The sequence below is a fragment of the Methylohalomonas lacus genome (genome assembly GCF_024808875.1).
GTDB lineage: Bacteria > Pseudomonadota > Gammaproteobacteria > Methylohalomonadales > Methylohalomonadaceae > Methylohalomonas > Methylohalomonas lacus.
Genome location: NZ_JANUCT010000009.1, coordinates 1 through 115,343 on the forward strand (window position 1 = coordinate 1; position 115,343 = coordinate 115,343).

97 protein-coding genes and 4 tRNA genes (1 of these 101 running past the window's edge) are annotated in these 115,343 nt (G+C 58.3%); 26 read left to right on the forward strand and 75 right to left on the reverse strand.

The features are described from left to right. The 16 genes from J2T55_RS07460 to amrS all read right to left on the reverse strand — a co-directional run. Window positions 1-144: transposase (locus tag J2T55_RS07460; RefSeq protein WP_259055427.1), on the reverse strand; the 144-nt coding region annotated here is incomplete at its 3' end. Between the two features lie 93 nt (window positions 145-237). After that, window positions 238-963 carry a hypothetical protein gene (locus J2T55_RS07465; RefSeq protein WP_259055282.1) on the reverse strand — a complete coding sequence of 242 codons (726 nt, stop codon included), beginning with the start codon at window positions 961-963 and terminating at the stop codon, window positions 238-240. 3 nt (window positions 964-966) lie between these two features. Beyond that, window positions 967-1,893, reverse strand: coding sequence for a bile acid:sodium symporter family protein (locus J2T55_RS07470; RefSeq protein ID WP_310521979.1), 927 nt, complete (start codon window positions 1,891-1,893; stop codon window positions 967-969). A 166-nt stretch (window positions 1,894-2,059) separates the two neighbouring features. Further along, window positions 2,060-4,234: a TonB-dependent receptor gene (locus tag J2T55_RS07475; protein ID WP_259055284.1), complete on the reverse strand. Its 2,175-nt coding sequence runs from the start codon at window positions 4,232-4,234 to the stop codon at window positions 2,060-2,062. A 327-nt stretch (window positions 4,235-4,561) separates the two neighbouring features. Beyond that, window positions 4,562-4,765, reverse strand: coding sequence for a DUF3565 domain-containing protein (locus J2T55_RS07480; RefSeq protein ID WP_259055286.1), 204 nt, complete (start codon window positions 4,763-4,765; stop codon window positions 4,562-4,564). Between the two features lie 77 nt (window positions 4,766-4,842). Next, on the reverse strand, window positions 4,843-6,954 hold the full coding sequence (gene pnp / locus J2T55_RS07485) for a polyribonucleotide nucleotidyltransferase (protein ID WP_259055288.1): 2,112 nt from the start codon (window positions 6,952-6,954) through the stop codon (window positions 4,843-4,845). Window positions 6,955-7,038: 84 nt separating this feature from the next. Then, window positions 7,039-7,308, reverse strand: coding sequence for a 30S ribosomal protein S15 (gene rpsO, locus J2T55_RS07490; RefSeq protein WP_259055290.1), 270 nt, complete (start codon window positions 7,306-7,308; stop codon window positions 7,039-7,041). Window positions 7,309-7,461: 153 nt separating this feature from the next. Further along, the gene (gene truB, locus J2T55_RS07495) at window positions 7,462-8,382 is read right to left on the reverse strand and encodes a tRNA pseudouridine(55) synthase TruB (protein WP_259055291.1); all 921 of its coding nucleotides are present in this window, start codon (window positions 8,380-8,382) and stop codon (window positions 7,462-7,464) included. A 25-nt stretch (window positions 8,383-8,407) separates the two neighbouring features. Then, window positions 8,408-8,797, reverse strand: a complete 390-nt coding sequence (rbfA, locus tag J2T55_RS07500; RefSeq protein WP_259055293.1) for a 30S ribosome-binding factor RbfA — start codon at window positions 8,795-8,797, stop codon at window positions 8,408-8,410. A gap of 165 nt (window positions 8,798-8,962) precedes the next feature. Then, window positions 8,963-11,593 carry a translation initiation factor IF-2 gene (infB, locus tag J2T55_RS07505; protein WP_259055294.1) on the reverse strand — a complete coding sequence of 877 codons (2,631 nt, stop codon included), beginning with the start codon at window positions 11,591-11,593 and terminating at the stop codon, window positions 8,963-8,965. Next, window positions 11,586-13,109, reverse strand: coding sequence for a transcription termination factor NusA (gene nusA, locus J2T55_RS07510; RefSeq protein WP_259055295.1), 1,524 nt, complete (start codon window positions 13,107-13,109; stop codon window positions 11,586-11,588). The genes infB and nusA overlap by 8 nt, the downstream gene beginning before the upstream one ends. A 41-nt stretch (window positions 13,110-13,150) precedes the next feature. Beyond that, window positions 13,151-13,609, reverse strand: coding sequence for a ribosome maturation factor RimP (rimP, locus tag J2T55_RS07515; protein WP_259055296.1), 459 nt, complete (start codon window positions 13,607-13,609; stop codon window positions 13,151-13,153). A 204-nt stretch (window positions 13,610-13,813) separates the two neighbouring features. Beyond that, a complete protein-coding gene (locus J2T55_RS07520) occupies window positions 13,814-15,550 on the reverse strand; it encodes a cation:proton antiporter (protein ID WP_259055298.1) in 1,737 nt (578 codons plus the stop codon). Between the two features lie 388 nt (window positions 15,551-15,938). After that, window positions 15,939-17,297 carry a diguanylate cyclase domain-containing protein gene (locus J2T55_RS07525; protein ID WP_259055299.1) on the reverse strand — a complete coding sequence of 453 codons (1,359 nt, stop codon included), beginning with the start codon at window positions 17,295-17,297 and terminating at the stop codon, window positions 15,939-15,941. Window positions 17,298-17,587: 290 nt separating this feature from the next. Continuing rightward, window positions 17,588-17,664 (reverse strand) — tRNA-Met (locus J2T55_RS07530). A gap of 66 nt (window positions 17,665-17,730) precedes the next feature. Further along, the gene (gene amrS / locus J2T55_RS07535) at window positions 17,731-18,852 is read right to left on the reverse strand and encodes an AmmeMemoRadiSam system radical SAM enzyme (protein ID WP_259055300.1); all 1,122 of its coding nucleotides are present in this window, start codon (window positions 18,850-18,852) and stop codon (window positions 17,731-17,733) included. A gap of 112 nt (window positions 18,853-18,964) precedes the next feature. On the opposite strand from amrS, the gene amrB reads away from it, so the two are divergent. Further along, complete coding sequence (gene amrB / locus J2T55_RS07540) at window positions 18,965-19,780, forward strand: AmmeMemoRadiSam system protein B (RefSeq protein WP_259055302.1); 816 nt, start codon at window positions 18,965-18,967, stop codon at window positions 19,778-19,780. A 4-nt stretch (window positions 19,781-19,784) separates the two neighbouring features. After that, on the forward strand, window positions 19,785-20,360 hold the full coding sequence (gene amrA / locus J2T55_RS07545) for an AmmeMemoRadiSam system protein A (RefSeq protein ID WP_259055304.1): 576 nt from the start codon (window positions 19,785-19,787) through the stop codon (window positions 20,358-20,360). Here the strand turns inward: amrA and J2T55_RS07550 are convergent. The 4 genes from J2T55_RS07550 to adk form a co-directional block, all read right to left on the reverse strand. Next, window positions 20,357-20,968 (reverse strand): tetratricopeptide repeat protein, encoded by a 612-nt coding sequence (locus J2T55_RS07550; RefSeq protein WP_259055305.1) that lies wholly within the window; start codon window positions 20,966-20,968, stop codon window positions 20,357-20,359. The genes amrA and J2T55_RS07550 overlap by 4 nt on opposite strands. 12 nt (window positions 20,969-20,980) lie before the next feature. Then, window positions 20,981-23,275 (reverse strand): penicillin-binding protein 1B, encoded by a 2,295-nt coding sequence (gene mrcB, locus J2T55_RS07555; RefSeq protein WP_259055306.1) that lies wholly within the window; start codon window positions 23,273-23,275, stop codon window positions 20,981-20,983. 274 nt (window positions 23,276-23,549) lie between these two features. Further along, entirely contained in the window at window positions 23,550-23,942 is a 393-nt protein-coding gene (locus J2T55_RS07560; protein WP_259055438.1) for a hypothetical protein, read from the reverse strand. Between the two features lie 215 nt (window positions 23,943-24,157). Then, window positions 24,158-24,823, reverse strand: a complete 666-nt coding sequence (gene adk / locus J2T55_RS07565; protein WP_259055307.1) for an adenylate kinase — start codon at window positions 24,821-24,823, stop codon at window positions 24,158-24,160. A 45-nt stretch (window positions 24,824-24,868) separates the two neighbouring features. Here adk and J2T55_RS07570 point away from each other — a divergent pair, with 45 nt between their 5' ends. Then, complete coding sequence (locus J2T55_RS07570; protein WP_259055309.1) at window positions 24,869-25,306, forward strand: Mth938-like domain-containing protein; 438 nt, start codon at window positions 24,869-24,871, stop codon at window positions 25,304-25,306. A gap of 56 nt (window positions 25,307-25,362) precedes the next feature. Here the strand turns inward: J2T55_RS07570 and rpoS are convergent, their stop codons facing one another. The 7 genes from rpoS to J2T55_RS07605 all read right to left on the reverse strand — a co-directional run bounded on the left by rpoS (window position 25,363) and on the right by J2T55_RS07605 (window position 31,715). After that, window positions 25,363-26,406, reverse strand: coding sequence for an RNA polymerase sigma factor RpoS (gene rpoS, locus J2T55_RS07575; protein WP_259055312.1), 1,044 nt, complete (start codon window positions 26,404-26,406; stop codon window positions 25,363-25,365). A gap of 26 nt (window positions 26,407-26,432) precedes the next feature. Beyond that, window positions 26,433-27,329 carry a peptidoglycan DD-metalloendopeptidase family protein gene (locus J2T55_RS07580; protein ID WP_259055313.1) on the reverse strand — a complete coding sequence of 299 codons (897 nt, stop codon included), beginning with the start codon at window positions 27,327-27,329 and terminating at the stop codon, window positions 26,433-26,435. Next, a complete protein-coding gene (locus tag J2T55_RS07585; protein WP_259055315.1) occupies window positions 27,330-28,004 on the reverse strand; it encodes a protein-L-isoaspartate(D-aspartate) O-methyltransferase in 675 nt (224 codons plus the stop codon). Beyond that, complete coding sequence (surE, locus tag J2T55_RS07590) at window positions 27,997-28,755, reverse strand: 5'/3'-nucleotidase SurE (protein WP_259055317.1); 759 nt, start codon at window positions 28,753-28,755, stop codon at window positions 27,997-27,999. Before surE ends, J2T55_RS07585 begins: the two co-directional genes overlap by 8 nt. A 111-nt stretch (window positions 28,756-28,866) precedes the next feature. Then, window positions 28,867-29,784 carry an ornithine carbamoyltransferase gene (gene argF / locus J2T55_RS07595; RefSeq protein WP_259055319.1) on the reverse strand — a complete coding sequence of 306 codons (918 nt, stop codon included), beginning with the start codon at window positions 29,782-29,784 and terminating at the stop codon, window positions 28,867-28,869. 2 nt (window positions 29,785-29,786) lie between these two features. After that, entirely contained in the window at window positions 29,787-30,965 is a 1,179-nt protein-coding gene (locus J2T55_RS07600) for an acetylornithine transaminase (protein ID WP_259055320.1), read from the reverse strand. A 165-nt stretch (window positions 30,966-31,130) separates the two neighbouring features. Further along, window positions 31,131-31,715, reverse strand: coding sequence for a superoxide dismutase (locus tag J2T55_RS07605; RefSeq protein ID WP_259055322.1), 585 nt, complete (start codon window positions 31,713-31,715; stop codon window positions 31,131-31,133). Between the two features lie 155 nt (window positions 31,716-31,870). Here J2T55_RS07605 and J2T55_RS07610 point away from each other — a divergent pair, with 155 nt between their 5' ends. Both J2T55_RS07610 and grxD read left to right on the forward strand, forming a co-directional pair. Further along, window positions 31,871-33,403: a hydantoinase B/oxoprolinase family protein gene (locus J2T55_RS07610; RefSeq protein ID WP_259055324.1), complete on the forward strand. Its 1,533-nt coding sequence runs from the start codon at window positions 31,871-31,873 to the stop codon at window positions 33,401-33,403. Between the two features lie 97 nt (window positions 33,404-33,500). Then, window positions 33,501-33,833, forward strand: a complete 333-nt coding sequence (grxD, locus tag J2T55_RS07615) for a Grx4 family monothiol glutaredoxin (RefSeq protein WP_259055326.1) — start codon at window positions 33,501-33,503, stop codon at window positions 33,831-33,833. 17 nt (window positions 33,834-33,850) lie between these two features. Here the strand turns inward: grxD and dnaQ are convergent, their stop codons facing one another. The 3 genes from dnaQ to J2T55_RS07630 form a co-directional block, all read right to left on the reverse strand. Continuing rightward, window positions 33,851-34,576 (reverse strand): DNA polymerase III subunit epsilon, encoded by a 726-nt coding sequence (dnaQ, locus tag J2T55_RS07620; RefSeq protein ID WP_259055328.1) that lies wholly within the window; start codon window positions 34,574-34,576, stop codon window positions 33,851-33,853. Window positions 34,577-34,781: 205 nt separating this feature from the next. Continuing rightward, window positions 34,782-35,231 (reverse strand): ribonuclease HI, encoded by a 450-nt coding sequence (rnhA, locus tag J2T55_RS07625; RefSeq protein ID WP_259055330.1) that lies wholly within the window; start codon window positions 35,229-35,231, stop codon window positions 34,782-34,784. Then, a complete protein-coding gene (locus J2T55_RS07630) occupies window positions 35,228-35,992 on the reverse strand; it encodes a class I SAM-dependent methyltransferase (RefSeq protein ID WP_259055333.1) in 765 nt (254 codons plus the stop codon). The genes rnhA and J2T55_RS07630 overlap by 4 nt, the downstream gene beginning before the upstream one ends. Before the next feature lie 152 nt (window positions 35,993-36,144). Between J2T55_RS07630 and J2T55_RS07635 the strand changes: the two genes are divergently transcribed. Together J2T55_RS07635 and J2T55_RS07640 are read left to right on the forward strand one after the other, a co-directional pair. Beyond that, the gene (locus J2T55_RS07635; RefSeq protein WP_259055335.1) at window positions 36,145-37,764 is read left to right on the forward strand and encodes a LysM peptidoglycan-binding domain-containing protein; all 1,620 of its coding nucleotides are present in this window, start codon (window positions 36,145-36,147) and stop codon (window positions 37,762-37,764) included. A gap of 76 nt (window positions 37,765-37,840) precedes the next feature. Then, window positions 37,841-40,060, forward strand: coding sequence for an AMP-binding protein (locus J2T55_RS07640; protein ID WP_259055337.1), 2,220 nt, complete (start codon window positions 37,841-37,843; stop codon window positions 40,058-40,060). Between the two features lie 149 nt (window positions 40,061-40,209). On the opposite strand, the gene J2T55_RS07645 is transcribed toward J2T55_RS07640, so the two are convergent. The 3 genes from J2T55_RS07645 to J2T55_RS07655 form a co-directional block, all read right to left on the reverse strand. Next, complete coding sequence (locus J2T55_RS07645; protein WP_259055338.1) at window positions 40,210-40,911, reverse strand: protein-L-isoaspartate(D-aspartate) O-methyltransferase; 702 nt, start codon at window positions 40,909-40,911, stop codon at window positions 40,210-40,212. A gap of 63 nt (window positions 40,912-40,974) precedes the next feature. Continuing rightward, window positions 40,975-41,619: a deoxyribonuclease V gene (gene nfi / locus J2T55_RS07650; protein ID WP_259055340.1), complete on the reverse strand. Its 645-nt coding sequence runs from the start codon at window positions 41,617-41,619 to the stop codon at window positions 40,975-40,977. Window positions 41,620-41,671: 52 nt separating this feature from the next. Beyond that, on the reverse strand, window positions 41,672-42,070 hold the full coding sequence (locus J2T55_RS07655; RefSeq protein ID WP_259055342.1) for a DoxX family protein: 399 nt from the start codon (window positions 42,068-42,070) through the stop codon (window positions 41,672-41,674). 64 nt (window positions 42,071-42,134) lie between these two features. On the opposite strand from J2T55_RS07655, the gene J2T55_RS07660 reads away from it, so the two are divergent. Continuing rightward, window positions 42,135-42,650, forward strand: a complete 516-nt coding sequence (locus J2T55_RS07660; RefSeq protein ID WP_259055344.1) for an adenine phosphoribosyltransferase — start codon at window positions 42,135-42,137, stop codon at window positions 42,648-42,650. Between the two features lie 4 nt (window positions 42,651-42,654). Here the strand turns inward: J2T55_RS07660 and J2T55_RS07665 are convergent, their stop codons facing one another. Together J2T55_RS07665 and J2T55_RS07670 are read right to left on the reverse strand one after the other, a co-directional pair. Next, window positions 42,655-44,043 carry a sensor domain-containing diguanylate cyclase gene (locus J2T55_RS07665; protein WP_259055346.1) on the reverse strand — a complete coding sequence of 463 codons (1,389 nt, stop codon included), beginning with the start codon at window positions 44,041-44,043 and terminating at the stop codon, window positions 42,655-42,657. 40 nt (window positions 44,044-44,083) lie between these two features. After that, window positions 44,084-44,839 (reverse strand): SDR family NAD(P)-dependent oxidoreductase, encoded by a 756-nt coding sequence (locus J2T55_RS07670; RefSeq protein WP_259055348.1) that lies wholly within the window; start codon window positions 44,837-44,839, stop codon window positions 44,084-44,086. A gap of 118 nt (window positions 44,840-44,957) precedes the next feature. Between J2T55_RS07670 and J2T55_RS07675 the strand changes: the two genes are divergently transcribed. Continuing rightward, on the forward strand, window positions 44,958-45,410 hold the full coding sequence (locus J2T55_RS07675; RefSeq protein ID WP_259055350.1) for a protein tyrosine phosphatase family protein: 453 nt from the start codon (window positions 44,958-44,960) through the stop codon (window positions 45,408-45,410). Window positions 45,411-45,434: 24 nt separating this feature from the next. Here J2T55_RS07675 and J2T55_RS07680 read toward each other — a convergent pair whose 3' ends face one another. The 3 genes from J2T55_RS07680 to thiC are packed head-to-tail and all read right to left on the reverse strand — an operon-like array spanning window position 45,435 to window position 50,041. Next, complete coding sequence (locus J2T55_RS07680; RefSeq protein ID WP_259055352.1) at window positions 45,435-46,775, reverse strand: [protein-PII] uridylyltransferase family protein; 1,341 nt, start codon at window positions 46,773-46,775, stop codon at window positions 45,435-45,437. A 26-nt stretch (window positions 46,776-46,801) separates the two neighbouring features. After that, on the reverse strand, window positions 46,802-48,100 hold the full coding sequence (locus tag J2T55_RS07685; RefSeq protein WP_259055354.1) for a [protein-PII] uridylyltransferase family protein: 1,299 nt from the start codon (window positions 48,098-48,100) through the stop codon (window positions 46,802-46,804). 60 nt (window positions 48,101-48,160) lie between these two features. Then, complete coding sequence (thiC, locus tag J2T55_RS07690; RefSeq protein WP_259055356.1) at window positions 48,161-50,041, reverse strand: phosphomethylpyrimidine synthase ThiC; 1,881 nt, start codon at window positions 50,039-50,041, stop codon at window positions 48,161-48,163. A gap of 349 nt (window positions 50,042-50,390) precedes the next feature. On the opposite strand from thiC, the gene J2T55_RS07695 reads away from it, so the two are divergent. From J2T55_RS07695 to J2T55_RS07710, 4 genes are all read left to right on the forward strand, one after another. Further along, entirely contained in the window at window positions 50,391-51,044 is a 654-nt protein-coding gene (locus J2T55_RS07695; RefSeq protein ID WP_259055358.1) for a protein-L-isoaspartate O-methyltransferase family protein, read from the forward strand. A 7-nt stretch (window positions 51,045-51,051) separates the two neighbouring features. Beyond that, entirely contained in the window at window positions 51,052-51,369 is a 318-nt protein-coding gene (locus J2T55_RS07700; protein WP_259055360.1) for a rhodanese-like domain-containing protein, read from the forward strand. A gap of 118 nt (window positions 51,370-51,487) precedes the next feature. Continuing rightward, on the forward strand, window positions 51,488-52,813 hold the full coding sequence (locus J2T55_RS07705) for a TolC family outer membrane protein (RefSeq protein WP_259055362.1): 1,326 nt from the start codon (window positions 51,488-51,490) through the stop codon (window positions 52,811-52,813). Window positions 52,814-52,867: 54 nt separating this feature from the next. Further along, window positions 52,868-53,452: a hydrolase gene (locus J2T55_RS07710; RefSeq protein WP_259055364.1), complete on the forward strand. Its 585-nt coding sequence runs from the start codon at window positions 52,868-52,870 to the stop codon at window positions 53,450-53,452. On the opposite strand, the gene J2T55_RS07715 is transcribed toward J2T55_RS07710, so the two are convergent. From J2T55_RS07715 to J2T55_RS07795, 17 genes are all read right to left on the reverse strand, one after another. After that, complete coding sequence (locus tag J2T55_RS07715; RefSeq protein WP_259055366.1) at window positions 53,449-53,817, reverse strand: hypothetical protein; 369 nt, start codon at window positions 53,815-53,817, stop codon at window positions 53,449-53,451. The two genes, J2T55_RS07710 and J2T55_RS07715, sit on opposite strands and share 4 nt — an antisense overlap. 160 nt (window positions 53,818-53,977) lie before the next feature. After that, window positions 53,978-56,515: a hybrid sensor histidine kinase/response regulator gene (locus J2T55_RS07720; protein ID WP_259055367.1), complete on the reverse strand. Its 2,538-nt coding sequence runs from the start codon at window positions 56,513-56,515 to the stop codon at window positions 53,978-53,980. Window positions 56,516-56,538: 23 nt separating this feature from the next. Continuing rightward, the gene (locus J2T55_RS07725) at window positions 56,539-56,844 is read right to left on the reverse strand and encodes an Hpt domain-containing protein (RefSeq protein ID WP_259055369.1); all 306 of its coding nucleotides are present in this window, start codon (window positions 56,842-56,844) and stop codon (window positions 56,539-56,541) included. A 69-nt stretch (window positions 56,845-56,913) separates the two neighbouring features. Continuing rightward, window positions 56,914-58,299, reverse strand: coding sequence for a sigma 54-interacting transcriptional regulator (locus tag J2T55_RS07730; protein WP_259055371.1), 1,386 nt, complete (start codon window positions 58,297-58,299; stop codon window positions 56,914-56,916). Window positions 58,300-58,480: 181 nt separating this feature from the next. Continuing rightward, on the reverse strand, window positions 58,481-60,313 hold the full coding sequence (glmS, locus tag J2T55_RS07735; protein ID WP_259055373.1) for a glutamine--fructose-6-phosphate transaminase (isomerizing): 1,833 nt from the start codon (window positions 60,311-60,313) through the stop codon (window positions 58,481-58,483). A 5-nt stretch (window positions 60,314-60,318) separates the two neighbouring features. Next, the gene (locus J2T55_RS07740; RefSeq protein ID WP_259055375.1) at window positions 60,319-60,846 is read right to left on the reverse strand and encodes a tetratricopeptide repeat protein; all 528 of its coding nucleotides are present in this window, start codon (window positions 60,844-60,846) and stop codon (window positions 60,319-60,321) included. 222 nt (window positions 60,847-61,068) lie between these two features. Beyond that, window positions 61,069-61,145, reverse strand: a tRNA-Pro gene (locus tag J2T55_RS07745). 268 nt (window positions 61,146-61,413) lie between these two features. Further along, entirely contained in the window at window positions 61,414-61,770 is a 357-nt protein-coding gene (locus J2T55_RS07750) for a MerR family transcriptional regulator (RefSeq protein WP_259055377.1), read from the reverse strand. Further along, window positions 61,748-62,050 carry an integration host factor subunit alpha gene (gene ihfA, locus J2T55_RS07755; protein WP_259055378.1) on the reverse strand — a complete coding sequence of 101 codons (303 nt, stop codon included), beginning with the start codon at window positions 62,048-62,050 and terminating at the stop codon, window positions 61,748-61,750. Before ihfA ends, J2T55_RS07750 begins: the two co-directional genes overlap by 23 nt. Window positions 62,051-62,065: 15 nt before the next feature. Further along, complete coding sequence (gene pheT, locus J2T55_RS07760) at window positions 62,066-64,435, reverse strand: phenylalanine--tRNA ligase subunit beta (protein WP_259055379.1); 2,370 nt, start codon at window positions 64,433-64,435, stop codon at window positions 62,066-62,068. Between the two features lie 128 nt (window positions 64,436-64,563). Next, a complete protein-coding gene (locus J2T55_RS07765) occupies window positions 64,564-65,583 on the reverse strand; it encodes a phenylalanine--tRNA ligase subunit alpha (protein ID WP_259055380.1) in 1,020 nt (339 codons plus the stop codon). A 188-nt stretch (window positions 65,584-65,771) separates the two neighbouring features. Next, window positions 65,772-66,131 (reverse strand): 50S ribosomal protein L20, encoded by a 360-nt coding sequence (rplT, locus tag J2T55_RS07770; RefSeq protein WP_259055381.1) that lies wholly within the window; start codon window positions 66,129-66,131, stop codon window positions 65,772-65,774. Between the two features lie 135 nt (window positions 66,132-66,266). Then, window positions 66,267-66,464, reverse strand: coding sequence for a 50S ribosomal protein L35 (gene rpmI, locus J2T55_RS07775; protein ID WP_259055383.1), 198 nt, complete (start codon window positions 66,462-66,464; stop codon window positions 66,267-66,269). A 122-nt stretch (window positions 66,465-66,586) separates the two neighbouring features. Beyond that, window positions 66,587-67,114 (reverse strand): translation initiation factor IF-3, encoded by a 528-nt coding sequence (infC, locus tag J2T55_RS07780; RefSeq protein WP_259055430.1) that lies wholly within the window; start codon window positions 67,112-67,114, stop codon window positions 66,587-66,589. Then, window positions 67,095-69,047: a threonine--tRNA ligase gene (thrS, locus tag J2T55_RS07785; RefSeq protein WP_259055384.1), complete on the reverse strand. Its 1,953-nt coding sequence runs from the start codon at window positions 69,045-69,047 to the stop codon at window positions 67,095-67,097. The genes infC and thrS overlap by 20 nt, the downstream gene beginning before the upstream one ends. Window positions 69,048-69,189: 142 nt before the next feature. After that, a tRNA-Val gene (locus J2T55_RS07790) sits at window positions 69,190-69,266 on the reverse strand. A gap of 159 nt (window positions 69,267-69,425) precedes the next feature. After that, window positions 69,426-73,955, reverse strand: coding sequence for an EAL domain-containing protein (locus J2T55_RS07795; protein WP_259055385.1), 4,530 nt, complete (start codon window positions 73,953-73,955; stop codon window positions 69,426-69,428). Between the two features lie 187 nt (window positions 73,956-74,142). Here J2T55_RS07795 and J2T55_RS07800 point away from each other — a divergent pair, with 187 nt between their 5' ends. The 6 genes from J2T55_RS07800 to J2T55_RS07825 all read left to right on the forward strand — a co-directional run bounded on the left by J2T55_RS07800 (window position 74,143) and on the right by J2T55_RS07825 (window position 79,050). Then, window positions 74,143-75,066 (forward strand): acetamidase/formamidase family protein, encoded by a 924-nt coding sequence (locus J2T55_RS07800; RefSeq protein ID WP_259055386.1) that lies wholly within the window; start codon window positions 74,143-74,145, stop codon window positions 75,064-75,066. A 111-nt stretch (window positions 75,067-75,177) separates the two neighbouring features. After that, the gene (locus J2T55_RS07805) at window positions 75,178-75,648 is read left to right on the forward strand and encodes a YbhB/YbcL family Raf kinase inhibitor-like protein (RefSeq protein WP_259055387.1); all 471 of its coding nucleotides are present in this window, start codon (window positions 75,178-75,180) and stop codon (window positions 75,646-75,648) included. 60 nt (window positions 75,649-75,708) lie between these two features. Then, window positions 75,709-76,209 carry a phosphate-starvation-inducible PsiE family protein gene (locus J2T55_RS07810; protein WP_310521980.1) on the forward strand — a complete coding sequence of 167 codons (501 nt, stop codon included), beginning with the start codon at window positions 75,709-75,711 and terminating at the stop codon, window positions 76,207-76,209. A 40-nt stretch (window positions 76,210-76,249) separates the two neighbouring features. Continuing rightward, window positions 76,250-76,564 carry a DUF1840 domain-containing protein gene (locus J2T55_RS07815; protein WP_259055388.1) on the forward strand — a complete coding sequence of 105 codons (315 nt, stop codon included), beginning with the start codon at window positions 76,250-76,252 and terminating at the stop codon, window positions 76,562-76,564. Window positions 76,565-76,979: 415 nt separating this feature from the next. Continuing rightward, window positions 76,980-77,807, forward strand: a complete 828-nt coding sequence (locus J2T55_RS07820) for an ion transporter (RefSeq protein ID WP_310521981.1) — start codon at window positions 76,980-76,982, stop codon at window positions 77,805-77,807. 259 nt (window positions 77,808-78,066) lie between these two features. After that, window positions 78,067-79,050, forward strand: coding sequence for an IS110 family RNA-guided transposase (locus tag J2T55_RS07825; protein ID WP_259055389.1), 984 nt, complete (start codon window positions 78,067-78,069; stop codon window positions 79,048-79,050). 159 nt (window positions 79,051-79,209) lie between these two features. On the opposite strand, the gene J2T55_RS07830 is transcribed toward J2T55_RS07825, so the two are convergent. The 19 genes from J2T55_RS07830 to uvrB all read right to left on the reverse strand — a co-directional run bounded on the left by J2T55_RS07830 (window position 79,210) and on the right by uvrB (window position 107,440). Next, the gene (locus J2T55_RS07830) at window positions 79,210-80,202 is read right to left on the reverse strand and encodes an IS110 family RNA-guided transposase (RefSeq protein WP_259055390.1); all 993 of its coding nucleotides are present in this window, start codon (window positions 80,200-80,202) and stop codon (window positions 79,210-79,212) included. Between the two features lie 424 nt (window positions 80,203-80,626). Beyond that, window positions 80,627-81,244: an HPP family protein gene (locus tag J2T55_RS07835; protein WP_259055391.1), complete on the reverse strand. Its 618-nt coding sequence runs from the start codon at window positions 81,242-81,244 to the stop codon at window positions 80,627-80,629. 64 nt (window positions 81,245-81,308) lie between these two features. Then, window positions 81,309-82,052: an FkbM family methyltransferase gene (locus J2T55_RS07840; protein ID WP_407660061.1), complete on the reverse strand. Its 744-nt coding sequence runs from the start codon at window positions 82,050-82,052 to the stop codon at window positions 81,309-81,311. Window positions 82,053-82,327: 275 nt separating this feature from the next. After that, a complete protein-coding gene (locus J2T55_RS07845; protein ID WP_259055393.1) occupies window positions 82,328-84,574 on the reverse strand; it encodes a glycosyltransferase in 2,247 nt (748 codons plus the stop codon). Window positions 84,575-84,954: 380 nt separating this feature from the next. After that, window positions 84,955-86,067: a glycosyltransferase gene (locus J2T55_RS07850; protein ID WP_259055394.1), complete on the reverse strand. Its 1,113-nt coding sequence runs from the start codon at window positions 86,065-86,067 to the stop codon at window positions 84,955-84,957. Between the two features lie 75 nt (window positions 86,068-86,142). Next, on the reverse strand, window positions 86,143-87,315 hold the full coding sequence (locus J2T55_RS07855) for a glycosyltransferase family 4 protein (protein ID WP_259055395.1): 1,173 nt from the start codon (window positions 87,313-87,315) through the stop codon (window positions 86,143-86,145). A gap of 58 nt (window positions 87,316-87,373) precedes the next feature. Continuing rightward, window positions 87,374-88,273, reverse strand: a complete 900-nt coding sequence (locus J2T55_RS07860) for a GDP-mannose 4,6-dehydratase (RefSeq protein ID WP_259055396.1) — start codon at window positions 88,271-88,273, stop codon at window positions 87,374-87,376. After that, window positions 88,270-89,310, reverse strand: a complete 1,041-nt coding sequence (gmd, locus tag J2T55_RS07865; RefSeq protein WP_259055397.1) for a GDP-mannose 4,6-dehydratase — start codon at window positions 89,308-89,310, stop codon at window positions 88,270-88,272. The genes J2T55_RS07860 and gmd overlap by 4 nt, the downstream gene beginning before the upstream one ends. A gap of 95 nt (window positions 89,311-89,405) precedes the next feature. Next, window positions 89,406-90,974, reverse strand: a complete 1,569-nt coding sequence (locus tag J2T55_RS07870) for a YidC/Oxa1 family insertase periplasmic-domain containing protein (RefSeq protein ID WP_259055398.1) — start codon at window positions 90,972-90,974, stop codon at window positions 89,406-89,408. A gap of 124 nt (window positions 90,975-91,098) precedes the next feature. Beyond that, complete coding sequence (locus tag J2T55_RS07875; protein WP_259055400.1) at window positions 91,099-91,383, reverse strand: hypothetical protein; 285 nt, start codon at window positions 91,381-91,383, stop codon at window positions 91,099-91,101. A 54-nt stretch (window positions 91,384-91,437) separates the two neighbouring features. Beyond that, window positions 91,438-92,748 carry a methyltransferase domain-containing protein gene (locus J2T55_RS07880; RefSeq protein ID WP_259055401.1) on the reverse strand — a complete coding sequence of 437 codons (1,311 nt, stop codon included), beginning with the start codon at window positions 92,746-92,748 and terminating at the stop codon, window positions 91,438-91,440. A 208-nt stretch (window positions 92,749-92,956) separates the two neighbouring features. Further along, window positions 92,957-95,065: an alkaline phosphatase family protein gene (locus tag J2T55_RS07885; RefSeq protein WP_259055402.1), complete on the reverse strand. Its 2,109-nt coding sequence runs from the start codon at window positions 95,063-95,065 to the stop codon at window positions 92,957-92,959. 107 nt (window positions 95,066-95,172) lie between these two features. Beyond that, the gene (locus J2T55_RS07890; RefSeq protein ID WP_259055403.1) at window positions 95,173-96,153 is read right to left on the reverse strand and encodes an IS30 family transposase; all 981 of its coding nucleotides are present in this window, start codon (window positions 96,151-96,153) and stop codon (window positions 95,173-95,175) included. 69 nt (window positions 96,154-96,222) lie between these two features. Continuing rightward, window positions 96,223-99,588, reverse strand: a complete 3,366-nt coding sequence (locus J2T55_RS07895) for a glycosyltransferase (RefSeq protein ID WP_259055404.1) — start codon at window positions 99,586-99,588, stop codon at window positions 96,223-96,225. A gap of 205 nt (window positions 99,589-99,793) precedes the next feature. Next, entirely contained in the window at window positions 99,794-101,455 is a 1,662-nt protein-coding gene (locus tag J2T55_RS07900; protein WP_259055405.1) for a class I SAM-dependent methyltransferase, read from the reverse strand. Then, entirely contained in the window at window positions 101,452-102,669 is a 1,218-nt protein-coding gene (locus J2T55_RS07905; protein ID WP_259055406.1) for an ABC transporter ATP-binding protein, read from the reverse strand. Before J2T55_RS07905 ends, J2T55_RS07900 begins: the two co-directional genes overlap by 4 nt. Further along, on the reverse strand, window positions 102,666-103,460 hold the full coding sequence (locus J2T55_RS07910) for an ABC transporter permease (RefSeq protein WP_259055408.1): 795 nt from the start codon (window positions 103,458-103,460) through the stop codon (window positions 102,666-102,668). Before J2T55_RS07910 ends, J2T55_RS07905 begins: the two co-directional genes overlap by 4 nt. Before the next feature lie 14 nt (window positions 103,461-103,474). After that, entirely contained in the window at window positions 103,475-104,935 is a 1,461-nt protein-coding gene (locus J2T55_RS07915; protein ID WP_259055409.1) for a mannose-1-phosphate guanylyltransferase/mannose-6-phosphate isomerase, read from the reverse strand. Between the two features lie 471 nt (window positions 104,936-105,406). Next, window positions 105,407-107,440 (reverse strand): excinuclease ABC subunit UvrB, encoded by a 2,034-nt coding sequence (gene uvrB / locus J2T55_RS07920; RefSeq protein ID WP_259055411.1) that lies wholly within the window; start codon window positions 107,438-107,440, stop codon window positions 105,407-105,409. 210 nt (window positions 107,441-107,650) lie between these two features. Here uvrB and J2T55_RS07925 point away from each other — a divergent pair, with 210 nt between their 5' ends. The 5 genes from J2T55_RS07925 (at window position 107,651) to J2T55_RS07945 (ending at window position 112,348) form a co-directional block, all read left to right on the forward strand. Further along, window positions 107,651-107,938: a BrnT family toxin gene (locus tag J2T55_RS07925; protein WP_259055413.1), complete on the forward strand. Its 288-nt coding sequence runs from the start codon at window positions 107,651-107,653 to the stop codon at window positions 107,936-107,938. Continuing rightward, window positions 107,925-108,191, forward strand: a complete 267-nt coding sequence (locus tag J2T55_RS07930; RefSeq protein WP_259055415.1) for a BrnA antitoxin family protein — start codon at window positions 107,925-107,927, stop codon at window positions 108,189-108,191. Before J2T55_RS07925 ends, J2T55_RS07930 begins: the two co-directional genes overlap by 14 nt. 250 nt (window positions 108,192-108,441) lie before the next feature. Beyond that, window positions 108,442-109,638 carry a pyridoxal phosphate-dependent aminotransferase gene (locus J2T55_RS07935; protein ID WP_259055417.1) on the forward strand — a complete coding sequence of 399 codons (1,197 nt, stop codon included), beginning with the start codon at window positions 108,442-108,444 and terminating at the stop codon, window positions 109,636-109,638. Window positions 109,639-109,771: 133 nt separating this feature from the next. After that, window positions 109,772-109,847: transfer RNA gene (locus tag J2T55_RS07940), tRNA-Asn, on the forward strand. Between the two features lie 440 nt (window positions 109,848-110,287). Then, a complete protein-coding gene (locus J2T55_RS07945) occupies window positions 110,288-112,348 on the forward strand; it encodes a sensor domain-containing protein (protein WP_259055419.1) in 2,061 nt (686 codons plus the stop codon). 111 nt (window positions 112,349-112,459) lie between these two features. On the opposite strand, the gene J2T55_RS07950 is transcribed toward J2T55_RS07945, so the two are convergent. Then, on the reverse strand, window positions 112,460-113,422 hold the full coding sequence (locus J2T55_RS07950) for a hypothetical protein (RefSeq protein WP_259055421.1): 963 nt from the start codon (window positions 113,420-113,422) through the stop codon (window positions 112,460-112,462). A gap of 334 nt (window positions 113,423-113,756) precedes the next feature. On the opposite strand from J2T55_RS07950, the gene J2T55_RS07955 reads away from it, so the two are divergent. Both J2T55_RS07955 and J2T55_RS07960 read left to right on the forward strand, forming a co-directional pair. After that, a complete protein-coding gene (locus J2T55_RS07955; protein ID WP_259055423.1) occupies window positions 113,757-114,530 on the forward strand; it encodes a DUF2189 domain-containing protein in 774 nt (257 codons plus the stop codon). A 194-nt stretch (window positions 114,531-114,724) separates the two neighbouring features. Further along, window positions 114,725-115,343, forward strand: partial view of an outer membrane protein gene (locus J2T55_RS07960; RefSeq protein ID WP_259055425.1) — the 5' portion only. It continues 137 nt past the right edge of the window; 619 of the gene's 756 nt are visible here — the first part of the coding sequence; its start codon is at window positions 114,725-114,727; its stop codon lies off the right edge, out of view.

The window sequence follows — 115,343 nt, forward strand, 5'->3', positions numbered from 1 at the left end:
GCGCCACGGACAACCCGTGCGCATCCGGTACAGGATCCCTTCCAGCGTCAGCCGATGTTCCGTCTTGTTGTACACCCGCCCGCTGAGCTGCAGCAAGTTCGATAGCCGGGACCAGTCGGCATCTGTTAACATCAATCCGAGCATGGTCGCCTTTTAAATCACTGTTTTTCTCCGAAAACAATGATAACAGGTACCATGCCCACCCTTAATCACATCGCAAAGATCAACAGACCCTAATTAACCCTCAAATGCCTCCAGCTCGAACACGACCTTGCCGGCAAAGGTCTGCATTTCGCCCTGGTTCAAAACACGGCCGCTGGTCGACTCGGCGCGCACCGACTTCACCAGACCAACACCCGGCGCATACCAGTCGGTCTTGTCGATACTGATATCAGTCGGACCAATGTAATTGCCGGCGTCATAGTTGCGCCGCTGGCCCTGGCCGCTGACCCGCAGGCAGTTATCAAACCGACCGGCCGGTACAGTGACGCTGGCATCCGTGGATTCAATGGTGTATTCCATTTCCACTGAGGCGCTGATCTCGTACTCGGTGCGCTGCGGCGGGCCGGTGCGTGCAAGCGTGATCGTTTCCGTCCTGCCACGCCAGCTCGTTCCCGGCTGCAAGGGTTTGCGCAACACGACCCGGCGCTCTTCGGGCAGCGCGGTCGGTTCAGACGCGTCGCGCCGCTGACTGGCGATGCGATATATGCCCGTGTCGTCGTTACGATAAAACACGCGGGTACCATCCAGCGTCCGGCGCACCGGCAGGCGCTGTTCCTCCCAGACCCTGGGTTCGCCAGCGGCGACTATGTATTTCTGCTGCTCGACGCCATCCATGGTCGTCAGTTCGATGCTGTAACGCCAGCTGGTTCCGGGTGCCAGCGGATAGTAATCCGACGACTGATCGGCGCAACTGCCTAGTGTGGTAACAAGCAACAACGCGGTAAGCAGGCGCAACAGCATGGTTCATTCTCCTGAATCTGGATGACGGTCATCGTGGCGGCGCAATACAGCGGCCAGCAAGGCACCGCTGATATTGTGCCAGATGCTGAACAATGCACCCGGCAAGGCGCTGAGCGGACCGAAATATTTCAGTGCCAGCGCCACGCCAAGACCGGAATTCTGCATGCCGACCTCGATCGCCAGGGTGCGTGCCTGGATTCGCCCCAGACCCGCCAGTCGTGCCAGGCCATAACCGGCTACCAGCCCGAAACCGTTATGCAACACGACGGCCAGCGCCACGATCGCGGCCATATCGGTGAGCTGCGCCTGGCTCAGGGCTACAACGATGCCTATGATGAATAGGATCGCCAGCATCGAAAGCGGTGCGAACCAGGCTTCAACACGACGACAATAATCACCCAACCAGTGACGCAGCAACAGGCCCGTAGCAACCGGAATGACAATGATGGCCAGTATATCCAAGAGCATGCCAGCCACCGGCACTGGCACGCGCTGACCAATATACAGCCATGTCAGAGCCGGTGTCGCCAGCAATGCCAGCAGTGTTGACAGTGCTGTCAATGTTATGGATAAGGCAACATCACCGCGGGCCAAATAGCAGATGACATTGGAGGCGGTACCACCGGGGCAGCTACCGACGAGTACCAGGCCAACGATCACTGCAAGCGGCAAACCAAGTAGATACCCCAGCCCCCACGCAATAAAGGGCATTAGTCCATACTGTAATAACAGACCGAACAGGATGACACCCGGCCGTTGCCACACCGCCGTAAAGCTGGTGGCCGTCAGTGTCATTCCCATCCCAAACATGATGACACCCAGCAACGGCATAATGGCCGGTTGAAAGGGCATCAACCATTGCGGCTGCCAGTACGCCAGCAGACTGAACAACACCGCACCGAGGGGAAACAGGGCAACACGCAGCATCATGGCATGATGCCGGTCTACGGAATACAGTCAAGTGATAGGCAACGCGAATGACGTGGACAATTCAAAGTCGCATCCATCTATTCAGAGGTACAGAAACAAAAAAGCCTGTCCGGTGAACCGGACAGGCTTCTAATGGTTTGCTTGCCTCGTAATGGTTAAAGGAGGGCTACCAACTGACCGCGTAGCTCAAACCCACGCGTCGACCGGGTCCTTTAGCATAAGCATATACAGTATCGAACGCTTGGTTGACTGCCGGAAAATAATTTTCATTAAAAAGATTCTCGGCTGTTAAGCGTAAATGGCCTGGGCCAATAGCGACGCGGCTTACAAGATCAACTACAGTATAGCTATCGACGTCCCCATGACCAAAACCTGAAATATCAGTACTGCGATCCCCAATATATTGAAATTGCAGGCGATTCATCCATTCCTTAGTTGGACTGTAATCTATATAGGCTGTAAGTTTTTCAGGTGAAATACGCGTATTCGGTAGATCCACATCTCCATTAGCGGTTTCTACTTCGCCGTCGGCCCAGGAAAAAGTACCTCCTGCTTTCCAACGACTGTTGAAGCGATAGTCCATCGAGCCTTCAATGCCCCATATTTTTTCAGACGCGCGCTGTATTAATACAGTCTGATTGCTTTGGTTAAAAGTAGCGCCATCATCGGATTCACTGTAAAAACCTACAATACTATATTGCCAAGGACCATTATATCCACGCAAACCGATTTCATAATTATCGACTTGTTCAGCCTTGGTTTCAAAATCTGATGCTCTAAGCGTTTCGCCTGCACCGAAAGTGCCAGCATCATCCAGTGTTCTGGCAATATCCGACAAGGAAAAACCCTCAGAATAACTTGCAAAAAGATCGAGGTAATCAGTTAGATAAAAAACCGTGCTCAGATTGAACAAGGTTTCACTCAGTTCCAGTTCTCCGCCTAGGACCGTATTACCAGAACGATTTTGCTGAATGGTAGCTGCGTCAATGTTGATATCTTCATGCCTTACACCACCGCGCAAGAGTCCATATTCGCCAAGAGGCAATTCAAGTTCGGCAAAACCTGCAATAGCATCTTCATCCAGCGTCACTGGATCAGTCGCATTAGGGCCGAATTGTATCTGTGAAGTTTCATCATTAATATAGTCCATGCCCCACATAACGTTAGCTTTGTAACCATCAAAATCAAGAGGCGTGTCGATGGTTAGACGAGCCCCCAGTTTTTCCGATTTTATTTCGCTTTGAGGAGACCCCGGAAATTTGGAAAAGCTTGCCGCCTGATCGCCATAATAAGTGTTCAACTTGAGTTTGTTACCTAGAAAATCATCATGCATATAGTTGATATTTGCTACAATATTTTCTGTCCCAGGATCGATACTATTAGTACTGCCTGGTATAGCATCGTCTATTGGGATGGCTGGTGTGCGACGGCTGTTTGGCAACGGATCACTGTTAGTCGTTGATAATGAAGGCGCACCAAATGCACCGAAATAACCGCCAACATAGTCTGTCTCTTGTTCTATATCATAATAATTAACCATGGCATCGATACGCTGCCGATTATTATCAAAATTGTACCCAATCTTACCGATAAGATTGTATTCATCACTGTCCGCCAAACCGACCTGGTTGCCTTGCGGGTCAGGCGGTATGCGTCTACCTTTCGAATCGAAACGATCATCACGAGTAGTGAATGCACCAGATGCTAAATAGTCCAGCTGCCCGCTAGTCCCAGACACACGATGATTTGTTGTTAATTCACCTGAACTGTCAATATGTTCGGTTGAAAAACTGACTCCGGCTTCCGAATAGCCGGCAAGCTTTTGGTCAGACGGTTTTTTGGTAATGATATTCACGAGTCCGCCCCCAGCATCAAAGCCATATACAGCGGTACCCCCGCGCACAATTTCAATTCGCTCGATCGCGGCCGGATTTATAGTGTTCAGGTCACGGAAACCATCACGCAAGGGTGTCGACTGCGGAACACCGTCTATCAGCACTTGAAAATTGCGCCCGCGCAGGCTTTGCCCGAAATTCGACAGGGCTTCCGTGCTCGGCGACATGCCGGGGACGGTCTGGGCAAGTATGCTGCCGAGATCCTGATCGAGACTGGCCTGTGTTTCTATCTCCTCGCGATCGATCACCGTCACCGATCGCGTCAACTTCGACACGGGGGTTTCCGAGCGCGTGGCGGAAACGACAACTTCACTCAGGGCATTGGCATTGTCGTCCGCTGTGGACTGGGCCAATAGACTCTGAGGCAACGCCAGGGCACTGCACAGGGTCATGGAAACTACAATTTTTTTCTTCAAAATCACATTATTGGGACAACGTTCCAGCATTGGTACCCCCACCAGCAAATGAATCATTATAGTTAAGAATAATAATAACGATTATCAATTACAAATAGGCGAGGATCAACCCTTTTGACCTGTTTGTTCAGAAATTGATTGCTGGCCGGTCGAAACTGCACGGCACGCGGGTCACTAACCACGCCAATTGGCGCGATCCTGACTGTTCAGCTTACGGTGCACTCCCGTTCAGGGAATCCATGGCGGGCGGGATGGTTCTGCCCATGTCAGGCGATAACGTGGGCTGGCGTCTCCCTGCCAGTATCAATTCAAATGCAGGACGGCTCGTCGTTGCGCCCATACCAGGACACGCAAGCGTCACATGTCTATGGGCGCGCGCTGATCGCACTTGCGGCAATTAAGGACCTGCCCGAGCATGGCCTCACGACCGGCCACGGTGGTCACCCAGGGGCGGTTGAACCACGGCGGATTGTGTCGCACGTGCTGGCAGTGGCCACAGGCGAGCTCCGCCACCCAGTCATCCTCGGCGTCCTGGTGATAACCGACGATAGCCTGCTGCATGGCATGGCCTCCCAGTGACCGATACAAAAAAGGGGCCGTTAAGGCCCCTTGTTCAAAATTGCTGCGTCAGGCTGGCATCAGCCTGTTGCCTCGGCGTTTTCATCATCTTCTTCAATGGCCTTCATGCTCAGGCGTACGCGGCCCTGCTTGTCGACTTCCAGTACCTTGACCCTGACCATCTGGCCCTCGCTCAGCTTGTCGCTGACCTGCTCGACACGCTCTTCGCAAATCTGCGAAATATGCACCAGGCCATCCTTGCCGGGCAGGATATTGACGAAGGCGCCGAAGTCCATGAGCTTGGCGACGCGGCCTTCATAGATGCGGCCGACCTCGATGTCCGCGGTCAGCTGTTCAATGCGACGCTTGGCTTCCTCGCCGGCGGCCTTGTCGACCGAGGCGATCTTGACCGTACCGTCGTCGTCGATGTCGATCGACGCGCCGGTTTCCTCGGTCATCTGGCGAATGGTCGCACCGCCCTTGCCGATCACGTCGCGGATCTTCTCGGGGTTGATCTTCAGGGTGATGATGCGCGGCGCATACTCGGACATGTCCTGGCGCGGCGACGGCAGGGCCTCGTTCATTTTCTCAAGGATATGCATGCGGCCTTCCTTCGCCTGGCTCAGGGCCACTTCCATGATCTCCCGGGTAATGCCGTCGATCTTGATGTCCATCTGCAGCGCGGTGACACCGTCGCCGGAGCCGGCCACCTTGAAGTCCATGTCGCCCAGGTGATCCTCGTCACCCATGATGTCGGACAGGACGACGTACTTGTCGCCTTCCTTGATGAGTCCCATGGCGATACCGGCCACCGGCGCCTTCATGCTGACACCGGCGTCCATCAGTGCCAGGCTGGCACCGCAGACACTGGCCATGGAGCTGGAGCCGTTGGATTCGGTAATTTCGGAGACGACGCGGATGACGTAGGGGAAGTCCTCCAGGTTCGGCATGACGCCCTGGACGCCGCGCTTGGCCAACTTGCCGTGGCCGATCTCGCGGCGTTTCGGCGTACCGACACGGCCGGTTTCACCAACACAGTACGGCGGGAAATTATAATGGAACATGAACGGTTCACGGCGCTCGCCCTCGATGGCGTCGATGATCTGCGCGTCGCGACCGGTACCGAGCGACGTGACCACCAGCGCCTGGGTCTCGCCGCGGGTAAACAGCGCCGAACCGTGGGTCCGCGGCAATACGCCGACCTCAATGCTGATCGGCCGTACGGTCTTGACGTCGCGACCGTCGATGCGGGTTTCGCCGGAGAGTACGGCACTGCGCACGATCTCGCTTTCCAGTGCCTTGATCTCGCCCTTGACCTGGGCTTCGCTCCAGGCGCTGTCTTCAGCGGCGGTCAACGCCTCGACGATTGACTTGCGCACTTCGCTGAGGCGCTCGCTGCGCGCCTGCTTGTCCTGGATCGAATAGGCTTCGCGAATCAGATCATTGCCCTGGGCCTTGATCGCATCACGCAGCTCGGTCTCGACTTCCGGTGCCTGCCAGTCCCAGGTCTGGACGCCGTATTCCTCGGCCAGCGCCTTGATGTTATCGATAACGATCTGCTGCTGCTCATGGCCATACATGACCGCACCGAGCATGACGTCTTCCGGCAGCTCCCTGGCTTCCGACTCCACCATCAGCACCGACGATTCGGTACCGGCGACAACGAGGTCGAGGTCGGAATCCGCCAGTTCTGTCTGGCCGGGGTTGAGCAGGTACTCGCCGTCCTTGTAGCCGACGCGGGCGGCGGCAATCGGTCCGCCGAACGGACAGCCGCTCAGGGTCACCGCGGCTGACGCGCCGATCAGCGCCGGGATATCCGGATCGATTTCCGGATCCAGCGACATGACGGTGGCAATAATCTGGACCTCGTTCTTGAAACCCTCGGGAAACAGCGGCCGCAATGGCCGGTCGATGAGGCGACAGGTCAGCGTTTCCTTCTCACTGGGCCGGCCCTCGCGCTTGAAGAAGCCACCCGGAATCTTGCCGGCGGCGTAGGTCTTTTCCTGGTAGTCGACGGTCAGCGGAAAGAAATCGCGATCCGGATCGGCATTCTTGGAAGCGACGCAGGTGACCAGCACGACGGTGTCGCCCATGCTGACGACGACGGCGCCACTCGCCTGACGGGCAATACGACCGGTTTCCAGAACCACGGGCGTATCGCCGTAGAGAAATTCTTTACGGACAGTACTCATAATTGATATCTCGTCTGATGATTGGAATAACGGAACGGCGTTCGCACAAACAAATCGGGCAGCCCTTGAGCTGCCCGTGGTGCATTATTTACGCAGTCCCAGACGACCGATCAGGTCGCGGTAACGTTCGATGTCGGTTTTCTTGAGATACTCGAGCAGCTTGCGGCGACGATTGACCATCCGCAGCAGACCCTGGCGGGAATGATGATCCTGCTTGTGGGTTTTGAAATGCTCGGACAGGTCTGAAATGCGCGCAGACAAAAGCGCCACCTGGACTTCAGGTGAGCCGGTATCGGCACCGGAACGTTGATATTCCTGAACAATATCAGCCTTGTTCTGCTGATCTAGGGACATGCATGCTTCCTCTGATTTTAAGACACTTGGCTTGCTTCAACCGGACAACTCCGCCCCATGCGGAAATTGTCTCGTGATTCTTCAATTTACGGGCGCGTATTGTAACCGCGGACCGGTGCCGGAACAAGAACGCCAGTGGCGAAAAGTTGCCCGTCAGCCGGCGCTCAGCAATCGTTTCGGCGCGATGCGGCCGTCATCCAGCACTTCGCCGATGCCGATGAACTGACCGTCATCGGCGTAGACCCGCAGCAGGCCCGCGGTTGGTGCGTTCGGCACCTGCACCGGCTGGCCGCGGACCAGGTAATGCGCCAGGGTGGCGTCCAGCGTCACCGCCGGATGGCTACCCAGGGCGCTGTCCAGCGGCATCAACAGGGCATCCAGTGCCGCCAGGCCGCCAGCGTCCAGCGCCTGGTTAAGCTGTTCGAGGCTGACCATCTGGTCGGCGGTGAACGGTCCGGCACCGAGCCGGCGCAGCGCACTGACGTGCCCGCCACAACCGAGCCGTTCGCCGATATCCTCGGCCAGCGTGCGGATATAGGTGCCCTTGGAGCAGCGAACATCGATCTCCAGCCAGTCAGGCCCGCTGTCGACCAGATCGAGCGCGTGTATGGTCACCGGTCGCGGCGGCCGCTCGACCTCGACACCGGCCCGGGCCAGTTCATACAGCCGTTTTCCCTGGTGCTTGAGCGCCGAATGCATGGGCGGCACCTGCTCGATGTCACCGGTAAACGCCGCCAGTATTGCGGTTACCTGGCCGCTATCGAACGCCGGTATCGGCCGTTCGCTGAGCACCTCGCCGAGCGCATCGGCGGTCGAGGTCTTTTGCCCCAGCTTGCAGGTGGCGCGATAGTGCTTGTCGGCATCGAGCAGATAGGCCGACACCTTGGTCGCCTCGCCGAAACACAGCGGCAGCAGGCCGGTGGCGAGCTCGTCCAGGCTGCCGGTGTGGCCCGCCTTGCGTGCGTCGTATAGGCGCTTGACCTGCTGCAGCGCGCCGTTGGACGTCACGCCCGCCGGTTTGTCGAGCGGCAGAATGCCGTCAACGGGACGACCGCGCTTATGCCGCCGGCTCATTGCGGCTGGCCTCCGGGAATCCCCCTCATGATGCGTCGCTGTCGTCCCTGCCGCCGGGCTTGTTCAGAGAATCGATCAGCCGGGTCATGCGGGCGCCGTACTCCTGCACCTCGTCGTAGACGAACTTCAGTCGGGGCACGCTGCGCATGGTCAGCACCTGCGCCAGGCAATGCCGGTAGTGCGGCGCCTGATCGTTGAGCGAGCTCAGCAGCGTCTTGCGATCGACGCTTTCATCCAGCGAGGTGATATAGATCTTGGCATAGCTGAGATCCGGGCTGACGTCGGCCTTGGCCACGGTAATCAGCCTGGCGGCCTGCTCGTGCGGCTGCCCCAGCGACTCGTGCTGGATGATCTGCGCCAGCTCGCGCTGGATCTGATCACCGACACGTTTATTGCGGCCGTATTCTCGGGGCATGTTTAATAGTTTCTCCGCAAATGAACGCGAATGGACGCAAATATTAATAATTGAATTGGTGAACCAATAAAACAGACAGCGATATTGATTGCACCAAATTTTCCAATCGAAATAATAGCTTTTTAAGTATTCGCGTTAATTTGCGTCCATTTGCGGACTGATAATTTAAAGACTGCGATTGACCGTGACGCGTTCGAACACCTCGATCTGGTCGCCTTCCCTGACCTCGTAGTCCTTGACGCCAATACCGCATTCGGTACCCGCCTGAACCTCGTTGACGTCGTCCTTCACACGCCGCAGGGACTCGAGCTGACCCTCGAAAACGACCACGTTGTCACGCAGGACGCGGATCGGGTTGCTGCGCTTGACCACGCCCTCGGTGACGATGCAGCCGGCGATATCGCCAAACTTCTTCGAGCGGAATACCTGCTTGACCTCGGCGTTGCCGATGATCTGTTCGCGTACTTCCGGTGCCAGCATGCCGCTGAGCGCGGTCTTGATGTCATCGATAACATCGTAGATGACGCTGTAGTAGCGCAGGTCCAGGCCCTCGTCTTCCACCAGCTTGCGCGCGGCGGCGTCGGCACGAACATTGAAACCGATGATCATGGCACCGGATGCCAGCGCCAGGTTGACGTCGGATTCGTTGATGCCGCCGACCCCGTTGGACACGACCGAGACCTTGACCTCGTCATTGCTCAGTTTCTCCAGCGAGTCGGCCAGCGCTTCAGCCGAACCCTGGACGTCAGCCTTGATCAGCACGTTCAGGGTGACAACTTCGCCCTCGCCCATCTGCGCCATCATGTCCTCGAGCTTGTTGGCCTGCTGCTTGGCCAGCTTGACCTCGCGGTACTTGCCCTGGCGGAACATGGCGATCTCGCGCGCCTTCTTCTCGTCGCCGACTACGACCAGCTCATCGCCGGCACGTGGCGTACCCGACAGGCCGAGCACCTCGACCGGGGTCGATGGGCCGACCGATTCGACGTCCTCGCCGCGCTCGTTCAGCATGGCGCGCACACGGCCGTATTCGTGGCCACTGACGACCACGTCGCCCTTGTTCAATGTGCCGGACTGGACGAGGATGGTGGCGACCGGGCCGCGGCCCTTGTCGAGACGCGATTCCACCACCGCGCCGGTAGCCGGCCCTTCGGCAACCGCCTTGAGTTCCAGCAATTCGGCCTGCAGCAGCACCGCATCGATCAGATTATCAATGCCCGTCCCCTTCAATGCCGATACCGGCACGAACTGGGTATCGCCACCCCAGTCCTCGGAGATGACTTCGTGCTGGGACAGTTCCTGTTTCACGCGGTCGGGATCGGCGTTGTCCTTGTCGATCTTGTTGACGGCAACAATGATCGGCACACCGGAGGCCTTGGCATGCTTGATGGCTTCCTCGGTCTGCGGCATGACACCGTCGTCGGCGGCCACCACCAGAATGATGATGTCCGTGACCTGGGCGCCACGTGCACGCATAGCGGTAAACGCCTCGTGGCCGGGCGTGTCGAGGAAGGTTACCGGACCGGTTTCGTGCTGTACCTGGTAGGCGCCGATGTGCTGGGTAATACCCCCGGCCTCGCCGGCCGCCACCTTGGTGCGGCGTATGTAGTCCAGCAGCGAGGTCTTGCCGTGGTCGACATGGCCCATGATCGTGACCACGGGCGCACGCGACACCTTCTCGCCCTGCTGGGCAACCTGCAGAACTTCTTCCTCGAGCGCGTTTTCCTTCAGCAGCTTCGCCGTATGGCCCATTTCCTCGACGATGAGCGCCGCCGTTTCCTGATCGATGGTCTGATTGATCGTTGCCATGGTGCCGAGATTCATCATGATCTTGATGACCTCGGAGGCTTTCACCGACATGCGCTGCGCCAGATCGGCGACCGTGATGCTTTCGGGAATGTTGACCTCGCGCACGACCGGGGCGGTCGGCTTGGCAAACTGGTGTGACGTCGAACCGCGCTCGCCACCACCACGGGCACGCGGCTGCGGTTTCTTGCGCCGGCGTCCGGCCTTGTCACTGGCCACATGCAGTTCTTCGCGGCCCTTGCCCTTGCGCCGGTCATCGGAGCGATCGTCACGCCCCTTGTTGCGTTTTTCCTTGGCCTTCTCGGCCTTTTCCTTGTCCGCCTTCGTCGGCGTTGCCACCTTTCTGTCGGTGGCCGGCTCGCCCGTCTCGGCGGGTTGTTCCGCGGCGGGCTCTTGTTCGGTCTCGGCCGGCGCTTCGGCGGCGGGCGCCGCTTCCTCGGCAACCGGCTGTTCGCTCGCGCCTTCCAGCTGCGCCTCGAGTTCGGCCGCGGCCTTGTCTTCGGCGGCGCGTACTTCGGCCTGTTCAGCCGCCTCCGTGGCCGTCTCGGCGACCGGCGCCTGTTCGGCCTCGGCGGCGCTCTGCTCGGCCCGCGTCCGGGCTTCAGCCTCGGCGCGCTCGGCGGCTTCGCGCTCGGCCTTTTCGCGATTCTCCTCGTCGATGACACTGCGCTTGACGTAAGTACGGCGCTTGCGGAACTCGACATTCACCGTCTTCGAACGCGGCGTCTTGCTGCGGCTGCTGCGATCGCCGGCCACCGGCACCTTGATTTCACTGACCGTTTTACGCCGCAGGGTGACCTTGCTCGGTTCGAGGTCGGCCTGCTGTTTACCGTGCTTCTGGCGCAGATACCCCAGCAACTGGGTCTTCTCGGCATCGGTAATCATGTCGTCCGCCTGCTTCGACGCGATACCGGCCTCATTCAGCTGTTCAAGCAGACGATCGACCGATATGCCGACCACATCCGCGAACTGGCTGACTTTAACTTCAGGCATCTTTGCCACCTCCATCCTCTATCGCTTCACCCTCAAACCACGGCACACGTGCGGTCATAATCAGTTCGCCGGCACGCTTCTCATCCATGCCCTCGATATCCATCAAATCATCAACGGCCTGTTCTGCCAGGTCTTCCATGGTGACCACACCACGGCTGGCCAGCGCCCAGGCAAGCTGCTTGTCCATGCCCTCCATGTTCAGCAGATCCTCGGCCGGCGGCGTATCGGGCACGCTTTCCTCGGAGACGATGGCGCGCGTCAGCATGATATCGCGGGCACGATTCCGCAGTTCCTCAACCAGATCGTTGTCGAACTCCTCGATCTCCATCATCTCGCTTTCCGGGACGTAGGCCACTTCCTCGACACTGGAAAAGCCTTCCTGGACCAGAATGTTGGCGACTTCCTCGTCGACGTCGAGCTGTTCCATGAACATCTGCACCAGCGTCTGCGACTCGGCCTCGTTCTTTTCATCGGCCTGCTCAACCGACATCACGTTCAGCGTCCAGCCGGTCAACTCGCTCGCCAGCTTGACGTTCTGGCCGCCGCGGCCGATGGCCTGGGACAGATTATCGTCGGCGACGGCGACGTCCATGCTGTGCGAATCCTCGTCGACCATGATCGAGGCGACCTCGGCCGGTGCCATGGCGTTGATCACGAACTGGGCGGGGTTTTCGTCCCACATGATGATGTCGACGCGCTCGCCGGCCAGTTCATTCGAGACCGCCTGCACGCGCGAACCGCGCATACCGACGCAGGCGCCGATCGGGTCGATGCGCGGATCCTTGGCATGCACGGCGATCTTGGCGCGCGAACCGGGATCGCGGGCGCCGCCGAGGATCTCGATCATGCCCTCGTTGATTTCCGGAACCTCGATTTTGAACAGCTCGATCAGCAATTCCGGCGCCGTGCGGCTGAGAAACAACTGCGGCCCGCGGGCGTCGGTACGGATGTCCTGCAGATAGGCGCGTACACGGTCGCCCGGACGAATCGGTTCACGCGGTATCATCTGCTCGCGCCCGATGACCGCCTCGGCATTGTCACCCAGGTCGATAATGACCGAACCGCGTTCCATGCGCTTGACGATGCCGGACACCATCTCGCCCTGGCGATCCTGGAACGCCTCGACCACACGCGCCCGCTCGGCCTCGCGCACCTTCTGCACGATGACCTGCTTGGCGGTCTGGGCGGCGATACGGCCGAACTCGACCGATTCCATCGGTTCCTCGACGTAGTCGCCGACCTCGATGTCCGGCTGTTTCTCGCGGGCCGTGCTCAGGCGCACCTGGTGATCCGGAAACTCGAGTTCCTCATCGGTATCTTCAACCACTTCCCAGCGCCGGAACGTCTCGTAATTGCCTGTGCTGCGGTCGATGGCGACCCGCGCCTCGATATCGCGGCGATGACGTTTCTTGGTCGCGCTGGCCAGCGCGGCCTCGATGGCCTCGAAGATGATTTCCTTGCTGACGCCCTTTTCGTTGGAGACGGCGTCGACCACCATGAGGATTTCTTTGTTCATCTACCTGCTCTCAGTACTCAATAGTTCAGATTGTAAAAACTTCAGTCATACACCGGGATCAGGCGCGCATGCTCGACCCGGTCGGCGTCGATTTCGTAGCGCTCACCATCGACCTGCATAACGATGTTGTCATCCGTCACCGCCTCAATAATGCCGCGCAGGCGCCGGCGCTCAGCCAGTGGCTGGCGCAGCTTCACGTTCGCCTCGGCGCCGGTGTGGCGGGCGAACTGCGCCAGCGTGAACAGCGGCCGGTCGAGGCCCGGCGACGATACTTCCAAGGTATAAGCCGCTTTCAGTGGATCCTCAACATCGAGCACAGCCGAGACCTGGCCGCTGACCTGTTCACAGTCCTCGACCCGGATGCCGGCCTCGTTATCGATGTATATGCGCACCAGATCGCTCTTGCCCTTGTTACCCTGCTCGATGCCGAGCAACTCGTAACCCATGGCTTCTATGACCGGCTGCAACAGCCGGACCAGCGTCTGATTCTGGCGGTACACGTCGTTCTCCGGACCTGCCGGACGTCCGGCAGGGACAAAATTCCCGGCCCACAAACGAGAAAGTGGGCGCGCGGCCCACTTTCTTATTAAAGGCATTTCTTAAAGGCAGGCAAGTATAGCAACGCCGCCTCCTTCATGGCAATGCAGCAAATGCGGCCAATCGCCTGATTCCACGGCGCAAATGGCGCTGACCGCCGGGTATGCTCAGGCCGGCATGTCCGGCCGGGCGCCGATGTCGTTGCCGTGCTCGTCTATACAGGCCGGAATTGGCGCCCGCTGTTGACGGCCGAGAACCAGATCGGCCGCCTGGTCGGCGGCATCGACAAAGGGCATGAGGATCAAGTCGGCGCCCTTATCACGCAGCCGCTCGGCATCGCCGGTGTGTTGTGCGGCAATCGCAATACGGCCGGCAAAACCCTGATGTTTCAGGGCTTCGACCAGCACCCGCCGGGGATCGCCGTGGCTGAGTGGAGCCGAGACCACCGGTATCGCAGCGATCACCCAACCTACCCCGGCCAGCGGCAGGTGCATGACGAAGTCACTGTCCGCCATGTCGCCATACATGGCCGGGATACCCTGGCGCTTCCATGCGCGTACGTTGTCCGGGTCGAAGTCGACGCCCAGCACCTTCAGACCGCCCTGGTGCAGGCGTTCATACATGGCACTGCCGTAACGCCCCAGGCCGAACAGGATCACGTCATAGTGCTGATCGCTGGAAACAGCCATATCACCCTCTTCGCGGTGTGCCGAACGCCGTTCGAAAACGTTAAGCCAACCCTCAAAGAAACCGTATATCTGCTGTGAATACAGAATCATGTAAGTCGACAGCGCGATGGTGATTAAACCGACCAGCGTAACCAGGCCGACCGCCGATTCGTTGACGTGTCCCAGCGTCAGTCCCATGGCAATGAAGATCAGGGAAAACTCGCTGATCTGGGCTACGGTCAGTCCGGCGAGAAAACCGGTGCGCTTGCGATAGCCCATGTAGCCCATGATGATGAGCACGATCAGCGGATTGCCAATCAGCACGAACAGCGAAAATATCAGTGCAGCACCTAACTCATCGCCGATCAGGTACAGATCCAGTTGTGAACCGAGCGCGATAAAGAAAAACAGCAGCAGGAAATCGCGCAGACTGCCCAACCGGGTCGCGATCGCGTCGCGGTAATGCGTCGAGGCCAGCGACACGCCGGCGAGCAGGCCGCCCAGTTCCTTGCTGAAACCGAGGCCGTCGGCCATGGCAGCCAGAAAGGCCGCCCAGGCAATGGCAAACGTCACCAGCAGTTCCGGCGAACGTGCCACCATCTGCATCAGCCGTTCGGCAACATAGCGAATGAACAGGCCGGTACCGATCAGGAATAGCGCACCGAACATCAGGATACGGGCTATGTCGTAGAACGGGTTCTCGCCGCTGGCGCCCACCCCGACGGCCGACAACACGACCATGGCCAGTACCACGACCAGATCCTGGACGATGAGAAAACCGAGTGCGATACGGCCATGCAGCGAATCGATCTCGCGTTTATCGGACAGCAGCTTGACAATAATGATCGTACTGGAGAACGTCAGTGCCACGGCAATGTACAGACTGGTCACAGCGTCGAAACCGAGCGCGATCCCGATCAGGTAGCCGATGGCCGCGGTGAAGAACACCTGTCCCAGACCGGTCACCAGCGACACGGTGCCGATCGAACGTACCAGGTGCAGATCGAGTTTCAGACCAACCAGAAACAACAGCACGGCGATACCGAGCTTCGACAGCAGCTCGATTTCAGTGCCATCGCCAACCAGATCGAATCCCGCCGGTCCGGCCAGTATGCCGACGATGATGAAGCTCAATATCGTCGGCAGGCGCAGCAGCTGGCCGAAAACGCCGATAGCAGAAGCCAGCAACAGTAACCCGGCTACTTGCGTGAAAATATTGGTTTGCAGTAATTCCATTCAGTCTTCAACCCTGTCCATTCCGGGCTGGCACCCGTTAATGCACTCGATAGTTATTTAAATTTGATTGATTATGGCGCGGCAGATTGGCAGAGTCTCGGCCCCGCTTGTCGAACTTGGTAATTTTGCCATAGTTCTCAAACAGTTGCCTCTGCGTCATGTCGGGTTCAACAAGCATGCCGCGGCGCTCGGCCTGGTGTACAGGATATTCCCGGCAATCAGTGCATCATCAGCAGGCAGGTCGTAGTTCTTCTTTTACGATAGCGCGCCAACTAAAGGACCGGAACGCTTTTGACAGGGCAGCACTCTGAAGCAGTCCGTGACGTTGCATGGTCTGACCGAATCAACGGGTTGATGTGCTGAATTTGATGATTGAAGCGTACCGGCGTTACGCGCGGGCTGATCCGTCGACGGCACCGGCCCACGCCTGGCGATACAAACACCAGGTATTGCGACCCTGGCTTTTGGCGTCGTAAAGCGCCTGATCGGCGCGTTTAATCAATGCCGTGCGGACATCCGTCTCGTCCGGTAGCGCGAACATCGATCCGTAGAAGGCGATACCGATGCTGATCTGTACCTCCACAGAGTGCGTATCAAACCGGAAGGGCTCGGCGAGATTGGCCAGTAGCTTGCCGGCGAGATTCTCTGCTGCCGCGATCTGATTCACACCGGTCTGCATGAGGACAAACTCGTCACCGCCGATGCGTGCCAGCGTATCAGTTTGCCGGATCACGCCGGACAGCCGCTCTGCCACCTGATGCAGCAAGCGGTCACCCGCGGCATGCCCCAATGTGTCATTGACCTGCTTGAACTGGTCAAGATCGATCATATGCAGGGCCAGATTGTTACTGCTGCGATCACACTGGCGGATCGCCTGGTCCAGTCGATCAAATAACAGGTGGCGATTGGGCAGGCCCGTGACCTCGTCGAAATAGGCCATGTAGTTCAGCCGTTCGCGCGCAGTTTTTTCCGCGCTGATATCCAGACCGATGCCATCCCAGACCACGTCGCCATTGGCAAGCCGGGTCGGTTGCGCCTGGACACGCACCCAGCTGGTGCGACCATCCGGCAGAACGGCACGGTATTCCGTATAATAGGGTTCGATTCTGGCATGCGCCTCGGCGAAAACGCTTGCCAGAGCGTCGCGATCATCGGGGTGTATCAGCTCCCAGAAATCCTCGGGGTTGGCCATCAGGCGGTCCGGGTCGACACCGAACTGCTCGCGCAGTGATTCGCTCAGATAGGTAAAATGAAACGTGCCATCGACCGACTGCATGCGCTGGAAGATATAACCTGGCAGTCGACTGGTGACATTGGCCATGATGCGTTCATGTCGCGCCAGACGTGTCCGTGTTTTGGCCGCCTCGCATTCGCGTTCAATGGCCAGCGGTAATCGTTCGAGGTGATCCTTGGAGACGTAATCGTGGGCACCGTGTTTGATCAACGCGACCGCCCGGTCGTCGCTGATCCGGCCGGAAACAATAATGACGGGAATATCGTGGCCGAGGGTAGCGATCCTGTCCAGCACCTGCTCAATATCCAGTTCAGGCATCTTTGCGTCGCTGAGGACCACATCCCAGTCCGCTCGCTGCAACGCCTCGATCAGCGACGGCTCGTCAGCAACGCATTCAAGCGCTGCATCACCATCCGCATAGTCCAGCGCCTGCCGAATCAGTTCAGCATCGTTGGCCGAATCCTCAACCAGCAAAATATTGCGCTTGCACAAAGCACTGGCAGTGTCTTTCATCGGAATTTATAGAGGAATCCTGGCACCTGTAATGGAAAGACTATAGCAAGTTCGGTGGCAGCGGAAACCAAAAAATTGTCCGCCAGCAGGTTTAGTGACAGGTAATCGGTAATTAGTGATTGGCGGGCACCAACCCTAAAGATGGTAGCGGGGGCAGGATTTGACCGGTGACCTTCGCCCCTATAACAATCAGAGACCGGGGCACACGCAGTGTGCCGGGATCATGACCCGAAGAGCGCAAGCCCGAAACAAAAAAAGACCCGCTTAAAAGCGGGCCTTTTCGGTAAAGATGGTAGCGGGGGCAGGATTTGAACCTGCGACCTTCGGGTTATGAGCCCGACGAGCTGCCAGACTGCTCCACCCCGCAACTGTTCAGAGGCTGCGCAGTGTAATCATTGTCGGGTGTGATTTCAAGACATTGCCGTGGCTGACTTCAGCGCGCCACCGCTTCGAGTCGCACCGGCTGCCGACGCCGGCCCCAGTCCCCTGCTTTCGCCTCGAAACGGCCAGGTAACGGCGTCGCGCAATGGCGGCAGCGACCGTCGTCATCCAGATGCCAGGCACCGAGCTGATACCAGTCGCGCTCGATCAGCAGTTCACCACAACCGCTGCACCAGGTACTGCTGCCTTGCGGATCGTGTACGTTGCCGGTGTAGACGTAGTTCAGTCCGACCTGCCGGGCGATATGCCGGGCGCGGGTCAGTGTGGCTGTCGGCGTGTGCGCCTTGTCCCGCATCTTCCAGTCCGGGTGAAAGGCGGTGAAGTGTAATGGCACATCGTTGCCGAGATGTTCACTGATCCATTCACACTGAGCATGAATCTCTGCGTCGCTGTCGTTTTCATCCGGTATCAACAGCGTCGTTATCTCGAACCAGACGTCGGTTTCGTTGTGCAAATACTCCAGCGTTTCCAGCACCGGCTGCAGCTGGCTGCCGGTGACCTTCCTGTAAAAGCGTTCGCTGAAGGCTTTCAGATCAATATTCGCGGCATCCATGTAGCGATAAAACTCGGCGCGTGGCTCCGGGCAGACGTAACCGGCGCTGACTGCCACCGCCTGTACGCCAACCTCGTGACAGGCGGCGGCAACGTCGATGGCGTACTCGTGAAAGATCACCGGATCGTTGTAGGTGAATGCAACGCTGCGGCAGCCGAGTTCCCGTGCCGCCTCGGCCAGCCGTTGCGGCGAGGCACTGTCAGCCAGCGTATCGATCTCGCGCGACTTGCTGATGTCCCAGTTCTGGCAGAACTTGCAGGCCAGGTTGCAGCCGGCGGTACCGAATGACAGTACCGGTGACCCCGGCAGAAAATGGTTCAGCGGTTTCTTCTCGATCGGATCGACACAGAAGCCGCTGGAACGGCCGTAGGTCGTCAGCACAATCTCGCCGTTCTCGCAGGCGCGCACGAAACACAGGCCGCGCTGCCCCTCATGCAGCTTGCAGGCGCGCGGACAGACGTCGCACTGCACCCGGCCGTCCTCGAGCCGATGCCAATAGCGTGTAGCGACGCGATCCGAGCCATACTGCTGGCTGTAGTGATTATCGTTTGGTGTTTGCATGATGTTAGCGAAGTACGCGGTGACTACCTATACTCTAGACCAGTTCGGTCGGCGGCGGATTCCGCACTGCCGGAGCCGATATCCACTGGCTCAAACGAATACTCATTGGACCATGAACAGTACCGACAAGTTTAGCAATCATGTCCGCGAACCGGCGGTGGCGGGCCTATTCTACCCGGGCACCGCCACCGAGCTGCGTGCCAGTGTCGAACGCTGTCTGGCGCAGATCCCCGGCGACGCCGCTACACCACAGGCCAAGGCGATCATAGCCCCGCACGCCGGCTACGTCTTTTCCGGCACGGTAGCGGCGCGGGCCTACGCCGGCTGGCGCGATCTCGGCGACCCGATCAGCCGCGTGGTTGTACTGGGGCCGTCACACCGCGTCTACCTGCGCGGCATGGCGCTGCCGGCCAGTAGCGCCTTCATCACGCCGCTCGGCCGTGTCGATATCGACCGCGAACTGGCAGAACGCGTCCGGACCATGCCGGATGTCGTCATCGATGACACACCGCACGCCGCCGAACACAGTATCGAGGTGCAACTGCCGTTTCTGCAGACGCTGTTTCGCAACTTCGAGTTGCTGCCAGTCGTTGTCGGTGATGCCCGCGCAACATCCGTGGCGAGGCTGCTCGAACAGGTCTGGGGCGGCCCGGAGACGCGCATTGTCATCAGCACCGACCTGAGCCACTACCAGAACTACACTGCGGCCAATGCCATCGACAGCGCCACCAGCGCCGCGATCCGGACATTGCAATACGAGGCCATCGGCCCGGAACAGGCCTGTGGCTGCATGCCGTTGCGCGGTCTGCTTTATTACGCCCGCGAGCATGGCCTGCGTATTGATGAGCTGGCGCGCTGCAATTCCGGTGACACCGCCGGGCCGCGCGATCAGGTCGTTGGTTACGCCGCCTACGCCCTGCACGACTAGCAGCATGCCGGTTCAACAGGCGATTGATGACAGTGCCCTGCTGGCACTGGCCCGGCAGACGATAGCAACGGGACTCGAGCAGCACTGCCTGTGCCTGCCCGATGTCGAGACTTACTCAGAGCGTTGGCGCGAAGACACAGCGAGTTTTGTCACATTGAAACTGGCCGGCGATCTGCGCGGTTGCATCGGCACACTCGAAGCGGTCGAACCGCTGGTCACGAACGTCGCGCGCAACGCCTACAACGCCGCATTCAATGATCCGCGTTTCCCGCCGCTGACCGCCGTTGAGTTACCGCTGGCGCGTCTCAGCGTGTCATTGCTGACCGCGCCGGAACCGCTGGCATTCACCACGGAAAGCGACTTGCTGGAACAACTGCAGCCGCACAGCGACGGACTGATCATCGAGCGCGGTCAACAGCACGCCACGTTCCTGCCGACGGTATGGGACAGCGTGAAAACCCCGGTACAGTTTCTCCAGGCGCTGAAACAGAAGGCGGGACTGTCGCCCGATACGCAGCCCGAACGGGCCTGGCGCTATCGCACGCAAACTTGGCAGGAGCCGGATCCGGCGCCCGGTTAGCCCTGTTGCGCACCCAGCTGACGCGCGTTACGGCGCGCGCGTTCGGCCTCGGCTTCATTACCGAGCGCACTGTAGGCGCGGGCCAGCAATTCCCAGTTCCCGGCCATCAGACGACGATTCCCCGACGCCAGCGCATTCGACTTGTTGGCCAGATCGATCGCCGCCTGGTAGTCGCCCTGCTGCAGGCGCAGTACGCCCAGACGATGCCATAGCCAGGGATTTTTCGGTTCGATGCGCAAGGCGCGTTCCAGATTGGCAGCGGCCTTTTCATCCTCGCCGCCGGCGGCCTGCTCACGCGCCGTTTCCAGCAGGGCTACGACCGCCGGACTGGCTGTCGCCCGCTCGGGGGCCGGCTCCGGCGCCTTGACCGGCCGATCCGCAGCCGCCGTGTCACGCTCATCGCGTTCCGGGTCGCCTTCCGGCAGTGGTAACTTTTCCATCTCCGGCGCCGGCAGGCGCGATTCCACCGGTGCCTTGCGTTCCGACTCGGTCGCCGGCGGTGGCTGGCGCGAATCGGTCGGTGTGCGGCTGGCCGGCGGCCCGAATGAACAGGCACTACTGACCGCGAGAGCGGCAAGCAGGAGCGGCGGGAACAATAATCTCTGCATGGCGCGATTGTATTAGAAAAAGCGATCAAAGAACCGCTTCACGGGATTCGATTCGTGACACGGTTCAAAACCTTCCGGCAGATGCGGTTCGATGAACGGAAAGGCCGACGCGCCCTTGCAATCGTCATCCGTGCGCTTGCCGTCGATCACTTTCTGCCAGCGCACACCAGCGGGTGGCGTCAGGGTCAGCGGTTGCGGCGATTCCGCCAGCATCAGATCGATCCAGACCTGCAACGCGCCGCTGCTGCCGGTCAGGCCGGTGGGCCTGTTGTCATCACGCCCCACCCAGACCACGGCCAGCTTGTCACTGCCGTAACCGGCAAACCAGCTGTCACGCAGGTCGTTCGTGGTCCCGGTCTTGCCCGCCAGTGGCATCAGGTTCGGCAACCGTGCGCGTGCCGATTGCGCGGTACCACGCTCAATAACCTGGGTCAGCAGGAATGTCGTCAGGTAACTGGCCTTCAGCGGTGCCACCTGGTCGACCGACAGTGAATAGCGGCTCAGTGATTCGCCCTCGCTGTCCATGACCGCGACGATCGACTTCAACGGCGTACGGAAACCACCGGCGGCAAAAACCTGGTACATCTGCGCCACCTGTACGGGCGACATGTCCACGCTGCCGAGCATAATGGACGGATAGGCCGGTACGGACAGCCCCGGCAACAGTGTCTCGATCGTGTCGGCAACATTCTCGACACCGAGTTCGAGACCCAGATTGACCGTCGCCAGATTGTAGGAATTGGCCAGGGCCAGATACAGCGGCACCTCGCCATGCAGCTCGCGATCATAATTGTCCGGCACCCATTCGCTGCCGTCGGGCTGCGGCAGCCGCACCGGCGCATCCTCGATCGGCGTAATCACGCTGTAGCGCTGTGGCTGCATCAGAGCCGTCAGATACACGGCCGGTTTGATCAGCGAACCGACCGGCCGATTTGCATCCAGTGCCCGATTGAAACCGGCGCCCTGCTCACCGCGCTGGCCGATCAACGCGGTGATCTCACCGGTATCGACGCTGGTCAGGACCACTGCCCCCTGCAAGTCGCGACTGCGTTCACCGACCTGTTCCAGTGCATCCAGGCGCTGTGCCAGTGCTGCATCGGCACGCCTTTGTGCGACCGGATCCATGGTGGTAAAGATGCGCAGTCCGGCATTCTGCAAATCGTCACTGGCGTATTCGCGATGCAACTGGCGCCGGACCAGGTCGACGAAAGCGGGATAACGATCCGAGGTCCAGCCGGGTGCATCACTAACACCCAGCGGCTTTCCCTGTAAGCGTTCGGCCACGGCCGGCTCGATAAAATCCTGCTCGGCCATAAGCCGCAACACCAAATCGCGCCGCTCGCGGGCGCGTTCCGGGTGACGGCGGGGATTGTAATACGAGGCGCCACGTACCAGACCTACCAGCATGGCAAGCTGATCGGTGCGCAGCTCGGTCAGCGGCCGGCGAAAATAAAACTCGGCGGCCAGGCCAAAGCCGTGAATCGCATTGTTGCCCTGCTGTCCCAGGTAGACTTCGTTTATATAGGCCTCGAGGATCGCCTGCTTGTCATAATGCAGTTCCAGTGACAGCGCCATGATCGCTTCGTTGAATTTTCGCCACAGACTGCGATCCTGGGTCAGGTAAAAGTTCTTCACCAGCTGCTGCGTCAGGGTACTGCCACCCTGGCGAATATCACCGGCCAGCAGGTTGACCCAGGCGGCACGGACTATGGCCAGCGGATCGATTCCGTGGTGCGAATAGAAATTCCGATCCTCAACCGCAATCAGGGCATCGACCAATGGCTGCGGTATCTGCTCACCGCGCACCAGAATGCGGTCCTCGTGATGCTCCGGATAGATCTTGCCGATGACCTGCGGTTCCAGCCGCAATACCGGAATAGTCTCGCCACCGGTCGCTGATATCGAGCTGATGCCGCCGGCATCGAACTGCAGTAACGCATAGCGGCCTTGCTCAACCGCGTCGGGGAAACTGAAATTGCGACTGTGCAAGCCAACTCGCGTGGCACTGACGGCATATTCACCCGGCTCATCAGCCCGCTGTACCCGTTCATAGCCCAGCGCTCTGAGTTCGGCCAGCAAGGCGTCACGTGTCAGATCCTGGCCGACATACAGTTCAAGCGGACGCGCATAGACGCGTGCCGGCACAGCCCAGCGCTTGCCTTCAAAGGCAGTACGGACCTGGTAGTCCAGCCATAGGACGTAGACCGCGGCGATAGCGCCAAACGCGATGACCAGTGATAACCACAGACCGAGACGGGAAGTTCGACGGGCGTTCTTTTTACGTTGACGACGTTTGGGTTTGGACATGGAATCTGAACAGACAGTGATTCAAGCAAGTGTCGAAAATTCGACAGTCAGGGGCAAATTGCTTTGTGGTCGGAAATTCTAACCGATAATGAAAAAGGGCCCCATATCACTATGGGGCCCTCAATGAATAACTACCAACCGGCCGCTCAGATTTTTTTCGCCGCAGCCAGTTTCCTGGCTATTTCACGGCGCCTCTGCTGACGCGCCCTGATGGTTGCCTGCGCCTCGCGGCGCCGCTCAGAGTCGCGTCTGGCCGGCGTCTCAGCTTCACGCCTTACTTTTTTTTCGTCCGGCGCTTGGCCTTCTTCTTGGTAGTCTTCTTCTTGCTGGCTTTCTTCTTGGTAGCCTTCTTCTTGGCTACCTTTTTCTTGGCCTTCTTCTTGGTGGCCTTCTTCTTGGCCGCCTTTTTCTTGGCCTTCTTCTTGGTAGCCTTCTTCTTGGCTACCTTCTTCTTAGCCTTCTTCTTGGTAGCTTTCTTCTTGGCCGCCTTTTTCTTGGCCTTCTTCTTGGTAGCCTTCTTCTTGGCTACCTTCTTCTTGGCAGCCGTTTTCTTCTTGGCTGCCTTCTTCTTGGCGGTCTTCTTCTTAGCTACCTTCTTCTTGGCCACCTTCTTCTTGGCGGCCGTCTTCTTCTTACTGCGAGTTGTCTTCTTCTTACTAATTGCCATAACGATTGACTCCCCGTTTGGTCCTGTTTGGCGTTTAAGTCCTGTTAGCTACAGCAGATGAAAACAGAACTTGCAACTTATTATAGTAATCTTTTTTTCATTTTCTAATTTTTTTTGCAATTTTTTTCATCTGGTGCTATCGCAAGACCAGGCGATGGCGGTCCACTAACGCTACGATCGGTTCATCGATCAGCGTTCATGCAAGCCGACATAAGCTATCGACCGCACCGCTCCAGCGCCTCTATGACCTGTTGTTTGACCGCATCAACCGATTGCATACCGTCTATCTCGATGTACTGCGGCGCGTCGGCAGCCTTTGTTTCAAGCCATTTTTTGTAATAGCCCACCAGCGGCTCGGTCTGTTCATGGTAGACCTCCAGGCGCTTGCGCACGGTTGCTTCCTTGTCGTCATCGCGCTGAATCAGGGGCTCGCCGGTCACATCGTCATAGCCGGGATTCTCGGGCGGGTTGAACTCGACATGATAGGTGCGGCCGGAATCCGGATGCACACGTCGGCCACTCATGCGGCGGATGATTTCCTCATCATCGGCCTTCAGCTCAAGCACACAGTCGATGGTGATGCCGGTTGCCTTCAATCCCTCGGCCTGTGCAAGAGTGCGCGGGAAACCGTCCATCATGAAACCGTTGGCGCAATCGGACTGCTGCACACGCTCCTCGACCAGGGCCAGAATCAGGTCGTCGGAAACCAGCTCGCCGGCATCCATGACCTGCTTGGCCTGCTGGCCCAGCGGTGTGCCGGCCTTGACCGCGGCACGCAGCATATCGCCGGTGGATATCTGCGGAATGCCGAAATGTTCCTTGATGTATGTGGCCTGGGTACCTTTACCGGCACCGGGCGGCCCTAGCAGAATCAGTTTCACTGCGTTCTCCTCCAGTTTGATGTTGTCAGGGTGCTATGTTATTTAATGCGGGAATTCTGCGATTTTTCGGTCAGCGTGAAAATAGAACTCGACAGTCAGGCCGATGCCGGCAATCGCATAGAGGCCTACAGCCCCGGCCAGATCGTTATTGCCGAGCGGCACTATAACACGAGCCTTATTGTCAGCCCCGAGCAGCTTGTCAGTGACTGGCCGCCGCAACAGTGGTCCGATCTTGCGGCGCATCATCTTGATGCGGTCATCGAACTGCAGCCGGAGATCATCATCATCGGTACCGGCCGGCACCTGCATTTTCCCGCCAATGACGTGCTGCAGCCGTTGCTGAACGGCGAGTTCGGCTACGAGATCATGGACACCGGTGCCGCGTGTCGCTGTTATAACGTGCTGGCCACCGAGGGCCGGCGCGTCGTGGCGGCGTTGATGATGATCGAGACCGGGGACGCAGGCACAATCAATGAACGGTGACCGAATACCGTGCGTCGGTATTGTCAATCACTATGCACCAGTCACTGATTACCGCGCTAGCTCTCTGAAAACAGCGCCTCGACCGAGAAACCCTCACGCTCGAGTATCTGCCGCAGACGCTTGATCGCCTCGATCTGGATCTGGCGCACGCGCTCGCGCGTGACGCCGAGTTCATTGCCGATTTCTTCCAGCGTCGCGACTTCGCGGCCATGCAGACCGAAACGATGTTCGACCACGGCACACTGCTTGTCGGTAAGCTGGGATAACCAGGTATCGATATGGCGTTGGATGTCGCTATTTTGCAACAGCAACGAGGGATCGAGGTTGTGCTCGTCGGGGATCATGTCGAGCAGGGACTTGTCGGAGTCATAGCCGGCCGGGGTATCCACCGAGGTAACGCGCTCGTTCAGACCGAGCATGCGTTTCACCTCCTCGATCGGCCGATCCAGCATTTGCGCGACGTCTTCCGGATTGGGTTCACGATCCAGCTGCTGTGCGAGCTTGCGCGCGGCACGCAGGTAGATATTGATTTCCTTGACGACGTGGATCGGCAAACGCACTGTACGGGTCTGGTTCATCAGCGCCCGCTCGATGGTCTGGCGGATCCACCAGGTGGCGTAGGTGGAAAACCGGAAACCCTTTTCCGGATCGAACTTCTCGACCGCGCGAATCAGACCGAGATTGCCCTCCTCGATCAAATCCAGCAGCGCCAGGCCGCGGTTCATGTAACGCCGCGCGATTTTCACGACCAGCCGCAGATTGCTCTCGATCATGCGCCGGCGCGCGGCCGGATCACCCTTGCGCGACAGCCGCGCGTAGTAGACCTCCTCTTCCGCGCTCAGCAGCGGCGAAAAACCGATTTCGCTCAGATACAGGCGGGTGGCGTCGAGCTCGCCCTCGGGAATGGTGCCGGCGCTGTAGGAACTCTTCGTTTCAGCCGTAGCAGGGGCGGTGACCGCTTCGGGTTCGGTGTCGCCGTCATCGGCCTCAAAATCGGCGCCCTTGTCGTTGTCAGCGAACTGTTCGACGTCGCTGTCATAAATCTCGGAGGGATTCTCTTCCTCGTTAGTCTGGCTTTCCTTGGAATCGACGCGAGGCATGAGTAAACAGGGATCAGCGGTTAACGCTAACCCTGCCGGTCCGGCAGATGTTGGAGTGGATCGATGGGCTGACCGTCGCGGCGTATCTCAAAATGCAAAGCGGCAGCACCATCACTGGCTGCCCCCATTGTCGCAATTTTCTGACCGCCCTTGACACTGTCACCTTCTTTAACAAGCAACTCATTGTTGTGCGCATAGGCACTGAGGTATGTGGCATTGTGTTTGATGATAATAAGCTTTCCGTAGCCGATAAGTCCACTCCCACTGTACACCACCTGGCCGGCGGCGGCAGCAGCGATCGGCTGTTTCAGGCGGCCGCTGATCTTGATGCCCTTTTCGCCGGTTGGCGATTTCGCCCGCACCAGCTTGCCTTCGGTCGGCCATGACCACTGCACCGGCCCGTCAGCAGCCGCCTGTTTGTCGCCGCCAGTGGGTTGGGCCGCAGCCTGCCGGCGCTGTTCGGGTTGTTGTTTCGCCTCGCTGCGCGGCAGCGGCGGTGACGGCTTTTTATCAGTACTGGAACGGCTCAGCGGCGGTGACGGCGCACCGCGTGTTGTCTTGGCCGCAGCCGCGACCGACTGGCCGGTTGGCGGTCGCAGACGGATGCGATCGCCGGGATAGATGGTGTACGGCTGACGAATGTTGTTCCAGCGGGCGACATTGCGATAGTCGAGCCCGTAGCGCCAGGCCACACCATAAAGTGTGTCGCCACGGCTGACGATATGCTGACCACTGGCCGGTATCGCACGTTGCTCACGAGCGCGCTGCTGGCTGCTGTCAGCGTCGCGCGCCGTCACCCCGGGGCCACTGACCGGCGCCCGGCCACTGCCGGCACAACCGTATACAAACGCCATCAGCAGCAATACGACCCAGACACCGGCCAAAGGCAAAGCATGGCGCCCGGTGCATGGCGATGTACGCATTCAGACAAGCCCTTCCAGCATTGGCACGAAACTTACCATATCCAGCGGCGTTTCTTCATAGCTGTCATCGGCCTTGCGGGTGATCGCCAGCAGCTTCTGCTCACCACTGCGCCCGACCGGGATCAGCAAACGACCACCGACGGCCAACTGATCCAGCAACTGTTGCGGTACACCGATCGGTGCCGCTGTTACCAGGATACCGTCGAACGGTCCCTGCTCGGGCCAACCGAGATTGCCATCGGCGTACTTGGTGCGGATGTTGCGCAGACCGAGCGAATGAAAATGCTCACGTGCCCGATCCAGTAATGCGCTGATACGCTCAACCGTGTAAATCCGTTCCGCCAGACCGGCCAGTATCACCGTCTGGTAACCGCAGCCGGTGCCGATCTCGAGGACCCGCTTCATCGTCTGACCGGGTGGCAACTCCTGCATCAATGCCTCGGTCATGCGCGCAACGATGTACGGCTGCGAGATGGTCTGGCCATAACCGATGGGCAGCGCCGTGTTTTCATAGGCGCGGCTGGACAGCGCTTCGTCGATGAAAATATGCCGTGGCACACGGCGCATGGCGTCGAGTATGCCTTCATCGCGAATGCCCATGGCGCGCAGCTTTTCCACCAGCCGGTCGCGTGCCCGCTGCGATGTCATGCCGATACCGGTAAAACGTTTATTCATCGGCGTCGACTTCGTTCAGCCACGCGCCGAGCATTTCCATGCTGCTGTAACGGGTCAGATCCACTTGCATGGGCGTAACCGAGACGCAGCCGGCGCGCACGGCATGAAAATCCGTGCCGGGGCCGGCATCTTCCTCGCCACCGACCGGACCGACCCAGTAAACATCGCGACCGCGCGGATCCTGGGCCCGGATCGCGGGTTCGGATTTATGCCGGTGACCGAGGCGCGTCACCTCATAGCCAGCCAGTTCCGCGTAAGGGACGTCCGGTATATTCACGTTCAGCAGAACGTCATTCTGCAAGGGCCGCTTTTGCAGGTTATCGACCAGCCTGAGCACCACCTGTACCGCTGTGTCGTAATGATGCGGCGCGCTGCCGGTCAGTGATACCGCCATCGCCGGTATACCGAGGAAACGTCCTTCCATGGCCGCAGCCACCGTACCCGAATAGAGCACGTCGTCGCCGAGATTGGCGCCATTGTTGATGCCGCTGATCACCATGTCCGGCTCCTCTTCGAGTAAACCGGTAATGGCCAGATGGACGCAGTCGGTGGGCGTGCCGTTGACGAAAATGAAACCGTTTGGTGCCTGTTGCGGCCGGATCGGCATATCCAGCGTCAGTGAATTGCTGGCGCCGCTACGATCGCGATCCGGCGCGACCACAGTGATCGTACCGATGGCCGCGACGGCCCGGGCCAGACAGGCAAGGCCCTCGGCCTGAAATCCATCATCGTTACTGAGCAGAAAATGCATGTCGGGCAGGTCAGTCCAGCGCCACCCGGCAGGGCGGCGGATTTGTGGCAAAAACGTTATTGTGCCTCGTGTCGGCGCATCCGTGAATAGCCAACACGTCCATCTGCAGCGTTATGTAGCCGGCAACGCAGCCAGCAGAAACTCCAGCAACGCTTTCTGCGCATGCAGGCGATTGCCGGCTTCTTCCCAGACCACACTCTGTGGTCCGTCAATCACCTCCGCCGTCACTTCCTCACCGCGATGCGCCGGCAGACAGTGCATGAACAGCGCGTCTGGTGCCGCCAGCTGCATGAGCGCAGCATTGACCTGGTAAGGCATGAACAGCGCGGCGCGCGACTGCGCTTCTTCCTCCTGGCCCATGCTGGCCCAGACATCGGTCACGACCAGATCAGCGCCGGCAACCGCCGCCTGCGGATCCGTGGTCACCATGACGCGGTCACCGGCCTCCGCAACGCGGTCCGCATCCGGCGCATAGTCAGCCGGTGCGGCAACATTGAACTTGAAATCCAGCAGCCGGGCGGCGTTGATGTACGAGTTGCACATGTTATTGCCATCGCCCAGCCAGGCTACGGTACGGCCCTGGATCGAGCCCCGGTATTCGTACCAGGTCTGCAGGTCGGCCAGCAGCTGACACGGATGCAGTGTATCCGACAGGCCGTTGATGACCGGCACCGTGGCATACGCGGCGAGTGTCTCGATAGTAGCGTGATCGTAGGTACGCAACATGATGCAGTCGACCATCTGCGACAATACCCGTGCCGTATCCTCGATCGGTTCACCCCGTCCGATCTGCGAACCGGTCGGCGACAGGTAGATGGCGTGGCCGCCCAGATGCGCCATTGCCGTCTCGAACGATACCCGCGTGCGCGTCGACGACTTCTCGAAAATCATCGCCAGCACGCGACCCGGCAACGGCTGGCTTATATGCCCCTGGCGGACGTCGGACTTCACCGCGATGGCACGTTGGATGATGCGTTCCAGTTCATCGCGTTCGAGATCCATCAAACTCAGAAAATGTCTTACCGCCATGGCTATGTTCCCTGATTCAAAAATTGCCGCACGATGTCGCTGACACCCGCCACGATACGATCGGCTTCATCATCGCTCAGTATCAGCGGTGGCAGCAGGCGAATGACTTTATCGGCCGTGACGTTGATCAACAGCCGTTGCTGTAGCGCGTCGGTTACGAGTTGCTGACACGGCCGATCGAGTTCAACACCGATCATCAGTCCGTGACCGCGCACCGCGGTTACGCCGGGCTGATCCTGCAACGCATTTTGCAGACCTGTAAGCATACGCGTGCCGAGTTCCGCCGCGCGCGCGACCAGGCCGTCGCCGGCAATCGTATCGATGACCGTCAGCGCGGCGCGTGCCGCGAACGGATTGCCGCCAAAAGTCGAACCGTGATTGCCGGGCTGAAACAGATCCGCGGCCCGGCCACTGGCCAGGCAGGCGCCGATCGGCACGCCATTGCCCAATGCCTTGGCGAGCGTCATGACATCGGGCGTAATGGCTTCATGCTGACAGGCAAACCACTGGCCGGTTCGTCCCATGCCGGTCTGTACCTCATCGAGCATCAGCAACCATTCGTGCGCGTCGCACAAGCGCCGCAGCGATCCCAGATAATCCGCCGGCGGAATGTGAATACCGCCCTCGCCCTGCACCGGCTCGACCAGTACCGCGACGATATCCGGATACTCGGCGGCGGCCCGTTCCACGGCTTCGATGTCGCCATAAGGCACGCGCACGAAACCCGGTACCAGCGGCGTGAACCCCTTCTGCACCTTGACACTGCCGGTGGCACTCAGAGTTGCCAGGGTACGGCCGTGAAAGGCGTTTTCCATGACCACGATCTTCGGCCGGCTGACATCGCGCTGATGGCCGTAAAGCCGTGCCAGCTTGATCGCTGCTTCATTCGCCTCGGCTCCTGAATTGCAGAAGAAAACCCGATCCATGCCGGCGACATCGATAAGTTTTTCGCCCAGCTGTTCCTGCAGCGGAATGCGGTAAATGTTCGATGTATGCACCAGGCGCCCGGCCTGCGCTGACAGTGCCTCGGCCAGCGCCGGATGCGCATGGCCCAGGCCACAGACAGCGATACCGCTCAGGGCATCGAGATAGGCCTCACCGTGCTGGTCATACAGCCAGGCACCGGCACCGCGCTCGAAAGCGACATCCAGCTGGGCATAGGTAGTCATCAGACTCGACATGTCGATCACTCAGGATTATTCGTGACTCGCGTTCAGTGACGCAACAAACAACCGATTCAAAATAAAAAAGGCAGCCCGCGAACAGGCTGCCCCATACAGGGTTCGGGCAGGCCGTAGCGCAGCAGCCGGAAATCGGCCTGCAGCGCTACAGTGCCGGCCGGATTTTTAACCGCCGAAATTGCGCGCGGCGAAATCCCAGTTCACCAGCTGCCAGAATGCCTCCAGGTACTTCGGCCGGGCATTGCGGTAGTCGATGTAGTAGGCGTGTTCCCAGACATCGCAGGTCAGGATCGGTTTCAGATCATCCTGCAGGGGATTGCCGGCATCATCGGTATTGACGACTTCCAGCTTGCCGGACTTGTTGACGACCAGCCAGGTCCAGCCGGAACCGAAGTTGCCGACAGCCTTTTCGTTGAACTGCTTGCGCAACTCATCGGCAGAACCGAAGGCATCGTCGATCGCCTTGCCCAGATCGCCGCTCGGATCCTTGCCGCCCTTGGGCGACATCGAGTTCCAGTAGAACGTGTGGTTCCACACCTGTGCGGCCTGGTTGAACAGCTTGCCGGCCGGCGCCTGCTTGATGATGTCCTCCAGCGACGCCTCCTTGAATTCGCTGTCCGGCAGCATCTTGTTCAGTGTGTCGACATAGGTCTGGTGATGCTTGCCGTAGTGGTATTCCAGCGTCTCGGCTGAAATATGCGGCGCCAGGGCATCTTTGGCGTACGGCAGCTCAGGTAATTTATGTTCCATGACAACCTCGTAAGTCTTTGTGCTTGCTCGCGAATTTAATGAAACTATAATTTCATCATTTAGCCCTAGTATAAAGTAAAGCCGCGGGGGTCTCCAACCGATACCTGATAATGGCGTGCACCCGCGCACCCCCCACGCAATCCCGGTGCTAGCGTATGGATCCAGTCGAACTGTCCCTGTTTACTAGCCGCATCCAGGCCGTCTGCGACGAAATGGGCGCCGTGTTGCGTTTTGCCGCTTTCTCGCCGAATATCCGCGACCGGCTCGACTATTCCTGCGCGGTATTCGACCCGCAGGGCCAACTCTGCGGCCAGGCCGCGCATATTCCGGTCCACCTCGGCAGCATGGCCTACGCGATGCAGGATCTGGTCGGACGCTTCGACTGGCAGCCCGGCGACATGGTCATCGTCAACGACCCCTACCTGGGCGGCACCCACCTGCCCGACGTCACCCTGATCGCACCGGTATTCCCGCAAGGCGCCACGGCGCCGGCGGCGTTCGTCGCCAACCGCGCCCACCACGCCGACATCGGCGCGGCAACGCCCGGTTCCATGCCGTTGACCAGTCAGCTCGCCGACGAGGGCGTGCTGCTGTCGCCACAGCTGTTGCTGCGCGCCGGCGACATCGATGCCGGCGTGTTCGACCGTATCCTCGAGGCACTGAACAACCCGGCCCAGGCCGAGGCCGACTTTCGCGCCCAGATCAGCGCCAACGACTGTGGCCGCCGGCGCCTGGGCGAACTCATAGACGCGCGCGGGCCGGCGGATTTTACTGCCGCGCTGGCAGCCCTGAACGACTACGGCGAGCGTCTTGCCCGCGACGGTCTGCGCCAGTTGCCCGATGGCGCCTACGACTTCGCCGACGTCATGGATGACGACGGTCTCGGCCGCGAAGACATCGCCATCCGTGTCAGTCTGAAAGTTAACGACGGCGCCATCGAGCTCGACTTCAGCGGCACCGCCGAGCAGGTCGACGGCAACATCAACTGCCCGCTGTCAGTCACTGCGGCGGCGGTCTATTACAGCCTGCACTGCCTGATGCCGGCGCGCACGCCGGCCTGCGCCGGCAGCTTCCGGCCGATCACGTTCACCGCGCCGGCCGGCTGCCTGATCAATGCCAATGCACCGGCAGCGGTGGCCGCCGGCAACGTCGAGACCAGCAGCCGCATCGTCGACGTCATACTCGGCGCACTGGCCGTGGCGGCACCGGAACGCATACCGGCTGCCAGCCAGGGCACGATGAACAATCTGGCGATGGGCGGCGACGGCTGGGACTATTACGAGACCATCGCCGGCGGCATGGGCGCCGGCCGCGACGGTGGCGGCCTCGACGGCGTGCAGACGCACATGACCAATACGCTGAACACGCCGATCGAGATCGTTGAAATGCAGTACCCGCTGCGCATCAATCGCTACAGCCTGCGCGACGGCTCCGGCGGTGGCGGTGCCCGATCCGGAGGCAACGGCCTGATCCGCGAATACACGTTCCTCGGCGCGACCTCGATCACGTTGCTGACCGAGCGCCGCCGCCACGCGCCCTGGGGACTTGCCGGCGGGCAACCGGGCGCCTGCGGCGAGAACTGGTTTAATGACACGCCGGTGCCGCCCAAGGCCAACCTGACCGCCACTGCCGGCGACCAACTGACACTGGCAACCCCGGGCGGCGGTGGCTGGGGCGATAACGGCTGAGCAGCGCAGGCGTATTAGGCGCCAATCACGCGAAACTGGTAAAATGTGTGCAGTGCAACGCGATCTTCTACCAATTTTCCGTATAGAGGTTTTACCGATGGATGTCATGGAACAAATCAAGCAGTCAATTGAAAGCAGCCCAATCGTGCTGTTCATGAAGGGCACGCCGGACATGCCGCAGTGCGGCTTTTCGATGCGCACCGCCGAGGCGCTGAAAGCCTGCAATGTCGAGTTTGCCTACGTCGACGTGCTGGCGCAGCCGGAAGTACGATCCAACCTGCCACAGTATTCACACTGGCCGACCTTTCCACAGCTGTTCATCAACGGCGAACTCGTCGGCGGCTGCGACATCGTGCTGGAGCTGTTCCAGAAAGGCGAACTGCAGACCATGACGCAGAGTGCGGGCAGCCAGCAGGCCAGCGCCGGTTAAACGACTGAGGGCGTCCTTTAGGCCGTGTCCGGCGTCTGGTCTGGTGTACGCCGCCAGACACAGACGCCGCCACACTTTTCATCCAGTTCATCCAGCCGCCGTTCGTGGGCCTCGAGTTCGGCTTCCGGTACCCGCACCGGCGTTACCTGCGGCCGTTCGCCGCCACCCAGCAGTTCACTGGCATCTATGCGTCGGTGACCACCCGCAACCAGGGTTAAATCCTCCTGGCCACTGGTCATGGTCAGGTACACGTCCAGCAGTATCTCGGCGTCCAGCAACGCGCCATGCAGTTGACGTTGTGAATTATCCACTTCCAGACGCTTGCACAACTCGTCCAGGCTGTTGCGCTTGCCCGGGTAAGTCTTGCGCGCCATATCCAGCGTATCGGTAACCGTGCAGTAATCCTCAATACAACCCCAGGCCTTGCCGAGCCGTTCCAGTTCGGCATTGATAAAGGCAACATCGAACGGCGCGTTGTGAATGATCAGCTCGGCGTCACGGACAAAGTCAATGAAGTCATTGGCGATGTCACTGAAACGCGGTTTGTCGGCGAGGAAGTCATTACCGATGCCGTGCACATCGAAAGCCCCTTCATCGATCTGGCGTTCCGGGTTGATATATTGGTGGAACTGGCGCTGCGTCTGACGCCGGTTGCGCAGTTCGACGCAACCGATCTCGATGATGCGATGGCCCTGACTGGGCTCCAGGCCGGTGGTTTCAGTATCCAGGACTACTTGGCGCATGATTAGTGATTAGTGATTAGTGATTAGTGATTAGTGATTAGTGATTTAAATAAGCCTGACCGACACCGTTTGAATGTCAAGAATAAAAAATTAACTTCAACGCCCAATTAACTAGCCGAACAGGATCTCGGTTACAGCATGGTATGCAAACCTGTTTTCGCGGCGCGGTCGGCGCTCCTACCAATCACAAATCACCAGTTGCCATTCACTGCTCGCCCCTGAGCATTCTGTCAATCGCCTCGTTTGCTAGCTGATCGACCAGTTCATTTTCGCGGTGACCGCTGTGGCCCTTGACCCAGTGCCAGTTGATCGTGTGTTTCTGGACCGCCGCATCGAGACGCTGCCATAGATCCTGGTTCTTGACCGGCTTTTTGGCGGCGGTTTTCCAGCCGCGTCGTTTCCAGTTCGCCAGCCACTCGGTGATGCCCTGGCGCAGGTATTCGGAGTCGGTGGTCAGATCAACCTGGCAGTCGTCGCGATTCAGCGATTCCAGCGCCGCAATCGCGGCATACAGTTCCATGCGGTTGTTGGTGGTCTGCGCTTCCGCGCCCGCCAGTTTCTTTTCCTGATCGCGCCAGCGCAGCAATGCCCCCCAGCCGCCCGGACCGGGATTGCCACGGCAGGCGCCGTCGGTGAATATTTCAATCTTGTTCACGAAGTCAGCGTTCCTGTCGGCTGTTTTTTACGTGCGGTCGGTTCGGCAATCCCGTTGGCGATCAGACGCCGGCGCCGGCGCCACAATTCGCGCACGGGGGTTAAGGGGATGACGCGCTTTTTCGCGACAATGGCATGTACACCGGCCCACCATGGCCAGCACCACGGTCCCAGCTGTTCCATGAAGACCAGTCGCTGCAATGTCGCCGTGTGGACAATCGGCGGTCGATAGAACAGCCGCTGGGTAGTCAGTATTTCAAACCCCAGCAGTCGCAACCAGTCCTGCAGTCGCGAGGCACTGAAAAAATGCCCATTCCAGGGCGGTGCCGCACGCCAGCCGAGCAGCAACCGTGACAGCCCCCAGAGACTCCAGGGGTTAAAGGTCAGTATTAGCACATGCCCCTCGCCAATGAGCACACGTTCGCACTCGCGCAAAACCTGGTGCGGATTCACTTCGAACTCGAGCACATGCGGCAAGACCAGCACGTCGACACTGTCGGCGGCCAGCGGCAGACTTTCGCCGCGGCTGACCACGGCTGGTTGCTGGCCGTCGACGGCATCCAGCGCCAGCACGGCACGGTGACCGATGCGGCTGGCCGCCAGCAAATCCATGTCGGCGAGCTGGCCGAGCTGAAGAATATGATAACCGAACATGTCCGGCAGCTGTTGCGCGAGCCAGTCCTGCTCGATTTGCAACAGGCTGGCGCCGGGCTGCTGCGCGAACCAGGCTTGCAGACGTGTACGAAGATGTGTGACCGACATCGCGTCAGTTCATCCCAGGGTGGTTAACAGGTTCAAATGCGCGGTTAATACAGTCGCCGGATGCATTAATCACAGTCTAAGCGCTTGATTATACTTGACCGGGATGGGACATCCCCATAGCATTGGCCGATAATTAACAAACCGGCTTCAGTATGAAACGCCTGACAACAATAACAATACTCCTGTTCCTGTGCGCCTGTAGTAGCAATCCCAGTCAGAAAACCGCCTCTTCCGATCCGTCGGCGGACGATCAGGCGGTGGCCGATGCCGAGGCTGCCGGGAATCAACACGAAATGCGGGTGCGCCCCGTCAGACCGGACCTGATGCCGTCGAACCAGTGGGGGGTCGACAGCCCCTTGCCGGAGGCGGACGAAGCCGCCAGCCATGACGATGTCTGGGCCCGCATCCGCGCCGGCCTGACGCTGGACCGACATACCAACCAGCCGGCGGTGCAACGCAAGCTCGAGTGGTACAAAAAGCATGCGGACTACATGAGTCGCGTTGCCGAGCGTGCCGCACCCTATATTCATCATATCGTCGAGGAACTCGACGCCCGCGGCATGCCGCTGGATCTGGCGCTGCTACCGGTGATCGAAAGTGCCTATAAGCCGCGCGCCTACTCGCGCAGTCATGCCGCCGGCCTCTGGCAGTTCATCCCCGCCACCGGCGAGCGTTTCGGTCTGAAGCAGAACTGGTGGTATGACGGTCGTCGCGACGTCACCGCCGCCACCAGCGCCGCACTCGACTACCTGCAATTCCTGAACACCGAAATGAGCGGTGACTGGCTGCACGCACTGGCCGGCTACAATGCCGGCGAAAACACCGTACTGCGCGCCATTCGCCGCAACGCGAACCGTAACCGCCCGACCGATTTCTGGCACTTGTCGCTGCCCAATGAAACACGTGGCTATGTGCCGGCATTGCTGGCCACAGTCGAGGTCATCGCCAATCCAGAGCAATATGGCGTCAACCTGAAACCGGTCGCCAACGAACCCTACTTCACCCAGGTGGCCACCGGCGGCCAGCTCGACCTCAGCAAGGCAGCCGAACTGGCCGGCATCAGCGAAGCCGAGATGAAGCGGCTCAATCCCGCTTTCCGGCGCTGGGCCACCGACCCGGACGGCCCGCATGGCCTGCTGCTGCCGGTGGACAAGGCGGAAAAATTTGAGCAGGCGCTGAACAGGCTGCCGGCCAGCGATCGCATCACCTGGCGGCGCCACGAGATTCGCCGCGGCGAAACGCTGGGCCAGATCGCCAATCGCTACGATACGACCGTGGCCGTCCTGCAACGGACCAACCAATTACGCGGCAACCTCATTCGCGCCGGCAAGCAACTGCTGATACCGGCACCCGGCCAGGAAAACAGCGCACCACCGGCAGAACTGGCGCAGGCCGGGACCAACGAATCGGCTGCCGAAAACAAGCAGCACACCGTGCGCCGCGGCGAGAACCTGTGGAATATCGCCCGGCGTTACAATCACAAGGTCGCGACCCTGACCCAGGTCAACAACCTGACCAGCGACAGCGTGCTGCAGCCGGGCCAGCGGTTGCGCATCCCGGCCAACGGCGACAGCGGCCGCAGTGATGACGGCAGCCAGGCCACCGGCCGCAAGCAGGTACGCTATACCGTACGCCAGGGCGATTCACTCTGGTCCATCTCGCGCCGTTTCCAGGTCTCGGTCGCGGCGCTGCGTGAATGGAACAGCCTGCAGAGCCAGGCACTACTGAAGCCGGGCCAGGAACTCGAACTGTACGTCGACCAGGGCATCTGAACAGCAACACCTCACCCCCGGTCCGGCAAGACAGCGTAGAATAGCGACAGCGGCCAATAGCTGGGGCACTGATTCGATGCGATTCGTAAAATGGCTACTGCGCGGCCTGTTGCGGCTGCTCTACCGGGTCGACTGCCAGGGACTCGAGCACTACCACGACGCCGGCGAGCGCGTGCTCATTGTCGCCAACCATACCTCCCTGCTCGACGGCCTGCTGCTGTACGCCTGGCTGCCGGATACCCCCACCTTCGCCATCAATTCAAACATCGCCCGCCAGCCGCGGTTCGGTTTCTTCCTGCGTTTCGTCAATCTGTTTCGCATGGATCCGGCCAGTCCACTGTCGCTGAAATCGCTGATCCGCTATCTGAATGCCGGCAACAAGGCGGTCATCTTCCCGGAAGGCCGCGTCACGACTACCGGCGGGCTCATGAAGATTTACGAGGGTCCGGGACTGGTCGCCGACAAGGCCGACGCCATGGTGCTGCCGATCGGCATTCACGGCCCGCAGTTTTCGCCGTTCTCCTACCTCAAGGGCAAGGGCGTGTGCCGCTGGTTCCCGCGCGTCACCCTGCGTATCCTGCCGCCGCGCCGCATCCATATCGACGCATCGCTGCAGGGCCCGGCACGGCGCAAGTCGGCGGTGCAGCAAATGCAGGACGTCATGTACGAATTGCACGCGGCGACGTTCAATCAGCGCCAGACTGTCTTTCAGGCCATGGTCAATGCCGCGCGCGACAATGGCCCGAAGCGCATCATTCTCGAGGACAGTCAGCGCCAGCGACTGAGCTATCGCCAGCTGCTGCAACGCGCCCTGATTCTCGGTAGCGCGCTGCGCCGGCAGACCGATGCCGGCGAACACGTCGGCCTGATGCTGCCGAACAGCAACGCCATGGCGATCGGTTTTCTGGCCCTGCAGTACAGTGGCCGGATCGCGGCCATGATCAACTTTACCGGCGGCGCCCGTAGCGTCATCCGTGCCTGCGAGACCGGCAACGTCAAACGCATCTATACGTCGCGCCAGTTCATCGAGAAAGCCGGTCTGGAAAACGTGGTCGAGCAAGTCGCCGCCAGCGTCGACGTACGTTATCTTGAAGACCTGCGTGCCGAAATCGGGCTGGTCGACAAACTGCTGGGGCTGCTGCGATCGCGTTACGCCAGCCGCCACTATCGGCGCATTACCCGGAACCGCGACCCCGACCAACCGGCGGTTATCCTGTTCACCTCCGGTTCCGAGGGTGTCCCCAAGGGCGTGGTGCTGTCACATGCCAACCTGTTGGCGAATTACGCCCAGGTCCGCTGTCACATCGATTTCCAACCGACCGATCTGGTGTTCAACTGCCTGCCGCTGTTTCACTCGTTCGGCCTCAATGCCGGTTTCATCATGCCATTGCTGGGCGGCAGTCAGGTGTTCCTATACCCCACACCGCTGCACTACCGACAGATACCGGAACTGATCTACGAGCTGGGCGCGACCATCCTGTATGGCACCAATACCTTCTTCAAGGGCTATGCCCACTACGCGCATCCGTTCGATTTCCACAGTCTGCGCTACACCGTCGCCGGTGCTGAAAAGTTGCGCGACGACACCCTGCAGTTGTGGATGGAACGCTTCGGCATCCGCATTCTCCAGGGCTACGGCGTCACCGAAACCAGCCCGGTCATCGCCGTGAACACGCCGCTGGAAAACCGGATCGGCACCGTCGGCCGGCCGGTAACCGGCATGCAGTTCTATCTTGCACCTGTGGACGGCATCGAAACAGGCGGCCGGCTGGTCGTGTCCGGTCCCAACGTCATGCTCGGCTATCTGCTGGCCGATCGCCCGGGCGAACTCGTGCCGCCGGAAACCGAACGCGGTCGCGGCTGGTATGACACCGGCGACATCGCCAGTATCGATGACGACGGTTACATCACGATTCTCGGCCGTGCCAAGCGCTTCGCCAAGGTTGGCGGCGAGATGGTGTCACTGACCGCAGTGGAAGAGCTGGCACAGAAGGTCTGGCCTGACGCCAGCCATTCGGCCGTCAGCCTGACGGATGAACACAAGGGCGAGAAGATTCTGTTGCTGACCACCGAGCCGGATGCCCATCGCAAGGCGCTGATCGAATACGCCCGGCAACACGGTTACGGCGATCTGTACGTGCCGCGGCATATCATCGGCATCAGCGAGATCCCGGTACTCGGCACCGGCAAGACCGACTACAGCACCCTGCAACAGCTGGCCGAAGCCGCCGACGCCAGCGACGTGAGCTGGATCGACAATCCTGAACAGCTGATTAGCAACTCAAAACAACAATAAGCGATCCGCGAATGAATGCGAATACACGCAAATTTAAAAATGATGTAATGGTATTTTGAGAAGGCAGCCGCAACGCGGAGAAACAAAAGCTCGGCTCAATTACTTTGCTCCGAGCATTGCTGCATTTTCACAATCAGCTTGATTGGCGTTTATTCGCGTTCATTTGCGGACGTATCTGATTGATCATCCGGCCTGACCATCGGCACGAAACCGACCGGAATGACGTCGCGGGTCTCGATCGAACCGTCGGCCTGCTTGACCAGCAACTGCAGGGTCTGGGCAGTGCCCTGCTCACCTACCGGTACCACCATGCGCCCACCGACGGCCAGCTGTTCGATCAGCGCCTCCGGTATTTCGGGAGGTGCCGCAGTGACGATGATCGCATCGAACGGCGCCGCTTGCGGCCAACCCTGATAACCGTCACCAATGCGCAACTCGATCGCATCGTAGCCCAGCTCGGTGAGGGTCGAGGCTGCGCGCCGACCCAGTTCGGGCAGCAACTCGATGCTGTAAACGCTATCGCTGAGTTCAGCCAGGATTGCCGCCTGGTAGCCGGAACCGGTACCAACCTCGAGCACGCGATCGCCGGCTTCGACCGACGCCAGCTCGGTCATCAGTGCGACAATAAACGGCTGTGAAATGGTCTGATCGTGACCGATCGGCAGCGCGCGGTTGAGGTAAGCATTGGACTTTTGCGCCGTCGGTACGAATGCATGCCGCGGCACCCGGCGCAGTGCCTCCAGCACGCGCTCATCGAAACGCGAACGACCGGTATAGACGCCGGTGTCGCGCGCCTGTGCGCTCACCTCGTCCACCATCCGCTCGCGTTCGGCCTGTCGTTCATCCGCCATCGCCATTCCCGTCGTCAGCAAGCCTGACACCAGTAATACGTTTATCCACTGTGCAGTCATGGTTCAACCCGATGCGAGTTTGTGCGCCGCGCGGATCGGCTCCGGCAGACGATAGCGCGTGGTCGTCGCCTCGACCCACTGTACAGCGCTTTCCAGACATACCTTGTGACCGCTGGAAACGTAGATCGTTTTCACGTGCGCCCGGTTACGTAGTACCACGCCTATGATCTCCTGCTGATGAAAAAGATACTGCTGGCTGCCGCGCTCCGGGGTGACGTCGTGATGTGTGCCGATCAGCCGTTTCTTGGCCACGCCAATGCTGGGCAAGCCGGTCAACAGGCCGAGATGGCAGGCAATGCCGAAACGCCGCGGATGGGCGTAACCCTGACCGTCACAGAGCAGCAGATCCGGCGGCTGTGCCAGCTGTTCCAGGGCCTCGAGCACGGCCGGCACCTCGCGAAACGACAGCAGGCCGGGAATATAGGGCAAACGCGTGGGCTGGCGGGCGATCGCGCTGGCGACCACCTCGAGCTCGGGACAGGCCATGACCACGACCGCCGCCCGGGTCGTGTTGCCGCGATCCTCGAAACCGACATCAACGCCGGCTATATAACGCACCGGACCGAACTGATCCGTGGTGATGATCTGCTGGCGCAGTTCCTGCTGCAGGTTGATGGCCTGCTGCGGCGTCAAATCCCAGCTGTGCATGGGCGATTCCGAGCGCCGGGGACAGGATCTGTCCCCGGCTTCGGGTTAGCGTCTAGGATTTGCCGAGACTGCAACATCCGGGACCATGCGCCACGACGTAGAGCATGCCGCCCATGATGGCAAGGTTCTTGAAGAACGCATTGAACTCGTCCGGGTTCGACCAGAATGGATGGAAAATCACGGTCACCGGGATCAGAAACAGGAAGATCGCCAGAGCCGCCCAGCGGGCCTGCAGACCCAGCAGCAGCAGCAGGCCACCGCCCAGTTCAATGATGATGGTCAGCACCAGCAGCACCTCCGGCAGTGGCAACCCCTTGCTGGCCATATAACCGGCCGTGCCCTCAAAACCACCGATCTTGTTCCAGCCGGCAATGATGAAAATCAATGACAATAGTACGCGCCCGACCAGCGGGGCGTATTTCTGGGTAGCGTTACAGTTTGCCAGGTTCATCTCAATCTCCCATCAAGTGCGATTTTGGTTATCATGCAACGTATTACCGCCCGGAGCATCATGCATGGAACATCTCAAGAACATCATTCGCGACATTCCCGATTTTCCCAAGGCCGGCATACTGTTTCGCGATATTACACCGCTACTGGCCGATGCTGAAAGCCTGCGCGAGACGGTCAACGCGCTGGTCGCCCCATACCGGGACGCCGGCATTACCGCCATCGCCGCCATGGAGGCGCGTGGCTTCATTTTCGGCGGCCTGGCCGCCGATGCGCTCGGCACTGGCTTCGTGCCCCTGCGCAAGCCGGGCAAACTGCCCTATGAAACGATCAGCGAAAGCTACGACCTTGAATACGGCGCTGCCAGCCTGGAAATCCATGCCGATGCCCTCGATGAACGTGATACGGTACTGCTGATTGATGACCTGATTGCGACCGGCGGTACTGCCGTCGCATCCTGCCGTCTGGTTGAACGACTCGGCGCCCGGGTCGCCGGACTCGCTTTCATTATTGAACTGGACGGCCTGAACGGTCGCAGCGCGCTGGCCGACTACCACGTCCACAGCCTGGTGCATTACTGATGCGTCAATCGGCGACACACACCTGATCACGGCCGGCCGCCTTGGCCTCATAGAGGGCGGTATCAGCCTGCTTGAGCAATTCATCCAGCTGTTCACCGTGCTCCGGGTATAGCGCGATACCCACCGAGATACTGAGCGGTTTATTGACCGATTGCTGGCCGTCGAACGTCAGCGCATGCATCTGGGTACACAATTTTTCCATCCGTTTAACGGCAGCCGCCTTGCTGATGTTGGCCAGCACCAGCGTGAATTCCTCGCCGCCATAACGCGCCGCGATATCATCACCACGCAGATTCTCCATAAAGTGGCTGGCGACCGCCTTTAGAACCTTGTCGCCGATGGCATGGCCATGATCGTCATTGAACGCCTTGAAGTGATCCAGGTCGATCATGACCACGGCCAGGGTTTGCTCGTTGCGCCGGGCACGGGCGATTTCGCGCTCCAGCGATTCCTGCATGTAACGACGGTTATAGAGGTTGGTCAGCGGGTCGCGCACCGACTGATCGCGCAGGGCCTCGCGCAGCATGAAACTGGACAGCGCCAGTGACAGGTTTTCCGCCGTGTTCCGCAGCAATTCCTGATAACGCTCATCGTCGATCCGCTGATTGTCGTTATTCTGCAGGTAGATGAGTCCCAGTACATCACCGCTGGCCAGCAGCGGAATGCACAGGTAGCCCGCCTCCGGACATTCATTCAAATGCTGGCAGAACAGTGTGGTCTTCTCCCTGACGATATAGGTCTTGCCCTGGCGCAGGGCCCAGCACGCCTCCCTGGCGAAGGCGGGGGCTTCTTTGATATCCCCCCATACGGTGACCGCCTCGAGCATCTGGGTTTGCCGGTTCAACAGGTACAGCGCACCAGCGGTATCGGCAAACAGGCGCGGCGCGTAATGATTGATCACAGAGTGTACTTCATCGATATTGCTGCACACCTGAATTTGTTCATTCATCTGCCGCAGCAGACGGCCGTGGGTGTTGGCGTGCTCGAGATCATCATTCATCTGCGCCAGCATTTCCTCGATACGCTTTTGCTCACTGATATCGGCAACCGCACCGATATAGCCGATAAAACTGCCATCGGCCCTGTAGATCGGGTGACTCTTGTCCAGCATCCAGCAATACTGCCCATGACTATCACGTAGCCGGTAAACGAGCTTTATGGGGCTATGCTCACTCATGTGTTGCCGGATGGTCTCGAGACAGTTGTCGCGATCATCCGGATGCAGTGCGTCTAACCAGGCATGCTCGTCGATCGCCTGTGACTCGTCCAGTCCCAGAAACTCGCGCCATAGGCGGTTGTAATAAATATGGTGACCATCAACGTCAGTCATCCACAGAATGACCGGCGCCTCTTCGACGACATAATGATTTTCTTCATCGTTTTTCTGCGTCATCGCCTGGCATCTCCACAGCTATGCGCGGGTTGCTTGACAGCTAACTTTCGCCGCCATTGATATTGATGATCTGCCCGGTCAGGTAGTGACTGTCGTCGCTGGCCAGATACAGCGCCGCGGCGGCCACGTCCTCCGGTTGTCCCATGCGTTTAAGCGGAACGCCTTCCAGTACTCCGGCACGGTAATCGTCCGGCATGTGATCGCGGATGAATTCGGTCTCGATCCAGCCCGGCGCAATGATATTGACCCGCACCGTCGGCGCGAGATTCTTGGCCAGGCAGCGACTATAGCCGATGATACCCGCCTTGACCGCGGCAAACAGTTCGGGATTGCGACCGACCATGCCGGTCAACGCCTGACTCCAGCTGGTATTGATGATGACGCCCTGGCCGGCTGCGGTCATCAAGGGCGCCACCGCCCAGCAGCATTCCATGGTACCGCGCAGGTCCACGCTCAGTAACTGCTCGAGCTTGGCGGCATCGTCGAGTTCACTGGCCGGGCCGGTCAGAATATCGGCGCCGGCATTGTTGACCCAGATGTCGATGTTACCGAGCGCCGCCTGTGCGCCGGCAACCAGTGCGCGCACCGCATCGGCGTCGGCCACATCGGCCTGTATCGCCTGGGCCTGACCGCCGTCTGCGGTGATCGTATCGACGATCGCCTGGGCACGCTCTGCCGACCGGCGGTAATTGACCACCACGTGGGCGCCTTCAGCTGCAAGGCGTTGCGCAATCGCCGCACCGATACCGCTGCTGGCACCGGTAACCACCGCTGTCCTGTTCTGCAGACGCTTCACTTTCCACTCCATTAACAAGGATTATTGATTGAGCCGGCTGCAGTGTAACCGAGACGCAGTGTACAAGGACAATTGATGGATCCTGACAGTGACCGGGGACTGTGATAGAAAGACGTTCATGTCCGAAACCGCCCTGCAGGCCATCCGCAATTATCGCCGTATCAGCCCGCATCTGGCGACAGCCGGTCAGCCAGATGTGAACCAGTACCCGTTACTGGCCGGGCATTTTGACTCTGTCATCAACCTGGCGCGTCCCGACTCGCCGCACGCGCTGGCTGATGAACCGGCACTGGCGGCACGCCATGGGCTCGAATACATTGCCCTGCCAGTCGACTTCAAGAATCCCCGCAGCGACGATTTCGAGGCATTTCGCCGGCACCTGCGGGAACGTGAACAACAACGTGTGTTTGTGCATTGCGCCATGAACTGGCGCGTTTCCAGTTTCATCTTCCTGTATCGCGTCATCGACGCCGGTGTCGACCGTGCCACGGCGCTACACGACCTGGAAGCGGTCTGGCAGCCGGACCCGGTCTGGCGTGAATTTATCGATACAACGCTGAAGCAGGCGTAAGTAACGCCGCCACGCCGGTGAATATCAGTCCGTCGCGGCCGTGACCTCGTCGAATGCGCGGCGCACAGCCGCCGTAACGTCATGATAGTCACCGAGCAGCTGTCGGGCGGCAGCGACGTCATCTTCGGCCTGGTAATCCAGCGCCCGCGCCAGCGTTGTCAGGGACTCCGGATCGCGCGCTATCGAGCTGACCGGTTTCATGTCGAACACGCGCAGGCGTGCCTCCATGCGCTTGAGAAAATCATAACCGCGCAACAGACACTCGCAATGCGCGTCTGACAACCGTTGTCGCTGGCTAAGCCGCTCGAGCGCAGTGCGCGTACTCGGCGTCTGCAGATCACTGTCATGATGGCCGTACAATAACTGCAGATAGTGACTGATGAAGTCGATGTCCATAACCCCGCCGCGGCCGCGCTTCAACTCGAAACGCCCGGCCGGACTGCCGAGTTCATGTTCGACCCGCGCGCGCATATCGCGGACTTCTACCCGCAGGCGCTCCGGATCGTAGTCGGCGTAGATATGCGGCTGGACGTCGGCGAGCACGCGCCCGGCCAGGCCATCGGCCTCGATCACCGGCCGGCAACGGGTCATCAGCTGGCGCTGCCAGATGTCGCGTTCGCTGCAATGATAGTCACGGAAGGCATCCGCCGAAGTGACCAGTACGCCGGCGGCACCATGCGGCCGCAGGCGCATGTCGACCTCGTAGAGACTGCCGGCCGGTGCCGCCATGGCAATGCCGCGCAACAGCGCACGCACCAGTTTCGACGCCTGCTCGAACAATTCCGGCACATCGTCGGGATAGAGAAAGATCAGGTCGAGATCGGAACCGAAGTTCATCTCGGCTCCGGCCATGCGCCCCATGCCCAGCACCGCCAGATGCTCTTCGAGCCCCGGTGCCGTGTGATGCATGTAAATGCGCAGCGCCGTATCCAGCGTCAGTTCCGCCAGGTCGGTCAGGCACGCTTCCTGCCTGGCCTGGTGCTGCAACTGGCGCAATTCGGCCAGCAGGATCTGCAGCATGATTTCGTTTTTGACGATGCGCAGCGCCTCCATGGCGCTGTCCGGCGACTGCTCGATATCGATCGCCTGCATTCGTGCCTGCATGGCCTCGCGCTGCAGCGCCGGACGCGGATCGGCATCGATGATGTCGGTGATGGCCGAACCGCGATAAAACACGAACCGGGTGAAATACCAGCTGGCACCGAAGACGCGGATCAAAAGCGGCAGATCGTTCGGAATCTTGCCCCAGTCCTGCTGCTCGCACAGCTCCTGCCAGCGTTCAAGGCTGGCGGCCGCGGAATCCGCATGCCAAGCCTCGGCCAGTGCCTGGCGGCTGTCTGCATCCAGTTGTTGCTGTAGTGACATGGTCCCGTTCCGGTTATCGGTAGCGCTTATTGTTCCGGCAGAATGCGCTCGAAACAGCTGCGCGCCAGGGTCTGGTGTTCCAGCAGCTGATCCTCGAACGCCGCCAGGGCTTCGCCGTTGCTGTCGTCAAAGCCGAGCGAGCGTGCCAGCATGAGCCGCTGTTGCCGGTCGTCGGGTAAATCGTGCGTCTGGCGTTCATCGATCATCTGCAGACGGTTTTCCAGGCGCCGCAAAAACAGGTAACTGCGGCGTATGGCAGCCGCCTCGTCGGCATCCAGCAGGCCGAGATCGATCAGCGCCTGCATGGACTGCAGCGTATTGGTCGTGCGCAGTGCCTCGTGCCGGCCGCCGTTGACCATCTGCAGCATCTGCACGAAAAACTCGATATCGCGGATACCGCCGGCACCGACCTTGACGTTCCAGCTGCCGCTGCGGCGACGCATTCGGGCCATATCGCTCTTGATTTGCAGAAACCGATCCAGATCCGAGGCTGCCAGCGAACGGCTGAAGATAAACGGTTGCAGGCGACCCAGCAGATCCGCACCCAGATCCTCGCTGCCAGCCACGACACGCGCCCGCAACCAGGCAAAACGTTCCCAGGCTTCACTGCTGGCCTCATAGTACTGTTCGGTTTCATCGACCGACATCGCCAGCGGGCCACTGCGTCCCCAGGGCCGCAGTTTCAGATCGACGCGGTAGAGAAAACCATCGGCGGTCTGCTCTTCCAGCGCGCGGCTTAACCGGCGGATGATGTCAATGACATGCTTCTGGTAATCGTCGACATCGGCGGCAAAATCCTCGCAGTTCTGGGTGACAAAGATCAGGTCGATGTCGGAACTGAAATTCAGTTCCGCCGCACCCAGCTTGCCAAGACCAAAGACACACAGCGGCGGCTCGCCATAGTCACTTGCGATGAGCCCGAGACCGCGACCGAGGATCTGTTCCGCCAGCCGCGTCAAGCCATCAAGCACCTGTGGATAGTCGGCTTCACCGGCACTCAGGTCCAGGCGCGTCAGGCGCAACAGCTCGCGGTACTTGTAGCGCCGCAGCCCGGCCATATCCTGCTCGCCGTTCAGGCTATGCGGGGTCGCCGCTGACTGGCGAAAATCCGCCAGGCAATCGCCGTGGCTGCAGATGAAGCGATGCAGAAAATTGGAAACACCGACGACCTCGACGAGTTCCGCCTGCTGCTCGGCCGATAATGCCTCGACGGTCTGCCAGAGCGCAGGCTCATCCTGCATCTGTTCCAGCCGTCGCGCGGTGACCTCGGGGACCGGCGAATGCGCGATACTCTGTTCCAGTTGGCTTGAAAAACCGCTCGTCATGCTCGCACTCACTCCGCCGATTCAACGGCGCCCCTGCCGGCCGCAATCCGCGACCGACGTTCAGAGTTTCTGATAAATATCACCGCCCTGCTGGCGGAATTCCTCGGCCTTGTCTTTCAGACCCTGATCGATCGCATCGTCCAGACTGTCGATACCCTGCTGCTCGGCGTATTCGCGCACGTCCTGGGTGATCTTCATGGAGCAGAAGTTCGGCCCGCACATGGAACAGAAATGCGCCACCTTGTGGCCTTCCTTGGGCAGGGTTTCATCGTGGAATTCCCGCGCCCGGTCGGGATCGAGGCCGAGATTGAACTGGTCTTCCCAGCGGAACTCGAACCGCGCCCTTGATAAGGCATTGTCGCGCACCTGGGCGGCCGGATGACCCTTGGCCAGATCCGCGGCATGGGCGGCGATCTTGTAGGTGATGATGCCTTCCTTGACGTCGTCCTTGTCCGGCAGGCCGAGATGCTCCTTGGGCGTGACATAGCAGAGCATGGCGGTACCGTACCAGCCGATCTGCGCGGCACCGATCGCCGAGGTGATGTGATCATAGCCGGGCGCGATATCGGTGGTCAGCGGCCCGAGCGTGTAGAACGGCGCCTCGCTGCACTCGGCCAGTTCCTTGTCCATGTTCTCCTTGATGCGCTGCATGGGCACGTGCCCCGGTCCCTCGATCATCACCTGCACATCGTGCTGCCAGGCGATCTGTGTGAGCTCGCCCAGCGTCTTCAGCTCGGCGAACTGCGCCTCGTCATTGGCGTCGGCAATCGATCCCGGCCGCAGGCCGTCGCCGAGCGAGAAGCTGACATCATAGGCCTTCATGATGGCGCAGATCTCCTCGAAGTGCGTGTACAGGAAGCTTTCCTGATGATGCGCCAGACACCACTTGGCCATGATCGAGCCGCCGCGCGAGACAATGCCGGTGACGCGTTTCGCCGTCAGCGGCACGTACGGCAGGCGCACGCCGGCGTGAATGGTGAAGTAGTCAACGCCCTGCTCGGCCTGCTCGATCAGCGTATCGCGGAAAATCTCCCAGCTGAGTTCCTCGGCCTTGCCATTAACTTTCTCCAGCGCCTGGTAGATCGGCACCGTGCCGATCGGCACCGGCGAGTTACGTACAATCCACTCGCGCGTCTCGTGAATGTTCTTGCCGGTGGACAGGTCCATGACCGTATCGGCACCCCAGCGAATGGCCCAGGTCATCTTCTCGACCTCTTCCGAGATCGACGAACTCACCGCCGAGTTGCCGATATTGGCGTTGACCTTCACCAAGAAGTTGCGGCCGATGATCATCGGCTCGGATTCCGGATGATTGATATTGGCCGGAATGATGGCGCGGCCGGCGGCGACCTCGTCACGCACGAACTCGGGCGTGATTTCAGCAGGGATATTGGCACCAAAGCCCTCGCCCGGATGCCGGCGTTTCAGCGCTTCGTCTTCCAGCGCCCGCAGGTTCTGGTTCTCGCGAATGGCGATGTATTCCATTTCCGGCGTGACGATGCCGCGGCGGGCGTAGTGCATCTGCGAGACATTGGCGCCCGGTTGCGCGCGCCGCGGCCGCTGCAGATGGGCAAAACGCAGCCCGGCCAGCGCCGGATCGGCAGCCCGCTCACGGCCGTAGGCGGAACTCAGATCGTCGAGTTCGGTGGAATCGGCGCGCGTTTCGATCCAGGCCCGGCGCAGCGGTGCCAGGCCCTGGCGAATATCGATGCTGACGTCCGGATCGGTGTACGGCCCGGAGGTGTCATAAACCGTGATCGGCGGATTGCTGCGCGCACCGAAGCTGGCGTGCGTATCCGCCTGGCTGATGGCGCGCATCGGCACGCGGATGTCGGCACGACTGCCGCTGATGTAGATTTTGCGTGAATTGGGGAATGGCTGCACGGCGGCATCATCGACCGTGGCCTGCTGATTGTGAAACTGTTCCGGGACTGCGCTCATAACAAACCTCGCTTGTAAGCGGTTGGCGCCCCGGGGGCTTTGCGAGAAGGCGGCTTCCCTACACCGGTACGGGCTCGACAACCGCCTGCGACCGGCCAGGTTCCAAGGGTCTCTCTCAGTCCGTTACCCTCATGGGCACGGACACCCCCAGCACGAACATTTGAATGTGACAAAATAGAGGAATTGGCGGGCCGAATCCATCATTAGGGACGGCCAATTACCTTTGAATGCTATATAATACCAAGCTTGTGGCCGGAAACGACACAGCCGGTAACCGCGCCATGGGCGTACTGCGTTACCGTTTGCGACCCCCCCAATTCAGTTGAACGTCGAAGGAAACGCTTCGAAAATGGACTTCGAGAAAGCCCGTTATAACATGATCGAGCAGCAGGTGCGGCCCTGGGAAGTTCTCGATCAGGACGTGCTCGACCTGCTGGCCGAGATTCACCGCGAGGACTTTGTACCCGCCGCCTACCAGCGCGTCGCGCTGGCCGACGCCAGCATACCCCTCGGCCACGACGAGGTGACGATGACGCCGAAGCTGGAGGCGCGACTGCTGCAGAGCCTGTTGGTCGGTCCCGACGATCGGGTACTGGAAATCGGTACCGGCTGCGGCTACCTGACCGCGCTGCTGGCAAAGTCGGCGCGCGCGGTCGTCAGTGTCGATCTCTATCCCGATTTTACGGACAGCGCCCGCGACAAGCTGGCTGCGCATGCCATCGATAACGTCACGCTGGCCACCGGTGATGCCGCCAATGGCTGGCCCGATACGGCACCGTACGACGCCATCGCGGTCACCGGTTCGGTGCCGGTGCTGACCGCGGCGTTCCAGTCGCAGCTGACCATCGGCGGCCGGCTGTTCGTGATCGTCGGCGAATCACCGGTCATGGAAGCGCGGCTGGTCACTCGTATCGGTGAACGCGAATGGGCCAGTGAAAGCCTGTTCGAGACCGACCTGCCGGCGCTGGTCGGTGCCCCGAAACGCCAGACATTCACCCTGTGAGAGACTGATGCAGACAATCAGCCCGGAAACACTCAAGCAACGACTCGACAACGGCGACCCGCTGGTCATGATCGATGTGCGCGAGGACTGGGAGTACCAGACCTGTCATATCGAGGGTTCAAAACATGTGCCCATGAGCCAGGTCATGGGACAACTCGACAACCTCGACAAGTCGGCGGAAACGGTATTCATCTGCCACCACGGCATGCGCAGCCAGCAGGTCGCGCAATACTTGGAGACCCAGGGTTTCTCCCGGGTCTACAACCTGGAAGGCGGCGTCGACCAATGGGCCCGGACCGTCGAGCCGGACATGGAACAGTATTGAACCGCAACGTGCAGATCCTGCTTGCGCGCTGCGGCCTGGTTCACAGGCTCGATAGAGCGGCACAACCCGGATAATACCCGGCTTCAGTTTCAATCCATTTGGCAACCGGATTCATTATATGCGTCAAATTCTAGCCCAAACTTTGCTACTGGCCGTTTTCATGCAACCGGGACTCGCCCGGGCCGCTGACCTCCTGGATGTGTACGCGCTTGCCGAAAGCTCGGACCCGATCTACCAGGAAGCCCGCGCCAACTACCGTGCCACCCTGGAGTCCAAGCCCCAGGCCCGCGCCCAGCTGTTGCCACAGATCGGCCTGAGCGCCAGCACCTTCCGTAATCAGCAGGACATAACAACCGGCGGGCCGGATGCATTCGGCGGTGCCGGCGAGGTCGAGTTCACCAGCCGCGCCTATTCGCTGGACCTGCGTCAGCCGCTGTTCCGGGCGCCCGAGTACATGCAGTACCAGCAGTCTGACAGCATCGTCAAACAGGCCGACGCCGAGCTGCGCGCCGCGCGCCAGGACCTGGTCATCCGGGTCGCCGAGGCCTACTTCGACGTGCTCGCCGCCGAGGACAATCTCGAGTTCGCCCGGGCGGAAAAGCGCTCGCTGGAACAACAGCTGGACCAGGCCGAACAGCGTTTCGAGGTCGGCCTGACCGCGATCACCGATATCCGCGAAGCGGAGGCCGGCTACGACAGCGCCGTCGCCCAGGTCATCGAGGCGGAAAACGCTGTCGACAATGCCCGCGAGGCCCTGCGCGAACTCACCGGCCAGTATGTCAGCGATTTCAACGAACTGAACGACGAGATCCCGCTGGTCAAACCGGAGCCGGCGGATATCGATGAATGGACCAGCCGTTCCCAGGAACAGAACATCAACATCACGGCCGCCGAGTTCTCACTCGAAACCGCCAACAAGGAAATTGATGTTCAGAAAGCCGGCCACCTGCCGACACTGGATCTGGTTGCCAGCACCGGCTACGACAAGACCGGCGGTCGCTTTGGCAGTACCCGGACACATACCGATGCCATCGGCCTGGAACTGAATGTGCCGCTGTTTTCCGGCGGTGCAACCACCTCGCGCACGCGCGAGGCCCGTGATTTGTACGATGCCAACCTGCAACGCCTGCATGCGACGCGGCGCAACGCCCAGAGCCTGACCCGGCAATCATATCTCGGTGTCATTTCGGGTATCAGCCGCATCGAGGCGCTGAAAAAGGCCGTGGTCTCCAACGAGACGGCGCTGGAAGCAACCAACGCCGGTTTCGACGTCGGCACGCGCACCGCCGTGGACGTGGTGGCAGCCGAACGTGCCCTGTCCGATGCCCGGCGCAACCTGTCACGGGCGCGCTACGACTACATCATCAACACGCTGCGCCTGAAACAGGCGGCCGGCATCCTGAGCGATCAGGATCTGGCGCTGGTCAATCGCTGGCTGAACTAGGCGGCTGAACTAGGCTTACTCAAGTCAAGCAATTCAAACTTCTGGGGACTCAAGATGACTGCAACCGTCACCGGCCCGAAGGGCCTCTGCCACGCCGACGACAGCCTGCTGCTGGTCGTCGATGTGCAGGAAAAGCTCACCACGGTCATGCCCGACAAGGTGGTCAACCGGCTGCGTCGCAATGCCGGCCTGCTGTTGCAGGCGGCCAGTCTGTTCGACGTGCCGGTTATCGCCACCGAGCAGTATCCGAAGGGGCTGGGCAAACTCGAGGCTGGCCTCACCGATCTGCTGCCACAGGGCAGTTCGGTTTATGAGAAAACCGCTTTCAGTTGCCTGGCGGCCGAGGGACTGGCCAAACAGATCAGCGACAGTGGCCGCAAACAGGTGATCATCACCGGCGTGGAAGCGCATATCTGCATATTGCAGACGGCGCTGGAACTGGCCGACCAGGGCTATATCGTCTTTGTCGTCGGCGACGCGGTCTGTTCACGCAACCGCGAGAATTACGAGAACGCCCTACATCGCCTGCGCCATGCCGGTATCACTGTCATCGACTCCGAGTCGGTGCTGTTCGAGTGGGTCAAGGATGCCGGCCACGAGCACTTCAAGGCCGTCTCGAAACTGGTGCAAAGCGACTAGCGACAGCCTACCTGAGAACGATAGCCGTGCAGCAACAGGGCGCTGCCCGCGCCCAGAAGCGCAGCCAGTGGTAGCGCGGCAGGTGTGATTCCGGCCAGTACCTGCAGCGCCAGCCATGTCACCGCGGCGGCAGCCAGCAATGGCAACAGCCAGTGCCCCGCTAATCGCCACCACGTTTTCGAGCCCACCAACAGCAACGGTAGCAGCAGCGCAAGCGGCGCCCACAGTGCCTGCTGCAGATACAGCATCAACGCCAGCCAAGCGGCGACCGCCAGAAAGGCGGCCTGCAGGTACAACAGGCGGCGTAGCGCCGGATCCGGATAACCGCTGCCGGACGGCCTGTTGGCGGGGCTTGTGAACGACATCGCTGGCCACTCCATAAAATGCCTGAATGGAGTCAGCGCAAGCGCCGTGCCAACGATTGGCCTGTTTTACTATATTGTTATTAATCAATAAGTTGGATTGTATTCATAGACCATGACATGAACGATCATGAGGCCAGAACGTCGTTATACAACGACAGACTCAGGTCTGCAGGTACTGGCGTACCGTCTCGACCAGCACTGTCTTCTTGATCGGCTTGCTGAGATGATGGTTGCAGCCGGCAGCCATGCACTTGTCGATCTCTTCCTTAATCGCATGGGCTGTCAGCGCCACGATGGTTATCGCCGGCCGGGCCTGCTCACCTTCCAGTGCGCGTATGCGGCGTGCTGCTTCATGACCGTCCATCACCGGCATCTGCACGTCCATCAGCACCAGGTCGTAGCGATTGCGCGTAAACAGTTCGAGCGCCTGTTCACCATTCTCGGCTTCATCAATGGTCATCTGCAGGGGCTTCAGGTAAGCCTGCACCAGCATGCGGTTGTCGGCATTATCCTCGACCAGCAGAACACGTTTGTCCGGCAGACTGGCGGGGGCAGGCTCGGCCGGTTTGTTCACCTTGCCGGCATCGCCCGCCGTATCAAGAATCGCCGCCATGACCTGCATCAACTCACTGCGTTTCAGCGGCTTGATCAGGTAGCCGCCCAGGCCCAGCGACTTGATGTACGGCAGATCATCGCTCAGATCCGCTGAGCTCAGCATCAGGATCGTATTTACCCGCTGGCCCTGAGCCCGCAGTCGCTCAACCACGTCGATGCCGGTCTGGCCCGGCATGTGCCGGTCCAGCAAGACCAGATCGTAATGCCCGGCATGGGCGCTGAGTTCCGCCAGCGCCGCCGGGCCGTTGCTCAATTCCGTGACCTCGGCACCGGCGGCGGTCAGCGCCGAGTTCAGGATCATGCGGTTGGTATCGTTATCGTCGACGATCAACACGCATCGGCCATGCAGGTCGACCGTTGGTGTCGGCCGCTTGCGTTCGGCCCGCGCCGTCTGCGGCAGACGCACGTCAAACTGGAAACGGCTGCCCTGGCCGCTATCGCTGGTCACCCAGATCTGGCCGTCCATCAATTCGACCAGCCGCTTGCAGATGGTCAGCCCCAGGCCGGTTCCGCCGTACTTGCGCGTCGTCGAGGAATCGACCTGGGTAAAGCTGGCGAAGATGGCCTCGCACTTGTCCGCCGGAATGCCGATACCGGTGTCTTCCACGACACAATGCAACATATCGGCCGCGTCGGTTGCGTTGCTGACATGCACATGCACCTGACCACGCTCGGTAAACTTGAGCGCATTGCTGATCAGGTTAAGGATAATCTGGCGCAGGCGTGACGGGTCGCCCAGCCGCGCAACATGCACATCAGGCTCGATGTGAAAATTCAGCTCCAGCCCTTTTTCAGCAGCCTTGAGCGCGTAGATATCGATCGCCTCTTCCAGCACCTCCTCGAGGTCGAAAGGGATCTGCTCAAGCACCAGCTGGTGTGCCTCGATCTTCGACAGATCGAGAATATCGTTGACCAGGCTCAGCAATGCCTGACCGGCATTGTGGAAGACATTGATGTATTTCTGTTGCTCGCTGGTCAGCGGGGTATCGGCCAGCAGATCAGACATGCCGATGATGGCATTCAGCGGCGTACGGATCTCGTGACTCATACTCGCCAGGAATTCGGACTTCACCTTCGACGCTTCCAGCGCCTGATCACGGGCGATGGCGAGTTCCTGGGTCTGCTCCTCGACCTGGCGCTCGATAACGGCGTTGCGCTGCTCGAGTTCACGCGCCTGCATGTCGCGGCTGCGCGCCAGCGCCAGCATCAGCAGCGTGACACCGATGCCCACCAGCAGGGCCGTCAGCAACAGCCCCTGCTCGAGTTCATTCCAGTACAACGGTCGCTGACTTTGCAGGCGCACGGAAAAGGCCGGCATCTGGAACTGGCTGTCGCGTTCGAACCCGGCAGCCTGCAGACCCGCCTGTTGTTCGGCGTCACGTGCGTAGATCTGCTGGCGACCGGTCAACCCGGCCGTCTCGATCAGCAGGCGGACGCTGGCGCGATTAAAGCGTGCGCGGTTATCGACCAGCGCAGTCGGATCGATGAGCAAACCAACCAGGCGCTGCGCGTTATCCGGGCCGGCCGGCAACAGCCGCAATAACCAGAAGCCGCCAGACGGTTGTTCGGCGACTGGCGGTGACGGTGCTGTAGCGCCGCTGCTTGCCGCGAGCTCCAGTGTCGCCGGATACAGATCATGCCCGGTCAACGCAGCCACCGCCGGTGCCAACGCGATATTGCGCGTGAACTCATGCGCAATATCGAGCTTGCCGGCGTGCAGACGTTCGGCATCCGCTGCCGTGCTTACGAAACCGGCGGCGATGAACTCATGCCGTCGCAGCAGATCGCGCATGTAGGCCGTATACTGATTATCATCCAGCGTGATATCCATCTCGAGCAAGGCACTGACACTGACCAGGGCTTCCTCGGCCGTATTCAGGCGCTGATTGATCGCATCGCTGAACGACACCGACTCAAGCACGAACTCGCGTCGCTGATTGTCGATCTCGGCACGCCAGGCCAGCAGAAACAGGACCAGTGTAAAGGCCAGGCCCAGGCCGATCGGCAACAGGTACAACAACCGCCGGCGCCAGTCCCGGCCCGGCGCCGCATGTCCGGTCAACGATGCAGTCCCTGCGTTCATGGTCGCCGCCGGCGGGTTGCCGGTTATTCCTCGTAGATGACTTCGACCTGCGCCAGGTACTGCGCCAGTTCACTTATCTGACGGTCCATGGCATCACGGTCGTTATCGCGGGCGGCTGCCTCAAGACCGGCACCCAGTTCAGTGATGCGAACGAAACCATAACCACCGCCCACCCCCTTGAGCATATGGCCGATGGACTGAACGGTGGCCAGGTCGCCCGCCGCCAGTGCATCCTGTAGCTTTACAACATCCGTGTGCCGATTCTGCAGAAACCCCGGGATCAGCGCTTCCAGATCCGGATCCACGGACACCCTGATGGTCTGACTCATTGTAATGGCCCTCTCCCCTGAAATTTCAGCCCCGTGCGTCACCCGAAGTCGTGCAACGCGCTCGCCCGGCTAGTCGTCGTTATTCCGGTCACGAAATTGCGCCGGATCAATATCGTGTTGACCCAACAGCTTGTAAAACTCGGTACGGTTACGTCCGGCGATGCGCGCGGCATTCGCCACATTACCCGTGCAGATGCGCATGACACTGAGCAGATAATTGCGCTCGAAAGTGTCCTTGGCTTCCTTCAGTGTCTGAATCCGGCTGGCCGGGTCATCCTGCAAGGCGCGTTGCACCAGGCTGAGCGGTATGGCCTCGGTCCGGGACAGTGTACAGCACTGTTCAATCATGTTGATAAGCTGGCGGACATTGCCCGGCCACGGCGCGGTGGCCAGGTAATCCAGTGCCTCGGGGGCAAAATAGCGCCGGGTCCGGTTCGGGTAGCGCCGCTGATGGGCCTGTAACAGATGATCGATCAACACCGAAATGTCTTCACGGCGCTCGGCCAGTGACGGAATCTTCAGCGGCACGACGTTGAGCCGGTAATACAGATCCTCGCGAAACTCGCCGGCCTTGACCGCCTGGGCCAGATTCCGGTGCGTGGCCGAAATGACGCGAACATCGACCGGGTAATTGCGTGTCGAACCGACCGGGCGCACCTGGAAATCCTGCAACACGCGCAGCAGCTTCACCTGCAGTTGCAATGGCATGTCACCGACTTCGTCCAGAAACAGGGTGCCGCCGTTGGCGGCGAGGAACAGACCCTCGTGACGGCTGTTGGCACCGGTAAAGGCACCTTTTTCATGGCCAAACAATTCCGACTCGAGCAATTGTTCCGGAAACGCGCCACAGTTGATCGGGATAAACGGTTGCTCGCGGCGCGGGCTGGCATCGTGGATCGCCCGCGCCAGCACTTCCTTGCCGGTACCGGTTTCCCCCTGTATGAACACGGTAATGTCGCTATCAGCCACCAGCTTGGCATGCTCGACGAGCTCCGCCATCTGACTGCTTTTATAAATCAGCCCCTGGCTGAAGGCGGCGTCGATGTACGGATCCGCGGCCCGGTTGAGCGCGCGCGAGGCCTGATCCAGCAATTCCTGGCGCTGTACGGGTTTGGTCAGGAAAGCCGCCGACCCCAGGTGGGTCGCCTTGATGGCGTCGGGGATCTGCGCCTTGCCGCTGAGCATGATCACCGGCAGCAGCGGATTGGCCTGATGCACACGCGTCAGTAACGCCATGCCGTCGAGATCGTCCATGAACAGATCGGTAATCACCAGCTGCGGCCGCAGCAGATCAAACTGTTTCAGCGCTTCTCGTCCGCTGGTGGCGGTTTGTACGTCATAGCCGGCCTTGTCGAGCCAGACACTGAGCAATGACAGAATGTCGTCATCGTCATCGACCAGCAGAACGGTTGCCGGATTCGCCTGTTGTTGTTCGCTTGCTTGCTGTTCGGTCACGCCAGCGGACTCCTGCCTGGATACGACTGGTTATCCCCCCCCCTGACACACGTGCGCCAGCAGATGAGCTGTGCGTGAAACTGTCCACGTGCGGCCATGCCAAGCCACAATCATAAAGTATCCGCGGGCAACTATCAGCAACCGCGATAAATGCCGGCCGTGCCGGCTACGGCCGGGACAGCTATTCGACCGTCACCGACTTGGCCAGATTACGCGGCTGGTCGACGTCCGCACCCTTGATAACGGCAATATGATAGGCGAACAGCTGCAGCGGGATCGTGTAGACGATCGGTGCAATGGTCTCGGGCACCCGTGCCAGGTTCAGTACGCGCACGGCATCCTCGGCCGGCACGCCGGCACTGGAATCGGCGAACAGGTATAACACGCCACCGCGGGCGCGAACCTCCTGCAGGTTCGACTTCAGCTTTTCCAGCAAACTGTTGTTGGGCGCGACCGCAATGACGGGCATGTCTTCATCGACCAGCGCCAGCGGCCCGTGTTTGAGCTCGCCGGCGGCATAGGCCTCGGCATGGATATAGGAAATTTCCTTGAGCTTGAGCGCCCCTTCCATGGCCACCGGCAGCATGGTGCCCCGGCCCAGGTACAGGGCATGGTGCTTGTGCGAGAACTCTTCCGCCACCTGACCGATGGCATCATTGAGCTGCAGAGCGGTATTGATATGCCCGGGCAGGGTTTCCAGCTCGGCCACCAGGCGCCGTTCCAGTTCGCTGTCGATGCGGTTGCGCCGGCCCAGGGCGATCGTCAGCAACAGCAAGGCGACCAGCTGGGTGGTGAAGGCCTTGGTCGAGGCGACGCCGATCTCCGGGCCGGCCCGGGTCAGAAACACGAGATCGGATTCCCGTGTTAACGAGCTCTCCGGGTTGTTGCAGATGGCCAGGCAGGCGCTGTACTCAAGTGCTCTGGCCAGCGACAGGGCCGCCAGCGTATCGGCGGTTTCGCCGGACTGTGACAGCGCGACAAACAGGGTGTTCTCCGGCACGACGTGGGCGCGATAACGGTACTCGCTGGCGATCTCGACCCGGCAGGTCAGCCCGGCCAGCGCCTCGATCCAGTAGCTCGCAACGAGCCCGGCATGGTAGCTCGTGCCACAGGCGACGATATGAACGTGCTCGATGCGGCTGAAGATGTCGCTGGCAGCCATGCCGAAGGCCGTGTCGAGTACCTGGCCGTGTTCGATACGGCCGGTCAGCGTGTCGGCCACGGCGACCGGCTGACTGAAAATCTCCTTGAGCATGTAGTGCCGGTAGCCGGCCTTGTCGACCGCGTCGGCGGCCAGCTCGGAGGTCATTACCGGCCGTTCGACGACCTGCCCCGTGTGATCGTAAATCGTGAGCCGGTCGCGTTGAATATCGACAATATCGCCGTCCTCGAGATAGATGAACTGACGGGTGACAGGCAACAGGGCAAAAACGTCGGAGGCGATGAAATGTTCGCCGATACCGACACCGACGACCAGCGGGCTACCGCGACGCGCGGCGACCAGCCGATCCGGCTCGTCGGTGTCGATAACGCCAATGGCATAGGCGCCATCAAGCTCAGCCACGGTCGCGCTTACCGCTGCCAGCAGGTCCCGGCCGCTGGCACGATGCGCATGCACGCGGTTCACCACAACCTCGGTATCGGTTTGCGAACCGAACTCATAACCCTCGCCGCGCAGGGTCTCGCGCATCGATTCATGGTTTTCGATAATGCCGTTATGCACCAGCGCGATCTGTTCGCGGCAGACATGCGGATGGGCATTGTCAACGCTGGGCCGGCCATGGGTCGCCCAGCGTGTGTGCGCGATACCGGTACCGCCAACCGGTGGCTCTGCGGCCGTCGCCGCGCTGAGCTCGGCGACCTTGCCGAGCACGCGGGTGCGCTGCAGCTTGCCGTCCCGGTCGAGGATGGCCAGACCGGCCGAGTCGTAACCACGGTATTCGAGCCGTTTCAGACCTTCCAGCAGAATGGGGAGTACATCACGTTGGGCAACAGCACCGACAATGCCACACATAGAGATTAACCTGGATCCTGGTTCGCGTTGTTATCCGTAGCGCGCATGTCTTTCGTGCCTGATTCAAGCTCCGGTGGCTTGAGCTCCGGCAGATAGTCCGCCGTCGGATTGAGAATATAACGATCGGCCATGCGCCGGGCCTTCATTTGTTGATTCGGGGTCAGCTTGCTCGCCAGGGACTTGATGTAGGCATCAGCGCTGGCGTTGCCCTGTTTGTCGGCGGCATAGAACCAGCTGTAGGCCTCGATATAATCCCGCTCGACACCCCGACCGTCGCTATACAACATGCCCAGGTTGCGCTGCGCACCGGGATGTCCCTGCCTGGCGGCCTGCTCGAACCAGCGCTGCGCCTTGCGATAGTCACGCCCGCTGCCAAGTCCCAGGTAGTGCATCGTGCCAAGGGCGTTCTGGGCTTCGGCATCACCGGCTTCTGCCCGGGGCAACCAGAGTTCATGCGCCCGCTCGTAGTCACCCGCTTCAAAAGCCGCCTGTGGATCATCCGACGCGCCACACCCGGCCAGCAGAAAACTCAATAGAGGGAACAGGCAACAGAATCGGACTACGCGGCGGGTATTCGGCATACGATCAATTATGGGGGTTATCAGTACGAATGCCTATTCTGAAAATGGTCGGGACGGCAGGGTGAGTGGTAAACCCGGCAAGCACCGCTTGCCGTTGCCATGAACGCCGCGACGGGGATGTCGCGGCAGGACCGTATCACCATGGACGGATCCCGCCCGGTAAACTCCAATGTTTGGTCGGGACGGCAGGATTTGAACCTGCGACCCCCTGCACCCCATGCAGGTGCGCTACCAGCCTGCGCCACGCCCCGATTTTGTAATGCTTGCTAAGATAACAAAATAATCCTCAGGCGACGAGAGCGGGATTGCCTGGATCGCTCAAGACTCATTATTTGGGGTGGCCTGCCCCGGTCGATAATGCGAATTCCGGATACCGCCTGCCGGTGATCCTGAATACGGCGTTAGTTATCGCTTCAAGACAAGGCGGTGCCTTTCTCGAGCAGCGGAGTTTACTGGCTGATAAATGAGCAGCGAGGGAAGGCTCGCAACGCCGGATTGAAGCGATTAATAAAGCCGGCGTCAGCGCCGCAGGATCTCGAGCACGTCCTCGAGCTCGGTCCGCAATTGCTTGATGATCTGCTGACTCTGGTTGGAATCGTCCTTGGCCTGATCGCCGGACAGACGCTGGCGCGCACCACCGATGGTGAAGCCCTGCTCGTAAAGCAGACTGCGGATCTGGCGGATCAGGATGACATCGTGGCGCTGGTAGTAACGGCGGTTGCCGCGCCGCTTCAACGGCTTCAACTGCGGGAATTCCTGTTCCCAGTAACGCAACACGTGCGGCTTCACCAGGCACAGCTCACTGACTTCACCGATCGTGAAGTAGCGCTTGCCGGGAATGGCCGGTAATTCGCTATTGTTCGATGCTTCCAGCATAGGCTTCCACGCGCGCTTTCAGTTTCTGACCCGGGCGAAAAGTAACGACTCGTCGGGCACTTATTGGAATCTCTTCACCGGTTTTCGGGTTGCGACCGGGACGCTGGTTCTTGTCCCGCAAATCGAAATTGCCAAAGCCGGACAATTTGACCTGGTTGCCGGATTCCAGCGCTGCGCGGATTTCTTCGAAGAACATCTCGACGATTTCCTTAGCCTCGCGCTTATTGAGCCCAAGCTCCTCGTAGAGCCGTTCAGCCATTTCAGCTTTCGTCAGGGCCATCTAAAAATTCCTTTATTATTCTCTCAATTCTGCGCCAAAGGCTTGATTCAGGGCGGTTATCACCCTGTCGACATGAGCATCGACCTCGCTATCGGTAAGAGTGCTCGAAGATTTCTGAAAGGTCAAGCCTACCGCCAGACTTTTTTGCCCCGAATCAATACCTTCGCCTTGATATACATCAAACAACTCTAGCTTATTTAGCACATCGGGTACATTATCGCCAATACAATCCAGCACCGCCTGCGCCGTAACTCCGGTCGGCACCAATAGCGCCAGATCACGACGGACACTCGGATATCGCGATAGTTCACGGAACTTGGGCACAGTTTCGCGACCGATCGCATCCAGCCGGATCTCGAACAGCCACGCCGGCCGGTTCAGGTCGAGGCGTTTCTGATGCCCGGGATGCAACGCACCGAGCATTCCAACCATCTGATTTTCAATAAAAATCCCGGCACTCTGACCGGGGTGCAGGGCCGGGTGGCTGGCCGGGTGCAGTTGCCAGTCGTCACTGCCCAGGGCCAGCAACGCCTCGACGTCATTGCGCAGGTCGGCAAAATCCAGCGGCCGGCTCTCCAGGCCCCATTGGACCGGATAGCGGCCGCCGTAGGCCACACCGGCGATGACACTTTCCTGCTGGATTTCATTATCCTGAAGGAAGAACCTCAGACCCGTCTCGAATAGTCGTATGCGCGCCTGCTGGCGCTTGCGATTGTAGCCCAGCGCCTGCAGGAGCCCCGGCCACAGGCTCAGGCGCATGTGACTCATGTCACTGGTAATCGGGTTGGCCAGCGCCAGGCCCGGCTCGCCGCACAGTGCCGTCTGCAGGTCGGCATCGCCGAAGCTGTAGGTGATGGCCTCCTGATAGCCACGCTGGACCAGCACCTCGCGCGGCCGGCTCAGGTTGGCCGGCTGTTCTGGTTCCCGCTTCATGACCTGCGGCAGGGGGTAATGCTGGGCCTCGATGCGATCATAGCCATGGATGCGGATGACCTCCTCGATGAGGTCCGGTTCGATGGCAATATCGAACCGGTAACCCGGCGGCGTTACCGTCCAGCCCGTCGCCGTCGCGGCGACTGTCATGCCGAGACGCTCCAGGATGCCCGCCACCGTCGCGTCCGGGATATCCAGCCCGAGCAACCGGCCGAGACGTTCGCGCCGTAACGTCACCGGGCCGGCCGTCGGCAGCTGTGATGGCTCAACCGACTCGTCGACCGGTCCCGGCTGGCCGCCGGCAATATCGATTAGCAGCCGGGTGGCACGCTCAATGGCGCGGCGCTGACCCTGCGGGTCGACGCCGCGCTCGAAACGATAGCTGGCGTCGGTCTGCAGCCCCAGCCGCCGGCCGCGGCCGCTGATAACCGCCGGGCTGAACCAGGCGCATTCCAGGTAGACATCCGCCGTCGTGTCCGCAACCGCTGAGTCGGCGCCGCCCATGACGCCGGCCAGGCCCAGCGCACGCTGCTCGTCGGCGATGACCAGGAAATCCTCATCCAGGGCCACACTCTGGCCATCGAGCAGAATCAGCGTCTCGGCGACCGCCGCGCGGCGCGGCGTAATGCGGCCATGCAATTCGGCAAGATCGTAGGCATGCAGGGGCTGGCCGTATTCGAGCATGACGTACTGGGTGACATCGACGGCGACGCTGATCGGCCGGATACCGGCACGGCGCAGACGCTCCTGCAGCCACAGTGGCGAGGCCGCCTGCGGGTCGATACCGCGGACCACGCGGCCGAGGAAACGCGGGCAGTCGGCCGCGGCCGCCAGCGCCACCGGCACGACGTCATCATGTACCGGCGTCACCGCAGCCGGCTCGGCGTTCTGCAGGGGCCGGTCGAACAAGGCGCTGATTTCACGCGCGACACCAAGCACGCTCGCGCAATCGCCGCGGTTCGGCGTCAACTCGATCTCGATCACCGTATCGTCGAGCTGCAGCAACGCATCCAGCTGCGTGCCCGGTTGCGCGTCATCCGGCAGCACCCAGAGCCCATCGGCCTCGTCGGCCAGTCCCAGTTCCACCGCCGAGCACAGCATGCCCTGGGATGCGACACCACGCAGCTTCGAAGCCTTGATGGCCGTGCCGTCCGGCAGCTTGCCGCCGACCTGGATGAGCGGCGCTTTCATGCCCGCCGTCACGTTCCCGGCACCGCAGACGATCTGCAGCGACTCGCCGGTGCCGGCATTGACCTGGCAAACCCGCAGCTTGTCGGCATCGGGATGCGGCGCGACGGCTTCAACCTCCGCAACAACCACGCCCGCAAAGCCCGGATGCACCGACTCGACCGCCGCAACCTCAAGGCCGATCAGGCTCAGTTGCTCCGCCAGCGTATCAGCGCCGACCGGTACGTCGACGAATTCCCTTAACCAGTTGAGGCTAATCTTCATTGTTTCTCATACTTATCCAGTTATTAAACTGTTCATGCGATTTCTGCGAAGGTGAATAACGAATGGTGAATAGTGATTGGCCTCTGCCGCTACTCATGTGTCATTTACCCATCATCGTTTACCACTCACTACCTAAACTGTTCCAGAAACCTCAAATCGTTCTCGAAATTCAGCCGGATGTCGTTGATGCCGTAACGCAGCATACCGAGTCGTTCGATGCCCATGCCGAAGGCCCAGCCGGTGTATTGTTCCGGATCGATATTGCAGGCGCTGAGCACGTTCGGATGCACCATGCCGCAGCCGAGGATCTCCAGCCAGCCGGTCTGCTTGCAGACCCGGCAGCCATGGCCGTCACAGAACAGGCAGCCGATATCGACCTCGGCGCCCGGCTCGACGAACGGGAAATACGATGGCCGAAAGCGCACCTTGATGTCGCGCTCGAAAAACGCCTGCAGAAAAGTCGTCAGGATCCCTTTCAGATGCGCCATGCTGACGTTTTCGTCCACCAGCAGACCCTCGAGCTGGTGAAACATGGGCGTGTGCGTGACATCGTAGTCACAGCGGTAGACCCGGCCCTGGGCGATGATGCGAATAGGCGCACCCTGCTCGCGCATGCTGCGGATCTGCACCGGCGAGGTATGCGTGCGCAGCAAAAACGGAAAGTCCTGCAGATAAAATGTGTCCATGTCGGCGCGTGCCGGATGGTTGGCAGGAATGTTCAGCGCGTCAAAATTATGAAATTCGTCCTCGATCTCGGGACCGTGCGCCATCTCGAAGCCGATGCCCTCAAACAGCCGCCGTACCCGATCCATGATGCGCGTGACCGGATGCAGACCCCCGGGTTGCTCGCCACGTCCCGGCAGGGTGACGTCGACACTTTCGGATTCGAGTTTCTGTTGCAGCTCGGCTTCCTGCAGCGCCTGCTTGCGCGCTTCAATGGCTTGCTGCACGGCCTGCTTGGCTTCGTTGATACGCTGGCCGGCGGCCGGGCGTTCATCCTCCGGCAACTTGCCGAGCTGCTTCAACTGCTCGGTGAGCTTGCCCTTCTTGCCCAGGTACTCGACACGGATGTCGTCGAGGGTCGCCAGATCCCCGGCATCTGCGGCAGCCTCGGTAGCGGCCCTGGTTAGTTCTTCCAGATCGGTCATTTCCAGTCCAGATTACTTTATTATCCTGTCGTCGCGAGGCGCGAAGCACCGCGGCGATCTCCTCGAGATTGCTTCGTCACTATCGTTCTACGCAATGACGCTTTTAATGTCGCACTGCGACTAATTCAAACAAAAAAGGGAAAGGCGCAAACCTTTCCCTTCTGCTGAAGTACCCTGGCGTCAGTCGGTCAGCTGGCGAGAGAGGTCTTGGCCTGTTCAGCGAGCTGGCCAAACGCCTGCCGGTCATGCACGGCGATATCCGCCAGCACCTTGCGATCGACGTCAATACCGGCTTTCTGCAAACCGTTCATGAAACGGCTGTAGCTCAAGCCGAACTCACGTGCGGCGGCATTGATACGCGTGATCCAGAGCGCGCGAAACTCGCGCTTCTTGGTACGGCGATCGCGGTAGGCATACTGGCCCGCCTTGGTAACCGCCTGGGTGGCAACCCGATAAACGTTCTTGCGCCGGCCATAATAGCCCTTGGCCTGATCGATAATTTTCTTGTGCCTGGCGTGGGCATTAACGCCGCGTTTAACTCTTGGCATGATTCATTTCCTCGATTTTAGTAGTTACCTGCTCGTGTCCTGACGGACACGCCCCCGATTTTCGGTCCCTGTTCCCATAAAAGCGGGTAAGGGTGGGGGATTTTTTTAATGTGGCGGCCAAAGGCCGCACCTTAATCAAATATACGGCACCATCTTCTCGATGGACTTCACGTCCACCGGGTCGACCATCTGCAACGGCCGCAGGTGCTGCATGCGCTTGCCGGGCTTGTGGGTCGACATGTGCGAACGGAATGACTGCCGGTGCTTGAAGCCGCCGCCGCCCGTCCGCTTGAAGCGCTTGGCGGCGCTCTTTACGGTTTTCATCTTTGGCATTTTGGGTACCTGTGTCAGTCTTAAAATCAATTTTTCTCCTCCCCCGTGAAAGGGGAGGATCAAGGTGGGGGTGTTTACTCCCTCACCCCAGCCTCTCCCGCAAGGGGAGAGGGTGTTTAAGGTTATTTCCTGGGCGCCAGCACCATCACCATCTGCCGGCCTTCCATTTTCGGGAACTGCTCAACGGCACTCAGTTCCGACAAATCCTCTTCAATACGCTTCAACATCTTCGTACCGAGTTCCTGGTGCGCCATCTCGCGTCCCCGGAACCGCAATGTCACCTTCACCTTATCGCCCTGCTCCAGGAAACGAATGGCGTTACGCAACTTGACGTTGTAATCACCCTCGTCCGTGCCCGGCCGAAACTTCACTTCCTTGATCTGGATCTGCTTCTGCTTTTTCTTGGCCGCGTGCAGTTTCTTGTTTTCATCAAACAGAAACTTGCCGTAGTCCATCACCCGGCAGACCGGCGGTTTCGCCGTGGGTGCGATCTCGACCAGATCCAGTTCACTTTCCTCGGCGACCTTGAGCGCTTCCTGCGCCGACATAATGCCGACTTGTTCTCCATCCGAACCAATGAGCCGCACCTCGGGTGCGTTGATGTCTTCATTGAGACGGGTTTTCTTATTGTCAATGGCGATAGGTTGTATCCTCCGGTTCCAAAATAGTACGGCCGCGGTACGCTATCTCGGCATTGAGGCGCGCCCGGAAGTCCTCCAGTGACATGGAGCCCAGGTCCTCGCCCGCCCGCGTACGCACGGCCACTGACTGCATTTCGGCTTCCCGCGCCCCGACAACGAGGACATACGGGATTCGCTGCATTGCGTGTTCGCGGATTTTAAGCCCGATCGTTTCGTTTCTCAAGTCCGATTCCACCCTGAAGCCTAGTTTTTTCAGGGTGTTAGCGACTTCAGTGGCATAATCGGCCTGTTTTTCGGTCAGTGCCAGCACCGAAACCTGCACCGGCGCCAGCCAGACCGGCAGCGATCCGGCGAAATGTTCGATGACGATGCCGATAAAACGCTCGAACGAGCCGAAGATCGCCCGGTGCAGCATGACCGGCCGCGCCCGCTCGCCGGATTCGGCGACGTATTCCGCGTCGAGGCGCTCCGGCAGGACGAAATCGACCTGCAGGGTGCCGCACTGCCAGTCGCGGCCGATGGCGTCGGTCAGCACGAACTCCAGCTTCGGCCCGTAGAAGGCACCCTCGCCCGGGTTCAGGGTCACATCCAGGCCGGCGGCCTCGGCAGCGCCGCGCAGCGCGGTTTCGGCGCGATCCCAGACGGCGTCCTCGCCGGCGCGCACCTCGGGCCGGTCGGAGAATTTCACCCGCACGTCCTCGAAACCGAAGTCGCGATAGACTTCCAGCAGCAGCTCGCAGAATGCCTGCGTCTCGGCGGTGATCTGGTCCTCGGTACAGAATATATGGGCGTCGTCCTGGGTGAAGGCACGCACCCGCATCAGACCATGCAGCGAACCCGACGGCTCGTAGCGGTGGCAAGAGCCGAACTCTGCCATGCGCAACGGCAGGTCACGGTAGCTCCTCAGGCCGTGGTTATAGATCTGCACGTGACAGGGGCAGTTCATAGGCTTGATGGCAATGGCCAGGTCCTCGTCCAGGGCATGGGCGGTAAACATGTTCTGGCGGAACTTGTCCCAGTGACCCGAGGCCTCCCACAGGCTGCGATCGACCAGCTGCGGCGTACGCACTTCCTCGTAGCCGGCGGCATCCAGTTTGTCGCGCAGGTAGTTTTCGATGAGCCGATAGAGCGTCCAGCCCTTGGCGTGCCAAAAGACATTGCCGACCGCCTCTTCCTGGAAATGGAACAGGTCGAGCTTGCGGCCGAGCTTGCGGTGATCGCGCTTTTCCGCCTCTTCAATACGCTTGATATAGGCATTAAGCGATTTCTTGTCTGCCCAGGCCGTGCCGTAAATCCGCTGCAGCATCTCGTTGCTCGAGTCGCCGCGCCAGTAGGCGCCGGCCAGCTTGGTCAGCTTGAAATGCCGTAGATGACGGGTGTTTGGCACGTGCGGACCGCGGCACATGTCGGTGTATTCTTCGTGATAGTACAGCTTGATGATCTCGTCGTCCGGGATCTCGTCGACGATCTGCAGCTTGTAGGATTCACCCCGCTCGGCGAAAGTCTGACGGGCTTTTTCCTTCGATACCACCTCGCGGACGACGTCGTAGTCCTTCTCGACCAGTTCGCGCATGCGTGCCTCGATCGCCTCGACGTCCTCGGGTGTGAACGGCCGCTTGTAGGCGATATCGTAGTAGAAGCCCTCCTCAATCACCGGACCGATGGCCATCTGCGCGTCCGGGTACAGCTGCTTGATGGCGTGGCCCATCAGGTGCGCGAACGAGTGGCGGATGATCTCCAGCCCTGCCTCGTCTTTCGCCGTGACGATGCGGACCCGGGCGTCGTGGTCGATGGTTTCACAGGCATCGACCAGCTGGTCGTCGATGTAACCGGCGATCGTCGCCTTCGCCAGGCCGGCACCTATATTCTCGGCGACCTGCATCACGGTTACGGGATCATCAAAGGATTTCTGACTGCCGTCAGGAAGAGTGACAACTGGCATGACTGCTCCGCTCAGTGGTGGCCCCTACAATGGGTCACGTGTGGATTTACATTATTCACCCGCACAGGAGGTGCGGCGCAGCGCTGAAGCGCTACGGAGAATTCGCGCCAAAATACATGGATATATTTTGGCGCATATAAAATGGTAGGCGTGATTGGACTCGAACCAACGACCTCTACCATGTCAAGGTAGCGCTCTAACCAGCTGAGCTACACGCCTATGGTCTAATTCTTTGCTCGCCTTTTCCGGCGACACTTAGGCGCTGCCGCGGCCGGGTATTTCAGGCTACGACGCGCCTCTTTTCGAGGCCGAGCATTATACTCACGCCCTCGGGCAGGTCAAAGCAGAATTTACCGTCTAACGACTGCGGCCAGCCGGTCAGTAGCCCTTGCCTGCAGCATCGGTCGCCGGCGCCAGCCACAGGCGGCTGAATTCGCCGGCCGGCACCGGGGCGCCAAAATAATAGCCCTGTGCATGATCGCAACCCAGCTTGGCCAGCGCCAGGCGCTGCTCGGCGGTCTCGACGCCCTCAGCCAAGGTCTTCATATCCAGGCTGCTCGCCATGGCGATAATTGTTGTCACGATGGCCCGGTCATTACTGCTGTTCAACATATCGCGCACGAACGAGATATCGATCTTGAGAATATCGGCGGCAAACTGCTTCAGATAGGCCAGCGAGGAGTAGCCAGTACCGAAATCATCGATAGCAAGAATAAAACCCATCTCTTTCAGCGACCGGGTGATCCGTATCGCCTGCTCAGGGTCGATCATGATGCCGGTTTCGGTGAGCTCGAGTTCGAACTGCGACGGCTGCAGGCCGGCCGCCTGGATAATGCGCTCAGTATCAACAATAAAATCGGGATCGCCAATCTGCTGGGCGGCAATATTGATAGCCAGGCGCCCCGGCAAAACCAGGCCCTGGGCATGCCAGTCCACCAGTTGTCGGCAGGCCTGCGTCAGCACCCATTGACCGACCTCGTTCATCATGCCGCGCTCCTCGGCCAGCGGAATGAACTGGTCCGGACTGATCCAGCCAAGCGTTTCATCCTGCCAGCGCAGCAGCGCCTCCATACCGATCACCGTATCGCCAAGCAGGTCGACCTGCGGCTGGTAATACAGCTCCAGGTCGCCGTTGTCGAGCGCTTTGCTAAAGCGGCGCGCCAGATCCAGGCGCTGGCCCAGTTCCTCGCTCATCTCCGAACGATAGAAACAGTGATCACTGCCACTGTGCTTGGCGCGGTACATGGCAATATCAGTCTGCTTGAGCAATTCTTCCGGCGTCGAGGCATCCTGCGGATAAAAGGCAATACCGATGCTGACGCTGAGTCCGAACGTTTCCCCGGCCACCCGCAGCGGCGCACGCACCGTTCTCTGCAGGCGCTCGGCAATCAGTGCGGCCCTGTTATGATCGACGTCGACAGCAATGACGATGAATTCATCGCCACCAAGCCGTGCCAGCGTTTCGCCCTCACGCAGGTTGTCCTGCAGGCGACGGCCGACCTCGATCAACACCAGATCACCGATGTCGTGACCCTGGGTATCGTTGATTTCCTTGAACCGGGAGAGATCGAGAAACATGACCGCCACAGTCTGTCCCTGGCGTTGTGCGGCTGCCAGCGTCTGCTTCAGCCGATCCATGAACAACGATCGGTTCGGCAATCCGGTAAGCGCATCATAAAAGGCCAGCTGATTGATGTGCGCTTCGTCGCGCTTACGCTGGGTGATATCCGTGCCTATGTGCAGAATGGCCGATAATCCATCACCGCTCTCGCTCGACAGGGTCCAACGCGACTCGATGATCAACTTCTCGCCGGCCTTGTTCGTCTTCTCGAGTTCTCCTTTCCAGTAGCCATCGCGATCCAGTTCGCGCTTGGCCTGGTCATACAGGGCCGGATTGATTTGCAACAATTCATCATAAGCGCAGCCGATCGCTTCTTCCGCGCGCCAGCCATAGGTCTGTTCGGCGCCTTTGTTCCAGGAAATGATGCGATCATCAAGATCGGTCATCACGATCGTATCGCGGGTATTCTCCAGTAGTACCGCCTGGCTGATGATCTGCGCATAATTCTTCTCACGCTCAAGTTCGGCGGCGGCACTGACCGCAAAGATGCGCAATGCGGAAATCACGAAACCGGATGCATCAAGTGGCTCGCTGTAGAGGAGAAACAGGATACCCAACGGATTGCCGGCACTGTCGTCCAGGCGCCGGCCCACGTGTGCCTGCGCCTGATAACGCTCGATCAATGCCACCTGTGGATAGCGTTCGGCGAGTCCCTGATCAATCACGCACTCGCCCTGCTCGTGATAGTTCTCACACGGGGTTCCGGTTGTTGTGTGCTCGAAATTATCGAGGAATTCACCATCGGCGAAGGCGGCGATGATCATGGCCCGCTCCATGTCCCGTCCCTCGAAACGGGCGATAAAGCCGGCACGTGCCCCGAGCGCATCGACCATGTTGCCGACCAGCTGTTTAAAATACGTCTGGCTGCCATGCGCCGATACCGCCATCGCGGTTTTGCTGATCGCTGCCAGTATGCGTTGTTGGTTGAAGCGATCGCGCAGACTGCCAATACCGAAAGCCAGGTTGGCCGCCAGCTCCCGCAGTAACTCACGTTCCTCGGCGGTTATCGCCACAGCCTGGGAATGGTTGAGTACCAGCACACCGAACGTCCGGGTTTCGTCCTTCAGCGGCAACACGAGCACGGACTGGACGTTGTAGGTTTGCGCCAATTCGCGCCAGGGCTCGTACGCGGGTTCATTGCTGATATCGGGATAGAACGCCGGCTCGCCCGTACGCAGGCACTGACCCACGCCGCCACGGCCGATATCAACCTCGGCCGACCAGCTCAGCCGAATATTCGTCAGGAAACCATTCGTCTCACCAGCACTGGCCTGAATGGCGACACTCTTTTCGGCATCATCCTGGGCATAGCCCACCCAGGCAATTGCGTAGCCGCCGATGTCCACCGCCAGCTGACAGATAGCCTGCAACAACTGCTGCTCATCAACCGCATCGATGATCGCAGCGTTGCAGCGGCTTATCAGAGTCAGCGCCCGGTTAGCAGCAACAAGCCGACGCTCATGGTCCTTGCGTTCGCTCAGGTCGGTAATACCCCCGACCATGCGCACCGGCCGATTCTGGTTGTCACGGATGACATAACCGCGGTCCGAGACATAGGCAAAGCTGCCGTCCAGACGCTGGAAACGGTATTCGGCCTGCCAGAAGTCGCTGGCGCCTTGTACGACCTCATGGAAGGAACCAAGCACGCGTTTCCGGTCTTCCGGGTGTACGCGCTGCTCCCATGAGACCACACCATTATTCATGTCACTATCGCTGTAACCGAATAGGTTCTGTGCCTCGTCACTCCACCAGTGCACGTCGGCCATGATGTCCCAGTCCCAGATAACATCGCTGACGGCTCGTGCCGTATACTGGAAGCGCAACTCGCTGGCCCTGAGTTCCTCGTTCAGAATCTGCAGATCACGCGAGCGCTGAACGATATCGGCCTCGGACAGACTTGTCGGATCAGTAACGACGGCACTGCTATCCGGCCATTCACCCCGGCGCTGCTTCAGGCGCACGAACTCGGTAACGTCTTCGATCCGGTGAATGATGTAGGCCAGGCTGCCATCAACATTCAGGACCGGCGAATTGAGCGGACTCCAGTAATGATCCTCGAAACCGCCATCGTTGCGGCGGACTGGGTAGCGCTGTACCGCCATGGCGTCGGCCACCCTGTTCGCACGAACCCGCTCGAGCGATGCGCTGATGTTGCTGACGCCATTGGTATCCATCTCATCGGGCGGATCGGGAAACACCTCGAACAGCGTCCGGCCGACGATAGCCTCGCGCTCGGTATAGGTGGCTTCAAGATAGGCATTGCTGACACCGACGATGCGATAGTCGTCCGGTTTCAGGACCAGATACAGTCCCGGCGCGGATTCGAACAGCTGCTGAAATTGATGCCGGGCGGCCTCGGCTTCGGCACGGGCGTTCTGCTCCAGTTCCAGCAGCCGGTCGCGTTCCTGTTGCGCTTCGATAACCGGTGTAATGTTGGCGATATAGCCATCCAGGTAGTCATTGTCACCATCCATGCCCGAAACACGGCGGCCCTGCTCCCAGACCCAGCGCACGTCACCCGTTGCGGTAACGATGCGATAGGTCACCTGAAAACTGTCACCCTCGGCCAGCTGCGCGGCGATGTCTTCGGCAACGTACTGGCGATCGTCGGGATGAATGATGTCAACGAAGGCAAGACGGCGATTGTCGATTAAATCGTCGGGGACATAGCCGGCCAGTTCGGTAACCGCTTCGCTGACGAAAAGCGTGGTCCACAACTCGTCATTGCGACAGCGATAGGCCATGCCCGGCAGGTTGCGCAGCAGGTTGGCCAACTGCTGGTCCTTGGCCTGCATGGCGCGCTCGACGTGCTGGCGTGCCAGAATGGTGCCGGCAATCGCGGCGGCGATCGTCAGGATGGATTCATCGGTCGGTAACAGCGCCAGCGGCGCCTCGTGCATCACGGCGATAAAACCGAGCACCTGACCGTCGACGGCGAACACCGGCGCGCCACAATAGGCCTCGATGCCGAGTTCGCGCAGCAGCGAATCGTCCGGGAACCATTGTTGTACCGCCGTGGGATAATGACAGACGTTATTGGCACAGACATTGGCGCAGGGTGTCCCGGCCAGGGCGTAATCGAAATCGGACCGGCGCCGGCCGTGCGACCAGACCGTAAGCGTGCGCGCGCGATCGGCCTCGATCTGGGCCAGCAGGACATGGCTGGCACCGAGGATCTGCGCTAGGTTGGCAATCAGGCGATCGAAACAGGCCGCATCGTCCATTTGCGACAATGCCTCGGCCAACAGGCCGACGGCCTGCTGCAGGTTTTTTGAGCCCTCCGACACCGACCCTCCAGTTGGTTGTGTCTCCGTGGAGCTACTAAACAACGAATCGACCACCAAGGTCAACCAACTGTCATTCACCCGGAATTACGCGCACAGCCTAGTTCAGCCGCAGCCTGAACAACACTGGGCAATTGCAATGGGCAACGCGACTTTGCCAGTATGGCCCTGCACCTGGAGCACGAAGATCATGCCGACGCACGCCACCATTCATCAGCATCACCTCGGCTGGGACCATAATGAGCCGCCCGTCGCCCACATTGCGCCCGGTGAAACCCTGGAATTGAATTGCCAGGAGGCCTCAGGCGGCCAGATCGGGCCGGCATCGACGCTGGCGCAGTTCCGCGACTATGACACCCGCCGCGCCAATCCGTTGACCGGGCCGGTTTACGTCGATGGCGCCGCGCCCGGTGACGCGCTGGCCGTGACCGTGACCGGGCTGGCCACCAGCGGCTGGGGCTGGACCGGCGTCCTGCCCGACTTCGGCCTGCTCGCCGACGCGTTTCCGCAGCACCACCTCATCATCTCGCGCCATGATGACCGCACCATCGAGTTTCTGCCCGGCGTACACCTGCCCCTGCGGCCGTTTATCGGGACGCTCGGCGTTGCCCCGGCGGCCAGCGGCCGGCACAGCGTCATTCCGCCGCGCCGGGTCGGCGGCAACATGGACTGTCGCGATCTCATCGCCGGCAGTCGCGTTATCCTGCCGGTAGAAGTCCCCGGGGCGCTGCTGTCAGTGGGCGATACCCATGCCGCCCAGGGCGACGGCGAGGTCTGCGGCACAGCCATCGAATCGCCCATGACCTGCCAGTTGCAAATCGACCTGCTCAAGGGCGCCGCGCCCGCCTATCCGCAACTCGAAGTACCGGCCGGGCCATTGCGCCGCGAGACTGACCAGGGATTCCTGGTCACTACCGGTATCGGTCCCGACCTGATGACAGCCACGCGCGATGCGGTGCGCGGCCTGATTGACGTACTCGGCCAGCGCCACGGCATGGCGCCGGAAGACGCCTATTGCCTGGCCAGCGTCAGTGCCGACCTGCACATCAGCGAGGTCGTCGATGCACCCAACTGGCTCGTATCCGCCTACTTTCCCAATGCCATCATGGGTTGAAGCGCCGGCCTGCTGACCCGATATAGCGCAATACAAATAAGCAACAATGGCCCAACTGACCCGAATGACGGTTATATTGATGTCAGTCAGGCAGCAACAGGAGGCAAGCACATGGCAATGACACTCGCTTCAGGCGCCTTTGAACACCAGGGCGCGATACCGGAACGGTTCACCTGCGACGGCGAGGACATTTCCCCGGACCTCGCCTGGTCGAATCTGCCGGCAGGCACGAAGAGCCTGGCGCTGATCGTCGACGACCCGGACGCGCCGGACCCGGCAGCCCCGGAGATGGTCTTCGTTCACTGGGTACTCTACAACATACCGCCGGAACTACCCGGTCTGCCCGCCGGCATCGATGCCGAATCCCTGCCTACCGGTGCCGCCGAGGGCATCAATGATTTCAAGCGCGTCGGCTATGGCGGCCCCTGCCCGCCGACCGGGCGGCATCGCTATTTCCACAAGCTCTATGCACTGGACCGCGTATTGCCGGATCTCAGTGAACCGAGTAAGGAAGAACTGTTAAAGACCATGGAGGGGCATATACTGGAACAGACGGAACTGGTCGGCACCTATCAGCGCTAGTCGATCGGCCAGCACAGGAGCAAGCTGCAAACACAGAGGCAATCGCTGGGTAAAACGACAATGCGAAACCTACTGGATCGCGGTCGGCGTTACTGGCGGCAGATGAATCCGCGCTGGGAGGCGCTGACGCTCAACCAGCGCTTCGAGACGCTGGTCGCACTGGTTCTGACCGTGTTGACCAGCCTCATCATCGCGGTCGCCCTGTTTCGGCTCGGCGCCGAAGTCATCAACGGTCTGGTCTTCGGTGCACTCAATCCGCTTGAGCACAAAATATTCCAGCGCATATTCGGCCATATCATGACCGTGCTGATTGCACTCGAATTCAATCACACCCTCCTCTATTCGGTGGCTCGTGAAGAAAGTATTATTCAGACCAAGGTGGTATTGCTGATTGCGCTGCTGGCCCTGGCGCGCAAGTTCATCATCCTGGACCTGGAGGTCATCAGTGCCAACCAGCTACTGGCGCTGGGTGTGGTGACCATTGCCCTGGGCGGCACCTACTGGCTCGTTTGCGAGCGCGATCAGAAACGCGAACAGACCGGACCGGGTCACAATTCATGACACCATAACCAATCAATCATAAGCGGCAGGAGTAATCACCATGGTCACATTCAAGACAAACAGCCATCGCAACATCGACATGTTTACCGGCGATGCACACGCCATGCTCAAGCTGATGGGGCTGAGCACCACGGTCCCCAGCGCGCTGCGCGCCGAGGACGTACCGGCCGCCCTGGAACGGCTGCAACAGGCCATCGAAAACATCCAGACGCCACCGCAAACCATGGAACCGGACGAAGCCGAAGAGGAAGGCGATGAGGCGGATAAACCCATCGCGCTGAAGACCCGGGCCGAACCGCTGATCGGCTTACTCGCCACCGCAGCCAGGGCCAACGAACACGTTATCTGGGAATGACCGCTGACATACGCAGGAGCGCGACCCCGCCGCGAATACTATTCGGCCCGGGGGCGGCCTCCTACAGAACCAATCAACATCGCGTCATTCCGGAAACGCCGATGGCGTTATCCGGAATCCGTGCAGGTTGAAGTAGGAGCGGCGACCCCGCCGCGAAAGGCGTTCTGGTTCGGCCAGGCGGCGGGCCTCCTACAGGCACCAATCAAAACTGCCAATGGCCACCACCCTGTGGGAGCCGACTTCAGTCGGCGAAACATGCGCCCGAGGGTTCGCGGATTGCAATCCGCTGCCACAGGAACCAGACCTTGCCAATCACTGATCACCAATTTCCAGTCACCAGCCTAAAACAACGCAATCACTGGTAGAATCGCGTCCGATTTCACCGCTTTCGAATATTCCCAAGGAGACAGCCATCGTGTCGCTCAGCAGCATACGCCGCCAGGTCGGCAACTGGATCGAGAGCCAGCCGATCCAGAATTTCATCATTGGCGTGATCATTTTCAATGCCATCACGCTGGGCCTGGAAACCTCGAGCATCGTTCAGCGCCATGGCGGCGGTCTGCTGGATACGCTGGAGACCTTTGTCCTGACGATCTTTGTCATCGAGATCCTGCTCAAGCTCCTTGCTTTCGACATCCGCTTTTTCAAGAGCGGCTGGAACGTTTTTGATTTCCTGATCGTCGGCATATCGCTGGTGCCGGCCTCCGGACCGCTGGCCATCCTGCGTGCGCTGCGCATACTGCGTATCCTGCGTCTGGTCACCAAGCTGCAGCGCCTGCGCCATATCGTCGAATCGCTGCTGAAGGCACTGCCCAGCATTGGCTGGATCGCCGTGCTGCTGCTCATGGTGTTTTATATTTATGCCGTCATGGGTACCCAGATGTTCGGCGAAGCCTTCCCCGACGATTTCGGTCACATGGGACTGACACTGTATTCGCTGTTCCAGATCATGACGCTGGAAAGCTGGTCCGAAGCCATCGGCCGCCCGGTCATGGAAGCGTTCCCCTACGCCTGGCTGTACTTCGTCAGCTTCATCCTGCTAACCGCGTTCACCGTCCTGAATCTGTTCATCGGTATCATCGTCAATACCATGCAGGAAAAACACCAGGAGGAAGAAGCCGAGCAGCGCAGTCAGATCGAATCACGCGCGCATTCCGAACGCGGGGAAATGCTGAACATCATGCGCCGAATGGACGAACGCCTGCAGAGAGTGGAAAAACAGCTGGAAGGCAGCGCCGACTGACTTCCCGGTCGAGCCTGCCAGCCCGTAGGAATCCCGACCACGGGCCGAAAGCTAGCCCAGCCCGTCGTCCTATGCTTGCAGCAACTCTACGGTCATAGGATATTGCCATAGAGCCAGGAGCGGGAAACAAGGCCGAGTCCGTCGTCAGTCGCTGGAGGCTGTTCGCAATGAGGATCCCCCTGCTTCGTCCTTACGCAAGCCGGACAGTTCATTGGGGCATGTGACCCCGTATTCAGGATGGATGGCCGTGTAAGGGGTGGTGTTTCGACTGTCTATGATGACCGAGGGCAATAAGATGATCGTGGGTATCGATATCAGCAAGACGTCGTTTGACGCGGCCTGGCGGGAAGCCGGCCAGCAGCAGCACCGGACGTTGGCGTATACGGCAGCCGGGCTCGCCGAGTTATTGGCCCTGACGCCGACGGCGTCGCATTACGTGATGGAGGCGACCGGCGCGTATCACAGCCGGCTGGCGGTGTGGCTGTATGAAGCGGGCCGACCATTGACGGTGCTGAACCCGCTGGTGGTCAAGCGCTACGCGCAGATGCAGTTGTCGCGGGTCAAGAGCGACAAGGCCGACGCCGAGCTGCTGTGCCGTTATGGTGAAGCGCATGCGCTGACGCCGTGGACACCGGAGCCCGATGAGATTGTTGAGCTGCAGCAGGCGCATGGTTGGCTGGATGACCTGGTGCGGGCGCGCACCCAGTTGCTCAATCGACAGGAAGCAGCTGCACATCAGCCGCGGCCGAGCCCGTTCGTGGCCGACCAGATGCGTACGCAGCTGGACCAGCTTCAGCGACAGATCGCCGACTGCGAAGCCCATCTGGGGGCCTTGGTAAAAAAGTCTTTTAGCGCGCTGTATACGCGGCTGTTGAGCATTCCGTCGGTCGGCCCGCGCACGGCCATGGAACTCATCATCGTGACGGCCGGCTTCAGCCGCTTTAAGGACGTGAAAGCACTCGGTGCCTACATTGGCGTCACGCCGACCACGTATCAATCCGGCACCTCGGTCAAGGGCCAGGGCGGCATCGCCAAACTCGGCCAAAGCCGCATGCGGCAGTTGCTGTATCTATGCAGCTGGACCGCGAAAAGCTGCAACCCGGCCTGTCGAGCCTTGCATGACCGACTGAAGGCGGCCGGCAAACCGGCGAAGGTCATCAACGTGGCCATCGCCCATAAACTGTTGCGACAGGCCTTTGCCGTGGCCACAACGAACCGGCCTTACTCGGTCGAATACGCTTGACTTCAGGCACAGTTCATTGCGAGGCGCGTAGCGCCGTGGCAACCTCGGCGAGATTGCTTCGTCGCGTTGCTCCTCGCAAAGACAGTTTATAATAGTTCGCGGCAAGGTCGCCGCGCCTACGATGGCCAGAACAATTTCCCGTAGATACTCTGTTACGCGTCAAGTTTTCAGGTGGCACTCACTGAAGAGTTTGGCGCTATCGAACGGCGTATTGTCCCGCAGGCAGGCCCAGAGTCCGGTCAGGTATTTTCGCATGACGGCGCACAGGGCCTGTATTTTCTTTTTGCCGCGCTGGATGAGCGATTCATAAAAGGCTCTGGCGCGCGGGTCATGACGGACGGCGCTCAGTGCCGGCATGAACAGTGCGGCGCGCAGATAGGCATTGCCGGTTTTGGCGAGCCGGCCGGGTTTGTGGACGCTGCTGCCGGACTGGTTCAGGCGAACATCAAGGCCGGCATGACGGCTGACCTGGGCGGCCTTGAGGTGGTCCGGCAACACTGCCAGTTCGGCCAGCAGGGCGATGGCACTGGCCTGGCCGATGCCTTTGGCGGCGGTCATGACCTGGAACTGCTGTGCCAGTACGGGGCAGTCGTCGATGAGCTCGCGTGCGGCCTGTTGCAGCCGGTCGAGGCGCTGGTCGAGTGCGTCGATGGCCTGCTGTTCGTCGTCGATGAGCAGTTGCGGTGTCATCTGTTTGGCGGTCAGCGCATGCAGGCGGTTTTTGGCCTGCGTGCGGGCGCCGGTCAGGCGGTTGATTTGGCGACCGATATCGCGCAGAGCCAGGTGGATAGCCTCGGGCGGCGTCCACACCGGCGGCGTCATGCGCGCGCCGTACTCGGCCAGCAGCGCGGCATCGACCGGGTCGGTCTTGCTGCCGGTGAGCTTGAGCTGGGCGAAGTGGCGGAAGCTCTTCGGGTTGATGACCGACACCGGCAAACCCGCCTCGGCCAGAGCCACGGCGAGGTCGAGATAATAGATGCCGGTGGCTTCGACAACGATATGGGTCGGCCTGAGCGCCTGCAGTTGCTGAACCACTTGGGCCTGGTCGGCGGGCGTTTGGGCGAACGTCTGCGCCGGCTGGTTACGGCCGTTGTCGCGGCAGACGAGGTCAAAGGAACGGGCCGCGATATCGATACCGACAGAAACGGTCATGGGCTTTATCTCCGGTGAAAGATTGCGTAACAATAGCTACCGGTTCCCCGACCTCGTACTTGATGCGGCCTCGACCTTGCCATGCGAAGTCCCGTCCAACGGGCTTCCGGATACGCTTCGAGGTTGGCAATGAGGCGGGGAGCCACTCTACGGGACGAGATCAGGCCAAGCCTGTCTCCAGGAGCGAACGGCTTCCCCGATAACTGAAAAAACTCTAGCAGCAGCATGGCCGGTAACATACAAGGAGCCGACTTCAGTCGGCGAAACATGCGCTAATGGGTTCGCTGACTGTAATCCACTTCCGAAAAAATTCCGGCTCTCCCTGTGATCGGCCGGAATGACGAGGGGCCTAATACCGCGAAGAACCCAAACATCGACATTCCGGAAACGCCGCAGGCGTTAACCGGAATCTATTCCTGATTCCCTACGGCAACTCATTACCAGAATCATAATGACGCTGCGACCAGACAGGATACGGAATCCCAGCCAGGCGATTCATCACAAATGCCTGGATCAGCAATAACACGATGCCCAGCAGCAGAAACACGATCTGGTGCAGATGCGGCATCAACCCCAGGGTCACGACCAGCGTCGTCGCGCCAGCCGGCGGATGCGGCACGCGCAGAAAGGTCATCATACCGGCAGTTAATGACAGTGAAGCGGTCGCCGCACCGGCATGCCACCAGTCCATACCCACGATCAGCACGGACGGCGCCTCCTGCAAGCCGAACAGGGTAAGACAACTCCAACCAACCACGGCACCGATGGTATGCGCCGTCAGCGCGTTGCGCGGCGATGCCGACTGTGACAGGGGGACATAAAACAGCAGGAACGCCATCGCGCCCAGCGAGGGAAACATGAATGCCTGCTGCGTCAGAAGAGCGATGATCGCGATCAGACCGATACTGATGCCGGCATTGACCGTATTGAAGGCCACCTGGACGAAGCGTGGATTGAAGCGCTCGCTCATGCGTTCCAGATGCAGCTGTTGCAGCAGGCCGGCCACCAGCTGGCGGCGAACCCGGTCAGTCGATTCACTCATAACGGAAGCAAAACAAGGTAAATCTCTGAAATCAATCCAAGCATAGTACTAGAGTAGATTATTCCTATGCCTCTGAATTTACTGTTCTCAATTTATCCTGTATCTCTTTGTTAGCGAACAAAAGTGTATACCCGTGCCACGCAACTAAGTCATATGACTTCTCTGTCAACATCTTGTAAACAGGAGATTCAAGCACTTCACTTAAAAGCCTAAAATGAGATTCTATGGCAATAACGCGAGGATGATATGTCGAGAAATCTAAAGAACAAATTATATTAAAATCATGGCCTTCCGCATCAATAGTTAAGAAATCTATCGGGGTTTCTTTATATTTTGTCTGCTCTATCAAACTAGATAATGTTTTTATCGGAGTATAAGATTTTTCATATTTTTTATTAGTTTTCTTTGAAAAATCACTTACAAAGTTTGCATCAAGTGATGTGGTCAAACTATAAAAGCCATTTGTATAGAAAATGGCCTCCTCTGACTCGCAGTTATCTGACACTGCACAGGCAATATTGACATCCTCGGTACGTACCATATTAAATCCCTCGATTTTCACGGGGTCAATATCAATATTAATTCCTCGCCACCCCCGTTTGTACAACGACCAAGTGTTATTATATTTAACTGGATGAAAGCAACCTACATCAACAAAAAAACCATATTTTTCTCCAGAAAATAGTCGTGCAATAGAGACATCTTCTGCAAACTGAGAATAATGCTTAAACTTTGTTTTTGTCAGATAAAGCTTTCTTAGTAGAAATATTTTTCTAAATAAAATATTTTCCGAGATTGTTTTTGGTATTTGAGAATAATTTAAAAAAACCCAATATTCATCCCCGCAATAAGTTTTAAAAAAATCTTTATTATCTTAACCTTTGAGCCTAACAATTGCCTACAATAGGTGCTAATTTCCATCGAGTATAGAATAGCTCAGCGCCTTCAGTTTATGCCTTACTTAATTTACACGATTTAATATAGCCAACCTTTCACACCGCCGACCAGATCCATTTTTGTCGATAACCGATCAATTGGCCGGAGTAGTGCGCCTTCCTCCGGATCCGGCCCAGAGGTTGATTGTTACTGACCACGAAATTGCTGCAGTCGACTCGGTAACCCGTCAAGGTCGCAGTGGTTGGCTACAAAACGCTGGCCTGCCTGAGCGACCGCATAATAATAAGCTTCGTCCTGCCACAACGACTCAATCACCTCTAACGCCTCCTCGGGTTCTGCATAGACCGCTGCGTTTCCGAAGCATTCACGGAAGGCAGGGGAACAGATCACCGGCAAGCCAGCAGCCATGGCCTCGATGACATTGCGGCCGAAAGTCTCAATCCTTTGTTCATGAATAAAATTCACGAATATATCCAGTTCAGCCAAAAAGTCACGAACATCTTTATTATCGTAATCAATGACATGCCAATTCAATGGTAATGTCATCAGGTGATGCGCCAGTAGCGATTGGACTCCCCCCATCAGCCGCACGTCGACAGCCTGATTGGCACAGTAGGCTGACTTAATGGCACCCGCCGTACCCGGCCACTTGGTCCAGTCATCACGGCTATGACGCCCGACGACCGGTCTTTGCTGCTGTTGACCGCGCCACCGCGGTTGGCGCCACCATAGGGATAGCTCCAGTGGCGGAAACCAGTCATGATCCGTCATGGACTCATCGATGCCGTTACTTGCCAGGAGCCGCCGTACCACCGGTGATATCGGTATCCACAACCCGGCCTTGTGGAAATTGGCCTGGATGCGCTCCTGTACCTGATCCGGCTCGTACATCGTGTTCGCAGCATGAATCATTTTCTGAGGCGTCTGATTCGCAAGTATGGCGATTCGTTGCGCTTCTATCGTCGGCGTGGTATCCGGTTGCCACATCATGATGGGCGGATGATGTATGAACAGCAGATCACAATTAACAGACTCGCCATGAACGATGGGCGTCACGTTTAATGACTGACAGGCCCGGATCATTTTCCGGGTGGCTGCTTCGGGCGGATTAATATCGTACCGTTCCCAGTTCAAGATACCCACACGTAATCCCATCCTCTGAAAACCTGCCAGATACTGTCTGTTGCACTGGCTTGTTCCCCCTGGCAACCGGCAATCAGTTACGAGCACTATATCGAAATGCTGTTGCCGGTCAGCGCCGGGATACAGCAGGGCCGGCACGGGGAATGGATCGATCTGTGAATGGCGATTGATGGCATAATGATCCTGCTCATGCCAGACCGAAAAGGCCCGTGTGTATTCCCGACGGGCACCAGAACCGAGCGTCGATATATGGTCGCTGGTTGTCAGGTTGTTGCCTGTAAGGAGAGAAAAGGACAGGGGCACACCCGCATGCAGTTTGCGGACACTATCCGGACCGGCCTGTTGCCGGAACCGTTGCACGAACTCGGCATCGGCTGAAAATCGCACCGTATCCCAGCCGCCCATGGCCATCATGCAGGATCGGGAGAGCATCAAGGAAGAAAAATCATTGTGCACGAACGGCACATCTGCTTTATCAAGTCGCGGTTGCGCAACCATCTGTGTGTTCATACGCAACCGGAAGGTCATGTTGGCACCTTTGCCACCATGTTGGAGCCAGTCATTTACCTGGGTTTCAATCTTCTGCGGATGGGCCCAGTCGTCGCTATCATTGGCCACGACTAGATCGCCACTGGCATGGGCCAGGGCTGTGTTGCGCGCCGCAAAGCAACCCATATTGACCGCATGCTGCAGCGGGATGATGCGGTTATCCTCACGCGCCAGTTTCTTGATCGATCTCCATGTTTTGTCAGAACTTACATCATCGACAATGATCAGCTCCAGATTCTGCCAGCTCTGATCCAGCACACTGCGTACAGCCATCCAAATGGTGTTCTCGCAGTTGTGGGCCGCCATTAGCACACTCACTTTATAATGCATCTGCTCAGGTATGGCGGGAGCCGGCGATACGGCAAGATTATCCAGCTGGAGATCCCGATTTCTATCCATAAGCAAAAGGCTGGAGAACCCCGCCCGTTCAAGTGGTCTGTTCAGCCAACCCAGATATTCCTCAAGTGACGTCGCCTCATCGCCCGCTGTATTCAGACTGGAAACGCGTTCAAGGTTCGCCCTCGTAATGCAAAGATCGGGATCATCCGCTGCGATTGGGCCCATCGAATTGATCAGAGACCGAGTCTCGCTAACTTGTCCAATGGCCAGCAGGCAATGGATATGTGCAATAGAGGTGCTGCGACGTTCGCGAGAACGGGCCGATTTGGTACCGGCAAAGGCCAGCGGCTCCAATGCCCTTGCATAATTGGCGTGGGCAGCATGATACTGTCCCAGCGCCATGGCGGCGCTGGCACGATCACCTATTGGTGCATGTGGTGAATGCTGTATGGCTTCCAGATCAGGGACAGCATAACGCGAATATCCTCCCCACAGCCTATCTTCCAATCTGAGAATAGACTGTGGGGGCCGATCATGAACGCGCCGTCTATGCTGGATGTACCTGACAAAATTGTCAGGCAAAACCTTTTTCACGTAGTGCTTTAGCATAACCGAATTCATCACCATACAATCTACAGCAGCAAGAGCGGTTTTTCTTAATTATTACAGCAACCCGATTGGATTCTGGCATCACATGACTTAGATTAACCTGATGGACCTCTGGCGGAAACATTTCGGTATCGGCTTAGTACCAATATGTGCTATTGCCGATGGCTGGTATTTCATTGGCTCAATACTCTCTCATAAACATCCATATATTGTGCTCCCATAGAATCAGCCAGGAAGTATGCATAAAAACGTTTTCTGGCTGCCTCGCCCATGCTCCCGGCCAGGGTGTCATCATTGAACAACTTCAGCATGACCTGCCGCAGACTTTTTGAGTCTCCCGGCGGCACCACGAATCCTGTCTCGCCGTCGATATTAATGTAGCTGGTTCCCGTACCAATCTCAGTGGAAATGAGCGGTTTGCCATACATGGCACCTTCGACCAGCGCGACCCCATAGGCTTCCGAACGCAGAAACGAGGGAAACACTACTGCCCGGGCCAGATGCAGCAACGACACTTTCTCAATATCGGTTAATTGCCCGAGAAACCGCAGGTTATCCAGGCTGTCGTTGCTGGCGCGCGCCCTGAGCTCGCGCTCAACAGGCCCAGTCCCCACAATCACCACTGGCAGATCGGTATGCCTGACCGCCTCGAGCAATATGTGCAGGCCCTTGTAGTAACGCAACACACCGATAAATAGGAAGAAATTATCCCCCACCTGCTCCCGGAGACGATCGATGGTCTGCGTATCCGGGGATGGATAGGTTGCTGGGTCCAGTCCAATGGGAATCACGCTGACCATATCGGCAAAATGCTGCAGCACGTCACTAGTGGCGTAATAATTCTGTGAGGTGGCCACGATTTCCGACATCCTGTTCATGAAAGCATGCATCAATGGCCTGTAAAACGGCATCAGAACACGTTGGCGAACAATATCTGAATGATACGTCAATATAGCCGGCTTCTTGATACGACCCACCATGTGCATCAGGTCGGCAAATGGCCACGGATAATGATAATGCAGAACATCCGCCCATTCCGAATGCCGCCTGAACGATGTCAGCGCAGAAACTGACATCCCACAGGATGCAATCTCAAGATGTTGTCGATGACGTATTACGGTAGCCTCTTCTCGCTCAACGACACCATCGCTACGACCCCGAGACAACGCGAGAACTCTATTCTCTACACCCCGGGCAGTTGTGCTCCGGCAGATTTGCCGAATAGCCTCCTCAATTCCACCCCGATTCTCGGAAAAATAGTTTTTGTAAACGTGAAGAATTCGCAAGTTATATCAATACATTAGCGAATGTGCCGCTGTTCCCTGCTGGAGGCAGTTCACCATAATTATTGAACCACAACATCAGCTGCTGACTGAGCGATATACGGAAATTGTCTGCGCCGCGCAACGTTCCCATGTGAACAGCGCGGCCCTTTGTCGGCCCTTGGAAGCATACTCTATCCGCAGGGCCTCGTCCTCCAAGAGCATCTGCATACTTGCGGTTATTGCCTCGATATTCGCTGGGTCCACCAACGCAGCGGCGTCACCACTGATCTCCGGCAGCGAGGCCCGATTCGATGTTAGTACCGGCACACCGCAGGCCATCGCCTCGGCAACTGGCAGGCCGAAGCCTTCATAAAAGGAAACGAACGCGAATAAGGCCGCGCCCGCATAAAGACTGGCCAGATCCTGCGCCGGGACATAGCCGAGCACCCTGACCTCCCCCGAACTTTGCGCCCGAGCCAGCTTTTCTTCCAGCTGTTTTGAGTGCCAACCCGGTGCACCCGCCACTACCAGGGGATAAGCTTCCCTGAGAGATAGCGGCAGCCCCAGATAGGCATCCAATAACCCTGTCAGGTTTTTACGAGGTTCCAAGGTGGCGGCAGCGAACACATAACCACCATGGGCAAGACTATATTGATGTAGTACCGGTGCCGTTTCCGCCGCGGTCCTAGGATGGAACCGTTCACTGACGCCATTGTGTACCGTAACGATCTTCTCGGCAGCATCCGGAAAACGCTGCTGCAGTTCATGACGGACAAATTCCGACACCGTAATCACCCTGTCGGCACGCCGAACCGAATCATCCAGATTGCGGTTAAGCCAGCTGACCCGCTCCTTGGGATGATACTGCGGATACTGTTCATGGGACAGATCATGAACCGTTACGACGTTCGTCGGGCCGGCATAGGAGTGCAGTATATAATTGGGTTCGTGATAGACGGCATCCCGGTATTTCCTGATGGCCATCCTGAAACGCTGTTGCCTGAGCCATGACACCAGGTCATAGGAACCGGGCATCGAACGTGCGATTCCGCGCAGTGTCTGCCACGAATATCCCCTGCCCTGAGGAGGGTCATTCTGCTGCCCCTCGGTACCATAATCCACTGATGCTGACCGACTTAACGATGCCGGCACACACACGGGATCCTCGACTTCAGGATTTTCCTGAAACGCGCGCATGAGATGCAGTGTGTACTGGCCTATGCCAGTCAGCGGCGGCCTCAGGGAGTCAACATTGAGAATAATCCGCATCAGCTTTCGGGATCGCTCACAGTTTTCGACAACAGATAGGCCAACGCAGTAGTGGCTATCAAGCGCCAGCGTACATCCATTTGAGAGTCTCTTCCATGGGAATACCCGGCACGAAGCCGGTCAGTTGCTTCAGTCTTGTATTATCTCCCTGAAGACGCGGAATCTCACTGGAACGCATAAGGGCGGGATTCCTATGGATGGTGATCTCATAGCCTGCCAGCTCCTGCATGTACTGGATGATCCAGTCCAGTGACACAGACCGTCCGGAACTGATATTCACTGTCTGTGAACACGCATCGGACGCCAGCAAGTGTGTATAGGTCTGCACAACATCCCGAACATCCGTGAAATCCCGGCTGACAGCCGTGTTGCCGAGTTCAATGGCAGAAGCACCGCGACGTAAATGATCCACTATTTTTGGAATAAGGAAATGGGCAGCCTGCCCAACGCCGGTATAGTTGAAGGGCCGCGTCAGAATAATCGGCAGGCGCTCGAACCAGGTTCTGGCCATGTGTTCCATAGCCAGCTTACTGCAACCGTAGTGGTTCACTGGCGCGGGACATAGCGATTCGTCAACGCATTCAACGGACGGACGCCCGTACACATTGGCACTGCTGGCGATCACGACTTTCCGAACATTATCTGCATGCTGTCCCAAAGCTGCCAGAAGATTAGTCGTTGCCAGCACATTGACTCGATAGAACGCCTCCACATCCGACTCACCGACGAAGGCAAGTCCCGCCAGGTGTACAACGTGCGTCGGACGCAGTTGGCCTACCAGTGTCGATACTGCAGCGGCATCTGTCAGGTCACAGGCGCTCTCATCGCTTCCCGGTGTTTCACCGTGCACCACGCCGTGGACATACCAACCAATATGCTCCAGATTCGCCCGTAGATATTGACCCGTGAAGCCCCTGGCCCCGGTCAGCAGGACGGTTCCCTCGCCCTCTAAAGTCATTGCGACTGTCCGCCCCTGACTCGTTCCAGATCCGTCTCGACCATCATCCGGCAAAGCGCCTCCAGCGACGTTTTCGCCTGCCAACCCAGGTTATCACGGGCTTTGCTGGCATCGCCGATCAAGAGATCAACCTCAGCTGGCCTGTAAAATTGCGGATTGACGCGCACCAGCGTCCTGCCGGTAGCGGCATCGACCCCCACTTCTTCCTCGAGTTGCCCTCGCCAGTCGAGATCTACGTCAACGGCCCGGAAGGCCATCGTTACGAAATCGCGAACGCTTGCGGTCCGGCCCGTCGCCAGTACATAGGTATCCGGCACATCGGCCTGAAGCATCTGCCACATACCCTCCACATATTCCCGGGCATAGCCCCAGTCGCGCCTGGCGTCCAGATTGCCAAGTTCCAGGAGATCCTGCCGGCCTTCCTGAACACGGGCGACGGCGTCAGTGATTTTCCGTGTCACGAACGCCAGACCCCGCAATGGGGACTCATGATTAAAGAGGATGCCGCTGGTGCCGAAGATATCGTATGACTCACGGTAGTTTACCGTCATCCAGTGGGCATAAAGCTTGGCCACACCGTATGGGCTACGGGGGTGGAATGGCGTCTGCTCATTCTGGGGAACTGCCTGCGCCTTGCCGAACATTTCGGACGTCGACGCCTGATAGAAGCGTATCCTGGGATCCACGATCCGAACGGCTTCCAGCAAATTGAGCGCGCCTATACCGGTAATCTCCGACGTGGTGCGGGGCTGATCAAAAGACACTCCGACAAAGCTCTGGGCGGCAAGATTGTAAACCTCTTGCGGCCCCGTGCGCTCAAGCAGCCGAATTGCCGCCCCCATATCCGTGAGGTCCAATTCAGCGAATGAAAAACGCGGGTGTTCAGCAACACCCAACGCCTCAAGCCGCCAGAAATTATCCGTGCTGGCACGCCGATAAGTGCCGTGCACACGATAGCCCTTTTCCAATAGCAACTGCGCGAGATACGCACCATCCTGTCCGGTTATGCCTGTAATGACCGCGTTTCTTTCAGACATTCAGAAATAACTCCATCTAAAGTAACGTTGAGGCTAAATACCATATCCAATGTTTATCCAAGCCTCCCATCGTAGTCCGACATACGGTCTCGGCCTTAGTGTTCGACTATATACTGCTGCGCCAAATGCAGGAGATTCGCCACCGTCCAGTAAAGTACCATTCCCGACGGAAAAGGATAGAACAACACGAGAAACCCGAGCGCCATAATTACCAGAAAGATATTCTGTCGATATCGAGCGCTTTCATCCGCAGCCGGTGCCGGCGCCATTTTAATGGTCAGCAGAGTAGTAAAAGCCAGCAATATTGGCAATAGATTGAAGTGCGAACCGAAATAGGGAACGCTAATCCCCAGCGAAAACAGCCTGTCCGGTTCTGCAAGGCTTTCAATCCACAGAAAGGGAGTTGCGCGAAGTTCGTAGGCCTGCCCCAGCACATGGAAAAGCGCCACGAAGACCGGAATCTGAATCAATACTATGAGCAGCGGCTTTAGCCCGGCCAGTGGACTGACACTGTACCGCTGGTAAAGCGCCAGGATTCGCTCACTTTGTTCTTCACCTCGATAGTTGTTCTTGATGTCGCGCAGCTCAGGCTGGATTGTCTTCTGTACTTCGGAAAACGCATGCTGACTCGCCATCGCACGCTGAGCTATGGGATACAGGGCCAGCCGCACCAATACCGCGAGCAGGATAATGGAAATGCCCCAGTTTGGCACCATCGAGTGAATCAGTCCGAGAATCGTGAGCAAACAGATGCACAAGCCGCGCAGCCAATTCCACATCCCGGCGAAGGACAAACCGCTAAAATCTCCCACTCCCTCTGCAAGTGCGGAGCCGGACTTCGGTCCTGAAAAAATCAGAAATTCCCGCGTAACCGATTCCTGAGGTTTAAGTACCTGAGTCGGCACTTGAAGAACAATAGAAGGCAAATAACGGGGCGGCAGGGACGTTGCGGCCTCCTCGTCCGGCAACCGAACGTCGATTGCATTGACCCCATTCCCGCGTTCCGGCGCAACCACCAGGGCAAAGTAACGGCTGTGCAATCCTGCCCAGTCGAGCGCTTCAGGGTCAGCCAAGTCCTGCACCGCCGTGTCGCCGGCCTCCTGCAACGACATGCGCCTGACCTCCTTGCCGATCGAAACCACCGGTTCCACGAATGAATACAGCGTATCTGCGATGCCGTATCCATCGGTCGGGTATTCGCCCAGACCAGGGCCAAGATGCAAGCGAAGCGTCTGATCGCTATCCGAGCGTAGCGGCGCCGAGGAAACATTCTCGATGTGTACGCGATAACGTAGCCGGTATTCTCCTTCCACAGGCGCCAGAGTCTGCCGGACACTCAATCGACCACCAGCCAGGGTGCCATTGAACGTCAATCCCGCGCCGGTAGCCTTCCAGCTTCCATCTGCGGCACTACCGAAGCCTTCGAGTAGCAGGTGACGGCTGATAACGCTGGCCGGGGCGTCGCGGGTCACGAGTGATACCCACTCACTCTCTCCGGACTGAACCTGCCACTCTGTGATCGCCGAGTTGGCGTCCTCCCAGCCCAGATTCAGGCTATGAGCCTCCAGGAGGGCCGCATTACCGGTCTTTCCTGGGGCCGATAGCGTGACAAAAATCATGAATGTCACCACCAGGCATGCATACCCCCCAAGTGTCAGCTTCATCCTGCAGCTCCAAACATGAATCGCGCGTTGGATTGCACAAGACTTAGGGGCATAGCTCGCTGCTAGCTAGCAACCGCGCGCATATCCCCGCATTGGTGCGATAAAACGCGCGTAATCGCATCGTTTACGAATCATCCTTTTGCGAAGAATCGGCCTCCTCGTGATGATAATTGCCGCTCCCGGCCTGTTCTGTACCCTTCTGAGCACTCTTCCGCTTGAGCCCAAGCAGCCGCAGGAGGCGATGCCAATAAAGTTTGACTGTAACGCCAATCGCAGCCAGCGCTGCCAGGATCCCCTGAAGCAGCACACTGCCGCTTCCCGGATCCAGGTACGCGAACACCGGCGCAGAGAAAACGAAGGCATTCAACCCCACAACGGCGATAACGAAACGGCGGTTATTTGTATGCATTGTTGGAACTCTCTCTCTCTTCAACTAAATTTGGTCCTTGGCGTAAGCCCTGTCTCAGGACTGACGCTTTTCCATGAGATACAGCACTCTTTCCGAACCCCTGATGGGTTCCGCTCTTCGGATATCAAAATATTGCCGGAACGCCTCCTCGAAGTGCTCCTGGTCATATTCCCCGAAGATGTCCTCACGGGTTCGCAACAGCCGCTGTACCTGACTATCCCGTTTGGGCACGAACTCTATCACAAGGTGCCCGCAGACATCCGCAAAGAACTCCGCGACACGGTCGAATGGGACATTATTCGATATCGACAGATGATGAATGAGTGCCAGCGCTAGCACACAATCCGCTGGCCCTCGCTGCGTAAACGATGCCCGCTCCCTCTCATTCCAGCCAAGTCCAGGGCTGGGATTCGACAGATCGAGCAGCAGCGGCAAGAGATTACTCTCACCCCGCTCCCGCACCCGACGGTAATTCGTCTCTACGGCGGCCGGATCAATGTCAAAGGCGAGTGTCGGAATCCCGAGGCTTGCCGCCACTTGACTAAACTCCCCAGTGTTCGCCCCCAGATCCCATACATCTTGAGGCCGAACTTGTTGCAGGTACTCGCCGACAAGCATTCGTTTGAACTCGAAGGCCTCGTCAGTGTAATTCGTGGCCTGATAGTAATCCGCCCACTCAGTCCCGGCTGGCTGCCAGTCGAGCTTCGCCACGGTCTTCCGCAACCCCTGCAGAATACTGATGAGACCGTCCTGACTGACGTGCTGGAATCGCGAGCTGCCCCGCTTGGTGTGATCAGTAGCGGCCTGAGCGTTCTGGGTCTTCGCATGAATATGGACATGTATCGCCAAGCCAGGCTTAAACCAGGTCCGACGCGGCAACAGACGGCTCACGAGATCCAGTGGAATACCATCAATATGAACCCGTAATAACTGGTTCAGCCGCACGTCCACTCCGGCCATAAGCGCCAACGGCGCCAGAAAGTGCTGACAAAACTGACGGTACCCCGCCCACGCCGACCCTTCCGTATACTTGTGGAAAGACAACGTATCTATCATGACAGGCCGCCCTTCATGGAACTGCACGTTATAGGCAGAAGCATCCGTGAGCGTCATATCGTAACTCAGTGCTCTCAGTTGCATATCCAGGGTGAGCAAAGCGGCATCCTTAAGTTGACTGAAGCTCCACTCATAAGGGTAAGAAATGAACTCAATCTGTTCAGGCCGAAGGATTCGATAAGCTTTCGATGAATCTGCTGTAACGCCTGCCACCTCTTCATGGCTAACCAGCCAGCCACGGCTCACCAAGTCCTGGTAAAGCCCGGATCCCATCAAGTAATCATAATTATCACGATACGAATTATTCACCTGACGGTAAATTTTCCCTCTATTATGAAAAATAAAACCTGATGGATCACGGAAGGAAGCATGCGATACGGTATATCCAGCCCCCGCATAAAGTCTGCTTTCCGACTTATTCTTGATAATATGCCTCCTAGAATATCTTGATACTACCAATTCACATCATTACATCTGTTCAAGAAGCAAAACAAAAAAAGAGGAGCTAACCTATCTATCATCTCGACACTGAACGATTCTCTAGATCTCTCAATCGAAACCAATGTGCAGCCAAACCGAGATTTCTATTATCATTTGAATGCCCGAAAGAGCTAGGTGCCGCGGGATTGGAAATATTCAATGACAATTGAACGTGCCCTTTTTCACCAATCGCTTTAGCCGGAATTCTCACATCAAAGATACCCTTCTTGCTAATTGCCCAAGTATCAAGCTTGTATCCATTGGCGATCACTTCAACCTGTTGCTCTTCGATTTTACCCTGCGCCAGATACGGGGCCGCAGCTAATTGAAATGCAATGTCTTCGTCGCCTCGAATCCGCGAGATTTCAAACTCGATTCCAGCAACCCCCCCATCTGTCCAACGGTGTGAGCCCTCTGATGGACTCCAACCAAACGCAACATAGACATTACTATCGGCATTGACCAAACTGATCTTTTCTCCATTCCTAACATTGGGCAAAAGATCGACATGTTTTATACCCTCTCTAGTAAAAACTCGACCGGTTTCCTGCCACGCCGACGCATCATGGGCATGACCATCAACCCGATACTCAGTAAGTGGCGGCATATACTTCTTACCCCAGTACTCATGTCCCCAATTATACCAGTAAAAGTATCTTTCCCCAGCCCTTACTGACTTGCTCCTTTCGCAATCGTCCAGTTTATATTCAATGCTCAATAAACATGAAATATCGCCCAAAGAAACGGCCTCATCCGTAACCCGAATTGCGCCTTGTGAATTTGCAGGTTTGTACAGAAATAATGGCATTCCTGAAGCGTGACGATTCTCATTGATATCACATCCCCACTCGTCTTCACATCTGCTCTCTCGTGGTGCAAATGTCATTGTCCCATGATCTGAAATAACCATTATGTTCGCATTATTATAAACCTTGTTTTTTTTAAGTGATTCCAGCAGTCTAGAAACCATCTTCAAACTGCCACGGGCCTGCTGAACGTAGTTATCCCAGGATAAATCCAAATTAGGCTGATATCGGTGATTCTCGTCCATAACCAGCGGCAAATGGGCACCAAAGAAATGGTAGAGACGAAATTCTCCCCGATTATCCGATTTAGTAACCAAATTACTTGTTAGCCAATCAATAAACCGGATATCAACTCTATGTTGCGTGGGTGGAAGACTTGAAACAAGCCAATGAGATATAAGCCAAGCACCCTCATTATAAATGAATGGTTTCAACGATGTAGGCATCACACGAAAAAGTCCAGCATCCACTAATTGTACAAACGCATGAATACCCTCTTTGGTATCTTGCCCTCTCAATATCCCCCCTTTGCTCTGTACCTCCGCATTGTATTCTTCAATACCGTTTAAAGATTTTGGGACCAATGCACTATAAGATTGACCATATTCAGCTTCATAAAAGTATTTTGGTAATCCTTTAGCTGCATATGAACTCATGGCAAATTTTTCTATAGGTTCCTTATTTTGATATTGCCTACCCGTCAAAATATATGGTATAGAAGGATATGTAGTAGGAAAACCGGCGACAGCATTTGGATAAAATACAAACCCGTCAAAAGCCCTGGCATCCTTAGGATATCTTTCAAGTATTTGCGAGAAGGCACCTGACTGAAACGTGTCAAGCACTATTAGTATAGTATTATTTTCTGGATGCAAGACGTTAGCGCGAGTAGATACATATTCAGTAGTATGCCCTTTAGAACTCGTAAACCAGGTACCGCCGATAGAAAGAACACCTGCCAATACCAGGACAGTAGCGAAATTATATGGCAAATTCGTATATTTGCGACTAAATACAAAAGTACCAAGTAATATCAGACTCCAAACGCACACCTCTATAATTTGCTCTATATACCTGCCATCCCAGTCAACCCCCCTGCCGTCAAGCGGGCCGAATTCCCAAACGAGAATTTGCGACTGAATGAAAGCGCATCCTCCTAGTGCCACTAACAGTGCGGAGAGAAAGTGCTTCTTCCTCCAACCCCCTTGTTGTGCTAGCCAAAGGAACAGATACAGTATGACCGCAGCAGTTATGAAGATAGTAGCCAATGGCACAAGTACATCATCAAGGGCAAAATCGAACTCAGCCCGATTACCATAAAAAAATGTCAGTGGCGCCACCAGAAGAACTATCCATGGTAGGGCAACAGAAATAACGGCGCGCCTGAAGTCGATTAGTGAGTTTTTAATCATAAAGGTCAGATTTTACTAAAGTTGGTCTCTAGATTCTAACGCAACAGTTCATTAAAGGCTTCGAATGGTGTTTGCGCATCAAGTACTTTGCGGGGACGGCCATTCAATCGGTCCTGGACCTTACGGATTTGATACGCACTGACTTCATTGAAATCGGTTCCCTTCGGAAAGTACTGGCGGATAAGGCCGTTAGTGTTTTCATTGGTGCCACGCTCCCAGGGACTTTGCGGATGGGCAAAGTAAACCGCCATTTTCGTGTCGCGGGTGAATAGCCGATGCTCGGTCATCTCCTTGCCACGGTCATAGGTCAGCGACAGCTTCATCTGTTTGGGTACATGGCGCAGTTTGCGGGCAAAGGCCTGGCGCACGCTGGTGGCGTCCTGAGACCACAGCCGCACCAGCAACACGGTGCGCGTGGTGCGTTCAACCAGCGTGCCCAGCGCGGACTGGTGACCGCGTCCCAGGATGAGGTCGCCTTCCCAGTGACCTGGGATCGTCCGGTCGGCCACCTCGGCCGGGCGTTCCTCGATGCTGATCATCTCGGGGATCTGACCGCGCCGGTCCGCGCCGCGGCTGCGCGGCCGGCGATGTTTGCGATGCTGACGCAAATGACTCAACAGCTCGCGGCGCAGTTCGCCGCGCGGCAGGACATACAGATAACTGTATATGGTCTCGGCGCTCACCTGCAGACTCGGTTCATGCGGATGCTGTCGGCGTTGTCGGTCCCGGATCTGTTGCGGCGACCACTGCCGGCGCAACAGACTGAAGACAGTGTGACGCAGTCGGCCGTCCACGGCCAGTCGCCGTGGCTTGCGAAAACAGCGCCTGGCCGCCTTGTTCTGGGCTGTGACCGCCCGGTAATAGAAGCCGGTGCGATTACGCGCCAGTTCCCGGCTGATGGTCGAGGGACTGCGCCCGAGCTGTCGGGCAATAACCCGAATACCCTGACCCTGGGCATGACGAATACTGAGTTCCTCGCGCTCGGCCAGATTCATGCGTTGATAACTCTTTGACATGCAACACGACTCCTCAATAATGGCATCATTATTATCATCGTGTTGCGCTAGGAACTAGAGACCGCCAAACTAAAAATGTAAATCTCCAGAATCTTCCTTAACCGATTTCTGGAACGTTCCCGAGAGGCGTTCATCTAAGTGCTCCGATGAGGAGTCGGGTATCAATATTTTCTTCAGTTGCCCAGCACTCTCGTGCCAGGTAAGCCAAGGCATTCCCTCTGATTTAGGATGGTTGTCTGTTTCATACAGTGTCAACCATTTTTCAACATCCTTCGCTAATTCTTCCGGCGAATTATCATCTGAAAAGTAATAAGCGTAATCACCCGCCACTTCCCGAAATACAGGAATATCTCGCGCAATAATCGGCAACCGATGCTGCGCCGCCTCTATAAGCGGCAGCCCGAAGCCTTCGCCCTCCGAAGCGGCAATCAGACAGGTTGACGCCGCATAGATCTGTTCCAGATATTCGTCGCTTATACCCGCGAGCCAGAACAAGCGCCGATTGCGCTCCTCGTGCTTACGAATACGAGATGCAATCTCGGGGATGGTTCGTCGCTGGCTATCCGCCAGGTCCCGCCACCCTTCCTGCCCAACGATGACGAGGTTGACATCCCATCCGTTACTCCAGAGCTGCTCAAATGCATCCAGCAGCTGAAGATAGCCCTTGCGGGGCTCAATAGTCGCCACCGTAACAAAGGCTGGTCTACTTCTTATCTGCTCTAGCGTGCGAGGTGCTTCTGAAGGCAGGCCTTTAGTTGCCACACTCGCGGCGAGATCGGCGCCCAAAGGGGCGGACTTTACCACGATCTCATCTTTCCGTGTAATTCCCTCGGTTTGCATCCATTGCAAGAACTTATCGGCAACACTTCTTGATATGCATGCGACCGCATCGGCTTCCTGGGCAACCGTTTGCAACCAGTATTCGTGATGGCATGCGGCGCCGTCCGGGAACCAGTCAGGCCGCAGCACAGGTAGAAGATCATACACAGTGAAGCAGATGCGCACGCCCCGTGCCCGCCAATGTGCATAAAGACCGGCATTGCTGGCTTCGACGACACCTCCGCCGAAGAGATCGAGCCCGTGAAAAATATCGCCGTTCCGCGCCTCTGCCGGTTCATCATGCATGTGCGTTTCATTCAGCCCAAGCAGACCGAGCGTATACTGCCGTGCGTAGCGGTAGTGCCACACGCCGCCTTCGTCGGTTAGATAGACAGGTTCAACACGATAGCCATTAGGTGGGCTGGCTAATAACTCAAGTAGATGAGCGCGGGTGACGCGCTGAACACCAGTCCGAAGATCTTCACGTACAATCGCCGATACATCCACTAAAAGCTGCGGATGATGAGCAAGACATGCACGAGGCACAGCCTTGGATAACCTCTCCAGATCATCTGTGCTCGGATGAGCATTTACATTTATATGCCGGACTTTGCTTATTAAACATTGATCCAAAACCTGACTGGATTCATTGGCGTACCTTTCGATTGATTCCATGAAGAGGCGGCCTACGTGCTCCGGGGCATGCACTCTATGGATGTACGCCTGGGCCGTCCGACTATACCGATCTCGCAGTTCCGGATACTCATAAAGTTGATCTAGGGCCGCGGAGAGGGATTGCTTATCGAACTCATTCTCCAGCTTAACAGCTACATCGTCCGGAACTTCAGCCATCGACCCGTGCGCATTCAATATCAGGGGTAGCCCAGTAATAAGACAGTCCAATATTGTACCTGAGGTTTCCCCGCGCGAGTTGCTCCGGAGCTGCACCGCGACATCGGCCGCAGCCAGCCATAGACGGTACTCCTGGTGGCTGGCAAAGCCGGTCACACGAATACGTTTGCTAGTACTGGAAGCTTGTATCGCACGTTCCAGCCGTGCGCAGTACTCATCACCCTGCGTTGCGCCCACGAACACCAACTGACTAAATCTGTCCGAAGCCACGCCCGATTTCAGCCAACCCTCAAGCAGCCTGTGGTTGAGCTTCGCCGGACCGAGCAAGCCAAAGGAACAGACGATAAACTCATTCTCGCCAATGCCCAGCCGCCTGCGTGCCTCCGCCCGATCAAAACTCGGCGACGGTATGGCGCGCAAATGAGGGATTTTAGTCCACTCCCTGGCCACTTGCTTGCCATACCATTGACGAGCAAGCTCGATCGCAAACTGCGAGTGAACGATTACCCCCTGTGCGTTCCTGAGCACCTGATAGTTGGCCGGGTACTTCCAGATAGTGGCCTTCACACCGGAACTGTACAGATCTGTCAACGCCAAATAGCCATGGGAGTCATACAAGGCCTGTTCCAGTGCCAAACCGTCCTGTGCTAACAGATGGCCGAGATAAAAATCATGTAATACCACCACACCGGGAAACCTCTCTAGGAGATCCAGCATATGCCAGTGGAATGAACTGTTTCCTACGTGATAGAGAATACGGTCGTAGTGCTCGGCGTTTTCTTCGAACCACGCGACATCGCGGATGACGAAATTAGCCGACAGCCAAGGATCCGAGACCTCTGGCTGTTCCATGATAAGCTCGATGCCGTAATAACGTGCTAGCTCCGGAAGCAGCTCGGCACTGTAGTCAGCAATCCCGGTCCGTGCTGGGGGCAATGGCGATACGTATGCCAGCCTGGGGAGCTGGCTTGAGCCAACCAGCGCACTCGCCGCCTGCTCAACAATCGATTCACTGTGCTTCTCCAAGCTATTCAATAGCTTATCCGCGGCGTACTCCACCGACACCTGCGGCAGGTTGCTGCCGGGATCGGCGACTTGCCTGTCGTACGCTGCGCGCCAGCTGTCGCTGTGGGTCAACGGCTTTTGGTCCTCCAGTCCATAATCGCAATAAGCGCCGAGATTCACCACCCGCTCATCAGACAAACTGAGTGTTTTGATAATAAGGTCGCGTTGCTCCTCCGAGGCAGTCAAAATGAGCCCTGCATTTTTCAACGACTGTAAACGTCGATAATAGTAATCACGCTCAGCCGCATCCTCGATAGTGAGATTGGCACACACCGGATCTTCCGAGTCTTGCACGAAAACGGCAGTCCTATTCGCATACGCCAGATGACCAACCGACACGACGACATCGTCACGGTACCCACTGAATACGCTGGGTACGAAAATGACATCAGGGTTTATATTGATGATGTATTGCTCGCGTAACAACTCGCCCGCCCGCACACGCCATGCATTGCCCGGCTCGACTTCATTAAGGGGTTGGGGCGGATCGAAGGTACGAATACGCTCCCCGGGTACCGACTCCGAAAACCGTGATCGCACTTTTTGGGCGGCATCGGGTAACGCCTCATTGAGGAGCAGCCATATTTCGTGTGTGCCGCTTTGCTCGGCCAAGGACTGGGCTAGATCCAGCGACAATTCGCTTTTGCCACCCTCGTTAATCGTCGTCTGGCTAAGCTGAAGATCAATCAGGAGTCGCATCTAATACTTTTTACCACCATCCGTCATTTTGCCCAATTCTTCTTAATGCTCATATTCATGGAACTTCTGAACAAGAACTGAGTGTCTACTAAAAAAGAGCGATCTAGTCGCGCGGAGAACCGCCCGCGGAAATCGCATTGTCCCATCATGTACAAATGTTCGGGGCGAAAACTCGATTGACAAAAACCAGGCAGCATCACGATTATTAGCGATCCTTGTCGTCGACATGACCTTTCAATTGCTTATAAATAGCCTTGGCGTTGGGCGTCAGAGTAGCCATTTCATTATCATCATCGCCCGGCTCGAACGCATACTCAGATGTTTCTAAACTTCCGCTAGCAGTGGATTCCAGATCCCCGTCATTCTGGGCGCTGATCAGGCCTCGGTCACGCACCAGCGCCTTGAGTCGCTGTTTCAGGCGGGAATGGCGGTTGACCCACTGAAAAGCCCGCCACTTTAGTCCATCCCTGCGTAGCACAAATGCTATAGCTTTAGCCACAAACCAGCGAGCTAACACTTTCGACAGGTGAATCATCGCGCTCGCGAACCTTATAGGCAAACGTAGCAGCCATTTGACAAGTACCATTGCTTTGCGCAGCGGCCAGGTAACGCGCCACGATTTACTTCTGTAAACGGCCTGAAGTTCCGTGTTGAGGCTTTCCGCGGTCTGCCACCAGCGATGAGCCGATTTGTTCAGCTCATCAATTTTGACTGTGGCAGCATTCCATTCGTTCTGCAGCCACTGGCCATGCGCCTGCTGCTCTTCAAGCGCCGCCTGAGCCGATGCAATTGCATCGTTCTTGTCAGATAGGTCACTGCGGAGCAGTTCGATATGACTCTGTGTAGTCTCAAGTTCCCGGTCTCGGTCCGATAGATCGCAAGACAACTGCTCGACACGGCTTTGCACCGTCGCCAAAGCTGACTCCAGTCTTTCTGTCCGTGTATGAGCTGTCTCCAATTCCGATTGCAGTGCCTCGGCACGTCCCTTATGCTCGCCAGCTTCCGCTCGTAGTGCTGCAATCTCAGACGCAAGGGATTCCGTACGCGCGATACGTATTGCCATATCGGATTGTGCCCCTTCTGAACGATCGAGCCTGTCTCGGAGCATCTCAAAGCTCTCGCCAAGGCCCTGATCGAATCGTTGGCACAGCTCGCCCAAGCTCCGCCCATACTCTTGCTCAAAGGCAGCATCCAGTACGGCAAGAGCTTCTTCATTGGCGGGGGCCTGTGCAACAACCGCGTAGTCGGGACTGACATGGAAGAGAACATCCCGGAGCCCGATATGATCATCACTCCGTACACTTTCCGGTTCCTGGAGGCCCAGGACCTTCTGCCGGGCATAACCCTGGTATTCGGTCAGAAAGGCCAGCAGCGGAGCAGGGATTGGCTGCGTGTGGGTCGGATCCATGTAAAATCCTGATGCACCTACAACCACGTTATCCGGGTTGGGCGTTTCCATGATGAGAAGACCCGCGGGTTTGAGAACCCGTAAAGCCTCCTTCACTAGCGTCTGCAGCGAGGCAAAGGGAATATGCTCGACAAAATGAAATGCCGATACGATATCAAAGCTGCCATCGCTCTGCTGCTTCAGATATTCGAGTGCGTCTTTCCTGACCACGTTGAGCTCTCTATCCAGGCATGCCTGGAGCATACCCTCATTCTGATCCACGCCCTGGACATTGACGCTGTTTTCGGCCAGTAACTCCAACCATTCACCGCGGCCACAGCCAAGGTCCAACGCTTGCAACTCCCTCCCAAGCTCCTGGAGTCCCTGGATAAAAGGGAGGTATGCGCTCATGCGCGCTTTTATGACCTCGCGTAAACCGCGGTGCCTTTCCTCGAATGCCCGATAAAAACCGTCAGTCATTTGGTACAGCTCACCGTTGGGGGCAACCAGCTAACGCCCACAAACTGTTCCCGATTCATATTGACAACATTGAACATGATCACGATGTCCCGCCATTCATAATTATGGCCAACATGGCTGCCACCGCCGTGCAGGGCGACGGCGATCGAATAGCTGCCAATCCCCAGACAGGCACGGAACTGGAAAGTATATGAATACTCGGAACCGGCCTGGACGAAGTTCAGGGGTTGATTCATGTGGTAGGTATTCGTGCCGAATACTGGCTGCCCCAGTCGATCCTTGATCAGATATCCGAGTACGAGCTGTTCCACATCCTTTTTTACGGCTATGTCGACTGCCAGGCGAACGGGCTCACCAACGTTGATTGTATAGACACTATCCCCTGCCTCGTTGAGGAGACTTGCGCTGATAACCGTCGCTTCTCCCGTACCCGATTTAGTCTGCGCTTTCCCGTTCTCGAGCTTCCTGACCTTGACCGTGCTGTTATCCTTCTCCGCAATAATCGCGTTGTAGAAGTCGAAGACCTCTTCGGGATTGCCGTCCTTGATTACGGCGCCATTCTCCAACAGGATCGCACGGTCACAGAGCGACTGTATGGCGGTACGATCGTGAGAGACGATAAGCAGTGTGGTGCCCTGCTCGCGAAAAGTGCGAATGCGATCGAAACTCTTGTGCTGGAAATACGCATCGCCTACTGACAGTGCCTCATCCACGATAAGAACCTCGGGCCGGTACGCGGTGGCCACCGAGAATGCCACCCGCATCTGCATGCCACTTGAGTACGTTCTGACGGGCTCGTCAAAGTAGTTGCCTATCTCGGCGAAGGCCTCAATCTCGTCGATGACGCTGTCGATATCCGCCTCCGAAAAGCCCATCAGGCCAGCGGCATGATAGACATTCTGCCGGCCGGTCAGCTCGGGATTGAACCCCATACCCAGCTCCAGCATCGCGGCGATGCGGCCGTTGACCGTGACGCTGCCTTCCGTGGGCAACAACGTACCGGTGATGATCTTGAGCAGGGTGCTCTTGCCGGCGCCGTTCTGGCCGGCGATGCCGATAGCTTCACCTTCCCCGATGGAGAAGCTGACGTTGCGCAGCACCCAGTTCTCCTCAGAAGGCTTGGTGGGCACACCGAACCAGCGGACGACGCGCTTCCACTCCGAGGAATACTCCCGGAAAGCCTTGCTCACGTTCTGGACGTCCATCAGACTCATAGCACGTCTGCCATTTCGGCGCTGGCGCGGCGGACGACGAACAGGCCGGCCAACAGCAACAACGCACCTACTCCGCCTATTGTCACCAGTCCACCCAGTTCCGGCGATGTCTGATAGGCGAATACGGCTTGGTAGGCGGAGACTACAGGGAACATGGGGTTGAGGCTAAGCCATTCCGTGAACTGTTCCGGTACGATATTTAGGGGATAGACGATGGGCGTTAGCCAGAAGCCGACCTGCAGCACAACGGGTACTACCTGGCCTATGTCCCGCATGAAAACATTCATGGCACCCATCAGCAGGCCGATACCCAGACCGAACAAGGCAGTAACCCCCATGAGCAGGGGCAGCCAGAGGATCTCCCATCCCGGGTAATGGCCCAGCGTGGCGAATATGCCAAGCACGGCCAGGAACAGGAAGAAGTTGTTCACCAGACACGATCCAAGAACGATCAACGGCAACGTTACCTTGGGGAAGACCATCTTCTTCATCAGATTGCCATGTTCGATGAATAGTGTCAGACAACGGGTGACTATATCAGTGAACAACGTCCAGGCCATAATGCCCGCGGTCAGGTAGATCGCGTATGCATAGCGATTATCGATACCCGGTAGTTTGGCCTGAAGCACGGCAGACAGGATGAAGGCGTAGATCGCCACCATCACCAGCGGATGGATAATCATCCACACACCGCCAAGCTTACTGCGGGCAAAGCGCAGCGTCAGGTCATTGCGAATAGACGACAGGATAAAATAGCGGTACGCCCACGCACCGCAGAGTAGTCCGAGCATGTTATTCCACTGAGTCAGTTCGTGCGACCGTAGTTGTCGTGAAAACGGACAATATCATCCTCACCCAGGTAGGAGCCCGATTGTACCTCGACGAGCTCAAGCGGCTCGGCGTCCAGATTCTCCAGACGATGGGTCTCGCCCGCGGGGATATAGGCTGACTGATTCTCGCCGAGTACAAAGGTCTCATCACCACAGGTTACCTTGCCCGTGCCCTTAACGATGACCCAATGTTCTGCACGGTGGTTGTGCATCTGCAGGGACAGGCTTGCACCGGGGTTGATGGTAATATGCTTAACCTTATGGCGCTCGCCCAAATTTACCGTCTCATAGGTGCCCCATGGGCGGTGTACCAAAGCATGCTCGTTCGCCTCGCTACGCTGCCAGTCACGCAGCCTGCTGACGATGCGTTTGACATCCTGTGCACGATCCTTTGTCGCTACGAGCACAGCATCCCTGGTTTCCACAATGATATGGTCCTGGAGACCTACCGCAGCCACCATCCGGTTCTCGGCGCGAATGTAGCTCCCGTTAACGTCATCCAGCAAGACATCACCTTCGAGTTGATTATTATCGCAGTCGCTATTGACAACGTCATGCAATATGGACCACGAACCAACATCGCTCCAGCCGGCATCCAGTGCTACCACACCAGCGGTCCTCGTATGCTCCATGACCGCGTAGTCGATAGATTCTTTATGCACCTGTGCAAAGGCGTTCCTCTCCAGATGGATGAAGTCGCGTTCGCGTTCAGCATTCCGGTGCGCCTCTCTACAGAGTTCGCTCATCTCCGGCTCGTACGTATCCAGCTCATCAAGGTAACGGCTGGCCCTGAACAAAAACATGCCGCTGTTCCACAGATAGTTACCAGCGGTCAGGTAATATTCGGCGGTCTCTTGATCAGGCTTTTCCACGAATTGCTCGACCTGGCGTAGAGAAGATATCACCAGCTCGCCACCCGCGCACTGACGTTCCAGCGGTTTGCCCGCGGCGATATAACCGTAGCCGGTTTCGGCATAGGCCGGAACAACACCGAATGTCATCAGCGCGCCTGCGGCGGCGCCCTGTACTGCTTGTTCAATTGTAGTCGCGAATGCCTCGGTGTCACGGATTATGTGGTCGGCTGGCAATACCAGTAGCAAGGGATCATGATCCTCGCGGGTTGCCTCCAGGGCGGCGGCGGCCACCGCAGGGGCCGTGTTGCGCGCAACCGGTTCCAGCAGAATCGGTCCTGGCGCAATCCGGCATTCACTGGCCTGCTGTGCAATCAGGAAGCGATGTTCTTTATTGCTCACGAAAACGGGTGGTGCAAGGATGTCACCGAGGCAAGATAAACGCTCTACCGTCTCCTGAAGCAGGCTCTTTTCGCCAGCTAACGACAGAAATTGTTTTGGGAATGACTGGCGCGAGAGCGGCCATAGCCGATCCCCCATGCCACCAGATAGGATAATCGGTAAAATAGATTCACGAGGCGTCATGAAATTCTCTCTCCCATTTCTCTATATTATTAATTTCCCTGAGTAACAACTTCCAATTACAGCGTGTTCTGAAAGCTCCGCATCACTCTAAAAGCAACTACTAATAAACAGTTCAACACCAAGGTATTCTACCTACTTACTTCGAGAGAGAGTATTTTGCTATACAGCGCTTGACTCATGTTAAGCTACTTTCCGGTACTGATAGCAGTGATATTTAAATTACGCCGCTGATATTGGGATTTTACGTTAACCGGGCCTCAGTATCCGTGAACCGGATCTCAATGTATAAACCAATTTCCTCGTGATTAAATTGGCTTTTATTCTGCCATGTTGTAAAAGATGAGCACCATCATTATTTCATGTAATTATAGTGCCTCATGCTTGAAGCTATATCGCAAGCACTCGACGAAGAATTTATCGAACACACTATCGAGGCCACTCCGTCAGCCTTGAGCAGGGATGGAGTAAAATTTAACCCGCTTTAGTATCCGGCAGCCCCATCCCCTTCGCCTGCATCTTCTGAATCTGGTCACGCACCTTCGCGGCGTCCTCGAATTCCAGGTCGCGGGCGTGCTTGTACATCTGCTCTTCCAGCTGCTTGATTTTCTTCATGGCCATCTCCGGTGACAGCGCCTCGTAACCGCTGTCATCCTCGGCGACCTTGGTCCACTCGCGCTTGCGGGCTTCGCCGTAGGCGCCTTCCATGATGTCGGTGATCGCCTTCTTGATGCCCTGCGGCGTAATGCCGTGTTCCTCGTTGAAGGCAATCTGCTTGGCGCGGCGGCGCTCGGTCTCGTCGATCGCGTGCTGCATCGAGCGGGTGACCTGGTCGCCGTAGAGAATAGCCTTGCCGTTGAGGTTACGTGCCGCGCGGCCGATGGTCTGGATGAGTGTCGTGCCGGAACGCAGAAAACCTTCCTTGTCGGCGTCGAGGATCGCCACCAGCGACACTTCCGGCATGTCGAGACCCTCGCGCAGCAGGTTGATGCCGACCAGTACGTCGAACTCGCCGCGGCGCAGGTCGCGGATGATCTCGACGCGCTCGACGGTGTCGATATCGGAATGCAGGTAGCGCACGCGGACGCTGTGTTCCGCCAGGTAGTCGGTCAGGTCCTCGGCCATGCGCTTGGTTAGTGTCGTCACCAGCACACGTTCGTCGACCTCGACCCGCTTGCGCACCTCGGACAGCAGGTCGTCGACCTGGGTCGACACCGCCCGCACCTCGACTTCCGGGTCAACCAGGCCGGTGGGTCGCACCACCTGCTCGACGACGTCGCCACCGGAATGCTCCAGCTCGTACTTGCCCGGGGTCGCCGAAATGTACAGCGCCTGCGGCATCAGGTGCTCGAACTCCTCGAACCGCAACGGCCGGTTGTCCAGCGCCGACGGCAGGCGGAAGCCGTACTCGACCAGCGTTTCCTTGCGCGAGCGGTCGCCTTTATACATGCCGCCGATCTGCGGCACGGTCACGTGGCTCTCGTCCAGCACCAGCAGGCCGTTGTGCGGCAGGTAGTCGAACAGGGTCGGCGGCGGCTCACCGGGATTGCGGCCGGACAGATAACGCGAATAGTTCTCGATGCCGGAGCAATAGCCGATCTCCAGCATCATCTCGATGTCGAACTTGGTGCGCTGCTCCAGCCGCTGCGCCTCGACCAGCTTGTTGTTGGCGTTCAGTTCCTCCAGCCGCTCCTTGAGTTCGACCTTGATCTGCTCGATGGCCTCCAGAATCGTTTCGCGGCCGGTGACGTAATGCGATTTCGGGTGGATGGTTACGCGCGGCACCTTGCGCAGCACCTGGCCGGTGAGCGGGTCGAACATCGACAGCGTCTCGATCTCGTCGTCGAACAGCTCGACGCGCACCGCCTCGCCGTCGGATTCGGCCGGGTAGATGTCGATGACGTCGCCACGGGCGCGGTAGTTGGCGCGGTGCAGCTCAGTCTCGTTGCGCGTGTACTGCATCGCCGCCAGTCGCCGCAGCAGTTCACGCTGGCCGATCGGGTCGCCGCGGTCCAGGTGCAGGACCATCTTCAGATAGGCCTGCGGATCGCCGAGGCCGTAGATGGCCGACACGGTGGCAACGATAATCGCGTCGGGACGCTCCAGCAGGGCCTTGGTCGCGGACAGACGCATCTGCTCGATGTGCTCGTTGATCGAGGCATCCTTCTCGATGAAGGTGTCCGACGACGGCACGTAGGCTTCCGGCTGGTAGTAGTCGTAGTAGGAAACGAAGTACTCGACCGCATTGTCCGGGAAGAACTCCTTGAACTCGCCGTAGAGCTGCGCCGCCAGAGTCTTGTTCGGCGCCATGATCAGCGTCGGTCGCTGCATCTCCTGGATGACATTGGCCACCGTGAAGGTCTTGCCGGAGCCGGTGACGCCGAGCAGGGTCTGATGGGCGAGCCCGTCGTTGAGGCCGTCGAGCAGCTTGCGGATCGCCTCGGGCTGGTCGCCGGCCGGATCGTAGCTGGATTTGAGCTGGAATGGTTTGTGCTGTTTTTCCGACATGGTGTTGATTGTATCTGCGTTGATCGGTCAGTGCATTGCGTAGGTGAAATGACGGCACCGAGCGATACAGATTCCGGCTCTCCCTAGCGGTCGGCCGGAATGACGGGCCAGGTGTGGCAGATTCCGGCTCTCCCTGCGGTCGGCCGGAATGACGGGGAATCTGGTGGGTCGGGATATTCAATTGCGTAACTACAAAATTGTAACTACAATTTGGATGTGCGGTTTGAATGGAATGCAGCCAAGGATTGGGCAAATCAGCGCAAGCATGGCGTGAGCTTCGAGACTGCCAGCCTGGTTTTCGCTGATCCCAATCATCTGTCCGTACAGGACAGAGTTGAAAATGGCGAAGTACGTTGGCAAACGCTGGGATTGATCAAGGGACTGATTGTATTGCTCGTCGCCCATACATATCAGGATGAAGAAGATGACGAAGTGATCCGTATCATTTCCGCGCGCAAAGCCACCGCCCGTGAAAGAAGAATTTATGAGCAAGGTTAAACAGCGTAACACCAAGGCGATCGATCATCTTGCGAAACAAAAGGATGATGAAATCGACACGAATGATATTAACGAGATAAGTGACTGGTCGGGCGCTACCCGTGGCCGTTTCTACCGTCCTGTTAAAAAGCAGGTGACATTGCGCCTTGATGCCGATCTAGTCGCCTGGTTCCGATCACAAGGGGCCAAGTACCAGACCCGCATGAATGCTGTTCTACGGGATTACATGGAGCGGCATTCGGATAGCAAGTAAAAGACCTGCCCGGTAGTAATTTGCTACTCGACGGGTATTTCCAGATTGATGTCTGTCGTGACCGGGGTGAGGCTCCGGGCGGCATGGATTCCGGCTCGCCCTGCAGTTGGCCGGAATGACGGGAAGCCGATACTGCAAAGGATTTTCTGGCCCCGGCAGGCCATTTGCCGCCTTTGGGCTATTTTGCTGCGCTGCCAAATTCAGTATGATACATGCCTTTTGAATGACGCGCCGATGAGGAGACATGCGCTTGGAAGACAGAGTTTCGCACCGTGCCAACAGTATCAAACCTTCCCCGACGCTGGCCGTATCGGCTCGGGCCGCGAAACTGAAGGCCGCCGGCCAGGATATCCTGAGTCTCTCCGCCGGAGAGCCGGATTTCGACACCCCGGATTTCATCAAGAACGCCGCCATCGAGGCGCTGAACGCCGGTTTTACCAAGTATACCGCCGTCAGCGGTACACCGGGTCTGCGCCAGGCGATCGCCGACAAGTTCAAGCGCGAAAACGGCCTTGAGTACAGCCTCGACCAGATCCTGGTCTCCTGCGGCTGCAAGCACAGCATCTATAACCTGATGCAGGCCACCCTGAACCCGGGCGACGAGGTCATCATTCCGGCGCCCTACTGGGTGTCGTACCCGGACATGGCCAAGCTCGCCGGCGCCGAGGCGGTAATTATCAAGACCGGCATCAGCCAGGAATTCAAGATCAGCCCGGAGCAGCTGCGCGCCGCGATCACCGACAAGACCCGCATGCTGGTCCTGAACAGCCCGGCCAATCCGACCGGCGCCTACTACAGCCAAGACGAGCTGGCGGCGCTCGGCGAGGTATTGATCGACTACCCGCACGTACTGATCGCCTCGGACGACATCTACGAGCACATCCTCTGGGCCGAAGAAGCGTTTCACAACATCGTCAACGCCTGCCCGGCGCTGTACGAGCGCACGATCGTCCTGAACGGCGTGTCCAAGGCCTACTCCATGACCGGCTGGCGCATCGGCTACGCCGCCGGCGCCAAGCCAATCATCGAGGCCATGGAGAAGATCCAGTCGCAGAGCACCTCGAACCCGACCTCGATCGCCCAGGTGGCGACCCAGGCGGCACTCGAGGGCGACCAGACCTTCGTCAGCCAGATCCGCAACATCTTCCAGGAACGCCACGACCTGATCCTGGAAGGCCTGAACAACATCCAGGGTATCCGCTGCGCCCCGGCCGGCGGCACGTTCTACATTTTCCCGAACTGCAAGGACATCATCGAACAGAGCAGCCAGGTCCAAAACGACCTGCAGTTCGCCGAGTACCTGCTCGAGGAAGGCAATGTCGCGGTCGTGCCCGGTTCCGCCTTCGGCGCCCCCGGCTACCTGCGGCTGTCATTCGCCTGCAGCATGGACCACATCCGCGAGGGCCTGAAGCGCATGGAGGCGGCAGTCAACAAGCTGCTGGGCTGAACCGGTCTGTAGTGCGGTTCCAGGACGGAACAAGACCCGGATAACCGGTCAAAAATCAATATATTGACCAATCAGAATCGGCTCAGTAACATACGCAGCTCTTCTCAGTTGCAACAGTACAAGCGAACACTATTCCCCGGTAGCTCAGTCGGTAGAGCGGGTGACTGTTAATCACTAGGTCGGCGGTTCGAGCCCGTCCCGGGGAGCCATTTTTTATAGATATCTGTTTTTAAACAGGTGTCTATAGACTTCTCCGCGCCACACGTGCCGTGTTGCAACGCCTGCCACCGGCCACGCGCCGCGTTTTCGGTAATTCCAGCCAGGGTCCGGCATCCCCCGGCATGCGCAGTGTCGACTATCGATGGGCCTGAGGCGACGCGACCGCGCGCATTACCATCCTGCCTGCATAAACAAATACTGCCACGCCGAAATTTAAAGCCGTAACCGGTTGTCCGGTGTCTGCTCATGGACAGCCTCATCTGTAGTCACTACTCTGTTTCTAACAACAGTAAAAATAACCGTAGCAGCCAGCCCCTCTAGCAGGCTTAACACGGAGCCCCCACAATGCCTCATTATCCCGTCCAGTTTATCCTGCGCTGCGCAATGCACGGGCCAGTCCGTAGGGATACCGGGCATAGTGATGGAGCCAATGCCTAGGTCATTCGACAAATTTCCGGACGACCACGAATACAATCGCGAACTGCTGGCATTCGCTGTCAATGCCGTTCATGACGGTGTTTATCTGATCGATGCCAATGGCTGTTTTGTCTATGTGAACCAGGCAGCCTGTCGGGCACTGGGCTATAGCCGCGAGACCCTGGAATCCATGGGCATCAGTGATATTGATCCGGATTTTCCGATGGCAGAGTGGCCCGATTACTGGCAGAAAATGCGAACGGAAGGCACGCTCAGCTTTGAAAGCCGGCACAAAACGCATGGCGGTCTCTTCCTGAATGTCGAGATCAATGCCAGCAGCTTCGATTTCGGCGGTCACGAATATTGTCTGGCGCTGTCGCGCGATATTACCCAGAGAAAAGCTGTCGAGAAGGAGCGCGCCGTTCTGGGCCAGGCAGTGAACAACGTTCATGAGGGTATTTACCTGATCGACAGCGACGCCCGGATTCTTTACGTCAATCAAGAGGCCTGCCGGGCGCTCGGTTATGCCCACGAGGAATTGCAAGGCATGACGATTCCGGATCTGGATCCGGAGTTCTCGTTCGATCGCTGGTACCACCACTGGCAAAAAACCGCCGAGGCCGGACAGTGCAAGCTGCAAACAACCCATCGCCGCAAGGACGGCTCGCGGTTTCCGGTCGAGATCAGTGCCACCCACTTCAGCTATATGGGGCAGGAATACCACCTATCCATCGCCCGCGACATCAGTGAACGCAAGGCCCATGAGGAGCGCATAAAACGCCTTGCCTACTACGACAGCCTGACCGGGCTACCCAATCGGGCCCTGGTCATTGATCGATTGCGACATGCCCTCGCCCATGCCGAACGTCATGAACAGCTACTGGCGGTGCTGTTTCTCGACCTTGATCGCTTCAAGCATGTCAACGATGCACTCGGCCACGGTGCCGGTGATCAGCTGCTGGTACAGGTAGGACGTCGTCTGACGCAATTCCTGCGACAGGCAGACACTGTGGGTCGACTGGGCGGTGACGAGTTTCTGGTGCTGCTGACCAGTCCGAACAGCGCCGAAGATGTCGTCCATGTCGTTGGTCGGTTGCACAATATGCTTTCTGCACCGTACGAACTGGCTGAACATCAGTTTAACCTGACCGTCAGTATCGGCATCAGCCTGTTTCCGCGCGACGCTGTCGATGCCGAGACGCTCATAAAGTATGCCGACAATGCGCTGTATATCGCCAAGGATACCGGCCGCAACTCATTCCATTTCTTCAACCCGGCCATGGATCAGCAAATGCACGAACGCATACAGCTGGAACATGATCTGCGCAGCGCACTGGAGAACGACGAGTTTCTCCTGTACTACCAGCCGCAGTACGATCTGAACAAGAATATCGTCACTGGCGCTGAAGCCCTGATCCGCTGGCAGCATCCGACGCGCGGCCTGCTTTTACCGGGACAGTTCATTACCATTGCCGAGGATACCGGTCTGATCTGTCAAATGGGTGAATGGGTACTGCGCACGGCCTGCAGCCAGGCCCGCTTCTGGCATGAAAACGGTTACCCCGATCTGCTCGTCAGCGTGAACCTATCCAGCCGCCAGCTGAGCCTGCCGGACTTCACTGCACGGGTCAAAGCCATACTGGCGGAAACCGGCTGCAACCCGGCCCGGATTGAAATGGAGATCACCGAGTCCAGTGTCATGGCCCAGCCGGAAACCGCCATAGCGCAGCTGGCTGCACTACAGGAGCTGGGCCTCAACCTGGCGATGGACGACTTCGGCACCGGCTATTCCAGTCTCGGTTATCTTAAGCGCTTCCCACTGAACCGGTTGAAGATCGACCGCGGTTTCATCTCCGGTATCCCCGACGACGGCAACGACGTCGTCATCACCCAGACCATTATCCTGATGGCGAGACAGCTCGGCCTCAGTGTTGTTGCCGAAGGCGTCGAGACCGAGGCCCAGAAGACATTCCTGCTGGAAAACGACTGCGCCAACGTCCAGGGGTTTCTAATGGGCCGGCCGGAAGTCGTTGAAACATTTAACCAGCACCTGCAGGCCGCTTTCGGTAATTGATAAGCAGTCCAGAAACAGCCCCGTTGCGCGTTGACCACAGCTTATCCGGACCTCTTGCCACAAGTTCGATCAGCACACCCGCCTGGACGATGCCGCTGCATTGAAGATTGATCACAATTGCAAAAATCGCAGATCGTTGTTCGTGCCGTAGTTGGTTACGGCCATGAGTCCGTCGTGACGGATATCGAGACCATGCGGCATATCGAAACCTTTTATTCTTCTCAGCAGCTTGATGTTATTGGTCTCGGGCCGGTAAGCGAACTCATCCACGCAATCGTCATGCTGGTTGGCGCCGTACACACAATCCTGAAACTCCTTGACGGCATCCAGATGACCGGGAAAGTGTTCCGCGACCATAAGCCTGGGCGGCTTTTTTTTCAGGTTGCCGGGTAGACGGTAGACATAGAGGGTTGCATACATGGGCACTTCTTTGGGGCCATCCACCCTGATGTGGTTTGTTCGTGCAGCCTGGATGGCGTATGTAATACCGTTATGCTCAATGAATGCGACTTCCTGCGCCTGTTCTGCAGTCTTCAGGGAGTGTACCGTTTTGCCCTTGAGTGTAACGATCTCGATGCCCCTGATATGCGGGTCACAAAACGAGACCCACAATAAATCGTCATAGCCCGGCACGAAGCGAGCGCCGTGTATTTTTCGGGGAAGCCGCCCGGCCTTCTTTTTTCTGTCCAGGCCCGCAAACAAGCGGATATCGCGCATCAGTTGACCGGGCTCGCGCGGACGGATAACCCGATCAAAGCGCAAAATGTCCGGGCCTACAGTATAGAAACCGACTTCCCCTTTGTAGAAATTGGTCAGGACCATGACGTCGCCCCGACAGTCCATCAGGTCGGTCGCCGTTGCGCAGCCCGAACCGTCGGGTGTGGGAATGGATGCGTCTAGAGGATGATCGGAGAACGGGCGAACCCGATAAACAGCGCGGGCGGAAAAATCAGCGGCAAAAAGGGTTTCGTCGTCATACCACCGCACCGACGTCAGGCCCGAGTTGCGACGCCGCGTCCGTACGAAGACGAAGTGCGGATCGGGCACCGGAAAGGTAATGGATGTCTTTATCATCAGAATTTGCCAAGCAGTTCAGCCAACCCTTGTCAGAAGTCACTCTCGCCACTATGGCTGAACGAACCATATCCCCCCTGATAATGGATAACAGCATCCGGATAGTACCCTCCCATCGCCGTAACCGGAAATCCAGCAGCTTCCAGGCAGTCTGCACGAAGACAGGCGACACGGCCGTTGTGGGCACCCGAGCCATGCCACGGCGGCCCTGCATCTATCGATTCTCACCGAGTGTCCCCAAGCGTCCTGCCACAATCCGCCTGGCGCGGGATAGGCGCAGGCGTCTTACTGGTCTAAGCTGGAAACAGACAACCATACTATCGGAGAGTGAATCATGAGTGTTCAGAGTCAGGTGGATGGTATAGAGGAACCGCAACTCCAGGTACGCACGGTCGCCGCACTGCGGCCGCTGTCCTGGCTTCGCGACGGCTGGGCGGATCTTGCCCGGCACAAGGCCGCCAGCATCGCGCATGGCCTGCTGATCACCGGGCTGGGGCTGGTGATCCTGATGTTCGCAACCACCCATGTCTATCTCATGGCGGCCGCCATTTCCGGCTTCCTGCTGGTTGGCCCGATCATGGCCACCGGCCTGTGCGAACTGTCGCGCCGCCGCCAGCGCGGTGAATCAGTCAGCTTCGATGAGTCGCTGGATGCGCTGAGCCGCAGCGGTACAGCACTCTGGCATTTCGCTGCCAGCCTGCTCGGCATCAGCCTGCTGTGGTTTTTACTTTCGGCGCTGGTCCTGCAGACCGTGGCCGGACAGCCAGCGCCGGCATTCAGCGCTGCATTGTGGGGCGACCTGCTCGCCATGCTGTCGCCGCAGCAGCTGGTGGTCTATATCGCCGTCGGGGGCATACTGGCTGCGCTCGTATTCCTGGTTTCGGTCGTTTCCATACCGGCGATCATCGATCGTTCCATCAGCGCGACGACCGCCATGCGCATCAGCCTGCACACCGTGGCGGCCAATATACCGGCCATGCTGGTATGGGCGGCGCTGATCGTGGCCCTGACCGCCATCGGCTTTGCGACGCTGCTGCTGGGCATGATCATCATCTACCCGCTGCTCGGCCATGCCACCTGGCATGCCTACCGGGAGCTTGTTCAGTAAGCGACCCCGAGAGAGAACCGGAGTGGTTCCGATCGCAGCTTTCGGCACACACCGAATCAATACGGGGCGGCGCAAACAGCGAACAAGCGCCACGCCCGGCAAGAAAAATTAATTTGATTTTAGATAGTTATGCAATTAAGGTTGGCCATGTTACTTGGTAACCTGAACACAAAAATTTAGTGGGGGACATAAACATGCTTTTATTCAGGTGGCTCACCATACTGGCTGTTTCGCTATTACTGGCACAATCCGCGTATGCCGACGACTCATTTGACTGGACCGGCCCATATGCCGGTTTCTCGGTGGGCCCACGGGCCGAGGATGTAGACTGGGAAACCACAAACTACCAAGACCCCGACGGGCCGTCTATACCGTTCGAGAGCAATCCCAATGCTTCCCTGGACAGTACGGACATGACCTTCAACGGTTTTTTTGGTTATAACTGGCTGGTCAGTCCGAAGGTTTTAGTGGGTATCGATGGCAATATAGCCTATGCCGATAATGAAGATACCCGCACGTCTATTCCCGGTGCACATGATGACCCGCCGGATTTCAGTTTCGTGGAAACGGAGACGGACTGGCATGGCAGTCTGCGTGGCCGGCTGGGCTATCTCATCACGCCCACCATACACCTGTACACCTCGGCCGGACTGGCAATAGCGGACACGGAGCAGACCGCTGTTTGCCCGGCTGATACGGACTTTTGTAACCCGGCATTTGGGACGATACAGGCCTCGGAATCCGAGACCATGGTCGGCTGGACCGTGGGGGCCGGTGCCGAAGCTGCCATCACCAGCAGGCTTTTTGCCCGCC

What these genes read in the sequence shown, in the direction of transcription:
- J2T55_RS07805 (WP_259055387.1), top strand. Translation starts at nt 75,178, where the DNA reads ATGGCAATGACACTCGCTTCAGGCGCCTTTGAACACCAGGGCGCGATA.
- J2T55_RS07705 (WP_259055362.1), top strand. Translation starts at nt 51,488, where the DNA reads ATGCGTCAAATTCTAGCCCAAACTTTGCTACTGGCCGTTTTCATGCAA.
- J2T55_RS07600 (WP_259055320.1), bottom strand. Translation starts at nt 30,965, where the DNA reads ATGTCGAGTCTGATGACTACCTATGCCCAGCTGGATGTCGCTTTCGAG.
- nfi (WP_259055340.1), bottom strand. Translation starts at nt 41,619, where the DNA reads ATGCACAGCTGGGATTTGACGCCGCAGCAGGCCATCAACCTGCAGCAG.
- truB (WP_259055291.1), bottom strand. Translation starts at nt 8,382, where the DNA reads ATGAGCCGGCGGCATAAGCGCGGTCGTCCCGTTGACGGCATTCTGCCG.
- argF (WP_259055319.1), bottom strand. Translation starts at nt 29,784, where the DNA reads ATGGCGGTAAGACATTTTCTGAGTTTGATGGATCTCGAACGCGATGAA.
- J2T55_RS07915 (WP_259055409.1), bottom strand. Translation starts at nt 104,935, where the DNA reads ATGACGCCTCGTGAATCTATTTTACCGATTATCCTATCTGGTGGCATG.
- J2T55_RS07475 (WP_259055284.1), bottom strand. Translation starts at nt 4,234, where the DNA reads ATGCTGGAACGTTGTCCCAATAATGTGATTTTGAAGAAAAAAATTGTA.
- J2T55_RS07605 (WP_259055322.1), bottom strand. Translation starts at nt 31,715, where the DNA reads ATGGAACATAAATTACCTGAGCTGCCGTACGCCAAAGATGCCCTGGCG.
- J2T55_RS07585 (WP_259055315.1), bottom strand. Translation starts at nt 28,004, where the DNA reads ATGAATAAACGTTTTACCGGTATCGGCATGACATCGCAGCGGGCACGC.
- J2T55_RS07815 (WP_259055388.1), top strand. Translation starts at nt 76,250, where the DNA reads ATGGTCACATTCAAGACAAACAGCCATCGCAACATCGACATGTTTACC.
- J2T55_RS07890 (WP_259055403.1), bottom strand. Translation starts at nt 96,153, where the DNA reads ATGTCAAAGAGTTATCAACGCATGAATCTGGCCGAGCGCGAGGAACTC.
- J2T55_RS07955 (WP_259055423.1), top strand. Translation starts at nt 113,757, where the DNA reads ATGAGTGTTCAGAGTCAGGTGGATGGTATAGAGGAACCGCAACTCCAG.
- rbfA (WP_259055293.1), bottom strand. Translation starts at nt 8,797, where the DNA reads ATGCCCCGAGAATACGGCCGCAATAAACGTGTCGGTGATCAGATCCAG.
- J2T55_RS07720 (WP_259055367.1), bottom strand. Translation starts at nt 56,515, where the DNA reads ATGAACGCAGGGACTGCATCGTTGACCGGACATGCGGCGCCGGGCCGG.
- thrS (WP_259055384.1), bottom strand. Translation starts at nt 69,047, where the DNA reads ATGCCAGTTGTCACTCTTCCTGACGGCAGTCAGAAATCCTTTGATGAT.
- J2T55_RS07875 (WP_259055400.1), bottom strand. Translation starts at nt 91,383, where the DNA reads ATGCATACAAATAACCGCCGTTTCGTTATCGCCGTTGTGGGGTTGAAT.
- J2T55_RS07685 (WP_259055354.1), bottom strand. Translation starts at nt 48,100, where the DNA reads ATGACGAGCGGTTTTTCAAGCCAACTGGAACAGAGTATCGCGCATTCG.
- nusA (WP_259055295.1), bottom strand. Translation starts at nt 13,109, where the DNA reads ATGAACAAAGAAATCCTCATGGTGGTCGACGCCGTCTCCAACGAAAAG.
- dnaQ (WP_259055328.1), bottom strand. Translation starts at nt 34,576, where the DNA reads ATGCGCCAAGTAGTCCTGGATACTGAAACCACCGGCCTGGAGCCCAGT.
- pnp (WP_259055288.1), bottom strand. Translation starts at nt 6,954, where the DNA reads ATGAGTACTGTCCGTAAAGAATTTCTCTACGGCGATACGCCCGTGGTT.
- J2T55_RS07900 (WP_259055405.1), bottom strand. Translation starts at nt 101,455, where the DNA reads ATGACTGACGGTTTTTATCGGGCATTCGAGGAAAGGCACCGCGGTTTA.
- J2T55_RS07665 (WP_259055346.1), bottom strand. Translation starts at nt 44,043, where the DNA reads ATGACGCAGAAAAACGATGAAGAAAATCATTATGTCGTCGAAGAGGCG.
- J2T55_RS07800 (WP_259055386.1), top strand. Translation starts at nt 74,143, where the DNA reads ATGCCGACGCACGCCACCATTCATCAGCATCACCTCGGCTGGGACCAT.
- J2T55_RS07645 (WP_259055338.1), bottom strand. Translation starts at nt 40,911, where the DNA reads ATGGCGGATGAACGACAGGCCGAACGCGAGCGGATGGTGGACGAGGTG.
- mrcB (WP_259055306.1), bottom strand. Translation starts at nt 23,275, where the DNA reads ATGTCCAAACCCAAACGTCGTCAACGTAAAAAGAACGCCCGTCGAACT.
- amrB (WP_259055302.1), top strand. Translation starts at nt 18,965, where the DNA reads ATGAACAGTACCGACAAGTTTAGCAATCATGTCCGCGAACCGGCGGTG.
- J2T55_RS07610 (WP_259055324.1), top strand. Translation starts at nt 31,871, where the DNA reads ATGGATCCAGTCGAACTGTCCCTGTTTACTAGCCGCATCCAGGCCGTC.
- amrS (WP_259055300.1), bottom strand. Translation starts at nt 18,852, where the DNA reads ATGCAAACACCAAACGATAATCACTACAGCCAGCAGTATGGCTCGGAT.
- amrA (WP_259055304.1), top strand. Translation starts at nt 19,785, where the DNA reads ATGCCGGTTCAACAGGCGATTGATGACAGTGCCCTGCTGGCACTGGCC.
- J2T55_RS07560 (WP_259055438.1), bottom strand. Translation starts at nt 23,942, where the DNA reads ATGGCAATTAGTAAGAAGAAGACAACTCGCAGTAAGAAGAAGACGGCC.
- J2T55_RS07860 (WP_259055396.1), bottom strand. Translation starts at nt 88,273, where the DNA reads ATGACTTTAGAGGGCGAGGGAACCGTCCTGCTGACCGGGGCCAGGGGC.
- J2T55_RS07910 (WP_259055408.1), bottom strand. Translation starts at nt 103,460, where the DNA reads ATGCTCGGACTACTCTGCGGTGCGTGGGCGTACCGCTATTTTATCCTG.
- J2T55_RS07520 (WP_259055298.1), bottom strand. Translation starts at nt 15,550, where the DNA reads ATGGAATTACTGCAAACCAATATTTTCACGCAAGTAGCCGGGTTACTG.
- J2T55_RS07715 (WP_259055366.1), bottom strand. Translation starts at nt 53,817, where the DNA reads ATGTCGTTCACAAGCCCCGCCAACAGGCCGTCCGGCAGCGGTTATCCG.
- glmS (WP_259055373.1), bottom strand. Translation starts at nt 60,313, where the DNA reads ATGTGTGGCATTGTCGGTGCTGTTGCCCAACGTGATGTACTCCCCATT.
- J2T55_RS07630 (WP_259055333.1), bottom strand. Translation starts at nt 35,992, where the DNA reads ATGTCGGTCACACATCTTCGTACACGTCTGCAAGCCTGGTTCGCGCAG.
- rpmI (WP_259055383.1), bottom strand. Translation starts at nt 66,464, where the DNA reads ATGCCAAAGATGAAAACCGTAAAGAGCGCCGCCAAGCGCTTCAAGCGG.
- thiC (WP_259055356.1), bottom strand. Translation starts at nt 50,041, where the DNA reads ATGAGCGCAGTCCCGGAACAGTTTCACAATCAGCAGGCCACGGTCGAT.
- J2T55_RS07810 (WP_310521980.1), top strand. Translation starts at nt 75,709, where the DNA reads ATGCGAAACCTACTGGATCGCGGTCGGCGTTACTGGCGGCAGATGAAT.
- J2T55_RS07835 (WP_259055391.1), bottom strand. Translation starts at nt 81,244, where the DNA reads ATGAGTGAATCGACTGACCGGGTTCGCCGCCAGCTGGTGGCCGGCCTG.
- J2T55_RS07700 (WP_259055360.1), top strand. Translation starts at nt 51,052, where the DNA reads ATGCAGACAATCAGCCCGGAAACACTCAAGCAACGACTCGACAACGGC.
- grxD (WP_259055326.1), top strand. Translation starts at nt 33,501, where the DNA reads ATGGATGTCATGGAACAAATCAAGCAGTCAATTGAAAGCAGCCCAATC.
- J2T55_RS07655 (WP_259055342.1), bottom strand. Translation starts at nt 42,070, where the DNA reads ATGAACCTGGCAAACTGTAACGCTACCCAGAAATACGCCCCGCTGGTC.
- J2T55_RS07640 (WP_259055337.1), top strand. Translation starts at nt 37,841, where the DNA reads ATGCGATTCGTAAAATGGCTACTGCGCGGCCTGTTGCGGCTGCTCTAC.
- J2T55_RS07465 (WP_259055282.1), bottom strand. Translation starts at nt 963, where the DNA reads ATGCTGTTGCGCCTGCTTACCGCGTTGTTGCTTGTTACCACACTAGGC.
- J2T55_RS07660 (WP_259055344.1), top strand. Translation starts at nt 42,135, where the DNA reads ATGGAACATCTCAAGAACATCATTCGCGACATTCCCGATTTTCCCAAG.
- J2T55_RS07635 (WP_259055335.1), top strand. Translation starts at nt 36,145, where the DNA reads ATGAAACGCCTGACAACAATAACAATACTCCTGTTCCTGTGCGCCTGT.
- rplT (WP_259055381.1), bottom strand. Translation starts at nt 66,131, where the DNA reads ATGCCAAGAGTTAAACGCGGCGTTAATGCCCACGCCAGGCACAAGAAA.
- J2T55_RS07950 (WP_259055421.1), bottom strand. Translation starts at nt 113,422, where the DNA reads ATGATAAAGACATCCATTACCTTTCCGGTGCCCGATCCGCACTTCGTC.
- J2T55_RS07480 (WP_259055286.1), bottom strand. Translation starts at nt 4,765, where the DNA reads ATGCAGCAGGCTATCGTCGGTTATCACCAGGACGCCGAGGATGACTGG.
- J2T55_RS07550 (WP_259055305.1), bottom strand. Translation starts at nt 20,968, where the DNA reads ATGCAGAGATTATTGTTCCCGCCGCTCCTGCTTGCCGCTCTCGCGGTC.
- J2T55_RS07695 (WP_259055358.1), top strand. Translation starts at nt 50,391, where the DNA reads ATGGACTTCGAGAAAGCCCGTTATAACATGATCGAGCAGCAGGTGCGG.
- J2T55_RS07930 (WP_259055415.1), top strand. Translation starts at nt 107,925, where the DNA reads ATGAGCAAGGTTAAACAGCGTAACACCAAGGCGATCGATCATCTTGCG.
- J2T55_RS07675 (WP_259055350.1), top strand. Translation starts at nt 44,958, where the DNA reads ATGTCCGAAACCGCCCTGCAGGCCATCCGCAATTATCGCCGTATCAGC.
- J2T55_RS07710 (WP_259055364.1), top strand. Translation starts at nt 52,868, where the DNA reads ATGACTGCAACCGTCACCGGCCCGAAGGGCCTCTGCCACGCCGACGAC.
- J2T55_RS07845 (WP_259055393.1), bottom strand. Translation starts at nt 84,574, where the DNA reads ATGGCGCTGGGACAGTATCATGCTGCCCACGCCAATTATGCAAGGGCA.
- uvrB (WP_259055411.1), bottom strand. Translation starts at nt 107,440, where the DNA reads ATGTCGGAAAAACAGCACAAACCATTCCAGCTCAAATCCAGCTACGAT.
- J2T55_RS07580 (WP_259055313.1), bottom strand. Translation starts at nt 27,329, where the DNA reads ATGCGTACATCGCCATGCACCGGGCGCCATGCTTTGCCTTTGGCCGGT.
- J2T55_RS07725 (WP_259055369.1), bottom strand. Translation starts at nt 56,844, where the DNA reads ATGAGTCAGACCATCAGGGTGTCCGTGGATCCGGATCTGGAAGCGCTG.
- J2T55_RS07905 (WP_259055406.1), bottom strand. Translation starts at nt 102,669, where the DNA reads ATGAGTCTGATGGACGTCCAGAACGTGAGCAAGGCTTTCCGGGAGTAT.
- rpsO (WP_259055290.1), bottom strand. Translation starts at nt 7,308, where the DNA reads ATGTCCCTAGATCAGCAGAACAAGGCTGATATTGTTCAGGAATATCAA.
- J2T55_RS07765 (WP_259055380.1), bottom strand. Translation starts at nt 65,583, where the DNA reads ATGACCGATCTGGAAGAACTAACCAGGGCCGCTACCGAGGCTGCCGCA.
- J2T55_RS07470 (WP_310521979.1), bottom strand. Translation starts at nt 1,893, where the DNA reads ATGATGCTGCGTGTTGCCCTGTTTCCCCTCGGTGCGGTGTTGTTCAGT.
- infB (WP_259055294.1), bottom strand. Translation starts at nt 11,593, where the DNA reads ATGCCTGAAGTTAAAGTCAGCCAGTTCGCGGATGTGGTCGGCATATCG.
- pheT (WP_259055379.1), bottom strand. Translation starts at nt 64,435, where the DNA reads ATGAAGATTAGCCTCAACTGGTTAAGGGAATTCGTCGACGTACCGGTC.
- J2T55_RS07570 (WP_259055309.1), top strand. Translation starts at nt 24,869, where the DNA reads ATGCGGGAATTCTGCGATTTTTCGGTCAGCGTGAAAATAGAACTCGAC.
- J2T55_RS07525 (WP_259055299.1), bottom strand. Translation starts at nt 17,297, where the DNA reads ATGAAAGACACTGCCAGTGCTTTGTGCAAGCGCAATATTTTGCTGGTT.
- J2T55_RS07855 (WP_259055395.1), bottom strand. Translation starts at nt 87,315, where the DNA reads ATGCGGATTATTCTCAATGTTGACTCCCTGAGGCCGCCGCTGACTGGC.
- J2T55_RS07830 (WP_259055390.1), bottom strand. Translation starts at nt 80,202, where the DNA reads ATGACCGTTTCTGTCGGTATCGATATCGCGGCCCGTTCCTTTGACCTC.
- J2T55_RS07870 (WP_259055398.1), bottom strand. Translation starts at nt 90,974, where the DNA reads ATGAAGCTGACACTTGGGGGGTATGCATGCCTGGTGGTGACATTCATG.
- rpoS (WP_259055312.1), bottom strand. Translation starts at nt 26,406, where the DNA reads ATGCCTCGCGTCGATTCCAAGGAAAGCCAGACTAACGAGGAAGAGAAT.
- J2T55_RS07750 (WP_259055377.1), bottom strand. Translation starts at nt 61,770, where the DNA reads ATGCTGGAAGCATCGAACAATAGCGAATTACCGGCCATTCCCGGCAAG.
- surE (WP_259055317.1), bottom strand. Translation starts at nt 28,755, where the DNA reads ATGCATTTTCTGCTCAGTAACGATGATGGATTTCAGGCCGAGGGCCTT.
- ihfA (WP_259055378.1), bottom strand. Translation starts at nt 62,050, where the DNA reads ATGGCCCTGACGAAAGCTGAAATGGCTGAACGGCTCTACGAGGAGCTT.
- J2T55_RS07680 (WP_259055352.1), bottom strand. Translation starts at nt 46,775, where the DNA reads ATGTCACTACAGCAACAACTGGATGCAGACAGCCGCCAGGCACTGGCC.
- gmd (WP_259055397.1), bottom strand. Translation starts at nt 89,310, where the DNA reads ATGTCTGAAAGAAACGCGGTCATTACAGGCATAACCGGACAGGATGGT.
- J2T55_RS07895 (WP_259055404.1), bottom strand. Translation starts at nt 99,588, where the DNA reads ATGCGACTCCTGATTGATCTTCAGCTTAGCCAGACGACGATTAACGAG.
- J2T55_RS07945 (WP_259055419.1), top strand. Translation starts at nt 110,288, where the DNA reads ATGCCTAGGTCATTCGACAAATTTCCGGACGACCACGAATACAATCGC.